Source organism: Klebsiella sp. K-Nf6, from assembly GCF_002806655.1.
In the GTDB taxonomy this organism is placed as follows: domain Bacteria; phylum Pseudomonadota; class Gammaproteobacteria; order Enterobacterales; family Enterobacteriaceae; genus Klebsiella; species Klebsiella variicola.
On the sequence record NZ_PIBN01000005.1, the window covers coordinates 228,174 to 336,483 of the forward strand.

The window sequence follows — 108,310 nt, forward strand, 5'->3', positions numbered from 1 at the left end:
CGCATCACGTCATCAATCGGCGTACCGCCATCGATCAGCCACGAGTTTTCATCGCGGGCGACAATCTGCTCTTCCAGCCCCTGGCCGACGAGGTCGCCCATCAGGGTGGTCATCACGTCGTTCAGCGTGATAATGCCGACGACCAGCGCATATTCATTCATGATCACCGCGAAGTCTTCCCCGGCGGCTTTGAAGCTTTCCAGCGCTTCCGACAGGGTCAGGGTGTCCGGCACGATCAGCGTGTTACGGATCTGCACGCCGCCGGTCAGCACCAGGCTCTGGTTTGCCAGCACGCGGTTGAGCAGATCTTTTGAATCGACGTAACCGATAATGTGGTCGATATCTTCATTACAGACGAGGAATTTCGAGTGCGGATGTTCGGCCACTTTATTCTTCAGGCTCTGCTCGTCTTCGTGTAAATCAAACCAAATGACGTTTTCGCGCGGGGTCATGGAGGAAGGAACGGTACGGGACTCCAGCTCGAACACGTTCTCAATCAGCTCGTGCTCCTGCTTGCGCAGCACCCCGGCCAGCGCGCCGGCTTCGACGACGGCATAGATATCGTCGGAAGTAATATCGTCTTTACGCACCATCGGCAGTTTGAAGATGCGGAAGATCATGTTGGCCATGCCGTTAAACAACCACACCAGCGGGCGGAAGACTAACAGGCAGAAGCGCATCGGGTTGATGATGCGCAGGGCCACGGTTTCGGGCGCAATCATACCGATGCGTTTCGGAGTCAGGTCAGCAAACAGGATGAACAAGCTGGTGACCAGGGTAAAAGAGATGATGAAGCTCAGCTGCTCGGAGAGCTCCGGCGACATATACCCGCTGAGCAGGCTATAAAAAGCCGGGGAGAAGGCTGCGTCGCCCACGATACCACCAAGAATAGCAACGGCGTTGAGGCCAATCTGCACGACGGTAAAGAAGGTACCTGGGTTCTCCTGCATCTTCAGCACGCGCTGTGCGTTGATGTTGCCTTCATCGGCCAGCAGTTTCAGTTTGATTTTACGTGAGGCGGCCAGTGAGATTTCCGATATCGAAAAAAAGGCACTGACGGCTATCAGACAGAGTATTACTAAAATACTGTTTAACATATCTTTTCTGACCGTAGAGGTCAGATCCTCGGAAGGGAAGTTGATAACTTAAATGTGGAATACATAAAAAACCGGTCCGAAGGCGCTGGACCGGCTGTCACACTGGGTAGTATAGCGTAAGGGAATGTAAAGCCGCCAGAGCGTTCATTAACCGCCTCGCTGTAGAGGCAGAAATCAGAATTACGCCTGAGGCGGCAGGCACACGCCGATGCCGCCGATGCCGCAATAGCCGTGCGGGTTTTTATACAGATACTGCTGATGATCGTCCTCGGCATAGTAGAACGGTTTGGCGGTAGCGATCTCGGTAGTGATGTGGCGGGTATCGTGCGCATCATTCATCGCCGCCTGGAAGCGGGCGAGACTGGCCTTTGCCGCTGCCGTTTGTTCCGGCGTCAGCGGGTAAATCGCCGAACGGTACTGGGTACCGTGGTCGTTCCCCTGTCGCATGCCTTGCGCCGGATCGTGATTTTCCCAGAACACCTGCAATAACTGCTCATAGCTAATCACCTGCGGATCGTAAACCACGCGCACCGCTTCCGCGTGGCCGGTCTGGCCGCTGCACACTTCGCGATAGGTCGGATTCGGCGTATAGCCACCGGTGTAGCCTGCGGCGGTGCTGTAAACCCCCGGCAATTGCCAGAACAGGCGTTCAACTCCCCAGAAGCAGCCCATGGCGAACAGCGCCACTTCCATCCCCGCCGGGACGTTGGTCATCGAGTGGCCGTTAACTGCGTGGAGCGTCGCCACTGGCATGGGGGTATTGCGTCCAGGCAGCGCATCCGCCTGGGCGACAAGATGCGTTTTATCAAATAGACTCACGGTTGGCCTCTCAATACAGAAATCGTCGTTAAGGTTGTAACGAAGCGTGTCTTTTAACACAATAAACACGCGTAATACGTCTAGATTAATACATAAGAATTATTTGGGTTATTGCCACTTTTTCAACCCTGGTTGTTAGGGTTTTGTTAAGCCGTGGAGCGGCGCCAGTGTTTCCTGTGGGGGGAAACAGGGATATTCAGGAGAAAATGTGCTAAAAATCCGCCAGTTATGTGTCACCAGCCTTTTGCTGGTCAGCGGGATCGCCAGCGCAGCGAATGTGCGTTTGCAGGTTGAGGGATTATCCGGGGAGCTGGAGAGAAACGTTCGCGCCCAGCTTTCCACCATCCAGAGTGATGAAGTCACGCCGGATCGTCGCTTTCGCGCGCGCGTCGATGACGCCATTCGCGAAGGTTTGAAAGCGCTGGGTTATTACGAGCCGACGATTGAATTTGATTTACGTCCGCCGCCGCAAAGGGGGCGTCAGGTGCTGATCGCCAAAGTGACCCCGGGTGAACCGGTGCGCATTGGCGGAACCGAGGTGATTCTGCGCGGCGGCGCCCGTACCGATAGCGACTATCTGGCGCTGCTAAAAACGCGTCCGGCCATCGGGACGGTGCTGAACCATGGCGATTACGACGGTTTCAAGAGCTCGTTGACCCGCGTCGCCCTGCGCAAAGGCTACTTTGACAGCGAGTTCAACAAAAGCCAGCTCGGGGTCTCCCTTGACCGCCACCAGGCGTTCTGGGATATCGATTACGACAGCGGCGAGCGCTATCGCTTTGGTCACGTCACCTTCTCCGGATCGCAAATTCGCGATGAATACCTGCAAAACCTCGTGCCGTTTAAAGAGGGTGACTACTACACCTCGCAGGACCTGGCTGAGTTAAACCGCCGCCTGGCGGCGACCGGCTGGTTCAGTTCGGTGGTGGTGGCGCCTGATTTTGCGAAATCACGGAAAACCAAGGTGCTGCCTCTGCAGGGCGTTGTTTCGCCACGCAAAGAGAACACCGTGGAAACCGGGGTTGGCTTTTCAACCGATGTCGGGCCGCGCGTGAAAGCCACGTGGAAAAAACCGTGGATGAACTCGTATGGCCACAGCCTGACCTCCAGCATCAGTCTCTCTGCCCCGGAGCAGCAGTTCGACTTTACCTACAAAGTCCCGCTGCTGAAGAGCCCGCTGGAGCAGTACTATCTGATGCAGGGCGGCTTTAAGCGCACCGATCTTAATGACACCCAGGCCGACTCCACCACGCTTGGGGTGTCGCGTTTCTGGGAGATGTCGAGCGGCTGGCAGCGGGCGATCAACCTGCGCTGGAGCCTGGACCACTTTACCCAGGCGAACGTCACCAACACCACCATGCTGATTTACCCTGGGGTCTCGGTGAACCGCACCCGATCCCGCGGCGGTCTGATGCCCACCTGGGGCGATTCACAGCGCTACTCCGTGGACTACTCGAACACCATGTGGGGCTCGGACATCAACTTCATCGTGATGCAGGCCCAGGACGTCTGGATCCGTACCCTCTATGACCGCCACCGCTTTGTGGTGCGCGGCAACCTTGGCTGGATCGAAGCGGACAACTTTGACAAGGTGCCGCCGGACCTGCGCTTTTTCGCCGGGGGCGATCGCAGTATTCGTGGCTATAAATACAAATCCATCTCGCCGAAGGACGATGACGGCAAGCTAATCGGGGCCTCAAAGCTGGCGACCGGCTCGCTGGAGTATCAGTACAACGTCAGTGGTAAATGGTGGGGGGCCGTGTTTGTCGATAGCGGCGAAGCGGTCAGCGATATTCGCGAGAGTGATTTCAAAACCGGCGCCGGGGTGGGCGTGCGCTGGCAGTCGCCGGTGGGGCCGATCAAGCTGGATATCGCCCGGCCCATCGGCGACAAAGAAGAGCATGGTTTACAGTTTTACATCGGTCTGGGGCCTGAATTATGAGTTTATGGAAGAAAATAAGCCTCGGCGTCTTAATCGTGTTGGTGCTCCTGCTGGGCACCGTCGGGTTCCTGGTGGGGACGACCACCGGCTTGCATCTGGTGTTCAAAGCGGCGGATCGCTGGGTACCAGGGCTGGATATCGGCAACGTCACCGGTGGCTGGCGTGATTTAACCCTCGATAATGTCCGCTACGAGCAGCCCGGCGTGGCGGTCACCGCTGGCCAGTTTCACCTCAGCGTCCGGTTGCGCTGCCTGTGGGACAGCAGCCTGTGCGTGAACGACATCGCGCTGCGCGATATTTACGTCGCCGTCGATACGAAGAAGATGCCGCCCGCCGCGCCGGTCGAGGAGGAAGACAGCGGGCCGCTGAATCTCTCCACCCCTTATCCGATCACCCTCAGCCGCGTTGCGCTGCATAACGTCAACGTCAAAATCGACGATACCGCAGTGTCCGTGCGCGATTTTTCCACCGGCCTGAACTGGCAGGAGAAAAACCTGACCCTGACGCCGACCTCGCTGCAGGGGCTGCTGATTGCCCTGCCGAAGGTGGCGAAAGTGGCGCAGGAGCAGGTGGTCGAGCCGAAAATCGACAACCCGCAGCCGCAGGAAAAACCGCTCGGCGAGACGATGACCGACCTCTTCTCGCAGCCGGTACTGCCGGCAATGACCGATGTCCATCTGCCGCTGAACCTCAATATTCAGGCGTTCCGCGGGGAGCAGCTGCGCCTGACCGGCGATACCGACATCACCGTGTATAACCTGCTGCTGAAAGTCAGCAGTATCGACGGTCAGATGAAGCTCGACGCCCTCGATATCGACTCCGATCAGGGCAAGGTCAGCGCCTCGGGCCACGCGCAATTGCAGGATAACTGGCCGGTGGACATTACCCTCGCCGGAACGCTGAACGTTGACCCGATGAAAGGGGAGAAGGTGCAGCTGAAGGTGGGCGGCGAAGTGCGTAAAACGCTTAAGGTCGGGGTGGACTTAAGCGGGCCGGTCGCGGCCACGCTGCGCGCGGATGCGCAGCTGGCGGAGGCCGGGCTGCCGCTCAATATGGAGCTGAAGAGTAAGCAGCTCGCCTGGCCATTCAGCGGCGAGAAGCAGTTCCAGGCCGACGATGTTCAGCTGAAGTTCAGCGGCAAAATGACCGACTACGCGCTGGCCTTCTCCACGGCGGTGAAAGGTCAGTCGCTGCCGCCGGCGAAAATCACCCTCAACGCCAAAGGCAATGAGCGGCAGATTAATCTCGACAAGCTGACGGTCAACGCCCTGGAAGGGAAAACCGAGCTGAAGGCGCTGCTCGACTGGCAGCAGGCGATCAGCTGGCGCGGCGAGCTGACCCTTGACGGGATCAACACCGCCAAAGAGGTGCCGGACTGGCCGTCGAAGCTCAACGGCATGATCAAGACCCAGGGCAGCCTGTACGGCGGCAGCTGGCAGATGTCGGTGCCGGAGCTGAAAATTACCGGCAACGTGAAGCAGAACAAAGTGGATGTTTCGGGCTCGCTGCAGGGTAACAGCTATCTGCAGTGGAAAATCCCGGGCCTGCACCTGGCGTTAGGCCCGAACAGCGCCGATATCAAAGGCGAGCTGGGGGTGAGGGATCTTAATCTCGACGCCACTATCGATGCCCCGCACCTGGATAATGCGCTGCCGGGGCTCGGCGGAACGGCGAAGGGGCTGGTGAAAGTGCGCGGCACCGTCGATGCGCCGCAGCTGCTGGCCGACATCACCGCCCGGGCGCTGCGCTGGCAGGAACTGACCATCGCCCAGGTCAACGTCAAAGGGGACGTGAAATCCACCGATCAGATTGGCGGTAACCTGGATGTGCGGGTAGATCGCATTAGCCAGCCGGGGGTCAATATCAGTCTGGTGCAGCTCAATGCCAAAGGTACTGAGAAGCAGCATGAGCTGCGGCTGCGCGTGCAGGGCGATCCGGTTTCCGGCCAGCTGACGCTGGCAGGCAGCTTCGATCGTCAGGCCGAACGCTGGAGAGGCTCCCTGAGCGATACCCGCTTCCAGACGCCGGTGGGGCCGGTAGCGCTGACGCGCAGCATTGCGCTGGACTACCGCAACCAGGAGCAGAAAATCAGCATTGGGCCACACTGCTGGACCAACCCGAACGCCGAGCTTTGCGTCCCGCAGACCATCGACGCGGGCGCCAGCGGGCGTGCGCGAGTGAATCTCAACCGCTTCGATCTGGCGATGCTCAAGCCGTTTATGCCGGAGGCGACCCAGGCCAGCGGCGTCTTTACCGGTAATGCCGATGTGAGCTGGGACACCACCAAAGAGGGGCTGCCGCAGGGCAAAGTGACCCTCAGCGGGCGCAACGTCAAGGTGACCCAGGTGGTCAACGACGCGCCGCTGCCGGTGGCGTTCGATACGCTGAATCTCAGCGCCGACCTGCATAACAATCGCGCCGAGCTGGGCTGGCTTATCCGCCTGACCAACAATGGTCAACTGGATGGGCAGGTGCAGGTCACCGACCCGCAGGGGCGGCGTAATCTCGGCGGCAACGTCAATATCAGCAACTTCTCGCTGGCGATGATCAACCCGATTTTCGCACGCGGCGAAAAAGCCGAGGGGAGGCTCAACGCCCGTCTGCGTCTGGGCGGCAACGTGAAAAGCCCGCAGCTGTTCGGCCAGATGCAACTGAGCGGGGTGGATATCGATGGCAACTTCATGCCGTTTGATATGCAGCCGAGCCAGCTGGCGATGAACTTCAACGGCACGCGCTCGACCTTGCAGGGGACGGTGAACACCCGCCAGGGGCAAATCGCTCTCAGCGGCAACGCCGACTGGACGCAGATCGATAACTGGCGGGCACAGATTGCGGCGAAGGGCAGCCGGGTGCGGATCACGGTGCCGCCAATGGTACGTCTCGATGTGTCGCCGGACGTGGTGTTTACCGCCACGCCGAGCCTGTTCAGCCTTGATGGCAAGGTGGATGTGCCCTGGGCGCGGATCGTGGTCAACGAGGTGCCGGAGAGCGCGGTTGGCGTGTCTTCTGATGAAGTGATGCTGGATAAAAACCTCAAGCCGATTAACCAGCAGAGCGCCGGTATCCCGATCAACAGCAACCTGACGATTCACGTCGGCAACAACGTGCGTCTGGAAGCCTTTGGTCTGAAAGCGCGTCTGACCGGTGATTTGAAAGTGGCGCAGGATAAGCAAGGGTTGGGCCTCAACGGGCAGATCAATATTCCGGACGGCCGCTTCCACGCCTATGGTCAGGATCTGATTGTTCGCAAAGGGGAGCTGCTGTTCTCCGGTCCGCCGGATCAGCCGCTGCTGAATATCGAAGCGATTCGTAACCCGGATGCCACCGAAGACGATGTGATCGCCGGCGTTCGCGTCACCGGCTCCGCCGATCAGCCGAAAGCGGAGATCTTCTCTGACCCGGTGATGTCCCAGCAGGAAGCGCTGTCTTATCTGCTGCGCGGCCAGGGTTTGAGCAGCGGACAGAGCGATAGCGCCGCGATGACCTCAATGCTTATTGGAATGGGGGTTGCACAAAGTGGTCAGGTTGTGGGTAAAATCGGCGAGACGTTTGGCGTAAGCAATTTGGCGTTGGACACCGAAGGGGTAGGCGACTCTTCCCAGGTGGTGGTCAGCGGCTATGTACTGCCGGGTCTGCAGGTAAAATACGGGGTCGGTATTTTCGATTCCCTGGCGACGCTGACTTTACGTTATCGCCTGATGCCTAGGCTATATGTGGAAGCGGTGTCTGGCATTGACCAGGCGCTCGATTTGCTCTATCAGTTTGAGTTTTAGCAATGCGAATATTTGTTTACGGCAGTTTACGACGCAAACAAGGCAACAGCCACTGGATGACCAACGCTCAGTGGCTGGGCGCTCATAGTGTCAACGATTATCAGCTGTACAGCCTGGGCCACTATCCAGGCGCGGTGCCCGGCGAAGGCACAGTACATGGTGAAGTTTATCGTATTGATGCATCGACGCTAGCCGAACTGGATGCGCTACGCACGAAGGGGGGCGAGTATGCGCGCCACCTCATTCAGACGCCTTACGGCAGCGCATGGATGTATGTGTATCAACGTTCCGTTGAGGGATGCACGTTGATAGCGAACGGCAACTGGTTGGATCGCGACCAGTACTAACCACGACAGCGCCACCTTCGGGTGGCGTTGTTTTTTATGCCCCGCACCTACCAGAGTGGCAGACGATCCTTTGCCAGCCACATCGCGGAAGCCAGCGTCGTCAGCGCGAGAAATAATAATCGTCGTGTTGGGGTGCTGAACATTACATGACCTCCTCAAGCGTGGTATGGGGGGCGATATGCCGGAGGTAACGCCGCATCGCCGAGCGCATCTTCAGCCAGTCAGCCACCCGGTGTGACAATAACCAGGCCGTTGGGCCAATCAGCTCCAGTACCGCCAGTATCCCGCCAAAGCAGAGTAACAATAGGGACAGCATGTCCAGTGAATCCTGAACCTGCCACCAGACGCTCCGGCCTGACTGACGGGCACTGATGAGTTCAACAGCGAGAAATAGCAGATACATCACCAGCGTGAGGCCGTAAAACAGGTAATAGAGCAGCGCCAGTTGTCGGCGGCCTGGATAGAGTGGATGGTTTTTTATATAAGCCGCGCCGTCGCTGGCATTGTATAGCGCGTGGATCGCACGGCTGTCGCGCTCGTACACGGCGACGAGGCGATCGCCACTGGCGATAAACGGTGGCTGACGTCGATAGAGAACGGGATGCAGCGCGAAATTGGCGCAGCCTGCCTGCCACCAGAAAGCCAGCGGTACGGAGCCGCATTGTATCCCGAGGCCGTGATATTCCCGGGTTGGGTTGCCCGCATACCACTTCTTAAAGTGGGTATCGGTGATAATTTCTGTCTTAACGGCATAGCGTTTCGGCAGGGCTTGCGTAACAGGCATCGCCGACTGGCGGACGGCCCGCGCCGTTGCAGGTAGCCGCTGGCAAAACGAAAAGTCGCGGCGGCGGGCCATTGCCATCTTCGCCAGCAGATCGCGCATGGCGGGGTGCCGTTTTAGCGCCGGGTGGAACAGTCGCTCGCAGAGTCCTGTTAACAGCGCGATGAAGGCCAGTATCGCGATAATGCCGCAGCCGAATCTTCCCCATTCTGAGGTGCTCATCAAGAGCGGGATAAGGGAGACGATGAGCGTCAGCAAGCTGATAAGCAGTAACGGACGGGCCCAGCGCTTTACGCGTTGACTGGGCTCAAGGAGCGTTTCGCCATCGCTGAGCCAGTGGATCCAGTAACTGCCGTTGTCCAGGCGGCGGGCGCCAAGATGCAGAGGCTGATTGATCTTCAGGCGGTCAAAAAGCGCGGGGTCTTTAAAATAGCGTTTATCGGTATAAAAGACATGTTCGCCAGCGATAAAGCGCAGATACCCCTGTTTTTCACAGGCGGCGGTGGTGAAACCGGTATAGTTCAGAGTGAAATAGCGAACGCTTTTCACGGGACACCCTCCATGGTGTTATCGCGGCTATCCGTGCCGCAATCAGGCAGGGCATGACCCTGCCTGAGACAGAATTACTTCTGCTTAGCGCGCTCGAAAGAGGCAACGATTTCAGCTTTCGCTGCTTCCGCGTTGTCCCAACCGTCGACTTTAACCCACTTGCCTTTTTCCAGATCTTTGTAGTGCTCAAAGAAGTGAGTGATCTGGGCTTTCAGCAGTTCCGGCAGGTCGTTCACATCGTTGATGTGATCGTATTCTTTGCTCAGCTTGGTGTGCGGTACGGCAACCAGTTTCGCATCTTCACCGGATTCGTCGGTCATCTTCAGAACGCCAACCGGACGGCAGCGGATAACTGAACCTGGTTCCAGCGGGTACGGCGTCGGGACCAGCACGTCAACCGGGTCGCCGTCCAGGGACAGGGTGTGGTTGATGTAACCGTAGTTGCACGGATAGAACATCGCCGTGGACATGAAACGGTCAACGAACAGTGCACCGCTCTCTTTGTCGACTTCGTATTTGATGGGGTCTGCGTTCGCCGGGATTTCGATCACGACGTAGATGTCTTCCGGCAGATCTTTGCCCGCAGGTACGTTGAGTAAGCTCATGTCTGTTTCCTTTAAAATGTATGGCAAACAAGTGCTCGGTATTATAGCCAACTCACATCGAAAGTCTTCGCTTCTTTTTCCCCATATCGCCGCGGAGTGCTCTGAATTTTGCGCGCAAAAATGACATGAAAATCCATAAACATAGCTACATCATGAATAAATTTATGTAAACGTTTTCATTGCATGTGATTGATTTATCAAACCGCTTAAAAAAACGTCATAAACCGCAACAGCCGCGCTCCTCGCGAAGCCTTATCGGCTCTCCGCTGGGCAAAGAGGCGAGCATTAACATTTCATTTACTTTTTTGAAGTGTGATGTAACGCATTCAGTTACATCACCGATTGTCTATAGTTTGTTCGCAGGTGAGACTTTAACCAACAATAACCCTACGAGGATACCCTTATGTGGAAGCGCTTACTTCTTGTCACAGCAGTTTCCGCAGCTATGTCGTCTATGGCGATAGCTGCCCCGCTAACCGTAGGTTTTTCGCAGGTCGGTTCTGAATCCGGCTGGCGTGCGGCGGAAACCAGCGTCGCGAAAGAGGAGGCCGCCAAGCGCGGTATCACCCTGAAGATCGCAGATGGTCAGCAAAAACAGGAAAACCAGATCAAAGCCGTGCGCTCCTTTATCGCTCAGGGGGTAGACGCGATCTTCATTGCACCGGTGGTGGCCACCGGCTGGGAACCGGTGCTGAAAGAGGCGAAAGAGGCCAAGATCCCGGTCTTCCTTCTCGACCGTTCCATTGATGTTAAAGATAAAGATCTCTACATGACCACCGTGACCGCCAACAACGTGCTGGAAGGCCAGCTGATTGGCGACTGGCTGGTGAAAACCGTCGACGGTAAGCCGTGTAACGTCGTTGAACTGCAGGGCACCGTTGGGGCCAGCGTGGCTATCGATCGTAAGAAAGGGTTCGCCGACGCGATTGCCAAAGCGTCGAATATCAAAATTATCCGCTCTCAGTCCGGCGACTTCACCCGCAGCAAAGGGAAAGAGGTGATGGAGAGCTTTATCAAAGCTGAGAATAACGGCAAAAACATCTGCATGGTCTTCGCCCATAACGATGACATGGTGATCGGCGCCATCCAGGCCATTAAAGAGGCTGGCCTGAAGCCGGGCAAAGATATCCTCACGGGCTCCATCGACGGCGTGCCGGATATCTATAAAGCCATGATCGCTGGTGAAGCCAACGCCAGCGTCGAACTGACGCCAAACATGGCCGGCCCGGCGTTTGATGCGCTGGAGAAATACAAAAAAGACGGCACCCTGCCTGAGAAGCTGACCATTACCAAATCGACGCTGTATCTGCCGGATACGGCGAAAGAAGAGTTAGAGAAGAAGAAAAATATGGGCTACTGAGTGGGGAGCCCCTCATTCCATCCCTCTCCCCAGTGGGAGAGGGTGAAAAGCAGCGTTCCAGTAACCCCGGGAAGTCCAGTGCGACCCGGGGTAACCTGACATCATTTGAAGGTGACATCGATTATGAGCGCCGAGGCACACCAGGAGATCCTTCGCACCGAAGGACTCAGTAAATTCTTCCCCGGCGTTAAGGCGCTGGATAACGTCAACTTTAGCCTGCGGCGCGGCGAAATCATGGCCCTGTTGGGCGAAAACGGCGCCGGAAAATCGACGCTGATCAAAGCGCTTACCGGCGTTTACCATGCCGATCGCGGCACCATCTGGCTGGAAGGTCAGGCTATTTCGCCCAAAAATACCGCCCATGCCCAGCAGTTGGGGATTGGCACCGTCTACCAGGAAGTGAACCTGCTGCCCAATATGTCGGTGGCGGATAACCTGTTCATCGGCCGTGAGCCGCGGCGGTTTGGCCTGCTGCGACGTAAAGAGATGGAGGCCCGGGCGACGGCGCTGATGGCCTCCTACGGCTTTTCCCTCGACGTGCGCGAACCACTGAACCGCTTTTCGGTGGCGATGCAGCAGATCGTCGCTATCTGTCGGGCCATCGACCTGTCGGCCAAAGTGCTGATCCTCGACGAGCCCACCGCCAGCCTCGATACCCAGGAGGTGGAGATGCTGTTCACCCTGATGCGCCAGCTCAGGGATAACGGCGTCAGCCTGATCTTCGTCACCCATTTTCTCGACCAGGTCTATGCGGTCAGCGATCGCATCACCGTGCTGCGTAACGGCAGTTTCGTCGGCTGCCGCGAGACCCGCGAACTGCCGCAGATTGAGCTGGTGAAAATGATGCTGGGTCGCGAACTGGACCACAATGCCCTGCAGCGGGCGGGCCGTACCCTGCTGAGCGATAAGCCGGTGGCGGCGTTTGAAGGCTACGGTAAAAAAGGCACCATCGCGCCGTTCGACCTGCAGGTCCGTCCGGGCGAAATTGTGGGCCTCGCCGGCCTGCTGGGTTCCGGACGCACGGAAACCGCCGAGGTGATCTTCGGCATTAAAACGGCGGACAGCGGGAAGGCGTGGATCAAAGGCAAACCGCAGACCCTGCGCTCCCCGCATCAGGCTTCCTGCCTCGGGATCGGCTTCTGTCCTGAAGATCGCAAAACCGACGGCATTATCGCCGCCGCTTCGGTGCGGGAAAATATCGTCCTCGCCCTGCAGGCGCAGCGCGGCTGGCTGCGGCCGATCCCCCGGCGTGAGCAGAACGAGATCGCCGAGCGCTTTATTCGCCAACTGGGGATCCGTACCCCGAGCGCGGAGCAGCCGATCGAGTTTCTCTCTGGCGGCAACCAGCAGAAGGTGCTGCTCTCCCGCTGGTTACTGACCAAACCGCAGTTCCTGATCCTCGATGAGCCGACCCGCGGCATCGACGTCGGCGCCCATGCGGAAATTATTCGCCTGATTGAAACCCTCTGCGCCGATGGTCTGGCGCTGCTGGTCATCTCCTCTGAACTGGAGGAGCTGGTGGGTTACGCCGATCGGGTCATTATCATGCGGGATCGCCGACAGGTAGCGGAGATCCCGCTCGCCGAGCTCTCTGTACCGGCGATCATGAACGCTATTGCGGCATAAGGAGTAACTCATGATGCCTCGATCTCTTTCGCAAACCGGCCCTGAGAAGCGACGCTTCAGCTGGCCGAAGGGCACCCCGCAGATCATTGCCTTGCTGCTGGTTCTGTTGGTCGACAGCCTGGTCGCGCCCCATTTTTATCAGGTGGTGCTCCAGGATGGCCGCCTGTTTGGCAGCCCGATCGATATTCTTAACCGCGCCGCGCCGGTGGCGCTGCTGGCCATCGGCATGACGCTGGTGATCGCCACCGGCGGTATCGATCTGTCGGTGGGGGCGGTGATGGCGATTGCCGGCGCGACGGCCGCCTCAATGACCGTCGCCGGGCACAGCCTGCCGGTGGTGGTGCTGGCCTCGCTGGGGGCCGGTGCGCTGGCCGGGCTGTGGAACGGTATCCTCGTGGCGATCCTTAAGATCCAACCTTTTGTGGCGACGCTGATCCTGATGGTGGCCGGACGCGGGGTGGCGCAGTTAATCACCTCGGGGCAGATCGTCACCTTTGATTCCCCGGCCCTGGCATGGCTCGGCAGCGGATCGTTTCTGCTGTTTCCGACGCCGGTGATCATCGCCGCCGCCACGCTGCTGCTGTTCTGGCTGTTTACCCGTAAAACGGCGCTGGGTATGTTTATCGAAGCGGTGGGGATCAACATTCGCGCGGCGAAAAACGCCGGCGTGAATACTCGTATTGTGGTGATGCTGGCCTATGTGCTGAGCGGCGTTTGCGCAGCGATTGCCGGGATCATCGTGGCGGCGGATATACGCGGCGCGGATGCTAATAACGCCGGGTTGTGGCTCGAACTGGACGCCATTCTGGCGGTGGTCATCGGCGGCGCCTCCCTGATGGGCGGGCGCTTCAACCTGCTGCTGTCGGTGGTGGGGGCGCTGATTATCCAGGGGATGAATACCGGGATTTTGCTCTCTGGCTTCCCGCCGGAGCTCAACCAGGTGGTGAAAGCGGTGGTGGTGCTGTGCGTACTGATTGTCCAGTCGCCGCGCTTTATCGGTTTACTGAAAGGGGTACGCGGCCATGATAAAACGTAATTTACCGTTGATGATCACCCTTGCGGTGTTTGTGCTGGGCTACCTCTACTGCCTGACGCAATTCCCCGGCTTTGCCTCAACGCGGGTGATCTGCAATATCCTGACGGATAATGCCTTCCTTGGGATCATCGCCGTCGGCATGACATTTGTGATCCTCTCCGGCGGGATCGATCTGTCGGTGGGGTCGGTGATCGCCTTTACCGGCGTCTTCCTCGCCAAAGCGATTGGCTTTTGGGGAATATCACCGCTGGTGGCGTTTCCACTGGTGCTGGTGATGGGCTGTGCCTTCGGTGCGTTTATGGGGCTGCTTATCGACGCGCTAAAGATCCCGGCTTTTATCATCACGCTCGCCGGCATGTTCTTTCTGCGCGGCGTCAGCTATCTGGTGTCGGAGGAGTCGATTCCGATTAACCATCCGGTCTACGACACCTTGTCTGGGCTGGCATGGACCATCCCCGGCGGCGGTCGTCTCAGCGCCATGGGGCTACTGATGCTGCTGGTGGTGGTGGCCGGTATTTTTGTGGCCCATCGCACTCGCTTTGGCAACCAGGTGTATGCCATCGGCGGCAACGCCACGTCGGCGAATTTAATGGGGATTTCGACTCGCAGCGCCACGATCCGTATCTATATGCTTTCCACCGGGCTGGCGACGCTGGCCGGGATCGTCTTTTCCATTTATACCCAGGCAGGCTATGCGCTGGCGGGCGTCGGCGTGGAGCTGGACGCCATTGCCTCGGTGGTGATCGGCGGCACACTGCTCAGCGGCGGTGTTGGCACCGTGCTGGGAACGCTGTTCGGGGTGGCGATTCAGGGGTTAATTCAGACCTACATCAACTTCGACGGCACCCTCAGCTCATGGTGGACGAAAATCGCTATCGGTATTTTGCTGTTTATCTTTATCGCGCTGCAGCGTGGGCTGACCGTGCTGTGGGAAAATCGGCAGAATGCGGCGGTGACGCGGGTGAGCGGAGCGGGGAGTCGCTAACAGGGAACTCCCTTCCCGCAAGGCGGGAAGGGAGGGCAGGGATCAGGCGTCCGGGAACGCTTTAATGAAGTTCTCGACGTCTTCTACCATGTGGTTGTTACCGACGAAGAACGAGCGGCGCTGGTGCAGGCTTTCCGGGATAATATCCAGAATACGCTCTTTACCGTCGCTGGCCTTACCGCCCGCCTGTTCGGCGAGGAAGGCCATCGGGTTGCATTCATACAGCAGGCGCAGCTTACCGTCCGGGTGGCTGGCGGTGCTCGGATAGAGATAGATGCCGCCCTTCAGCAGGTTACGGTGGAAGTCCGCCACCAGCGAGCCGATATAGCGTGAGGTATAAGGACGCTGAGTCGCTTTGTCCTCTTCCTGGCAGTACTTAATGTACTTCTTCACGCCCTGCGGGAATTTGATGTAGTTGCCTTCGTTGATGGAGTAGGTATTGCCCTTCTCCGGGAAGCGCATGCGCTCCTGACACAGACAGAAGACGCCGAGGGACGGGTCGTAGGTGAAGGCGTGGACGCCGCAGCCGGTGGTATATACCAGCATCGTCGAAGAGCCGTAGACCACATAGCCCGCGGCCACCTGCCTGTTACCCGGCTGCAGGAAGTCTTCTTCTGTCACCGGCGTGCCGACAGGCGTGACGCGGCGGTAGATAGAGAAGATCGTTCCGACAGAGACGTTAACGTCGATGTTAGAGGAGCCATCCAGAGGGTCCATCAGCACCACGTATTTGGCGTGTTCACACCCTTCGAAGACAACAATTTCATCTTCTTCTTCGGAGGCGATCCCGGCAACAATATCGCGTGCTCGCAGTGCGGCTTTTAATTTTTCATTAGCGAACAGATCGAGTTTTTGCTGAACCTCGCCCTGAACGTTTTCAGCACCGCTGGCACCCAGGATATCGACCAGACCGGCCTTGTTGATATCGCGGTGGATGATCTTGGCGCCCAACTTTATTGCTGACAACAAAGCAGTCAGCTCACCGGTGGCGTGGGAGAACTCGTGCTGCTTTTCAACAATAAACTCACCTAACGTTTTCATAACTCGTTCCCTGCATTTTTATGTTGAGTAAAACGAACGCAACAATCTTAACAAAGAATCAAAAAAGTGCGCACTGGTGAATCGCGCCAGCAAAATACAGATTCGCCTGAAATGCATTTCGCCAGGGCCCGGGATATGGGTAAAATGTGCCCCGGATAAGAGAAGGAAATGACGAATGCGCATTCATATTTTAGGAATCTGTGGCACGTTTATGGGGGGCCTGGCCATGCTGGCGCGCTCCCTCGGTCATGAGGTAACAGGGTCGGATGCTAACGTCTATCCGCCGATGAGCACCCTGCTGGAAAACCAGGGGATTGATTTAATTCAGGGTTATGACCCCAGCCAGCTGGATCCCCGGCCAGATCTGGTGATCATCGGTAACGCCATGACTCGCGGCAACCCGTGCGTTGAAGCGGTGCTGGAAAACAATATTCCGTATATGTCCGGCCCGCAGTGGCTGCACGACTTCGTGCTGCGCGATCGCTGGGTGCTGGCCGTCGCCGGGACCCACGGCAAAACCACCACTGCCGGGATGGCAACCTGGATCCTCGAAGCCTGCGGCTATAAACCGGGCTTCGTGATCGGTGGCGTACCGGGTAATTTCGAGGTCTCTGCGCGTCTGGGCGACAGCCCGTTCTTCGTCATTGAAGCGGATGAATACGACTGTGCCTTCTTCGACAAGCGCTCCAAGTTTGTTCACTACTGCCCGCGGACGCTGATCCTCAACAACCTTGAGTTCGATCACGCGGACATCTTTGACGACCTGAAGGCGATTCAGAAACAGTTCCACCATCTGGTGCGCATCGTGCCGGGCAAAGGCAAAATTATCCTGCCGGAGAACGACATCAACCTGAAGCAGGTGATGGCGATGGGCTGCTGGAGCGAGCAGGAGCTGGTGGGCGAGCAGGGCCACTGGCAGGCGAAGAAACTGAACGCCGACGCCTCTCAGTGGGAAGTGCTGCTCGACGGCGAAAAAGTCGGCGAGGTGAAGTGGGCGCTGGTCGGCGAGCATAATATGCATAACGGCCTGATGGCGATTGCCGCGGCGCGTCACGTCGGCGTGCTGCCGGCGGATGCCGCGAACGCGCTGGGCAGCTTTATCAACGCCCGCCGTCGCCTGGAGCTGCGCGGTGAAGCCAACGGCGTCACCGTGTATGACGATTTCGCCCATCATCCGACGGCGATCCTCGCTACGCTGCAGGCGCTGCGCGGCAAAGTGGGCGGCACCGCGCGTATTCTCGCCGTGCTGGAGCCGCGCTCTAACACCATGAAAATGGGCGTTTGCAAGGACGATCTGGCGCCGTCGCTTGGTCGCGCTGATGAAGTGTTTCTCCTGCAGCCGCAGCATATTCCGTGGCAGGTGGCGGAAGTGGCGGAAGCCTGCGTCCAGCCGGCCCACTGGAGCGCCGACGTCGATACCCTGGCGGAGATGGTGGTCAAAACCGCCCACCCGGGCGACCATATCCTGGTGATGAGCAACGGCGGCTTCGGCGGCATTCATCAAAAGCTGCTGGATAAGCTGGCGCAAAAAGCGGCCGCGGCAGAATAAGCGCGAACGCCTCCGATCACTGCCCTCCGCGTGAGGGCAGTTTTGTTTTCGCCACCAGGGATTGTGCCATGCTGATCTGCGAAAGATTACGTTCTACCGACTCGCCCCATTTCGCCACGCTGGACGCGCTCTACGCGCGCGCCTTTCCGTGGCACGAGCAGCGCGAAAGCGACGCCAAACTTCAGGCGCTGAGCCACCCGCGCTACGCGCTGGAAGCGTGGTTCGATGAAGGCGTCTTTGTTGGCCTCAGCGGCTGCTGGCAGTTTGCCGGCTACGGTTATATCGAACATCTGGCGATCGACGATACGCTGCGCTCCCGCGGCTATGGTAAACAGCTGCTGGCGCAGATCCTGACGCGCGCGCCGCTGACCATTCTGGAAATCGATCCGCTGACGACGGCGATCGCTCATAAACGGCTGCGCTTTTATCAGTCGATGGGGTTTCATGCCAATGCGTGGGCGCATTATCACCCGAGCTATCATCAGGACATCACGGATCATGAGCTGCTGGTGCTGAGCTACCCGCAGCCGATCGATGAGCGACAGTACCAGCAGTTTGCCCGGGATCTCGGGCGCGAGGTGATGGGGCGGGAGTAGCCCGGAACGGGGCGTCGCCCCGCTCCGGGAATTCACTGGTTACAACCTTACTCTTTGGCGATCGGCGTCTCGTTCTCCGCGACTTTATTGTCGCCCTGAATCTGCGCGATTTTCTGCTCAACGGCGGCCACCTGGGCGCTGTCGTGCAGCAGAGTGTAGGTCAGATCAAACTGCGCGCTGGCGCCCGGCTGCAGCTGCTTCACACGTTTTTGTTCGCGTTCAATGGTGACCGGATAGGCGTAGCTGGTGCCCGGTTCGATACCGGTGACGTAGCCCTGTTTGATGGTGTCGGTATTTTTCCATAGCGTCAGGACCGGCAGCTGACGGGTATCAAACTGAATGGATGCCCCTTTATCGCCCGCTTTGTTGACCACCGCGGCCAGGGTCTGGTGATTTTCATCGGCCAGCGGCTGAATATTAAATACCATCTCGTCAAAATCTTTGGTCGGCCCCTGATAGGTCTGCCAGGTTTTTAACCCGCTCTTCGCGTAATCATTGAACGGGCTGATGCTGGACATCGGGGCGAGGAAGCGCGCGCCTTCTTCCAGAATCGGGGTGCCGAAGTTGCTGTGGTAGATAATCTGATAATCATGCGGATAGTCGGCATGGTTGGTTAAGACGTCATGCAGGCTGAAGCTGTTGCTGCCCGGGACGTAGCGCAGTTCGGTCAAAGTCTGCAGATCGGCTTTTTTGAAGGTGCTCTCTTTCACCAGCCCGCGGATGCGGATTTCATACGGCGCGCTGTCAGCCACTTCGACTTCTACCCGCGAGGCCGGGGTGTTGCCTGCCTTGCCGTGCAGGGTATAAATCTGCCCGTCCGCGGTCACCGGATGGCCGGTCCATTCATAGCCGCAGCGGACCATCATCTCGTTGAATCCTTCCAGCCAGCCGAGTCCATTGCGACTTTCCAGGTTGATAAACGCCGGGTTGACGACCTCTTTAACCGGCGAATCCCAGCCCATCCGGCTGCCGAAACCCTCAATACGCAGTAAGTTCATGCCGCGTGTCGGGCTCAGAGTGATGGTCAGGCCGTCTTTACTGTGAATGGTGAGGATTTTGCTGCCTTCCTGCTTACCGCCGTGCAGGACTTTTTGCTCAATGCTGAACGCATGGTCTTTTACCTTCAGCTGATCGCTGCTGATCTGCCAGTTTCCTTTATCCATACCCTCTTCAGCGTTCGTCAGCACCCATGTTTTTGCCGTGGCTGAGCCAGAAACCAGCAGGGCGATAGTCGTCAGAACCAAAGTCTTTTTCATTTTTATTCCCTTTTTGCTGAATCGATTGTGTCATTGACGTGTGAAATCTACCGGCATGAGGGTGATTAAAATGTGAAGCGCCTCACCTGGTGAGAAAGTGGCCGTTTTGATGATGTTAAATGCGATGAAAGTCGTATTATTTTGCTAAGTAATGCGAATTTATCACCACAATATGTGATCTACATTGTTTTCAGCTTTAACGATTCAGCTTGGCCGCAAGGCAAAAACAACCGTATCGTCGTGTGGATGAGGGAGCCAGGCTATGCGAAGGGAATCCCCCTGCTGGCGCAAGCCTTAGAACTGGGGTGAAGGTAGGCCGGATAAGGCGTTAGCCGCCATCCGGCACAACGACGGGAACGGAGTCTGGTGCAGATTGCCCGGCGGCGCTGCGCTTGCACGGGCCTACGGTGTTGAGTAACCGTTTGATATATAGGGTTCCGTAGGCTGGATAAGGCGTTAGCCGCCATCCGGCACAACGACGGGAACGGAGTCTGGTGCAGATTGCCCGGCGGCGCTGCGTTTTCGCGGACCTACAAAACAGAGTAACCGTTTGATATATAGGGATTTGTAGCCCGGATAAGGCGCAGCGCGCCGCCATCCGGGAGACTATTGCGGGCAAAAACAGCGGGACTTAGCCTTCGTTTTCAGCCAGTTCGCGCAGATACTGGAAGATCAGGCGCGCCGATTTCGGCGGCTTGTTGCCCTCTTTCTCTTTCTTCGCATTGCGGATCAGTGAACGCAACTGCTGACGGTCAGCATCTGGCCACAGGTTCAGCACTTCAGCGACGGCGTCATCCCCATCGTCAATCAGTCGATCGCGGATCTGCTCCAGCTTGTGGAACAGCGCAACCTGCTGGTTGTGACGGTTTTTCAGCTTGTCCAGCGCCTGACGAATCGGATCGACATCGCGGTTGCGCAGCATCTTACCGATAAGCTGCAGCTGGCGGCGGCGACCCTCTTTTTTGATACGCTGGGCGAGTTCGATGGCGTCACGCAGGTCAGTATCCAGCGGAATTTTATCCAGCGCGTTTTTCCCCAGGTCAACGAGTTCCGCGCCAAGACGCTTCAGTTCTTCCGCGTCGCGCTTAATTTCACTCTTACTGACCCAGATGATTTCATCATCTTCATCTTCAACGTCATCACCGGGCACGTCGTCGAGCCAGTCATCGGGCTGCTTTGTCATCTTCAGGCTCCTTAAAAAAAGAGGCTAATGTTACCAGTTAAGGCGCGCACTGAAAAACGGTTCTCTGTTAGACTTCAGTTAACTCCTTCTTACATTATGGCATTAGCAATGAAAGTCATCTCTCAAGTTGCACAGCAGCGTAAGACGCTGGAAGAAGCCGTTACCACGGCACTGGAACTGGCGGCAGGTAAATCTGACGGTGCGGAAGTCTCCGTCAGCAAAACGACGGGCATCGGCGTCAGCACCCGCTATGGCGAAGTGGAGAACGTAGAATTCAATAGCGACGGCGCGCTAGGCATCACCGTCTATCATCAAAACCGTAAAGGCAGCGCCTCCTCGACCGATCTGAGTCCGGACGCCATCGCCCGCACCGTACAGGCGGCGCTGGATATTGCGCGCTACACCTCCCCGGATCCGTTTGCCGGTGTGGCCGATAAAGAGCTGCTGGCCTTTGACGCCCCGGATCTGGACCTGTTCCACCCGGCGGAAGTCTCCCCGGACGAAGCCATCGAACTGGCCGCTCGCGCGGAGCAAGTGGCCCTGAAGGCAGATAAGCGCATCACTAACACCGAAGGCGGCAGCTTTAACAGCCACTACGGCATCAAAGTGTTTGGTAACAGTCACGGCATGCTGCAAAGTTACTGCTCGACTCGCCATTCGCTCTCCAGCTGCGTCATCGCGGAAGATGACGGCGATATGGAGCGCGACTACGCCTACACCATTGGCCGGGCGATAGAGGATCTGCAGTCACCGGAATGGGTTGGGGAAGAGTGCGCCCGCCGCACCCTGTCGCGTCTGGCGCCGCGTAAGCTGTCGACCATGAAGGCGCCAGTGATTTTCGCCAACGAAGTGGCGACCGGGCTGTTTGGTCACCTGGTGGGCGCGATTGCCGGTGGTTCGGTATACCGCAAATCCACCTTCCTGCTCGATTCGCTGGGCACACAAATTTTGCCTGAGTGGCTGACCATCGAAGAACATCCGCACCTGCTGAAAGGGCTGGCCTCCACGCCGTTCGACAGCGAAGGCGTGCGCACCGAGCGTCGTGACATCATCAAAGACGGGGTGCTGACCCAGTGGCTGCTGACCAACTACTCAGCGCGCAAGCTGGGGATGAAAAGCACCGGCCACGCCGGGGGCATCCACAACTGGCGCATCAATGGCCGCGGCCTGAGTTTTGCAAAGATGCTTAAAGAGATGGGCACCGGCCTTGTGGTTACCGAACTGATGGGGCAGGGTGTCAGTGGCGTCACTGGCGACTACTCACGCGGCGCATCCGGCTTCTGGGTAGAAAACGGCGAAATTCAATATCCTGTCAGTGAGATCACCATTGCAGGAAATCTGAAAGAAATGTGGCGTAATATCGTGACCATTGGCGATGATATTGAAACGCGCAGCAACATTCAGTGTGGTTCTGTGCTGCTGCCGGAGATGAAAATCGCCGGGCAATAACACCTGTTTGCTTAAATAATAAAAAGGAAGTGAGCAATGCGTAAAAAACTGTTAGCGATGCTGGCTGTCTCTGCTTTTGCGCTCGGTTCAGCATCGGCCTTCGCCGACCTGGGCGAAGACATGGACACTCTGGCAGAAAACCTGCAAGTGGTACAGAAAACCACCGACGCCGGCGAGCTGAAAGCGGCGCTGAATAAAATGCGTACGGCGGCAGTCGATGCCCAGAAACAGACGCCGCCGAAGCTGGAAGGCAAAGCGGCCGACAGCGCTGAGATGAAAGATTACCGTCATGGTCTGGATATTCTGATCGGCCAGATCGACGGTGCGCTGAAGCTGGCGAACGAAGGCAAGGTGAAAGAGGCGCAGGCCGCTGCGGAGGAGTTTAAAACCACCCGCAACACCTACCATCAGAAGTACCGCTAACCGTTCTTTTCGGGAGGCATCAGCCGATGCCTCCCGCCTGAAAGCCTACCGATATCACATTTTTCCACTCTCTTTTTCCGGCCTTTCCGCTGCCGCAGGCGCCTTATCCACGCTCATTGTTGTGATACGTCTCACGCCATAGCCGTCGTTTTTGCCTTTTCCCTGTGAATATGTGGGGTCGATCACGCCTGCCGTCTCCCTTTCCACTTCGAAGTGGAAAACAACTCGCTACAAACTCCTTCCCCCCGGCGCTACTTTGATTCCCAGAGACATCAGCGGGGTATCAGAAGTGAATAACGGAGCGGTAATACACGACGTAGGGGAGCAGGCAGCGCAGACCGAACGCCTGGCTGACAAGATGCTGCAGCAGGTTTTTGCCTTGTTAAGCCGTCACGGCATCGTCCCTAACGACGTTCAGGAGCAAATGCTGACTTCCCACGTGCGGGCGATGGCCCACCGGTCAATCAGCGGTGAACCGCTACCGGAAGTGGATGCCAGCCTGTTCGAAGAGATTTCACCAGATTCAATGACGCTGGCCCGCGAAGTGGTCGCGCAGTTTGGCAACTTGCCTGATGAAGAGGCCTGGCTGCTGTCCGTCCATTTCGAAGTCGCAAAAGAAAACCTGTAAGGAGCAAAACATGGAACAAATCACCGTTGTTATTGGCGACCGCCTGGGCAAAGGACAAAAAGTCGCTGCAGGCGCTGAGAAAGCGGGCGCACGTGCTGTGGTCGTCCCTGGCGTTGCTGCTGATATGAAACTGGGCGACATGATGAAAGCGGAAAACGCCACCTTCGGCATCTCCTTCTGCGGCAGCGGCGGCGCCGGGGCCATCACCGCGCAGACCAAATACGGCTACAAAGCGAAATATGGCATGCGTTCCGTTGAAGAGGGCGTCACCGCCATTAACGAAGGCTGCAACGTGCTGGGCTTCGGCTTTATGGATAAAGAAGAGCTGGGCGAGCGCCTGGTTGAAGCCTGGAAAAAGAAATACGGCGCATAAGTATGAAAGAGCAATTCACCACCACGGTGAGGGTTGCCGGCAAAGGCGAAAGCAAATCACGGGCCTTCGCCGATGCCCTGAACCATGTGCAGGCTGCGGTGATGAAAACGTCATCGCACATTCTGCTGCGTATTGAGCCACAGGACGTGACGGTTGTTCATGCGCGCGAAGCGGTACGAAAAGAGGCCTTTCTGTTCTTCTTTTTGCGCCGTGAACGACGGACTTACAGCGTGGAGCTGGACGTCACCGTCAACGTGACCGCCATCGATCTCGATAAAGTGGCTTTCGTCACGCAAACCTGATTGTTAGCAAAGGGTCTAACTATGTTCCTGATAATTTTAATAAAATCGCTCATTATCGGCGGCCTGGTCGGCGTCGGCGTGGGCGCCGGAGCGGCACGCATGTTTCACGCCCCCACCACGCAGGGGATGGGGGCGTTTCGTACCCTGGGCGAGCTTAACTCCTGTGAAGGCGATCCGGCCTCTCACTTCTCCTTTGGCCTTGGCTTCTTCTTTAACGCCTGGGCCTCTTCCGTTGCAGCAGGCTCCTTCACCCAGGACGTCGACCACCGCATTATCCCTAACTGGGGCGCGGCGGCGCTGATGCTAAAAAATCGTAACGTTGGCGAAACCCTGCACGATCCGAAAAGAATGGCGATTGCCTGCGGCATCATCGGCATGATCGTCGTCGCCTTCCTTAACCTGACCGCCTCTTCCGTGCCGGAAGCGCTGCAGGTCACCGCGGTTAAGGTGCTGGTGCCGGCGGCAAATCTGCTGGTGAATACCGTGATGCCGGTGATCTTCTGGCTGGCGGCTATCGATGCCGGTAAGAAATCAGGCTTCTGGGCGACGATTTTCGGCGGCGCGGCGCAGCTGATTATGGGGAACGCCGTACCGGGTCTGGTACTGGGTATTCTGATCGGTAAAGGGGTAGAAGAGAGCGGCTGGAACCGGGTAACCAAAGTGATGATGATCGCCATTGTCGCGCTGTTTGTCCTCAGCGGCTTCTTCCGCGGTTTCGACATGAAGATGATTGAATCCTTCCATCTGACCGTGCCGAACTGGCTGGACATGATCCACAACTCACTCAGCGGCAAGTAACGGGAGCCTGATAATGGAACAGAATAAAGGTTTTTGGTATGCCGACTGGTCGTTCCCGATCTTTGTTGGCCTGCTCTCCTCCGGTGTCTTCGCCGGGACGCACATGTATTACCTGTACGGCATCGGTGCCTTCAACGAAGTGGCCTTCGTGGCCATGCTGAAGGCAGGGATTGATACTGGCGCGTACGGCGCGGTGGCGGCATTTGGTGCCAGCTTCCTGTTCGCCCGCATTATCGAAGGGTCGCTGGTGGGGATCCTCGATATCGGTGGCGCCATTCAAACCGGTATTGGCCTCGGCGTTCCGGCGCTGCTGCTCGGCGCGGGCTTTGTCTTCCCGGTGGCGAACTTCGCCGCGTCGCTGGTCACCGGCCTGGTCCTTGGTCTGGCAGTGGGTTACATCATCATTCTGGCGCGTAAGTTCACCATCAACCAGAGCGATTCCACCTACGGTGCCGACGTAATGATGGGGGCCGGTAACGCCTCTGGCCGCTTCCTTGGCCCCTTGATCATCCTCAGCGCGATGACCGCCTCGATTCCTATCGGGATTGGCTCGCTGGTTGGCGCGCTGCTGTTCTACATCTGGCAGAAACCGATCACCGGCGGCGCCATCCTCGGCGCGATGATCCTCGGCTCCATCTTCCCGGTGGCGATTAGCTAGCCGCCTGATGGCGCTGCGCTTATCAGGCCTACACGTCAGCGTGATTGGTAGGCCGATGACCTCGCCATCCGTACACTCTTTTCATCAGGAGATAGCTATGTTTGATTTACTCCTGCGCCGTGCGCGCCTCGTCGACGATACCCTGACTGATATCGCCATCCAGGACGGGAAAATCGCGGCGCTGGGCGAGATTAGCGCGCCCTCCCGCAAAACCATCGATCTGTACGGCAACAGCTACGTTAGCGCCGGCTGGATTGACTCCCACGTTCACTGCTACCCGAATTCGCCGATTTATCACGATGAGCCGGATAGCGTGGGTATCGCCACCGGCGTCACCACCGTGATTGATGCCGGCAGCACCGGTGCCGACGACGTTGACGATTTCTATCAGCTGACCCGCAAAGCGGCGACGGAAGTTTATGCGCTGCTCAATATCTCCCGCGTCGGGCTGATTGCGCAGAACGAACTGGCCAATATGGCCAATATCGACGCCGAGGCGGTGAAGCAGGCGGTGCAGCGTCATCCTGATTTTATCGTCGGCCTGAAAGCGCGGATGAGTAGCAGCGTGGTGGGCGAAAACGGCATTACGCCGCTGGCGCGCGCCAAGACCATTCAGCAGCAAAACGGCGATCTTCCGCTGATGGTGCACATCGGCAATAACCCGCCGAACCTCGATGAAATCGCCGACCTGCTGAGCAGCGGCGACATCATTACCCACTGCTATAACGGCAAGCCGAACCGCATTCTGAATCCCGCCGGCGAACTGCGTAGCTCGATTACTCGCGCTCTGCAGCGCGGGGTGCACCTCGACGTTGGGCACGGCACCGCCAGCTTCAGCTTTGAAGTGGCGCGGCGGGCGATTGCGCTGGGCATTCTGCCGCACACCATCAGCTCCGACATTTACTGCCGCAACCGGATCGACGGCCCGGTGCGTTCGCTGGCGCTGGTGATGTCGAAATTCCTCGCCATCGGCATGACCCTGCCGCAGGTGATTGCCTGCGTGACCGTCAGCGCCGCCGAGGGGCTGCGCCTGTCGCGTAAAGGGCGGCTGGAAGTGGGCTTCGACGCCGATTTAACGCTATTTCGCCTGGAGCACCGGCCCACGCTGCTGGTGGATGCCGAAAAAGAGAGCCTCCAGGCTGACAACATTCTGGTGCCGCTGGCCGCGATCCGCGCGGGCAAAGGCTATCTGACCGAACAAGGGAGCGCGGAACATGCCTTCGATTTTTGAGAAATACCATTTAAAACAGGTGATTAATACTTCGGGCCGGATGACGGCGCTGGGCGTTTCCACGCCGCGCCCGGAAGTGGTGGAAGCCGCGATGGCCGGTATGAACCAGTACTTTGAAATGAAAGACCTGGTGAATAAAACCGGCGAGTACATTGCCAGGCTGCTGGACGTGGAAGGGGCGACCGTTGTCTCCTGCGCGTCGGCGGGGATTGCCCAGTCGGTGGCGGCGGTGCTGGTGAAAGACAGCGACTGGCTGCTGGAGAACCTGCACGTCACGCCGATAGAGAATAACGAAATCGTCATGCCGAAGGGCCACAACGTCAACTTCGGCGCGCCGGTCGGCACCATGGTGGCGCTGGGCGGCGGTAAGCTGGTGGAAGCGGGCTACGCCAACGAATGTTCTGCCCAACAGCTGGCGGCGGCAATCACCCCGCGCACCGCGGCGATCCTGTACATCAAATCCCACCACTGCGTACAGAAAAGCATGCTCAACGTAGCGCAGGCTGCGGAAGTGGCGCGCCAGCATGGCTTGCCGCTGATCGTCGATGCGGCGGCGGAAGAAGATCTGCAATGCTACTACCGCATGGGCGCCGACTTGGTGATCTACAGCGGCGCGAAAGCGATTGAAGGGCCGACCAGCGGGCTGGTGATCGGCAAAACCCAGTACGTCGAGTGGGTTAAGCGCCAGTCGATGGGGATTGGCCGGGCGATGAAAGTGGGTAAAGAGGGCATTCTCGGCCTGACCTGCGCCATTGAACACTACCTGACGGCGAGCAAAGAGAGCGGCGAGCAGATGGTGGCGAAGATGACGCCGTTTATCGAACAGCTCAACACGCTTAACGGCGTGACCGCCCGGGTGGTGTGGGATAGCGCGGGTCGCGATATCGCCCGCGCCGAAATCAAATTCAACGAAGCGGTGACCGGCGTGAAGACCGGCGATCTGGTTAACGCGCTGAAGCAGGGCGAATACGCCATCTACTTCCGCGGCTACAAAGCTAACGAAGGCATTATCGAAGCCGATGTCCGCAGCGTGAACGCGGAGCAGCTGGCGGTGGTCGCCCGCCGCATCGCGGAAGTGCTAAACAAGGAGAAACAAGCATGAAACTGACCCCAAACTTTTACCGTGATCGCGTGTGTCTGAACGTCCTGGCGGGCAGCAAAGACAACGCCCGCGAAATCTACGACGCGGCGGAAGGCCACGTCCTGGTCGGCGTGCTCTCCAAAAACTATCCGGATGTCGCCAGCGCGGTGGCCGATATGCGTGAATACGCGAAGCTGATCGATAACGCGCTCTCAGTCGGGCTGGGCGCAGGCGATCCAAACCAGTCGGCGATGGTGAGTGAGATTTCTCGCCAGGTGCAGCCGCAGCACGTCAACCAGGTGTTCACCGGCGTGGCCACCAGCCGCGCGCTGCTCGGGCAGAACGAGACCGTGGTGAATGGCCTGGTCTCGCCCACCGGTACGCCGGGAATGGTGAAGATCTCAACTGGCCCGCTGAGCAGCGGCGCGGCGGATGGCATTGTGCCGCTGGAAACCGCCATCGCGCTGCTGAAAGACATGGGCGGCAGCTCCATCAAATACTTCCCGATGGGCGGCCTGAAGCACCGCGCCGAATTCGAAGCTGTGGCGAAAGCCTGCGCCGCGCACGATTTCTGGCTGGAGCCGACCGGCGGTATCGATCTGGACAACTACAGCGAGATCCTGAAAATCGCCCTCGATGCCGGGGTGAGCAAAATCATCCCGCATATCTACAGCTCGATTATCGATAAAGCCAGCGGCAACACCCGTCCGGCCGATGTTCGCCAGCTGCTGGAGATGACCAAACAGTTAGTGAAGTAGTGCCTCACCCTCTCCCCAAAAGGGGGGAGGGTAAACATCCCCCACTGAACCATCAAGGAGTTGCTATGCCTGTCGCTCGTCATCTGCTTGTCGCTTCACTGTCCCTGTTTGCCGCCGCCGCGGGCGCCGCGCAAACCCACTATGCCTGGGTAGGTACCTATAATCCCAATGGCGAAGGTCTGTACCGCTTTACCGTCGATGCCAACACCGGTGCGCTGCATGACAGGGCGCTGGTGAGCGCGTTGCCAAACGTCGCGCAGCTGACCGTGTCGCGCGATGGCAAAACGCTGTATGCCGCCAGTGAAGTCGAAAAAGGCGTCGTGCAGGCGTGGCGCATTGAGAAGAATGGTGAGTTGACCGCACTCAGCCAGGTTGCCTCCGGCGGCGCCGGGCCGGTGTATCTCTCCCTGACACCGGATGGTAAACATCTGCTGGTGGCCAACTACGTCAGCGGGAGTATCGCGGTGCTACCGGTGAAAGAAGATGGTAGCCTGGGCGAGGCAGTGGACAAGCATCAGGATGAAGGCCCGGCAGGCGCCGAACGCCCGGCGGCGGCCGTCGAGGGCAGCTTCGCCATCAGCGATCACAATGGCCCGCACGCCCATATGATCGCCGCCGATCCCAGCGGGAAATTTGTTTACTCCACCGATCTGGGGCTGGATCGGATCTATCAGTACCGGCTGGATAGCGCCAGCGGTAAGCTGACGCCGAACGATCCGCCGTTCATCGCCGCTTCGTCGCCGGGCGCCGGCCCACGCCACTTCGTCTTTACGCCAAAGGGCGACGGCCTGTGGCTGATCAACGAAGAAGCGTCGACGCTGACTTTCTACCATCTGGATAAGCAAAGCGGCCTGCTGCGCGAAGGCAAAACCGTCTCCGCGCTGCCGAAAGAGTATAAGGGTACCAGCTTTGCCGCCGGCCTGGCGCTGAGCAACGACGGCAAGCAGCTGTACGTCGCCAACCGCCTGCACAACAGCATCGCCCACTTTAGCGTGCTGGCGGATGGCCGCCTGAGCCACCAGGAAGATATCTGGACGCGTGGGGATTACCCCCGTACGCTGACCCTGGATAATCAGGGGCAGTGGCTGTACGTCATGAACCAGCGTAGCGATAATATTACCCGTTTTAGCGTGGCGCCGAAGGATGGCAAATTAACCTTTGCCTCCGACTACACGCCGGTCGGTAGCCCATCGCAGATGGTGATATCCGCCCAACCCTGAGCCGTAACCACAAGGAACTGACATGCGATTTCCCAACCAACGCTTAGCGCAACTCTTCACCCTGCTGCGGAATGAAACGCTGCCGCAGGATGAGCTGGCGCAGCGGCTGTCGGTTTCCACCCGTACCGTGCGCGCCGATATTACCGCCCTGAATGCGCTACTGGCGCAGTATGGCGCGCAGTTTATCCTCAACCGCGGCAGCGGTTATCAACTGAAAATTGATAACCCGGCGAGCTTTCAGGCGCTGGAGGCGACCGCGCCTAAGACGCAGCACGTGCCGCGAACCGCCCAGGATCGCATTACGTTTCTGCTGGTGCGCTTCCTGACGTCGGCGTTCTCTATCAAACTGGAAGACCTGGCGGATGAGTGGTTCGTCAGTCGCGCGACGCTGCAAAATGATATGGTCGAGGTGCGCGAGCGCTTTCAGCGCTATCAGCTCACCCTTGAAACCCGCCCGCGCCACGGCATGAAGCTGTTCGGCAGCGAAGTGTCGATTCGCGCCTGCCTGACCGATCTGCTGTGGGAGTTAACCCTGCAGGGCGGTATCAATCCGCTGATCGGCGCCGAGGCGCTGGAGGCGGAAGTGCCTGCGCTGCTGGAGCCGATGCTGCAGGAGACGCTCACCCGGCACCATATTCGCCTCACTGATGTCGGTGAGCGCTTTATCTGCCTGTACGGCGCAGTGGTGGTGCGCCGCGTCAGCGAAGGCTATCCGCTGGCCGATTTCAGCGCCGAAGATGTGGCGCAAAACGTCCGCGACGCCGCGCGCGATTTGGCGGGAGAGCTACAGCGGCTGGCCGGAAAGCCCTTCTCGCCCGCCGAAGAAGAGTGGCTGTGCGTGCATCTCGCCGCCCGTCAGGTGCAGGACGTCGACCCGGAAACCATCAGCGCCGACGACGACGAAGCGCTGGTGAATTACATTCTGCGCTACATCAACAGCCAGTATAACTACAACCTGCTGGACGACGCCCAGCTGCACGCCGATCTGCTGACCCACATTAAGACCATGATCACCCGCGTGCGCTATCAGATAATGATCCCCAATCCGCTGCTGGATAACATCAAACAGCACTACCCGATGGCCTGGGATATGACCCTCGCCGCGGTTTCCAGCTGGGGGAAGTACACGCCTTATACCATCAGCGAAAACGAAATTGGCTTCCTGGTGCTGCATATCGGCGTCGGGCTGGAGCGCCATTACAACATCGGCTACCAGCGTCAACCGCAGGTGTTGCTGGTGTGCGATACCAGCAATGCGATGGTGCGGATGATCGAAGCGATCCTGCAGCGCAAATATCCGCAGCTGGAGATCGCCGCTACGATTTCCCAGCGCGAATACGAACAGCGGGAAGCGATCGAGGCGGATTTTGTTATCTCCACGGTGCGCATCAGCGAAAAAGACAAACCGGTGGTGACCATCGCGCCGTTTCCCACCGACTATCAGCTGGATCAGATCGGCAAGCTGGTGCTGGTGGACCGTACCCGTCCATGGATGCTGAATAAGTACTTCGATGCCGCCCACTTCCGGGTGGTCGATAAGCCGATGGATCAGCAAATGCTGTTCGCTGAGCTGTGCCAGCAGCTGCAGCAGGAAGGCTTTGTTGACGCCGAGTTTCATGCTTCGGTGGTCGAGCGTGAGGCGATTGTCAGCACCATGCTCGGCGATGGCATTGCGCTGCCGCACTCCCTGGGACTGCTGGCCAAAAAGACGGTGGTCTATACCGTTATCGCCCCGCAGGGCATCGCCTGGGGCGACGAAACCGCCCATATCATTTTTCTGCTCGCCATCAGTAAGCGCGAGTATGAAGAGGCGATGGCCATCTACGATATCTTCGTCACCTTCCTGCGCGAGCGCGCCATGAGCCGCCTCGCCGCGACCCGCAGCTTCGATGAGTTTAAAACGGTGGCGATGGAGTGCGTCAGCCGGTTTTGAGAGGCTGACGGAGGGGATTAACGCAAATGATGTACCACCTGGTTGCTGCTACCGCGCCAGATCAGCGCCGGGTCTTTTAAATCCTGCACAAACTTACCGTCGACCAGCACGTTGATCAGGTTCACCACCTGCATCTGCGCCTCATTCAGCTCATCCAGTTTATAGCCGGTCCAGACCCAGATATCTTTGCCGGGGCATTCGGCGCGCACGCGCTGAACCAGTTTGAGGATCTCCGCGATGTTTTGCGGATGCAGCGGATCGCCGCCGGAGAGTGAAATCCCCTGGCGCTTGATGCGGGTATCGTTGAGGTCGGCAATGATGCGGTCGGCCATCCCGGTGGTAAACGGCATACCGGAGTTCACCCGCCAGGTGCTTTTGTTGTAGCAGCCGGGGCACTCGTGGACGCAGCCGGAAACAAACAGGGTGCAACGGGTGCCGGGGCCGTTGACAATATCTACCGGGTAGTACTGATGGTAATTCATTTTTCGCTTCTCAATTAACGCCATAGCCGCGTTGGCTGCGCTCGCTCACCCCAGTCACGTACTGAATGTACGCTCCCGGGAATTCCCTCGTTTGCCGCCTTGCTCTGACGCTAATTGCTTTGCGAAAACGAAGGAATGCGGCCATTTCCCGGGTCGCGGCGTTCCGCCTTACCCGGGCTACCGGACGGTGCAAAACAGTAGCCCGGATAAGGCGCTGCGCGCCGCTATCCGGGAAAAGCGCATTGGTATTTAACCGATCTGCCCATTGCCCAGGTGCTTAACGCGGCGCTTCACTTCTTCCTGCTTGCCGGCGTTGAACGGACGCGCGTCCGGGCTGCCGAGATAACCGCATACCCGACGAGTAACCGACACGCGGGCAGCGTCGTGGTTACCGCATTTCGGGCAGGTAAAGCCCTTGCTGGTGCACTCGAACTCGCCGGTAAAACCGCACTCGTAGCATTCATCGATCGGCGTATTGGTGCCGTAGTACGGCACGTGCTCATAGCTGTAATCCCACACGTCTTCCAGCGCCTTCAGGTTGTGCTGGATGTTCGGGTACTCGCCGTAGCAAATGAAGCCGCCGTTGGCCAGCGGCGGGTACGGCGCTTCGAAATCGATCTTGTCGTACGGGTTGACCTTCTTCTCGACGTCAAGGTGGAAGCTGTTGGTGTAGTAACCTTTATCGGTCACGCCCTCCACCACGCCAAACTCGGCGGTGTCGAGACGGCAGAAGCGGTCGCACAGGTTTTCGCTCGGCGTGCTGTACAGGCTAAAGCCGTAGCCGGTCTCTTCCTTCCACAAATCGACGGCGTCGCGCAGGCGCTGGACGATGGCTACACCTTTCTCACGCAGCGCCTTGCTGTCGTACATATGTTGATTGCCGTACAGCGCATTGATGGTCTCATGGATACCGATATAGCCCAGTGAGATGGACGCGCGGCCGTTTTTGAAGATCTCGGAGACATCATCGTCGGCTTTCAGCCGCACGCCGCAGGCCCCTTCCATATACAGGATCGGTGCCACGCGGGCCTTCACTCCTTCCAGACGGGCAATACGGGTCATCAGCGCTTTGCGCGCCAGCTGCAGGCGCTCGTCCAGCAGCGCCCAGAAGGCGGCTTCGTCGCCTTTCGCTTCCAGGGCGATACGCGGCAGGTTGAGGCTAATCACGCCGAGATTGTTGCGGCCGTCATGCACCTGCTCGCCGTTCTCGTTTTCCCACACCCCGAGGAAGCTGCGGCAGCCCATCGGCGTTTTAAATGACCCGGTGACTTTCACCACCTGATCGTAGTTGAGGATATCCGGGTACATGCGCTTGCTGGCGCATTCCAGTGCCAGCTGTTTGATGTCGTAGTTCGGGTCGCCGAACTTATGGTTCAGACCGTCGCGAATGGCGAACACCAGTTTCGGGAACACCGCGGTTTTGCGATTTTTACCGAGGCCGGCGATACGGTTACGCAGAATCGACTGCTGGATCAACCGCGATTCCCAACTGGTGCCGAGGCCGAAACCAAAGGTGACAAACGGCGTCTGACCGTTGGCGGTATGCAGCGTGTTGACCTCATATTCCAGCGACTGGAAGGCGTCGTAGCACTCTTTTTCGGTACGGGCGCGGGCATAGCCTTCGGCGTCCGGGATCTGCCACTCTTCGGCGATTTTACGATGCTTTTTGAAGCTTTCAGTGACGAACGGCGCCAGCACTTCATCGATACGGTTGATGGTGGTGCCGCCATAAATATGGCTGGCGACCTGGGCGATGATCTGCGCCGTCACCGCGGTGGCGGTAGAGATAGACTTCGGCGGCTCGATCTCCGCGTTGCCCATCTTAAAGCCCTGGGTCAGCATCCCTTTCAGGTCGATCAGCATGCAGTTGAACATCGGGAAGAAGGGCGAGTAATCGAGGTCGTGATAGTGGATCACGCCGCGCTCGTGGGCCATCACCACATCGTGGGGCAGCAGGTGTTGCCGCGCATAGTGCTTGGCGACGATACCGGCCAGCAGGTCGCGCTGGGTCGGGATGACTTTACTGTCCTTGTTGGCATTTTCGTTGAGCAGCGCGGAGTTGGTCTGCTCGACGAGGCCGCGGATCTCCTGATTGAGACGGCCGCGCTTTTCGCGCTGGCTATCACGGTCATGGCGATACTCAATGTAGGCGCGCGCCAGCTGCTTATAGGGGCCGGACATCAGCTGGTTTTCTACCGCAGTCTGGATCTCATTGATGTCGACCTGGGCGCGGCCCTGCATTTGCTGGCTAACGACTTCTGCGACGGTGGCGCAATAGTCTGCGTCATCGACTCCCGCTGCTTTAGCTGCACGTAGAATTGCTTCCTGAATGCGCTCTGACTTGAACGGCACTTTACAGCCATCACGTTTCATCACATGCGGTGTCATGATCACTCCATATATAGAACAGGTTATCCACAGAGGCGGAGGTTATTCCAAAGACGCGCCACACTACGGCTAGTGCCGTTTGCCTTCAGATCCGGCCCGTTTTATCCACATCTCATCACCGCCAGACATCGACAAGATATGGTGACATAATAGACGATTAATACAACATGTAGGGCCGGGACGCATTTTAAGTTCTATATGTAGTGATTTGCATCAAAGATGTTTGCGATTTTATTGACCCAGAACAAGGTAAAAAGGTGAGAGTACGGATGATGGGCGCTGGCACGAAATGTAAATTTAGGTGCTTAAAATACAAGCAAAAATGGGGCCCGCTCACGCATGGAGCGGGCAGAATTTTCAGGCAATCAACGTATCGTTAAGCAGATCGACCAGCAGCAGCAGGGCGTAGCGGGCCTGCAACGGGTTGGCGGGGAGAGGAAGGATGATGCTGGCCATATCGGCAAGCGCGTGTTGTTCCGGCGTCAGGGCAACAATGGTCACTCCTTGCGTACGCGCCTGCAGGGTTGCGCTCTGCAACACGGTGCTGGCCTCAGCCGTGGCCAGCACCAGCAGCAGGTGATCGTCATTGAGGGTGCTGGCGGTCATCCGCATCAGCGCCGTATCCTGGCAGAGGTTAATCGCGATGCCGGAGGGCAGCAGCTGATGCTGGAGCAGGGCGGCCAGTGTCACATCCTGCGTGCCAAGGGCGAAGCAGTGCACCGCGCGGGCGCTCAGCAGGCGCGATTTACACTTTTCCACCGCCGCTTCCGTGGTATGGCCGAGCTGGCGGGTTAGCGTATCGCCGAGGCTGCTCAGTTTATCGCGCCAGGCGACGGGCAGGGCGGCGCTATCCGGCGTTAGCCAGCTGGCGCGCCGTTCGCTGGCCTGGGCCAGCTGTTTACGTAAATCGCGAATATCATCGCAGCCTACCGAGCGGGCGAAGCGGGTGATGGTCGCCGGACTGACTCCGGCGCTGGCGGCCAGCTCGTCAATGGAGGCGCTGGCGGTAAAACTAAGATTTTCCAGAATAAAGGCGGCAACGCGCGACTCCTGAGCGCTAAAGCGGACTAATCCTTCCTGCAACTGACCTACGATATCCATCCTGATGTTCCCTTTGGCAGAACCCGGCAATGAAAATATTTTTCAATTATCGACTGCCTCTCTTTATAGCACCCGCGCTCGGTATTTCCTATGGTCGTGACTGTGAATGGTTATGCCGATGCGGAAAAGATGCGCAAAAATTGAGCCTCGATCACATCGGTGAAAATTATTTTCATATAGCCTTCACTATCACACAATATTAACAATATAGTCGCACTAGCCGTGAGGGCTGAAGCGATAAACACGCCAAGGGGAAGCGCAATGCCACGAATCGTACTCTGTTGTGCCGCAGGCATGTCGACCAGCATGCTGGTGAATAAAATGAAAGCGGAGGCCCAGCAACGCGCGCTGGCGCTGGAAATCTACGCGGTGGCAGTGGCGGAATTTGAACGCGAATTGCCGAACGCCGACGTTATCCTGCTTGGGCCGCAGGTCAAATACGAAGCCGGACGTCTGACCGCGCTGGCAGCGCCGCAGGGCAAAGCCGTTGCGGTGATCGATATGGCCGACTACGGCATGATGCGCGGCGCCGCGGTGCTGGATAAAGCGCTGGCGCTACTCGAACACTAATTTTCTCATCCTATTTTTTATCATCATCACGTGCGGTCCTGGCGATCGCGCGCGGCGCTCTGCATGCCGAAAAATGCCAATAGAGGTCACTATGCAAGCACTGAAAATCGCCGTTATCGGTGGCGGTAGCAGCTACACGCCGGAGCTTATTGAAGGGATTATCGTTCGTTATGAGCAGCTTCCAGTGACAGAACTGGCGCTGGTGGATGTCGAATCCGGCCGGGAAAAGGTTGAGATCATTGCCGCGCTGACCCGGCGGATGTTGAAACATAAAGGGCTGGAGCAGGTGGCGGTCAGCGTCCACTTTACGCTTGATGAGGCGATTCGCGGTGCCAGCTTTGTACTGACTCAGCTGCGTGTCGGACAGCTAGCGGCGCGCGCCGCCGATGAGCGGTTGGGGCTCAAATATCACCTGTTGGGCCAGGAGACTACCGGCGTTGGCGGATTCGCGAAGGCACTGCGGACGATCCCGGTGATCCTTGAGGTGGCGCGCAAAGTGGAACAGCTGTCGCCGGAAGCTTTCATCCTCAACTTTACTAACCCGGCGGGGATCGTCACTGAGGCAGTTAGTCGCTATAGCAAGGCGAAGATCATCGGCCTGTGCAACGTGCCGATCAACATGCAGCACATGATCGTCGGCATGTTGGGCGCGCAGGCGTCCGAAGTGAAACTGCGCTTTGCCGGGCTCAACCATATGGTCTGGGTGCATAAGGTGATGCAGGGGCGTGAGGATGTGACCGGCAAGGTAATCGACATGCTGTGCGACGGCAAGGCGCTGTCGATGAACAACATTAAAGAACTGCCGTGGCCAGCGGAATTCTTACGCGCGCTGAAGGCGATTCCGTGCCCTTATCATCGCTATTTCTGGCTGACGCCGGCGATGCTGGCGGAAGAGATCGCCGCAGCGAAAACCAAAGGCACCCGCGCCGAGCAGGTGATGAAGGTCGAGCAGGCGCTGTTTGAGTTATATGCCGACCCGCAGCTGGAAGAAAAACCAGAGCAACTGAGCTTTCGCGGCGGCGCTTACTACTCGGAAGTGGCCGTTGAGCTTATCAACGCGATACACAATAACCTGGGCACGGAGATGGTGGTAAACACCCGCAACAACGGCGCGATTCACGGCCTGGATGATGATGCGGTAGTGGAAACCAACAGCATTATTGATGCACAAGGGGCGCGGCCGCTGGCGTTCGGTCCGCTGCCGCCGGCGATGAACGGCCTGACCCAGCAGGTGAAAGCCTTTGAGCGGCTGACGATTGAAGCCGCGGTACATGGCTGCCGCGAAAGCGCGCTGCTGGCGCTGGTGACCAACCCGCTGGTCGGGAACGTCACCGATGCCCAGGCGCTGCTGGATGAAGTGTTAACAATAAACCGTCAATGGCTGACGCAATTTAACTGACCGCTATTTCCCTCGGGAGCACACCATGTCGAATACAAGCTGGATTGAACGTTACGTCATGCCGGCGGCGCTGAAAATCGCCGGGCAAAAGCACGTCCTGTCGGTACGCGATGGCATCATTCTGAATATGCCGTTTATGCTGATTGGCTCGTTTTTCCTGATTTTCGCCTACCTGCCGATCCCCGGCTATGCCGACATGATGAGCGGCCTGTTTGGCGACGTCTGGCGCGATAAAATGCTGTACCCGGTGAAAGCGACCTACGACATCATGGCGCTCATTTCCAGCTTCGGCATCGCCTACCGGCTGGCGGAGAAGTACCGTACCCTCGATCCGCTGAGCGCCGGGGCCATGTCGCTGGTGGCCTTCATGATGACGATTCCGCAGAATACGCTGTTTACCCCGGTACACGGTGCGGCGGAGGTGATTAAAGGGGTGATCCCGGTGAGTATGGTCGGCAGTCAGGGGCTGTTCGTCGCCATCGTCATTTCGCTGCTGTCGACGGAGATTTACCGTTTGGTCGCCAGCCGCAATCTCGTTATCCGCATGCCGGACGGTGTGCCGCCAGCGGTGGCGAAATCGTTCCTGGCGCTGATCCCCGGCTTCTGCGTGCTGGCGGTGGTGCTGGCGCTGCGCCTGGCGGTTGAGGCCTCGCCGTTCGGCGACATCAACAGCATGATCGCCACCCTGATCGGTATTCCGATGCATCACGTCGGCGGTACGCTGCCGGGGATGATTATTTCGGTGATTGTGATTGGTATTTTGTGGACGCTGGGCCTGCACGGCGACGCGATTGTGCTGGTGTTTATCCAGCCGGTGTGGCTGTCGAATATGTCAGAGAACCTGACGGCCTTTCAGAACGGCCAGCCGATCCCGCATATCATTACCCAGCAATTTTACGACCTGTGGATTGCCCCCGGTGGTACCGGCGCGCTGCTGGGGCTGGTGATTTTTATGCTGCTGCGTAGCCGAAGTCAGCAGATGAAACAGCTGGGGAAAATCGCCGCGCCGGGAGCGCTATTTAATATCAGCGAACCGATGGTATTCGGTATCCCTCTGGTGATGAACCCCTACTTTTTCCTGCCGTTTATTTTAACCCCGGTGCTGCTGGTGATCGTTTCCTATACCGCGATGGCCATCGGGCTGGTGGCACCGCCTGCGGGGATTGCACTGCCGTTCACCACGCCAATTTTCATCAGCGGCTATCTGGCGACTGGTGGTCATATCTCCGGCACGGTGCTGCAGGTAGTGAATTTAGCCATTTCGCTGGTGGTCTATTATCCGTTTTTCCGCGCCTGGGATCGGCTGAAGGCAAAAGAAGAGCACGCTTCGACGCAGCCGCAAGCGAGCGTTATCCTTCCTGACGCTGACCGCGCGTAATCTCCAGCCCCACGAACCGGTAGCCCCGGTGAGCGTAGCGCCACCGGGGAAAAGCTTTACTCCTGCAACCACCATACCGCTTCGAATGGCCGCAGCGTCATTGCCGCCGGGCGGTTGGACGTTTCCGCATAGTTACCAATCAGTACCCGCCAGTCGCCGGACATTTCTGGCGGCTGCCATGGCTGGAACTCACGGCTCAGGTTGGCGGCGACCACCAGAGTCTGCCCCTGCCACTGACGGCGATAGCACCACAGCGATGGATGTTCCGGCAGGAGATCCTGGTAATCGCCCCAGGTCAGCAGCGGCAGGGTTTTACGCAGCGTAATCAGCTGCTGATAGGCATAAAACACCGAATCGGGGTCCGCCAGCGCCGCCTCAACGTTGATCTCTTGGTAATTATCGCCAAGGCCGATCCACGGCTCACCGTCGCTAAAGCCGCCGTTCTCGCCGGCGTGCCAGGGCATCGGCGTGCGGCTGTTGTCGCGCGACTTACTGGCGAGGATTGCCAGCAGTTCGTCCGGGCTTTGCCCCTGCGCTGCGCGTTCGATAAACATATTGTGGCTTTCGACGTCGCGATAGTCGCTGATGTTGCTGAAGTGCGGGTTGGTCATGCCGATCTCTTCGCCCTGATAGATATAGGGCGTGCCCTGCATGCCGTGCAGCACCATCGCCAGCATCTTCGCCGCCGGCACCCGGTACTCGCCTTCGTCGCCAAAGCGCGACACGATGCGCGGCTGATCGTGGTTACACCAGAACAGCGCGTTCCACGCCCGATTGTGCATCCCCTGCTGCCAGTGGCGGAACAGCGCTTTCAGCGCCACATAGTCCGGGCGGGCGAGGGTCCATTTTTCACCGCCGGGATAATCGACCTTTAAATGGTGGAAGTTAAAGGTCATCGACAGCTCGCGGCCGTCCAGCGCGGCGTACTGCTGGCAGTGCTCCAGCGAGGTGGAGGACATCTCGCCGACGGTCATCAGGTTACGGGGAGTAAAGACATCGCGGCTCATCTCCTGCAGGAATTCATGCACCCGCGGGCCGTCAGTGTAGAAGCGGCGGCCATCACCCTCCGCATCGCAGGGGAAGGTCTGGTCTTTCGAGATCAGGTTGACGACGTCGAGGCGCAGACCGTCGACGCCGCGGTCGGCCCAGAATTCGCAGACCTTTTTCAGCTCAGCGCGTACCGCCGGGTTCTCCCAGTTGAGATCCGCCTGTTCAATGGCGAACAGGTGCAGATAATACTGCCCGCTGTCGGCGTGCCACTGCCAGGCGTTGCCGCCAAATTTGGAGCGCCAGTTGTTCGGCAGCGCGTCCGGTTCGCCGTCGCGCCAGATATAGAACTGCCGGTAGGGACTCTCCTTATTCAGCGACTGACGGAACCATTCATGCTCGGTCGAGGTATGGTTCAGTACCATATCCAGCACGATGCGGATACCACGGGCCTTCGCCTCCGCCACCAGGGCGTCAAAGTCGGCCATCGTGCCGTAGGAGGGATCGATAGCGGTGTAGTTCGCCACATCGTAGCCGTTATCCACCTGCGGTGAGACATAGAACGGCGTCAGCCAGATGGCGTCGACCCCAAGCTTCTGCAGATAGTCGAGGCGGGAAGTGACGCCGCGCAGATCGCCGGTACCGCTGCCGGTGGTATCCTGAAAACTCTTCGGATAGATTTGATAAATAACGCCGTTTTGCCACCAGTGGGGAAGATGATTCATAGTGCTTTCCTGCTGCAACGAGGGGCGCCAAAGGCGCCCCGAAAGAAGAAGTTAGACAATCTGCAAGGTGCCCTGACGGTACTTGCGCTGATACACCACGGTGGTCAGGATAATCGGCACCACCACCGCAATAGCCATCGCCATGGCGTACACCTGCCAGTAGGTTGGCTGGATGGAGAGGATGCCCGGCAGGCCGCCGACGCCGATGCCGTTCGCCAGCACGCCGTTCAGGCCGCACAGCAGGCCGGCGAGGCCGGAGCCGATCATCGCGCACAGCATCGGGAAGCGGTACTTCAGGTTGATACCGTACATCGCTGGTTCGGTAACCCCGAGGTAAGCAGAGATTGCCGCCGGCACCGAGATTTCGCGTTCATTCTGTTTACGGCTGGCAATAATAATGCCGACCACCGCCGATGCCTGGGCAATGTTGGACAGCGCAATCAGCGGCCACACCGGGGTGCCGCCCATGCTCTGGATCATCTGCATATCGATAGCGAGGGTGGTCTGGTGGACACCGGTAATCACCAGCGGCGCGTAGAGGAAGCCGAACAACGCGGCGCCGATCGGCGCAAAGCTGCCGGTTAACAGGTGGCGTACCGCGAAGGCCACGCCGTCGCCGATCAGGCGGCCGAACGGACCAATGATGGCGTGCGCCAGGAACACCGCGAGGATCAGCGAGCAGACCGGGACAATGACCAGGTAGAGGTAGTCAGGCACGATGCGCTTGAGGCGCGTCTCGATAAAGCCGAGCGTCAGGCCCGCCAGCAGGGCCGGGATCACCTGCGCCTGGTAGCCGACTTTGGCAATCGTAAACAGGCCGAAATTCCACACCTCCGGCACCTGCTGGCCGAGGAGATAGGCGTTCATCAGCTGCGGGGAAACCAGGGTGACTCCAAGGACGATCCCGAGGATCGGCGTGCCGCCCATCTTCTTCACTGCTGACCAGCAGATCCCCACCGGCAGATAGAAGAAGATCGCTTCGCCAATCAGCCACAGGAAGTCATAGATGGTTTTCAGCGACGGGTGCATCTGAGCCAGCGTCTGGCCGTTGCTCATGGGTAAGTCGCCGATGACGTTACGGAAACCGAGGATCAGACCGCCGCTGATTAGCGCCGGCAGCAGCGGGAAGAAGATCTCGGCAAAGTGCGAGATCAACTGCTCATGCCACTTCATATTTTGCCGCGCGGCCTGCTTGACCTGCTCTTTATCGGCGGAGGTCTGGCCGGTGGTAGCCAGCAGGGCCTTGTAGTAATCGCCCACCTCGGTGCCGATGACCACCTGGAACTGCCCGGCGTTAGTGAAGCATCCCTTCACCATGCGCAGCTGTTCAATCTCTTTTGGTTTGGCGATGGCCGGGTCGTTCAGCACAAAGCGCAAACGGGTAATACAGTGGCTGACGGTGGCGATGTTGCCGCGCCCGCCCACCAGTTCGATCAGTTTATCGATGTCCTGCTGGTTTACTTTGCTCATGATGAAGCCTCAAAAACAGAGGGGAGAGATGCCGTTTTTTACCTTGAGGGCATCCTAACCGTTTCGTTTGATTTGCAAAATGGGAACGTTCCCGAAACCCGGCGACGATCACATAAATCGTCCGAACGAGATTAATTCAGGGCGGCGGGAATCACGATCTGGCGGGGATCGACGCTGCCGGCGATCTGCTCGATCAACTGCCGGGCGGCCCGGCGTCCGGACTCGGCATAGCCGGGATCGACGGTCAAGATTTCCGGGTGGAGAAACTTCATCAGCGGCGTGCTGCCGACGCTGGCGAGCTGCAGCGCAGCGCGGCCCTGCTGCTGGAGATACTTGCTGGCGCCGAGGGCGAGGGTATCCGTCGCGCAGACCAGGGCGCTGGTTTCGGCCGTCAGCACGCTGGCGACGGTATCATACCCCTGCTTCATGCCCAAGCCCGGCAGAGCGGCGGTGGGCGTCAGGCGATGCTTTTTACAGAAGGCGAGGTAGGCGAGATGGCGGCGTTCTCCGGTGGTGACGTCGCTGTGCGGGACGCCAAGAAAACTGATGTGGCGATGTCCGCGATCGTAGAGTCGCTGCATCAGCAGCGTGATGGCGCCTTCGTCGTCATAGCACACCGAGGCGAAACCGGGAGCGTCGCGGGCCATCAGCACCAGCGTATCGCGCCAGGGGGCGAGCATCGCCTCATCAATGCCGGTAAATCCGAACAGCACCACGCCGTCAATATTACGCCGGGCGAGCATGCCGAGATGCTCTTCCACCAGTCCAGGAGAGAACTGACTCTCCATCATAATCGGATCGTAACCCTGCTCATAAAAGGCGGGCAGCATGGTCTGCACGGCAAGGTTTTCCGACAGGGAATCCAGACGGGTGACGATAATCGCCACCACTTTATCGCTCTGGCCGCGCATGGCGCGGGCGGAGCGGGAAGGGGAGAAACCGTGCTTCTGCATCACCGCTTCGACACGCTCGCGGGTCCGTTCGCTGACCCCGCTCTCGTTGTTGAGGACGCGGGATACCGTCGATTTTCCTACGCCGCTTAAACGCGCGATATCTTTGATGGTCAGCCGGTTCTGCATGCGGAATTCTCGTCAGGGATGGTAGAAGTGAGCCTAATGCTACTCAACCAAACCGCAATGAGCAAAGTCTGGTTTACGTTCGGTTTAGTTGCGCGGGCTTATCATCGCCATAAATGCCACACATGTCTCAACGAGCGCGTTATAATCCGCGCCGTTTATATTCACTTACCGGAGAATTTATGGACCCCGATCCCACTCCTCATCCTCGATGGAGCAACCTTTCTTTCCGGTAAGCCTGTTTAACACTGCTTTACCGGAAAGCGTAAAGCAGTGACGTCCTTGATGTCCCTGCCATAAAAATTACATGCCTGACAGGTAGGCTTTGCTACGCCTGTTGGCAACGCTGCGTTCGCTCGCGCGAGCGCGGAGGGACTGTTTATGTTGAAGAATTATACCCGGCAGCTGTTCGCGCAGCTTAGCCGCCATCTGCCACGCCGTTTGGTCCAGCGCGATCCGCTGCCTGATGCCCGTAACCTGACCAGCGTGCCGATCCCGGACTCGCTCGGCAAGCGCTGCCTGGACGTTGCGGCGATGGATGACCAGGAGATCTGGCGCGCCTTTGACAGCCACCCTGAAGGGCTCAATGAAGGCGAAGTGGCGGCAAAGATCCTCAAACATGGTGACAACCAGATCCCGGCGCAGAAGCCCTCGCCGTGGTGGGTGCATCTGTGGACCTGCTATCGCAACCCGTTCAACCTGCTGCTGACGGTGCTCGGCATCGTCTCCTATTCCACCGAAGATCTGTTCGCCGCGGGCGTTATCGCGCTGATGGTCGGCATCTCGACGCTGCTTAACTTCATCCAGGAAGCGCGCTCGACCAAAGCGGCGGATGCGCTAAAGGCGATGGTCAGCAATACCGCCACGGTGCTGCGGGTGGTGAACGAGCAGGGAGAGAGCCGCTGGCTTGAACTGCCCATCGACCAACTGGTGCCAGGAGATATCGTCAAGCTGTCGGCGGGAGATATGATCCCGGCGGACCTGCGCATTATTCAGGCACGCGATCTGTTTGTCGCTCAGGCCTCGCTGACCGGCGAATCGCTGCCGGTGGAGAAAGTCGCGCGCAGTCGCGACCCGCTGCAGCAGAACCCGCTGGAATGCGACACCCTGTGCTTTATGGGGACCAACGTGGTGAGCGGCTCGGCGCAGGCCATCGTCTACGCCACCGGCGGCAACACCTGGTTCGGCCAGCTGGCCGGGCGCGTCAGCGAGCAGGAGAGCGAACCGAACGCCTTCCAGAAGGGCATCAGCCGGGTCAGCATGCTGCTGATCCGCTTTATGCTGGTGATGGCCCCGGTGGTGCTGTTGATTAATGGCTACACCAAAGGCGACTGGTGGGAAGCGGCGCTGTTCGCGCTGTCGGTGGCGGTCGGCCTGACGCCGGAGATGCTGCCGATGATCGTCACCTCGACGCTGGCGCGCGGGGCGGTGAAGCTGTCGAAACAAAAAGTGATCGTCAAACACCTCGACGCCATTCAGAACTTTGGTGCGATGGATATTCTCTGCACCGATAAAACCGGCACCCTGACTCAGGACAAGATCGTGCTGGAGAACCACACCGATGTCTCCGGGAAGTCCAGCGAGAGAGTGCTGCATACCGCCTGGCTCAACAGCCATTACCAGACCGGGCTGAAAAACCTGCTCGATACCGCGGTGCTGGAAGGGGTGGAGCTAGAGGCCGCCCGCGGCCTTGCAGAGCGCTGGCAAAAGGTGGATGAGATCCCGTTCGACTTCGAACGCCGCCGCATGTCGGTGGTGGTGAAAGAGCAGGACGACGCGCATCAGCTGATCTGTAAAGGGGCGCTGCAGGAGATCCTCAACGTCTCTACTCAGGTGCGCTATAACGGCGAAATCGTACCGCTGGACGACACCATGCTGCGCCGCATCCGCCGGGTGACCGATACCCTGAACCGTCAGGGACTGCGGGTGGTGGCGGTGGCGACCAAATACCTGCCGGCGCGCGAAGGCGACTACCAGCGCGCCGATGAATCCGACCTGATCCTCGAAGGCTATATCGCCTTCCTCGATCCGCCGAAAGAGACCACCGCCCCGGCGCTGAAGGCGCTGAAGGCCAGCGGCATCACGGTGAAAATCCTCACCGGCGATAGCGAACTGGTGGCGGCGAAGGTGTGCCATGAAGTGGGGCTGGATGCGGGCGAAGTGGTGATTGGCAGCCAGATTGAAGCCATGAGCGACGACGACCTGGCAGCGCTGGCGAAACGCACTACGCTGTTCGCGCGCCTGGCGCCGCTGCATAAAGAGCGCATCGTGACGCTGCTGAAACGCGAAGGTCACGTGGTGGGCTTTATGGGCGACGGCATCAACGACGCCCCAGCGTTACGCGCGGCGGATATTGGCATCTCGGTTGATGGCGCGGTGGATATCGCCCGCGAGGCGGCGGATATCATTCTGCTGGAAAAAAGCCTGATGGTGCTGGAGGAGGGGGTGATCGAAGGCCGCCGCACTTTCGCCAACATGCTCAAGTACATCAAAATGACCGCCAGCTCCAACTTCGGCAACGTCTTTAGCGTGCTGGTGGCCAGCGCCTTCCTGCCGTTTCTGCCGATGCTGCCGCTGCACCTGTTGATTCAGAACCTGCTGTACGATGTCTCCCAGGTGGCGATCCCGTTCGATAACGTCGATGATGAGCAGATCCGTAAACCGCAGCGCTGGAACCCGGCCGATCTCGGGCGCTTTATGGTCTTCTTCGGACCGATCAGCTCGATTTTCGATATCCTCACCTTCGGCCTGATGTGGTGGGTGTTCCACGCCAATACAGTGGAGATGCAGACTCTGTTCCAGTCCGGCTGGTTTATTGAAGGGCTGCTGTCGCAGACGCTGATTGTGCACATGATCCGCACCCGGCGTATTCCGTTCGTTCAGAGCCGCGCCGCGTGGCCACTGTTCGCCATGACGCTGGTGGTGATGGCCGTGGGCATTGCGCTGCCGTTCTCGCCGCTGGCGGGCTACCTGCAGCTGCAGGCGCTGCCGCTGAGCTACTTCCCGTGGCTGGTGGTGATCCTGGCGGGCTACATGGTGTTGACCCAAACCGTCAAAGGGTTCTACAGCCGTCGCTACGGCTGGCAGTAATGGTTTCGCCCCTTTGCCGTTCGGCAGAGGGGCTTACCGGTATTTCTCTTAAATCTCATCAAGTTGTGAAGTCCGTCATCGCCATGTGTTGACGCAATTTTGTGCGCATGTTAACCCAATGTTTTGCTTTTTTTTGGCCCGTCATAAAAAGGAACATTGATGCTTAACACCGTGCGTTACAGTCTGCTAACCAGCGGAATAGTACTGAGCAGCATGGCGCTTGCCGCCCCGGCCGGCGATCTGCCGCTGATGCCGTGGCCCGCCCATGTGGAGCGCCCGCAGGCGCAGGGGGCGCTGGCGCTAAATAATCAGCTAACGCTCAACGTCAGCGGCGACGATCTGGGCGAGGCGGCTAACCGCTGGCGAGAACGCCTTGCGCGGCAAACGGGCTGGACGCTACAGCCGCAGACGGCGCCGGCGAAAAGCCCAACCATTAACGTTATCGTCAGTAAGAAAGTGCCTTTCCTGCCGCAGCCGGATAGCGACGAAAGCTATCAGCTCGAGGTTAACGCTGAGGGCGCTACCCTGAAAGCGAATACGCGTTTTGGCGCGCTGCGCGGCATGGAAACGTTGCTGCAGCTGGTGCAAAACGGCCCTGACGGCACCACTATTCCTTACGTCACTATTGATGATGCGCCGCGCTTTCCGTGGCGCGGACTGCTGCTGGATTCCGCCCGCCACTTTATGCCGCTGTCGGCGCTCAAAAGGCAGATTGATGGCATGGCGGCAGCAAAGCTTAACGTGCTGCACTGGCATCTGACCGACGATCAGGGCTGGCGTTTCGCCTCCAGCCGCTATCCGAAGCTGCAGCAGCAGGCCAGCGACGGCCTGTTTTATACCCAGGCGCAGATGAAAGATATCGTGCGCTACGCCGCCGAACGCGGCATTCGCGTGGTGCCGGAAATCGATATGCCGGGACACGCCTCGGCGATCGCCGTGGCTTATCCGGAACTGACGAGCGCGCCGGGACCCTATGCGATGGAGCGCCACTGGGGCGTGCTGAAACCGGTACTCGATCCGACGAAAGAAGCGACCTACGCCTTTGCCGAGGCGATGGTCAGCGAACTGACGGCTATCTTCCCCGATCCGTATCTGCATATTGGCGGCGATGAAGTGGATGACAGCCAGTGGCGCGCCAATCCGGCCATCCAGAAATTCCTCAAAGAGAAGGGGCTGGCGGACAGCCACGCGCTGCAGGCGTACTTCAACCGGCGGCTGGAGACGCTACTCGAAAAACATCACCGGCAGATGGTCGGCTGGGATGAGATTTACCATCCTGATTTGCCGAAGAGCATTCTGATCCAGTCGTGGCAGGGGCAGGACGCATTGGGCGACGTCGCTAAACACGGCTATCGCGGCATTCTCTCCACCGGTTTTTATCTCGATCAGCCGCAGTACACCGCTTATCACTATCGTAATGAAATTATTCCGCAGGGGCTCAACGGTGTGGATACGATAACTGATAGCGACAGCGCTCAGAGCTGGCAGTTTTCGATGTCGCGCCTGAAGGGCAGCGCGGTAGAGGGCAGCTTTACGCTGGTAAAAGGCGATAGCGGCTGGCGCGGATTTATTGATTTTAAAGGTAAATCACGCCGCGCGGTGCAGGATATCGAATGGCTGGGCGACAATCAGGTGACATTCCGCGTCGATACCTGGATGGGGGAAACCCGCCCGGTGCTGACCATTAACGACGACACGCTCGGCGGCTACTTCCTCCTCGGCAACACGCGCTATCCGGTTGACGGCAAGCGGCTGGACGCTGTGCCGGAGGGCATTCAGCCGACGCTGCCCGACGCGCAGCAACAGAAGAATCTGCTCGGCGGTGAGGCGGCGCTGTGGGCGGAGAACGTCGCCGCGCCGGTGATCGACATCAAGCTGTGGCCGCGGGCTTTTGCGGTGGCGGAGCGGCTCTGGTCGGCCGAGGACGTCAAAGACAGCGACAATATGTATCAGCGCCTGCAGGCGATGGATAGCTGGTCAACGGTCTCCGTCGGCTTGCAGCAACATGCCCAGCAACTGGAGCAGTTCACCCGGCTGGCGAACAGCGGCCATACGCTGGCGCTGCAGATCCTCGCCGAGGCGCTGGAGCCAGCGCACTACTACACCCGCCAGCACCTGAAGTTCCAGGCGAACAATTATCATCAATTCGAACCGCTTAACCGGCTGGCCGATGCGCTACCGGCGGAGAGCGACACTGTACGCAGCCTGAATCAGTGGGCGGAGCGGCTGATCAGCGATGCCGAGGATACTGAGAGCGCTGATGCGCTGCGCCACGTCTTTACCCGCTGGCAGAACAACAGTGGCGATGCGCTGGCGCTGACCGACGGCAACTATCAGCTGGCAGCGATGAAACCCGTTGTGCAGCAGGTTGATAAGCTGGCGAGTCTGGGGCTGCGCTTGACCGATCTGGTGGTACGGCAGGGAACGCTGGACGATAAAGAGTACGCTTCCATTCAGGCGCAACTGGATAGTGCGGCGAAAACCCAGGATGAACTGGTGATTGCGGCGGTCTATCCGCTGGAGAAACTGTTGCGGGCAACGAAGATAAAATAGGGTAATTCCCCCACCCCGTGGATGACGCAAGCGCCTGGGGTGAGGGCAGTGAAGCGATTAGCGACGGATCGCGATGGCTTCGATCTCGATCTTCACGTCTTTCGGCAGACGTGCGACTTCCACGCAGGAGCGCGCCGGGAAGGTGGCATTGTGCTCGGTGAAGAACGCTTCGTAGGTGGCGTTAACGGTAGCGAAATCGTTGAGATCTTTCACGAAAACGGTGGTCTTGACGATGTCGCCGACGGTCAGGCCTGCAGCTTCAACGATCGCTTTCACGTTGTTCAGCGACTGGCGCGCCTGCGCGGACACGTCTTCCGGGACGCTGCCGGTTTTCGGGTCGACCGGGATCTGGCCAGAGGTGATGATCATGCTGCCCAGGTCAACGCCCTGAACGTATGGGCCAATTGCTGCTGGTGCATTTTCCGTCGCAATAGTTTTGCTCATGTTATCTCCAGATGAACTGAGTAATGTTACGCAAAATCATTCAGGTTGCCGCCAGAGGGTAAGCGCTGTGCCGCCGGCGCAGACGCCGCCTGAAGGACGAAGCGTAGGGTGGTAGCCATTATAGGGAGGCCTACCACCAATACCAACCGCATTTAGTTGGCCAGCACCACATAATGAGAAAACTCTTTTTCACAGTATTTGCATTTGAGTGCGATATCATCGGCGCGTTTTTTCACTGCAAAACTGGAAGAAACCGGTTCAGCATGGCTGATACAGTTGCTGTTCGGGCAGACCAGCACGCTGTTGATGCGATCCGGCAGGCTCGGGCGGGATTTGCCCACCACTTCGTACTCATCAATGCGGTTTACTGTCGCCTGCGGGGCGTACAGCGCCAGCTGGTTGACCTGCTCGTCGGTGAGGAAGGTATTTTCGATTTTAATTAAATCTTTACGGCCCATCTCACCGGAGGGCAGGTTCAGGCCGATGGTGATACGCTGGTCGGTTTCGGTCAGTTTGAACAGGGTGAGCAGCTTAAAGCCGACCTGCGCCGGGATATGGTCAATCACGGTGCCGCGTTTAATGGCTTCTACTTGCAGTTTATTGTCGTGTGTCATCTCTCATTTCCCCCTTACAGTGCCAGCTCGCTATTCAGTACCAGTGCCAGTAACGCCTGGCGGGCGAAGATGCCATTGCCGGCCTGCTGGAAGTACCAGGCGTGCGGCGTTTTATCGACATCGGTGGTGATTTCGTCAATGCGCGGCAGTGGGTGCAGCACCTTCATGTTGGCGCGCGCCCCTTCGAGGTCGGCGGCGCGCAGGACGAACTGCGCTTTCACGTTGGCGTATTCCGACGGATCCAGACGCTCTTTCTGCACGCGGGTCATGTACAGAATATCCACTTCCGCCATCACATCGTCGATGGCGCTATGCACGCTCCAGGCGATACCTTTTTCATCCAGCATATCGAGGATGTACTGCGGCATGGCCAGCGCGTCCGGGGCGATGAAGTAGAAGCGGTTGCCGCTGAATTTCGCCAGCGCCTGGGTCAGGGAGTGGACGGTACGGCCGTATTTCAGATCGCCGACCATCGCCACGTTGAGGTTCTCGAGGCGTCCCTGGGTCTCCTGAATAGTGAACAGATCGAGCAGGGTCTGGGTCGGATGCTGGTTGGCGCCGTCGCCGGCGTTCAGCACCGGCACGCCGCCGGAAAATTCGGTCGCCAGGCGCGCGGCGCCCTCCTGCGGATGGCGCATCACGATGGCGTCAACGTAGGTGCTGATGACGGAGATGGTATCCGCCAGGGTTTCCCCTTTTTTGCCCAGCGAGGTGTTGGCGCTGTCAGAAAAGCCGACCACGCTGGCACCCAGACGGTGCATCGAGGTTTCAAAAGAGAGACGGGTACGAGTCGAGGCTTCAAAGAAACAGCTGGCGATAACCTTATGCTTCAGCAGCTCGGGTTGCGGATTGGCTTTCAGCTTTGCCGCAGTCGCCAGCACCAGTTCGAGGTCTTCGCGGCTGAGATCGTTTATGGAAATGATATGTTTTTGATATAGCGGGTTAGCCATGCTTATCTCCTGACGCCTGGGCAAAAAAAAAGCCCCTTAAATAAGGGGCTTCGGGAATCCAATGAGCAACGGAAAGAAAAACGCCAGGCCAGCGTCTGCGTTCAGACGCGCTAAGACAGAATGTCGTACGCAATTGGCCATGCTTCCTCCCGGCAAAACGACTGGCATTATACGCAGACCGTTATGACGATCAAGCGATTCATTCACAAACAGGTAATCGTTTGCCTGCAGAAAAGTGCGCCAGCGCAAAGAACCGTGAAACTGTACTGGTATGGCAGTGGCAATGGGGGTATAAAACAGTAAAATGAAATGCTGTTTTATATTCGAGGTAAGTGATGATTATTGGCAATATCCACCATCTGCAGCCATGGCTGCCTGCCGCGCTGCGCGAGGCCATTGAGCACGTCATCGCCCATGTCAACGAGGCGACGCCGCTGGGTAAACACGATATCGACGGCAATAACCTGTTTTATCTGATTTCCGAAGATACCACTGAGCCGCAGGCCGCGCGCCGGGCGGAATATCATGCCCGCTATCTCGATATCCAGATTGTGCTCCGCGGCATCGAGGGGATGACTTTCAGTGCCTTACCGGCAGGAGAGCCACAGACCGACTGGCTGGCGGAGAAAGACATCGCTTTTCTTGCCGAAGGCCAGCAGGAGAAAACGGTGATCCTCAACGAAGGGGATTTTGTGGTGTTTTATCCCGGTGAAGTGCATAAACCGCTGTGCGCCGTAGGCGCCCCGGCGAAGGTGCGCAAAGCGGTAGTGAAGATGTTGATGGCGTAAAATGGTGAGCCGAATCCCGGATAAGCGCCGTGCTATCCGGGATGTGGCCACAAGCGAAGGGCTACTTACCCAGCGTCGCCACCATCACCGCTTTGATGGTATGCATCCGGTTTTCCGCCTGGTCAAACACCACGCTCGCCGCCGACTCAAACACCTCGTCAGTCACTTCCATGCCGCCGTGCAGGCCGTAATCGGCGGCCATCTGTTTGCCCAGCGTGGTCTGGTCGTCGTGGAATGCCGGCAGGCAGTGGAGGAACTTGACCTGCGGATTGCCGGTCAGCGCCAGCATCGCACTGTTAACCTGATAATCGCGCAGCAGGGCGATACGTTCGGCCCATTTTTCCTTCGCCTCGCCCATCGAGACCCAGACGTCGGTATAGATAAAATCGGCGCCTTTCACCCCCGCGGCGATATCTTCCGTCAGGGTGATGTTGCCACCCTGCTGTTTGGCCAGTGCCGTACAGGTCTCCACCAGCTGAGACTCCGGCCAGCAGGCAGATGGCGCTACCAGGCGCAGATCCAGACCGGTCAGCGCTGCGGCTTCGAGCATCGAATTGCCCATGTTGTTGCGCGCATCGCCGGCGTAGACCAGCGTCATCTGGTTAAAGGCCTTGCCCGGCAGGTGCTCTTTCATCGTCAGCAGGTCCGCCAGCAGCTGGGTGGGGTGGAACTCGTTGGTGAGGCCGTTCCACACCGGCACGCCGGCGTATTGCGCCAGCGTCTCCACCACCTCCTGGCCGTGGCCGCGATATTGAATGCCATCGTACATCCGCCCGAGCACGCGGGCGGTATCTTTGATCGACTCTTTATGGCCAATCTGGCTACCGCTTGGCCCCAGATAGGTCACGCGGGCGCCCTGGTCGTATGCGGCAACTTCGAAAGAGCATCGTGTACGGGTTGAGTCTTTTTCGAAGATGAGCGCGATGTTTTTCCCTGCCAGTTTCTGGACTTCGATACCGTTTTTCTTATCGGCTTTGAGCTTTGCCGCCAGCTCGAGCAGGGCGGTGATTTCTGCAGGCGTAAAATCGAGTAACTTTAAAAAATGCTTCTGGTAAAACGCAGACATGGTTCCCTCACCTGGCATAGGCCACTAATTGAATTAAAATTCAATTTATATGTATGAATATTCATTTGCAAGTCTGTGATCGAAATCTTTCACTGAGAAGTGGAGGCAATGACGGCGGTATGTGACAATAGGGACAACTGCCGCACATTATGAGGAACGAGCCATGGCAAACCCGGAACACCTGGAAGAACAGCGTGAAGAGACGCGTCTGATTATCGAAGAGCTGCTGGAGGATGGCAGCGATCCGGACGCACTGTACACGATTGAGCATCACCTCTCTGCAGACGATTTCGAAACCCTGGAGAAAGTGGCGGTGGAAGCGTTCAAGCTGGGCTATGAAGTGACCGAGCCCGAAGAGCTGGAAGTGGAAGAGGGTGACATGGTCATCTGCTGCGATATTCTGAGCGAATGCGCACTGAACGCAGACCTGATCGATGCCCAGGTAGAACAGCTGATGACGCTGGCAGAAAAATATGACGTCGAGTATGACGGTTGGGGCACCTACTATGAGGACCCGAACGGTGAAGAAGACGGCGACGATGACGAAGATTTTGTCGATGAAGACGACGATGGTGTTCGTCACTAAGTCGCAGATGGATACGGCGGCGCCTGCCGCCGTATAGCAAGGAACCTCCATGGATTACCCGCAGATACTCTCCCCGATTATCAATTTCCTGCACTGCCCGACGCCGCAGGCGTGGATTGACGAAGCCCGCAAGCCGGAAAACCTGCCGCTGCTGTTGACCGACCATATGGTGTGCGAACTGAAAGCGGCGCAGAACGCCATGCTGCTGGTGCGTCGCTACGTCGCGGACAAAGCCGACGCCGACGAGCTGCTGGCCTGCCTGAAGCCGTATGAAGACTTCACCTACCGCTGGGGGCCGGAGCCGGATTTTATCGCCCTGCATAAGCGGATCAACAAAAGCGCCATGCCGCAGACCGACGACCCATGGGGCCGCCAGTTGCTGGACAGCATGATTTTGCTGATTAAAGAGGAGCTACATCACTTCTGGCAGGTGCGGGAGATGATGCTGGCGCGCGATATCCCCTACGTCAAAATCACCGCCAGCAACTATGCCCGCGGCATGCGGCGGGAGGTGCGTTCGCACGAGCCGGTGATGCTGATCGATAAGTTGATCTGCGGCGCTTATATCGAGGCCCGCTCCTGCGAACGCTTTGCGGCGCTGGCGCCGTGGCTGGATGACGAGCTGCAGAAGTTTTATCTGTCGCTGCTGCGCTCCGAGGCGCGTCACTATCAGGACTATCTGGATCTGGCGCAGAAGATTGCCGGAGACGATATTAGCGAGCGGGTGCGCCAGCTTGGCGAGGCGGAAGCGGCGCTGATCCTCAGGCCGGAGGCCGAGTTCCGCTTTCACAGCGGTGTGCCGGTAGCGGCGTAACCCTCGGTATTCGGGCCCGGTAGCCACTAACACCGGCAGTTTCAGTAGCCATGGGGAGAGAGATAGCGTTGAGAGCTTCAGCTCGCAATGGTACGGGCCGTAGGTCGGGCAAGGCGTTAGCCGCCACCCGACAAAAAAACGGCACCGCGAGCACGGGACATCCCCCGGCTCGCGCTACGCTTAGCCGGGCTACCGAACTGTAGCCCCGGTAAGCGTAACGCTACCGGGGACACCTGCGATATCGAGGCGTTAAAGCGTTTTCAGCATCCGTACTTCACAGTCAACGTGGCCGGTGCAACCCAGCGGCCCGTCAATGTGCTCGAAGCCGAGATGTTCATATAAGCCGATCGCTTCCGTCAGGAAGGCGGTGGTTTCCAGATAGCAGCGTTTAAACCCCTGCTCGCGGGCGTAGTCCAGCGCCAACAGCGCCAGCTTCTTCGCCAGCCCCTGGCCGCGGACGCTGGTCATAAAATACATTTTCTGCAGCTCGCAGATATCCGGCTCGCTGCAGGCGAGCGGCGCGACGCCACCGCCGCCAACCACTTCACCCTCTTTCTCCACCACCCAATAGGCAGAGCCCGGCTGGCTGTACAGCTCATACAGTTCATCGAGATTCGGGTCGGCGACCGTATAGCCTTTATCGGCGGTCAGGCCATATTCTGCCGATACCTGGCGGATGACGGCCGCTATCGCAGCGTTATCCTGTACCGCGATACGGCGTAAAGTAAAGGTCTGTGGCGCGGCAAGATTCATAGAATCACTCAATTTTAGCTTAAATAACCATACATTTCTTTAATACCATTATTCGTTTACAGGCGCAAGGTGCGCGTGAAATGTATTGCCGGGAAAATTCAAAATAATATATTCTGCTCGCTTAATGCCGATGCGCATTATTTATTATTTTTATATATGTTTTAAAGTACAAGGACGACTTTTTTATGAGTATGATTTCAGGACAATTGCAGCGTTCTGGCCATTCTTTTGTTTTTCATGGTCAGGCCGGGCGCTATTTTATTATTTGTCTGGTTAATATTATTTTTTCTGTAATAACTTGTGGGTTATTTATTCCATGGGCATGGGTACGGAGTCGCAGTTATCTTTGTGAGAATATGGAGGTTAATGGCGCCCGCTTTGCCTATCACGGGCGCGGTATCACGATTTTACTCAGCTGGCTGTTGATATTTGTCGTGCTGCTTTTACTCAGCTTAGCGCTTGCCATTTTCTCTCCCGGTAGCGAAGGGCTGGAGACACTGGCATTTCTTATCCTGCTGCCGGTAATGATAATTAAGGGGTTAAGCTACCATGCCACCATGACCTCTTTCGCGAATATTCGCTTTGGGGTTCAGTGTCATCTGCTGCGCGGATGGTGGATTATGCTCGGCTTACCCTTGCTGATATACGTGCTAACGGCGGTGGTGTTCGCCATGCTGGGAAGTCGGCTCTTTTACAATGGCCTAAATAGCATGCTGCTGGGGATCGTTGTGCTGTTTTTGCTGTCGCTGGTTATTATGGCGATAACCAGCGGTGTGGTTTACAGCCACTGGCTTGATCTCATCGGCAAAGGCGCAACCTTAGGCAAAAATAAATTTAATATTTATGTGAGTACTAAGCGTTGTGTGGTGATTTTTTTATGGGCAACGGCGATTTTGTTGCCGTTTATCGTCATTTTTATTGGCTTTTTATTTTCCGCATTCGCTCAACTGCTGATGGGCTGTATGTTTGGTCTGTGCAGTGAAGGTTCGGCACTGTTTATGGCATTGCGGCATCTTGGGGCGGTATTAGGGGGATATGTATTCCTCACTATCGGTATCGTGTTATCCATGGCATACCTTCGTGTGGCTTTACGTAATCACGCGATGAATAACCTGGTGCTGGGGGACAGCGTTCATTTTCGTTCCACCCTGACGTTTTTCGGTCTTGCTCCGCGTTTACTGGCGTTGACGTTTTTCACGCCGCTGACGCTGGGGCTGGCCTATCCCTGGTTTAAGATTGATTTACTACGCTATATTGCTGAAAACACGACGATGGTCGGTGAGCTCGATTCGCTCGATCTACAGCCGGCGGCGCCACCGCAGCCGACGGTATCTGACAAACTGTGCGGCGGTTTTTTTCCGATGCTGCCGTTCCTGTAATGTAAAAAGGCCGGAGCAAGCTCCGGCCTTTTTCTATCGCGAGCAATGACAGCCGCGAGCAATTACAGCGCGGCGATCACCGCCTGCTGCTCAATTAGCTTCGCTTTCGCTTCCGCGTAACCTTCCAGCTTCTCGCGCTCTTTAGCGATCACCGCTTCCGGCGCGCGAGCCACAAAGCCTTCATTGGACAGCTTGCTTTCGATGCGGCCAATTTCACCTTCGATTTTGGCCACTTCTTTCGCCAGACGCGCCAGCTCATCTTCTTTATTGATGAGGCCCGCCATCGGGATCAGCAGCTCGGCGCCGTCGATAATTTTGGTCACAGAGACCGGACCTTTATCATCGGCAGGCAGCACGGTAATGCTTTCCAGACGCGCCAGGTTCAGCAGGAAGCTGCGGTTGTCGTTCACACGACGCTCGGCCTCTTTGCTGCAGCCGCGCAGCAGCAGTTCCAGAGGTTTACCCGGGGCGATGTTCATTTCCGCACGGATGTTACGCACGGCGACGATCGCCTGTTTCAGCCATTCGGTGTCGGTCAGCGCCGCTTCATCGACCTGAGAAGCATCGTACTGCGGGAACGGCTGCAGCATGATGGTGTCGGCGGTAATACCGCAGATCGCTTTCACGCGCTGCCAGATGGTCTCGGTGATGAATGGAATGATCGGATGCGCCAGGCGCAGCAGACCTTCCAGCACGGTCACCAGCGTATGACGCGTCCCGCGCAGCTCTGCTTCGCTGCCACCGTTCATCACCGGCTTGGTCAGTTCCAGGTACCAGTCGCAGAACTGGTTCCAGGTGAACTCGTACAGGATGCCGGCGGCGATATCGAAGCGGAAGTTATCCAGCGCTTCGCGATACGCTTTCACGGTGTGGTTGAATTCCGCGAGGATCCAGCGGTCGGCCAGGGAGAGCACCATCTCGCCGCCGTTGAAGCCGCAATCCTGATCTTCGGTGTTCATCAGCACGAAGCGGCTGGCGTTCCACAGCTTGTTGCAGAAGTTACGGTAACCTTCCAGACGCTTCATATCCCAGTTGATGTCGCGGCCGGTAGAGGCCAGCGCCGCCAGGGTGAAGCGCAGGGCGTCGGTGCCGTGCGGCTCAATGCCGTTCGGGAACTGCTTCTCGGTACGCTTGCGGATTTTTTCCGCCAGCTGCGGCTGCATCATGTTGCCGGTACGTTTCTCCAGCAGCTCCGGCAGGGTGATGCCGTCAACCATATCCAGCGGGTCGATAACGTTACCCTTGGATTTGGACATCTTCTGGCCTTCGTCGTCGCGGATCAGACCGGTCATGTAGACGGTCTTAAACGGTACCTGCGGCTTGCCGTTTTCATCTTTGATGAAGTGCATGGTCATCATGATCATGCGGGCGATCCAGAAGAAGATGATGTCGAAGCCGGACACCATCACGCTGGTCGGATGGAACTGACGCAGGGCGTCGGTGTTTTCCGGCCAGCCGAGGGTGGAGAAGGTCCACAGCGCGGAGGAGAACCAGGTATCGAGAACGTCTTCATCCTGACGCAGCGCAACGTCGGCGCTCAGGTTGTTTTCCTGACGCACTTCGTCTTCAGTACGGCCCACGTAGACGTTGCCGTCGTTGTCATACCATGCCGGGATGCGGTGACCCCACCACAGCTGACGGGAGATACACCAGTCCTGAATATCGCGCATCCAGGAGAAGTACATGTTTTCGTACTGCTTCGGCACGAACTGAATGTCGCCATTCTCAACGGCTTCTACTGCCGGCTTGGCCAGCACGTCCGCGCGCACGTACCACTGGTCGGTCAGCATCGGTTCGATAACCACGCCGCCGCGGTCGCCGTAAGGGACGGTCAGGTCGTGCGGTTTGATCTCTTCCAGCAAGCCGAGGGCGTCAACCGCCGCGACGACGGCTTTACGCGCCGCGAAGCGTTCCAGTTTCTGGAACTCCGCCGGGATCTCGCTGGAGTAGACGTCGGATTCATTGCCTTTGGTGTCGTAGACTTCCGCGCTTTCGCGGATGTCGCCGTCAAAGGTGAGGATGTTGATCATCGGCAGCTGATGACGACGACCCACTTCGTAGTCGTTAAAGTCGTGCGCCGGGGTGATTTTCACGCAGCCGGTGCCTTTTTCCATGTCGGCGTGTTCGTCGCCAACAATGGGAATGCGGCGGTTAACCAGCGGCAGCACCACGAATTTGCCAATCAGATCTTTGTAACGCGGATCTTCCGGGTTAACGGCCACACCGGTATCGCCCAGCAGGGTTTCCGGACGGGTGGTGGCGACCACCAGGTAGTCTTTACCGTCAGCGGTTTTCGCGCCATCGGCCAGCGGGTAGCGGATGTGCCACATGGAACCTTTCGATTCGCGGTTTTCCACTTCGAGGTCGGAGATGGCGGTGCGCAGTTTCGGGTCCCAGTTAACCAGGCGTTTACCGCGGTAAATCAGATCTTCTTTGTACAGGCGAACAAAGACTTCTTTCACGGCATTGGAAAGCCCCTCGTCCATGGTGAAGCGCTCGCGCTCCCAGTCCACGGAGTTGCCGAGGCGGCGCATCTGGCGGGTAATGGTGCCGCCGGATTCCGCTTTCCACTGCCAGATTTTGTCGATGAAGGCATCGCGGCCGTAGTCGTGACGGGTTTTCCCTTCTTCCGCGGCAATCTTACGCTCAACCACCATCTGGGTGGCGATACCCGCGTGATCGGTACCGGCCTGCCACAGGGTGTTTTTGCCCTGCATGCGCTGGTAGCGAATCATGGTATCCATGATGGTTTGCTGGAAGGCATGACCCATATGCAAACTGCCGGTGACGTTCGGCGGCGGGATCATGATGCAGAAGCTCTCCTGGCTTTCATCACCATTCGGTTTGAAATAGCCCTGCTTTTCCCAGTGCTCGTAAAGCGGCTGTTCGATATCTTGTGGGTTGTATGTCTTTTCCATTATTTCCAGGTTGCCGTGTTCAGGTTGAAACCAGCCATGCGGTACGCTTTATAGCGTTCGCGCGCCAGTTGTTTCAGATTTTCTTCGTAAGGGACAAAGTCTATCACTTCTGTGAAAGCGGTGGCAAAATCTGCAAAGTTAAGCCGCAGACTGATCAGAATGTCCCGCGGGCTGCTGTTGCGTTTCTGCGGCCAGGCAATCTCCACCGGCGCACCGCCTCTCGGGCCTTCTCCCGCCAGATTATGCGGCACAAAGCTTTCCGGCGGCCGCGACCACAGCGCCTCGTCGAGGCGAATAGCCTGCTGCTCATCTTCACAGGCGATCAGGACGCGCTTGCCGTTGCGCCAACGTTCTGCGGCAATGTCACACACCAGCTGCTCGACGGCGCTCAGGCCTTCGACGGTGTTTTCGTTGTCCAGAAGGTAGAACGTTGCATTCTTCATATATGGGGCTTCTTGTCGTGGATTTAAATGCAAAGCCGGGTGGCGCTACGCTTACCCGGCCTACAAACGGCATCTTTCCGTAGGCCCGGTAAGCGTAGCGCCACCGGGCATCAGACGGCAATCACTCTTCGCCGTTAAAACCCGCACGATTGAGCAGGAACTGCGACAGCAGGGCGACCGGACGACCGGTGGCGCCTTTGGCCTTGCCGGAACGCCAGGCGGTACCGGCGATGTCGAGGTGCGCCCAGTTGTACTTGCGGGTGAAGCGTGACAGGAAGCAGCCAGCGGTAATGGCGCCGCCAGGACGGCCGCCGATGTTCGCCATATCGGCAAAGTTGGATTCCAGCTGATCCTGGAACTCGTCGGCCAGCGGCAGACGCCAGGCGCGGTCGCCCGCCAGTTCGGAGGCGCCGATCAGCTCATGGGCCAGCGGGTTATGGTTCGACATCAGGCCGGTGATATGATGGCCGAGGGCAATCACGCAGGCGCCAGTCAGCGTTGCGACGTCGATAACCGCTTCCGGCTCGAAACGCTCAACGTAGGTCAGGACGTCGCACAGCACCAGGCGGCCTTCGGCGTCGGTGTTCAGCACTTCCACCGTCTGGCCGGACATGGTGGTCAGAACGTCGCCCGGACGATAGGCGCGACCGCCAGGCATGTTTTCACAGCCCGCCAGCACGCCGATGACGTTCAGCGGCAGCTGCAGCTCGGCAACCATCCGCATCACGCCGTACACCGCCGCCGCGCCGCACATGTCGTACTTCATCTCGTCCATGCCTTCGGCAGGCTTGATGGAGATACCGCCGGAGTCGAAGGTCAGGCCTTTACCGACCAGCACGATAGGGCGCGCGTCCTCAGACGGGTTGCCTTTATACTCGATGACCGACATCAGCGACTCGTTCTGCGAACCATTGCCGACGGCGAGATAGGAGTTCATCCCCAGCTCGCGCATCTGCTGTTCGCCGATCACGCGGGTGATGACGTTCTTGCTGTAGGTGTCAGCCAGCTGACGCGCCTGGGAAGCCAGATAGGCGGCGTTACAGATGTTCGGCGGCATGTTGCCAAGATCTTTCGCCGCTTTGATGCCGGCGGCGATCGCCAGGCCATGCTGAATGGCGCGCTCGCCGCTGGTGAGCTCGCGGCGGGTCGGCACGTTAAAGACCATTTTACGCAGCGGGCGACGCGGCTCGCTTTTGTTGGTCTTCAGCTGGTCGAAGCTGTACAGCGTCTCTTTGGCGGTTTCAACGGCCTGGCGAACTTTCCAGTAGTTGTTGCGGCCCTTGACGTGCAGCTCGGTCAGGAAGCAGACCGCTTCCATTGAGCCGGTATCATTCAGGGTGTTGATGGTTTTCTGGATGACCTGCTTATACTGACGCTCATCCAGCTCACGCTCTTTACCGCAGCCAATCAGCAGAATGCGCTCAGACAGAATGTTTGGCACATGGTGCAGCAATAACGTCTGGCCAGGTTTGCCTTCCAGCTCGCCGCGACGTAGCAGGGCGCTGATGTAGCCGTCGCTGATTTTATCGAGCTGTTCGGCGATGGGGGAGAGGCGACGTGGTTCAAAGACGCCGACCACGATACAGGCGCTCCGTTGCTTCTCCGGGCTACCGCTTTTTACACTGAACTCCATGCACTATGCTCCTGAATCTTAAAGACAACAGTGGTGGCTACGGCTATACTCGTCGCCTTTCAAGTTGCAGATGCGCCGGCTGCGCCTGCTTACCTGACGCGGGCATAACGCGCGCGCCGGGGGTCACAGCCCTGCTGCCTTCTTACAACTCGAAATCCATTGAGTATATAATTGCAAGCTTTCGTAACTCATGTCCGCTGTTGCGGTGACTTCGTGTTAATCTTAACGTTATTAAGGCCTGGGTTCGTCAGAAAAGATCCTGACATGCAGAACCGATGAGTCATTTAATCTTAGCGATGTTTTCGACGACCAAAGAGAATAAATGACGTTTAAGCCATGAAACAAGCAATTTTCCTGCAATAAAACGGGTTTTTACGGGCGTATTTATAGTGATAATCATAAGATATCTGGTTCGTGAGACGCTGAAAAGCCAGTTGGCGATCTTATTCATCCTGTTACTGATTTTCTTTTGCCAGAAATTAGTCAGGATCCTCGGCGCTGCGGTGGATGGCGATATCCCAACCAATCTGGTGCTCTCGCTGTTGGGGCTCGGCATCCCGGAGATGGCGCAGCTTATCCTGCCGTTAAGTTTGTTCCTTGGCCTGCTAATGACCCTGGGCAAACTCTACACCGAAAGTGAAATTACGGTGATGCACGCCTGCGGCCTGAGCAAAGCCGTGCTGATCAAGGCGGCGATGATCCTCGCGCTGTTCACCGGCGCGGTGGCGGCGGTCAACGTCATGTGGGCGGGGCCGTGGTCGTCGCGCCATCAGGACGAAGTGCTGGCCGAAGCCAAAGCCAACCCCGGCATGGCGGCGTTGGCCCAGGGCCAGTTCCAGCAGGCCAGCGATGGTAACGCGGTGATGTTTATCGAGAGCGTCAACGGCAGTCGCTTCCATGACGTCTTCCTTGCCCAGCTGCGTCCGAAAGGCAATGCGCGCCCCTCCGTGGTGGTCGCGGATTCTGGCGAACTGTCGCAGCAGAAAGACGGTTCGCAGGTGGTGACCCTCAACAAGGGCACCCGCTTTGAAGGCACGGCGATGCTGCGCGACTTCCGCATCACCGACTTCAATAACTATCAGGCTATCATCGGCCACCAGGCGGTGACCTCCGATCCGGACAATACCGAACAGATGGATATGCGCACCCTGTGGCAAACCCACACCGACCGCGCGCGCGCCGAGCTGCACTGGCGCTTCACGCTGGTGGCGACCGTCTTCATTATGGCGCTGATGGTCGTGCCGCTCAGCGTGGTGAACCCGCGTCAGGGCCGCGTGCTGTCGATGCTGCCGGCGATGCTGCTCTATCTGGTGTTTTTCCTGCTGCAAACGTCGATTAAGTCGAATGGCGGCAAAGGCAAAATGGACCCGGCTATCTGGATGTGGGCGATTAACCTGCTCTATTTTGCGCTGGCGGTGCTGTTAAACCTGTGGGATACGGTGCCGATGCGCCGCTTCCGTGCCCGTTTTAATAAAGGAGCGGCCTGATGCAGGCGTTTGGCGTACTTGACCGTTATATCGGTAAGACGATTTTCAACACCATCATGATGACCCTGTTCATGCTGGTGTCGCTCTCCGGCATTATCAAGTTTGTCGATCAGCTGAAAAAGTCCGGGCAGGGTAGTTACGATGCGCTGGGCGCTGGTCTCTACACCATCCTCAGCGTGCCGAAGGACATCCAGATCTTCTTCCCGATGGCGGCGCTGCTTGGCGCGTTGCTGGGGCTGGGGATGCTGGCCCAACGCAGCGAGCTGGTGGTGATGCAGGCATCCGGTTTCACCCGGCTGCAGGTGGCGCTGGCGGTAATGAAAACCGCGATCCCGCTGGTGCTGTTGACCATGGCGATCGGCGAATGGGTGGCGCCCCAGGGCGAGCAAATGGCGCGCAACTACCGCGCCCAGCAGATGTACGGCGGTTCGCTGCTGTCGACTCAGCAAGGGCTGTGGGCGAAAGATGGCCACAACTTTGTCTATATCGAACGCGTGAAAGGCAACGATGAGCTGGGGGGCGTTAGCATTTATGCCTTCAACCCGGAGCGTCGTTTAGAGTCGGTACGCTATGCCGCCTCGGCAAAGTTCGATAGTGAAAATAAAGTGTGGCGCCTGTCGCAGGTGGATGAATCCAACCTGACCGATCCAAAGCAGGTGACCGGGTCGCAGATGGTGAGCGGCACCTGGAAAACTAACCTGACGCCGGATAAGCTCGGCGTGGTTGCCCTGGATCCGGATGCGCTGTCGATCAGCGGTCTGCACAACTATGTGAAATACCTGAAGTCCAGCGGCCAGGATCCGGGACGCTACCAGCTCAATATGTGGAGCAAAATCTTCCAGCCGCTGTCGGTGGCGGTGATGATGCTGATGGCGCTGTCGTTTATCTTTGGCCCGCTGCGTAGCGTGCCGATGGGCGTGCGGGTGGTGACGGGGATTAGCTTCGGCTTTATCTTCTACGTGCTGGACCAGATTTTCGGCCCGCTGACCCTGGTATATGGCATACCGCCGATCATCGGCGCGCTGTTGCCGAGCGCCAGCTTCTTCCTGATAAGCCTCTGGCTGATGATGCGCAAGGCCTAGCGGGTTAAGCCCGGAACGTATAAGCCCCCTCAACGATGAGGGGGCTTTTTTTTAGCGCTTGCGTCCGCCCAGCAGGCTGCCCAGCATGCCGCGGACGATCTGATTGGTAACCTGGCGAACCGCGCTTTTCGCTGCCGTCTGCACGATACCGTCGCGTTTACCGCCGCGCGGGCCGGTGCTGCCGAACAGAATATCTTTCAGGCCGCCGAGCAGTCCATCGTCATCACCGCTTTGCTGACCCTTCGCCGGCGGGGCCGACTGCTGCCCGGTGGCGACCTGCACCCCTTGCTGCAGCATCTCAAAGGCCGACTCGCGGTCCACCTCCTCCTCATACTTGCCGTACAGCGGCGAGTGATTCAGCAGGCCATTGCGCTCGTCATCGCTGACCGGACCCATTCGCGAGCAGGGGGCGATAACCATCGCCCGCTCGACCACCGACGGACTGCCTTTTTCATCGAGGAAGGAGATCAGCGCCTCGCCGGTGCCCAGCTCCTGGATCGCCTGTTCGGTACTAAACGCCGGGTTGGCGCGCATGGTCTGGGCGGCGGTTTTCACCGCCTTCTGGTCCTTCGGCGTAAAGGCGCGCAGGGCATGCTGCACGCGGTTGCCCAGCTGGCCGAGCACGGCGTCGGGAATATCCGCCGGGTTCTGCGAGACGAAATAGACGCCGACGCCCTTGGAGCGGATGAGGCGGATCACCTGTTCGATTTTATCCAGCAGTACCTGCGGCGCGTCGTTGAACAGCAGATGCGCTTCATCGAAGAAGAACACCAGTTTGGGTTTTTCGAGATCGCCCGCCTCCGGCAGACGCTCGTAGAGCTCGGAAAGCATCCACAGCAGGCTGGCGGCGTACAGCTTCGGCATCTGGTAGAGCTTTTCGGCGCTGAGGATATTGATCACCCCTTTACCGCTGGCATCGACGCGCATCCAGTCGGCAATATCCAGCATCGGTTCGCCGAAGAAGTGTTCGGCACCCTGCTGCTCCAGGGTTAACAGCCCGCGCTGGATGGCGCCGACCGAGGCGCTGCTGATATTGCCGTACTGGTTTTGGAACGATTTGGCGTTGTCGCCAATAAACTGGGTGATGGCGCGGAGGTCTTTGAAGTCGAGCAGCAGCAGGCCGCGGTCGTCCGCGATGCGGAAAATAATGTTCAGCACGCCGCTCTGCACCTCGTTGAGATTGAGCAGGCGCGCCAGCAGCAGGGGGCCAAGATCGGAGACCGTCGCCCGAACCGGGTGGCCCTTCTCGCCAAAGATATCCCAGAGTACCACCGGGTTGGCATGCGGCTCCCAGTCGCTGACGCCGATCTTCTCCAGCCGCGCCTGCAGTTTCTCTGAGCTCTGTCCTGCGGCGGCAATGCCGGTCAGGTCGCCCTTGACGTCCGCCATAAATACCGGCACGCCAATCTCCGAGAACGACTCAGCCAGCTTTTGCAGGGTGACGGTTTTACCGGTGCCGGTCGCACCGGTGATAAGCCCATGGCGGTTGGCCATCGCGGGCAGCAAATACAGCGCGTTATCCAGCGTGCGCGCAATCAACAAGGGTGAGCTCATGATCGATTCCTCCATTTATCCTGCGACGATTATAGGCAACCTCGTCGTCCGGCGTTGGGGAAATTGTCACGTGCCGCGCACGCTGTGCAGAGCAGTCTTCAGGCGCAGTGGCGCTGGATAAGCGCGATGCTCTGCTCAATTTCGCGCTCGATATCCGTTTCGCTCCACTGCGCCAGTTCGGGCGCGAAGGGCTCAAAAGCGTATACCCCTTGATAGCCGCGGGCTTCCAGCGCTTTAACCTGCTCGCAGGTGCCGAGACGATCCTGCGGGGTTAGCATGATGCGCTCGGCATCGGTGAGCTGCTCGCGCGGACGGGTATCGTCCACCCCGGAAAGGTGCACCAGACCGATGTCCGCCACCTCCACCTGGCTGAACTCGTCCGCCGCCTGCGGGTAGAGATGGTGATGGAAGGTGTCGATCAGCAGCTTAAACGGCACGCGGGCGTCGTGGATCAGCGTCTGCGCCTGGAGTGCCGAACGCAGCGAGCTTTGCGGGAAGCCCAGCGGCTCCACCAGGCCGTGGATGCCATAGAACGCAAACAGCGGCGACAGATCGCGCAGGGCGCTCAGGGTTTCGCTGGCCGGCACTTCGCTGCCGTCGTTAAGCGGACAGAGCACCAGCGATTTGGCGCCGATGGCCTGGGCCTCTTTCAGCAGCGATTCGGTCAGCTGCCGCACCTCTTCGCTACGACGGTTAAAGGGGTAGACCGCGTTAATCGTCAGGATCTCGATGTGGTAGCGCGCCGCCAGCTCGCGCACCTGCTGATGGCTCAGATCGTCGGTCACTTTTCCGCTGGGTAAATCGTTGCGCAGCTCAACCTTATTCAGGCCCAGACGGTTCACCAGACGGAAAAACGCTTCAATGCTGAGCGCTGGCGCGATTTTGCGGTTAATACAAAAACGTTGCATTGCGATGGCCATAGGACACTCCTGACGGAAGAGGGGGGAGGTTCGTTCAATTGGCTAACAGTCAAAACGTTTATTCCAAAATTAGCAAGAATGGAAATGATGAATGTTTGAGCTGTCTCGCAAAATATCACTGGCCCAGACTACGGGGCGACAGCGGCGGGAAGCCTGGCATCGAGAGACAACGAGGCGCGATGCGGGAAGCGCACAGGCAATCCGTCAGCGCAAAATGCGACTGCTATCACCAAAATGAAATTTCATTTCACAACAATGTTGAAATATAAATTTCATTTTACTACGGTTATAGCACAGCAGAATCAGCGACGGGCCGGTGTGCGCTGGCCCTCTTCACTATGAGGCGAGAACATGACGATCACAGGAAACTTTATTGGCGGGAAAACCGTTATCAGCAGCAGCAACGAAACGATGCCGGTGTACGATCCGGCGACGGGCAAAGCGGTGCGCGAAGTCACGGTGTCGACCGCGCAGGAAGTCTCCGAGGCGATTCAGGTTGCTCGCGATGCGTTTGACAGCTGGTCCCGTACTACGCCGCTGCGCCGCGCCCGGGTGCTGTTCAACTTCAAAATGTTGCTGGAGCAGCACGTGGAAGAGCTGGCCGGGATCATCGTCAGTGAGCACGGCAAGGTGTGGTCGGATGCGCTGGGCGAGCTGACCCGCGGCATGGAAGTGGTCGAATTCGCCTGCGGGATCCCGCACCTGATTAAAGGCGAATACTCCTCTGACGTCGGCACCGGCGTCGACAGCTACTCGCTGATGCAGCCGCTGGGCGTGGTGGCCGGGATCACCCCGTTCAACTTCCCGGCGATGGTGCCGATGTGGATGTTCCCGCTGGCGCTGGCCTGCGGCAACAGCTTCATCCTCAAGCCGCCCGCGCTGGCGCCGACGGCCGCCGTGCGTCTGGCAGAACTGCTGAAAGAAGCCGGTCTGCCGGACGGCGTGTTTAACGTCGTGCACTGCAGCAATGAAGATGCCGAGCAGCTGTATACCGATCCGCGCATTGCCGCGGTGAGCTTCGTTGGCTCCTCCGGTGTGGCGGAGTATATCTATAAGACCGCCAGCGCCCACGGCAAGCGCGTGCAGGCGTTCGGCGCTGCCAAAAACCACGCGATTGTGATGCCGGATGCCGATCTCGACGCCACCGTTAACGCCATTATGGGCGGTGCTTTTGGCTCCGCAGGCGAGCGCTGCATGGCGCTGCCGGTGGTGGTGGCGGTGGGAGATGAAACCGCCGACAAACTGATCGCCCGCCTGAAGCCGCTCGTGGAAGCGCTGAAAGTGGGGCCGGGCTGTATGCGCGGCCAGGAAGAGAACGAGATGGGACCGGTGGTGTCTGATACCCACCAGAAAAAAGTGCTCGGCTATATTGATAAAGGCGAAAGCGAAGGGGCAAAACTGGTGGTCGATGGCCGCAAACTGCGCGTGCCGGGTTATGACGCAGGCTATTATGTCGGCGGCACCCTGTTCGATCACGTCACCCCGGAGATGACCATCTGGCGCGAAGAGATCTTTGGCCCGGTGCTGGGAATTGTGCGCGCGGCGGACTATGACAGCGCCCTTGAGCTGGTCAACAGCCATGAGTTTGGCAACGGCAGCGCCGTCTTCACCAGCAACGGCCACACCGCGCGTGAATTCGTCCACGACGTGCAGGCGGGGATGGTTGGGGTGAACGTGCCGGTCCCGGTGCCGATGGCGTTCCACAGCTTCGGCGGCTGGAAGCGCTCGGTGTTTGGCGCGTTGAACGTCCACGGGCCGGACGGCGTGCGCTTCTACACGCGCATGAAGACCGCCACCGTACGCTGGCCGGCAGGGCAGCAGACCGTATCTGAATTCAGCATGCCGACGTTAGGTTAATCGGCGAAGGAGAGCGCCATGTCGTTACTGGCTAAATCGCGAAAAGAGGGACAGATCCAGCATATTACGCCGCAAAGCGCCGGTTGGCGCTATATCGGCTTTGATGTCTGGATGTTGAAAAAAGGGCAGACCGTGACGCTGGAGAGCGGCGATCGCGAGCTGTGCCTGGTGCTGGTCGCCGGGCTGGCGTCGGTGAAAACGCAGCATGCCGATTTCCCGAATCTCGGTAAACGGATGTCGCCGTTTGAACGCACCCCGCCGTGGTCGGTCTACGTGCCGCCGCAGGATAAAGTCGAGGTAACTGCCGATTCCGATCTGGAGCTGGCGGTATGCAGCGCGCCGGGCAAAGGCAGCTTCCCGGCACGCCTCATTCGGCCGGAAGACGTCGGCGTAGAGCATCGCGGGAAAGGGCGCAACCAGCGCCGGGTGCATAATATTCTGCCGGACAGCGCCGAGGCGGACTGCCTGCTGGTGGTGGAGGTGTACACCGACGAGGGGGCCACCAGTTCGTGGCCGTCGCATAAGCATGATACCTCCCAGCCGGGCAAAGAGACGCAGCTGGAAGAGACCTACTACCACCGCTTCGATCCGCCGCAGGGCTTTGCCTTCCAGCGGGTCTACACCGACGACCGCAGCCTGGACGCCTGCATGGCGCCCTACAACCACGATGTGGTGATGGTGCCGCGCGGTTACCACCCGGTGGCGGCGATTGCCGGTTATGACAGCTACTATCTGAACGTGATGGCCGGGCCGGATCGGAAATGGTTGTTCACCTGGGAAGATGACCACGCCTGGATCAACACGCCGGAGTACCCGCGCCACGACTGACGCACTTTGCAGAAGCGGATAAAAAAGGCCGGTTAGCGATGCTAACCGGCCTTCTTGTTTGAGGGCGGCGGGTGTTTGTTAGCGAAACGCTCCGTCGAATCCCACTCCCAGGCCTGGCAAGCAACAGCGCTGCCGGGCATGACACCTCCGGCGCCATACCCGTCTTGTGCCGGATGGCGCTACGCTTATCCGGCCTACGGTATCCTCACGTGAGCTCATATATCGTAGGCCCGGCAAGCGCTGCGCCGCCGGGCGATGACCGCAGGCACGGAGCTGCTTTTATGCCGGGCGGCGGCTCACGCCTTGCCCGGCCTGGGGTTCGTGCGACCTGCCGTTGATTGACCCACTTGTGCGAATGGCCGCCCCCTGTGCGCTCCCTGCGCCATGCCAGGCATAACGCAGACGATTAACCGGGAGCGCAATGTGCGCTGAAATCACATGCGACAAACGCTTTTCCCGGATTAATAAAGTTGCATACCAATAACATTATCTCCGGCACCCCGCAGGCGCATATACCCCAGGCCCGGCAAGCGCAGTGCCGCCGGGCAGGACACCTCCGGCACCATACCCGTCTTGTGCCGGATGGCGGCATAAATGCCTTATCCGGCCTACGGGATCCTCCCGTAAGCCTATACAGTGCCGCCGGGTCACCGACGCCAGGCGGCTTATCTCACGCCTTCTGCTTGGCCTCGGACTCCTGACTGCTGTTCAGCGCCAGCGAAACCGCCAGCGTCTGAGCCAGACACAGGGAAGCAACCTGCGAGCGGAAGCCATCCACCTGCGCTTCACGCACCACAAAGCAGACATCGCTGAAGGCTGCCAGCGGGCTGACCTGGCTGTCGGTAATGGCGATCTGCCGCGCTTTGCGCTGCGCGCCCAGCTCCACCAGCTCGACCACTTCCCGCGCGTACGGCGAGAAGCTCACCGCCACCACCACGTCTTTCGGGCCGACCAGACTCAGTTGCTCGGTGAACATGCCGCCGAGGCCGTCGATCAGAAAGGCTTTGCGATCGAGGTGGCGCAGCGCATAGGTCAGATAGGAGGCGACGCTGAACGACCGGCGCAGGCCAATGACGTAAATATTTTCCGCTTCGCCCAGCAGGGCCACCGCGCGCTCCAGATCATCGCTGGAGGTCTGCATCGCCAGCTGCTGCAGCGCCTGGTTGTTCACCATCGTGAACATATTGAGGATTTCCGTTGGCGTTTCCGGCGGGCTGGACTCATCGCTGGTGGTCTGGCGGAACAGACGGGCGCGCTCGGTATAGTTGGCGGTCTCTTCCATCAAATGTTGCTTGAACATCTGTTTCATTTCGTTAAAGCCGCTAAAGCCGAAGGCGTTGGCAAAACGAATCAACGTGGAAGGGGGAACATCCGCCTGTTGCGCAATGGAGGCCACGGTATCGAAAGCCACGCTATTGCTGTTATCAAGGATATAGCGGGCGACCTGTTTCAGGCGTTTGCTTAACGTATCGTAGCGACGCCTGATTTCATCCTGCAGGATGGTCAGCTGTGTTGGGTTATTGGCCATAGAGTGCGCTCTGAGAAAATGGAAGGAATATGGCTTCCAGTGTACCAAATGAAGCGAATTTTTCATTTATTGCGACGAAATACGCGATTCATTTCACGAAGAAACAGAAAAACGCCCGCTCCGCAAGGTGACGGAGACGGGCGTCGGGGGATCAGCGGCGGGCTTCGCGCCAGTAGCCAATGAGCGTCAGGTAGTTGCGTTTCACTTCCTCTATCAGGGCCTCATCGCTGAGCTCACCCTGCATCCAGCGCCGCGACGGCAGGCCAAAGATGGTGCGCCCGACGGCGAAACCTTTGATCATCGGGTGTGCGGCCGCCTCGGCGAAACCGGCGCGCAGTTTGTCGGAAGGCGCGTCGAGGCCGAGGATCAGGATCCCGCGGCTCCACGGATCTTCGCGCTCGATAAGGGCGGTGATCTGCTGCCAGCAGGCGCTGGAGAGCGGCGGCAGCTTCCACCAGTCTGGCTTGATCCCCAACTGATAGAAGTGTTCCAGCATGGTGTGGTAATGGCGCTCGTCTTTGTCCGGGCCATTTTCCGGCAGGATCACCTCCAGCAGCAGCTCATGGCCTGACTTGTTACAGGCCTGCCACACCTCGAGCAGCAGAGCGTCCTGCTCTTCACGCAGCGCCGCCGGGTCGGCAGGATGATAGAAGACCAGGCATTTGACGACATGCTCCAGCGGCCAGTCAATCAGCTGCGAGCCGATGTTGCCATGCTCCAGACGCAGCGGTCGCGAGCTGGGCAGCTCGATGGGGCGGCCGATCCACCAGCCCTTGCCGGTAATGGCGTTCAGCGCACGCTGGCCATAGGTGCCGTCGGCCAGAATGCCGCTGCGCTGATCGAGACCCGCCTCCTGCGCCGCCGCTTCGGCCGCGGCTAACAACAACAGCTTGAGCTGCGGAATGCAGGCTTCATCGCGCCCGGTCTCCCGTGCCAGGTCGGCCAGCTGTTTGCGATGGTCGAAGGCGAAAATGCACAGCTCCGGCCACTGCTGACGGCGGCTGGTGACACGGTGCAGGTGGTTGAGGCGCTCGTCGACGTCCGGGCGCGGCACCGATTCGGCACGCAGCAGGTAGTCATCGAGTTCGACTTTGGTCGGCATCGCTGGCGCGCAGCCGTGGCGGGAAACCACCAGCGCGCCGCAGGCGTTGGCATAACGGCAAGCCTGCTCCCAGCCTTCGTCGTTGAGCCAGCCGCGCAGCAGGCCCGACATAAAGGCATCCCCGGCGCCCAGCACATTGAGGACTTCCACGCGCACGCCCTGCTGCAGCGGCACCTGGTCCCAGCTGTCCGGGATGTCGCCTTCCAGCACCACGCAGCCCATTGGCCCGCGCTTACACACGAGGGTGGCTTTGGTGGCATTGCGCACATTTTTCAGCGCGGTCAGGGTATCGGTGCTGCCCCCGGCAATATGAAACTCTTCTTCGGTTCCCACCACCAAATCGAACAGATGCAGCACTTCCTGCAGCTGGCTGGTGACCGGCCCGGACTCAATGAAACGGGTTTCGCCATCGCCGAGCGAGGTGAGCCCCCACAGCACCGGACGGTAATCGATATCCAGCGCGGTACGCAGGCCGTGACGGCGAGCGTATTCCAGCGCCTTCAGCACCGCGGCGCGAGTGTTGGCGTGCGACAGGTGGGTGCCAGTCACCGCCAGCGCCCGGGAGGAGGCAATATACTCCTCGCTAATGTCGTCAGGCGTTAAGGCCATATCGGCGCAGTTATCGCGGTAGAAAATCAGAGGGAAGGTCTCCTGATCCTTAATCCCCAGCATCACCAGCGCGGTCAGGCGGGATTGGTCGGTGATCAGATACTCGGTATCCACCCCGGCGCGGTTGAGCGTTTCGCGCAGGAAACGGCCGTTGTGTTCATCGCCAACGCGCGCCAGCATGGCCGATTTCAGCCCCTGAATCGCGGTGCCAAAAGCCACGTTGCCGGAGGAGCCGCCCAGATATTTAGAGAAACTGGCAACGTCTTCTAGCCGCGAACCGATCTGCTGGGCATAGAGGTCGACGGCCACCCGACCTATACAGATGACGTCGAGCCGCTTTACTGCTGCATTCATAGCTAGGATTTCCTTTTTGGTGTCTGCTGCCTGGAAGGGTCGGGATCCCGACGTCGACTCCGTGAACAGCCTGAGGGTTATTGGTTACCCTTAGTTTGAGAAATAAATATTTCATTTGCAAACTCGTTCGAAATTAAAAAACCAAAAGTGTGAGGGATCTACCACTCTGCCGCACTGAGCCTCGCGTGAGCGTGGATCGCCCCCTCTGTCACCCCGGGGGAAAATGAAACGCCGGAAGCGGTTTCTTTACCTATGATTTTTAAGGGGATATGGCCGTCTGGCGCGGCAAAACAGCGCCCGAAAACCTGTCAGGAATGTCAATGAAACGTATGAAATGGGTAGAGAGTTTGATCCCTCTCGCAAAATGAAATATTTCTTCTGTATTTGTATTTAATGAAAAAAATGTTTGCCTATAATCCACAGGTATTCCAGTGACGTGAACGACGGCCCCGGCGGCATCGGCGCGACGCCACACACAAATACTGAACAATAAGGATTGTGCATCATGGGCAAACTGAGACTGACGACGGCGCAGGCGCTGGTGAAGTTCCTCGATAACCAGTACCTGGAAGTGGATGGCGTAGAGCTGAAATTCGTGAAAGGCATTTTCGCGATTTTCGGCCATGGCAACGTCCTGGGGCTGGGGCAGGCGCTGGAGCAGGACAGCGGCGATATGCGCGTCTATCAGGGGCGTAACGAGCAGGGGATGGCCCACGCGGCCACCGGTTTTGCCCGCCAGGCCCTGCGCCGGCAGATTATCGCCTGCACCTCCTCCATCGGCCCGGGGGCGGCCAACATGATCACCGCCGCCGGCACCGCCAGCGCCAACCGCATTCCGCTGCTGCTGCTGCCGGGCGATGTCTTCGCCACCCGCCAGCCGGACCCGGTGCTCCAGCAGATTGAACAGAGCTACGATCTCAGCATCAGCACCAATGACGCTTTCCGCGCAGTCAGCAAATACTGGGACCGCATTACCCGCCCGGAACAGCTGATGAGCGCCTGCATCAACGCCATGCGCGTCCTGACCGACCCGGCGGAAACCGGCGCGGTGACGCTGTGCCTGCCGCAGGATGTGCAGGGCGAAGCCTGGGACTACCCGGAATCCTTCTTTACGCGCCGCGTGCACCGTCTCGACCGCCGCCCGGCCAGCGCCGCGCAGCTGGCGGACGCCGTGGCGGCCATCAAAGCCAGCCGTAAACCGCTGATCGTCTGCGGCGGTGGGGTGAAATACTCCGGCGCGGGCGAAGCGCTGTCCCGTTTCGCCGAGCGCTACGGGGTGCCCTTCGCCGAAACCCAGGCCGGGAAGGGGACGGTGGTCTCGTCTCACCCCCTGAACGTCGGCGGCGTCGGCGAGACGGGCTGCCTGGCGGCGAACCTGCTGGCGAAAGAGGCCGACCTGGTGATCGGCGTCGGCACCCGCTTCAGCGATTTTACCACCGCCTCGAAATGGATTTTCCAGCACCCGGAGGTGCGTTTCCTGAATATTAACGTCAGCAACTTCGACGCCTGGAAGCTGGACGGCATTGCCATGCTGGCAGATGCCCGGGAAGCGATGACCGCCCTCGACGCGGGGCTGGCGGACAGCGGCTGGCAGGCCGGCTGGGGCGCGCAGATCGAGAGCGTGCAGAGCCGTCAGTTAAAAGAGACCCAGCGCGTCTACCAGGCGGTGTGGCAGGAAAAATCCTTTGTGCCGGAGATCGACGATCACCTCGATCGTGAATCGGTGTATCGCGAGTTCCGCCAGATCACCGACTCCACCCTGACCCAGAGCAGCGTCCTTGGGGTACTGAATGAAACGCTGCCGGCCGAGGCGGTGATCGTCGCGGCGGCGGGCAGCCTGCCCGGCGATCTGCAGCGCGTCTGGCGCAACCGCGCGGAAAACACCTACCACGTGGAGTACGGCTACTCCTGCATGGGATACGAAGTCAACGCTGCGCTGGGCGTGAAGCTGGCGCAGCCGCAGAGCGAAGTCTACTCCCTGGTCGGCGATGGCTCCTTCATGATGCTGCACTCTGAGCTGGTCACCTCCCTGCAGGAGCGGGCGAAGATCAACGTCGTGCTGTTCGACAACATGGCCAACGGCTGCATCAACAACCTGCAGATGGAACACGGGATGGACAGCTTCGGCACCGAGTTCCGCTACCGCCAGCCGGAAACCGGCCAGCTGCAGGGCGGCCTGGTGCCGGTGGACTTCGCCACCATCGCCGCCGGCTACGGCTGCAAAACCTGGCGCGTCACCACCCTGGACGAACTGCGCCACGCGCTGGACGCCGCCCGTCGCGAAACGGTCAGCACCCTGATTGATATTAAAGTGCTGCCGAAGACCATGGTGCACAAATACGGCAGCTGGTGGAACGTTGGGGTCGCCCAGACGGCGCTCTCTGAGCGGATCCGCAAGGTGGCGCAAATGATTAATGAAAAGCGCGCCCAGGCGCGTGATTACTAAAACGAACCTCTACCCTGAATCCTACAGACTTACGGAGAAAACCATTATGTCGCTCAAATTAGGTGTCATCGGCGCTGGCGCTATCGGTAAAGAACACATCCGTCGCTGCACCCAGGTTCTGCAGGGCGCCACCGTTGTGGCGGTGTCTGATATCAATGCCGACAACGCCCGTGCGGCGGTCGCGCTGCCGGGCGTGCAGGCGGAAGTCTACGCCGACGGCCACGACGTGATTAACGCCAGCGATGTCGATGCCATCCTTGTCACCTCTTGGGACCCGACCCACGAAGAGTACACCCTGGCCGCCATCGCCGCTGGTAAGCCGGTGTTCTGCGAAAAACCGCTGGCGATGTCTGCGGAAGGCTGCCGCCGCATCGTTGATGCTGAAATGAAGGCCGGCCGTCGTCTGGTGCAGGTTGGCTTTATGCGCCCGTACGACGAAGGCTATCTGGCGCTGAAAAAAGTGATCGACGATGGTGATATCGGCGCGCCGCTGATGCTGCGCTGCGCCCACCGCAACCAGTCGGTCGGCGAGAACTACACCACCGATATGGCGATCACCAACACCCTGATCCACGAGCTGGACGTACTGCGCTGGCTGCTGAACGATGACTACCGTTCCGTACAGGTGCGCTTCCCGCGCTCCACCTCGCACACCCATGCGCGCCTGAAAGATCCGCAGATCGTCTCCTTTGAAACCAAAAAAGGCACCCTGATCGACGTCGAAGTGTTCGTGAACTGCCAGTACGGGTATGACATCCAGTGCGAAGTGGTCGGCGAAACCGGGATTGCCCGTCTGCCGGAGCCGTCTGCCGTCCAGATGCGCAAGTCCGCCAGCCTGTCGACCGCCATTCTGACCGACTGGAAAGACCGCTTTATTAAAGCCTACGACGTCGAGCTGCAGGCCTTTATCAACGACGTCAAAGCCGGCCAGCTGCACGGCCCGTCGGCCTGGGACGGCTACGCGGCGTCGGTGGCGGCGGACGCCTGCATTAAAGCGCAGGGAACCAGCGAGCCGGTTGAGGTGACGCTGCCTGAGTGCCCGGCATTCTACAAACGTTAAGCGCGTTTTGCTGACGGAACTTCTTTGCACAGGTAACGACGATGAAAATTGCCTTTGATGTGGATGTGATTAAGGACCTCGGGATCACCCGCATGGTCCATCAGGTAGCGGAGTGGGGCTACAAGTACATTGAACAGTCGCCGCACCCGCAGATTAACCCGTTCTACAAGCACCCGCGCGCCAGCCGGGAGATCATGGCGGAGTACAAGCAGGCGCTGCGCGATACTGGCCTTGAGCTGTCGTCGTTTATCTGCGTCTACCGCTGGTCCGGCCCGGACGAACTGCGCCGTCAGGCGGCGGTGAAAAACTGGAAACGGCTGGTGGAAATTGCGGTGGAGATGGGCGTTCAGGTGATCAACACCGAGTTCTCCGGCGATCCGAATCAGCCCGAAATCTGCGATGAAATGTTCTATCGCTCCATGGAAGAGCTGTTGCCGATTTTTGAGCGGGAAGGCATCCGCGTGGAGATCCAGGCGCATCCCTGGGATTTCTGCGAAGAGAACAATGAAACCGTCGATATCGTGAAGTCGTTCCGCAGCGATAACGTGAAGTACGTCTACAGCGTGCCGCACACCTTTTTCTACGACAAAGGCGTCGGCGATGTGGCGAGCATGCTGCGCTATGCCGGGAGCGATCTCTCCCATGTCCTGATTGCGGACACCCGCAATCATACGAAACATTGCCGCTATATCGTTAACCCGCCGGGCGTGGATGCCGTGGTGCACCAGCACGTAGGCGTCGGGGAAGGGGATGTGGATTTCGACGCGCTGTTCCGCACCCTGCGCGAAATGAAATTCGCCGAGCAGACCTTCAAGGTCGGCGGGGAGCCGATTGTCGCCACCTCGCTGTTTGGCTACCCGGAAAAAATGAAATACCAGGCAGTGGAAACCCGTGAACTCATTGAACGTGAATTGCTGCGCCGGTAAGGCGCAGCGGCAGGAGCCCTACTATGAACAAAGATAACGTCAAACTGGCTATCGCCCCGATCGGCTGGACTAACGATGATATGCCGGAGCTTGGCAGCGAAAACACCTTCCAGCAGATCGTCAGCGAAATGGCGCTGGCCGGCTTTACCGGCAGCGAAGTCGGCAGCAAATATCCGCGCGACCCGGCGGTCCTCAAGCCGATGCTGGACATCCGCGGCATTCAGATCTGCAACGCCTGGTTCAGCACCTTTTTCGCCAACGGCCAGCGGGAAAAAACCATTGATGAATTCGTCAATCACATGAACTTCCTTCATGCGATGGGCGCGAAAGTGATTGGCTGCTCCGAGCAGAGCGGCAGCATCCAGGGGCTGGATAAACCGATCCTCGGCGATGCGAAGCCGTGCTTCAGCGACGAAGAGTGGCAGCGGGTGGCGGAAGGCTACAACACCCTCGGTCGCCTGGCGGCGGAGAAGGGGATGCAGGTCTGTCTGCATCACCACATGGGCACCGGCATTCAGACCACCGCGGAAATCGACAAGTTTATGTCGCTGGTGGACGAGCGCGTCTTCCTGCTGTTCGACACCGGTCACGCCTGGTATTCCGAAGGCGGCGAAGCGCCGATGCTGGCGATCCTCAAAAAGTATCTGCCGCGCATCAACCACGTTCACCTGAAAGACGTGCGTCCGCCGGTGATCGACCAGGTGCGCCGCGACGGCCTGTCATTCCTCGACGGCGTGAAAAAAGGCACCTTCACCGTCCCGGGCGACGGGGTGATCGATTTCCGTCCGGTGTTCAAGCTGCTGGACGATTTTGGCTATAAAGGCTGGATGGTGGTGGAAGCCGAGCAGGATCCTGCCCTGGCCAATCCTTTCGAATACGCCGTCAAAGCGCGCAAATATATCCGCGAAACGGCAGGGATCTAATCGTTGTGACATTTTCAGGCCATACCGGGTATGGCCTGCTTTTTTCCTTCCCCCAATCCCTGTCCCCACTTGCAAACGGCTTAACCACGGCGCCGGGCAGTTCCCTCTCCCGGGCTCAGGGCTCAACCACAGCGCCGTACCGTCCCCTCTCCCTCAGGGAGAGGGCCAGGGTGAGGGTGACGATGACGGGCAAAGCGTCACTTCACTTCCGCCAGCGCGGTCTTATCCACATAAGGTTTCATCAGCGCGTCGGCTTCCTTCTGTGCCGCCTGCACCGCCGCTTCCGGCGTCACTTTGGCATCATTGACCACCGCCGCCAGTTGGTTCTCCATCGCCTTACGTACCGCCACGGTCTCCCAGGTGGAGTACCACGGATGGGCGTACTTCAGCTGCTCGAGCGCGATCGCCGCCCGCGGATCCTGCTGCAGATAGGCCTTCATCTCCGGCGTATCGTATGACGCCTTGCGCGGCGAGAAGTAGCCGGTGAAGCGGCTCCATGCGCCGTTCACGTCGGGGCTCACCAGATAGGTCAGGAACTGATACGCCGCTTTCTTCTGCGCCTCGTTGATGCCTTTAAAGCTCACCAGGCTGGCGCCGCCGATCGGCACCGCGCGCTGCTCTTTGGCCGGCAGCATCGCCACCCCAAGCTCAAAGTCTTTGCTGTTCTCGCGCATAAAGCCCAGCGCGCCGGTGCTGAGCATCGCCATCCCGAGCTTGCCGGAGAAGAATGCGGCGCTGATCTGCTTCGAGTTCAGCACCCCGGACGGCATCACCTTGTCCTTGTAAATCAGATCCTGCCAGAAGCGCAGAGCACCGATGGCGGTCGGCGAGTTGTAATAGACCTCGCCCGGATAGTCTTCGTTAAAGTATTTCCCGCCGTTGGCGCGCACCAGCGCCGAGAAGATCCAGCCGCCGTAGTCGTCATTGGTCGACGGCAGCATGATCCCCCACTGGCCTTTGCTCTCGTCGGTCAGCTTTTTGGCATCGGCCAGCAGCTCGGCCCAGGTCTGCGGCGGCTGTTTGATCCCGGCCTGATCGAACATCGTCTTGTTGTAGTAGAGGATCGGCGTCGAATTATGGAACGGGATCGCATAAGTGGTGCCCATCACCTGGGCGTTCTTATGCATCGCGGGCCAGAATTCCTTTTGCAGAAAATCGCCGGCCTTTTGATCGCCATATTTAAACAGCTCATCCATCGGCAGGATCTCATCCTTCAGCGCCAGATCGGTGGTGAAGTTGGCGGACATGATCACCAGCGCCGGCGGCTGGCCGGCCTTCTGCGCCGATTCGGCTTTGATCTTGGTGGTGTCGTAGTTGCCGGTGAAGATCCCGCGCACTTCGACATCCTGCTGCGAGTCGTTGAATTGCTTAATGACGCGGGTCATCTCCATGGTCAGCTTGCCGTCCACCGGCGCCGGGAACATGAAGTCTATTTTCTCTTTTGCCAGCGCCGCGCCGCTCAGGGCAAGACTGAGGCCAACTGCGACTACCGTAAGAGGTTTAAACATGATTACACTCCATCAGTAAATTATGCTGGGTCTCAGCATGAAAAAGATGCACATCGGCAGGTGAGAAGCCGATCGGTAGCGACTCGCCTTTCTCCGGCACCGTGCCGCGGTGGCGGCGGCTAAAGCGCAGGGTGCCGATCGGGGTGCTGACGTGGAGCAGGTAATCGGCTCCCATCAGTTCTCGTTGCAGAACGGTGGCCGGCAGGCGCAGATGGCCCTCCTCCACGCGGTCAGTAATATGTTCCGGGCGAATGCCCAGCCAGACGCGGGTCTGATCCCGGTGGCGCGGCGGCAGCGGATAGCGCTGTTCTCCCAACAGTACTTCACCGTTGGCGCAGGGCAGCGACAGCAGGTTCATCGCCGGCGAACCGATAAACCCGGCGACGAACAGGTTGGCCGGGTTGGCGTACAGATACTCCGGACGCCCGACCTGCTGCACGTGGCCGCCGTTCATCACCACGATGCGGTCGGCCATCGACATCGCCTCGGTCTGGTCGTGGGTCACATAGATGGTGCTGGTTTTCAGCTGCTGATGGAGGGCCATAATGCTGTCGCGCACTTCGCTGCGCAGACGGGCGTCGAGGTTGGAGAGCGGCTCGTCCATCAGGAACAGCCGCGGATTGCGCACGATCGCCCGGGCCATCGCCACCCGCTGGCGCTGGCCGCCGGAGAGCTTCGCCGGTTTGCGGTCGAGCAGCGCCTCCAGCTGCAGCATCTGCGCCACCTTATCCACCCGCGGCTGCCAGCTGCTTTTCTCTTCCTTGCGCACCTTCATGCCGAAGGTGATGTTGTCGCGCACCGACAGATGCGGAAACAGGGCATAGTTCTGGAAGATCATCGCGAAGTTGCGCTCGCGCGGCGTGGTGGCGGTGATGTTCTCATCATGCAGCCAGATCTGGCCTTCGCTGACCGGCTCCAGCCCGGCGAGCAGGCGCAGCAGGGTGCTTTTCCCGCAGCCCGACGGGCCGACCAGCACCACGAATTCGCCTTCGTGAATATCCAGCGACAGGGCGCTGAGCGCCGGTTTGCCGTCGAAACGTTTACTGATGTTTTGCAGACTGAGCATGGCGGTTAGCGCTCTTCCGTTGGGCAACTGATGTTTTCGTCGTACAGCCACGGGCCGGCGTAGTGGGCCAGCGAGTGCTGATAGCTCACCCACTGCTCGCCGACCTGACGGTGCATCAGGCACGAAGCCGGGGAGAGGTCGTAATAGGGCCGGGTGTCTTCGTGGCAGTACGGCACCTGATGGACGGTGCCGGGAAGGGTGGAGATCAGCGCCTGGCGATACTGGGTCATGGTCAGGCTGTGGTTATGGCCGCAGAAGATGCGCGTCAGCGACGGGAAACGCTCCACCAGCGCCAGCAGACGGTGGCCGTTTTCGCAGGCAATCGGGTCCATCTGCGCATTGCCCAGCGGCAGCGGCGGGTGGTGCATAAACACCGTTGCCGGTTTGTCGCCGCCCTCGAACAGCTGCGCCTCCAGCCAGCTGATGGTCTCGTCGGTCAGCCAGCCCTTTGAGGTGCCGGCGCGGCTGGAATCGATAAACAGCAGGCGGGTGGCGAAGTCATCCACGGCATAGCGCATATTTTGCGGATCGTTGCCCAGCTGCGGGCACAGCGGGTGAAGATGCTCGAGAAAATGGGCTTTGTCGTCGTGGTTGCCGGGGATCAGATACAGCGGATAGTTCAGGCTGCCGAGGATCTGGCGGGCGACCTGATACTCCTCCGGGCGGCCGCAGTTGACGATATCCCCGCTCACCACCACCGCGTCCGGGCGCTCGCGCAGCGCGTTAAGCTGGGAGACCACGTCGGCGTTGGCGGCATTGACGTCGATAAAGCCGTACAGCTTCTCGCCGCGGCTGCGGAAATGGGTATCGGAAATGTGCGCTAACAGCATGAATCACTCCTTATTTGATCCCGGAGAAGCCGAAGCTCCGCAGGAACTGTTTCTGAAAAAGGATGAACGCCAGCATCAGCGGTAGGCAGACCATCAGCGTCCCGGCGCCGATGGTGCCCCACTGGCCGCCGGATTCGGCGCCCATGGCGAAAGAGACCAGCCCGACGGTCAGCACCTGCTTATCGGGATCGTTGAGCATCATCAGCGGCCACAGGTACTCGTTCCAGTGGTAGGTAATGCTGACGGTGGCGAAGGCCAGCACCGACGGCCAGGACATCGGCAGCAGCACGCGGAACAGCACCTGCCACCAGCGGCAGCCCTCCATCAGCGCCGCCTCCTCCAGCTCTTTCGGGATGGCGAGGAACGCCTGACGCATCAGGAACACGCCGAACGCCGAGGTGAAGTAGGGCATCATCACCCCGGTGAGGGTGTTGAGCAGGCCGAAGGTTTTCAGAGTCAGCATGTTCGGCACCATCATCACTACCGGCATGATCATCAGCTGCACCAGGAACAGGAGAAACAGCGTCTGCTTGCCGCGAAACTCGTGGCAGGCGAAGACGTACCCGGCGGTGGTGATGGTCAACAGCTGCACGAAGAAGGTGCCGAAGGTGAAGATAATGGTGTTGGCATACAGGCTCAGCCAGTCGGCGCTGTTCCAGGCGTCGCGGAAGTTATCGAGGGTCAGCGGCAGGCGGGGCAGCAGCGACGCCATATCGTCGCCGAAGGTGGTGGCGCTGAACGAGGTCGCCAGCATCCAGATAAACGGGCTGACCCACAGCAGCGCCAGGCAGCACATTAATACTGTGAGCGTAAAGGGCGACGAGCGGCGCAGGCGCAGCCACAGCGGACGGGCAGCGGCGGGCGTGCGGACCAGCAGCGGCGAGATTTCAGCGCTCATAGTGGGCTCCTTTCTCCAGCAGTTTCAGGTTAATCAGCGAGAAGGCGAACAGCCCGGCCAGGGTCAGGAAGGTGGCGGCGGAGGCTTTGCCAAGGTCGTGGGTATCCCAGGCGAGATTCTGGATGTAATAGAGCAGCACGGTGGTGGCGTTGTCCGGCCCGCCGCGGGTCATCACCGCCACATGGTCAATCTGGGTGATGGAGTAGATCAGTGCGGTGGTGATCACAAAGCTCAGCGTCGGGCGCAGCAGCGGTAGCGTGACCTTAAAAAAGACCTGCGTGCGGGTAGCCCCCTCCATCTGCGCCGCTTCCCGCGTCGAGGCCGGAATGCTCTGCAGCCCGGCGAGGAAAAACAGCATGTAGTAGCCGGCGAACTTCCACACGCCGATCAGCGCCAGGGCCAGCAGCGCGCTGTTGCTGCGCCCCAGCCAGTTGTTGTTCATCGGGCCGAACAGCTTTGCCAGATAGTGGTCGAGCAGGCCGAGGCCGGGCATAAAGACAAACAGCCACAGCGCGGCGGCGCTGACCATTGGGATAATCATCGGGAAGAAGAAGGCGGTGCGCAGCCAGCGGTTGACGCGATGGTTCTCGCTGAGGGCGACCGCCAGCAGCAGGGCGAGGGTCACCCCGGGCACCACCGTCAGCAGGATATAGAGCAGGTTATTGCCCAGCGACTGCCAGAAGACGTTATCGGCAAACAGGCGGGCGAAGTTATCCAGCCCGACGTACTGCGCGCCGTCGCTGACCATGCGGGTATCAAACAGGCTGTCATACACCGAACGCCCCAGCGGGAACCAGGTAAACAGCAGTAAAAACAGCAGGGAAGGCGACAGGATCAGCCAGGGAAGCCAGGTCTTTCTCATGGTGACGCGCATCTCGTTCAGCCATTTATCGAAGCCCGGATTGTGGGAAGCAATGACTACAGAGGCATGGCGGGGAGATGACGGTTTGATTAAGCGACGGGGAAAACGCCGGGCGAGCGGGCCGCCCGGCGGGAGAGAACCATCAGAAGTCGGCTTTCAGCACCGCGCGGTAGCGGGCTTTGCCTTCGCGAACGTGCTTCAGCGCTTCGTTAATTTGCGACATCGGGAACAGCTCGGTGGTTGGGGCCACTTTGCTGCGCCCGGCAAACTTCATCAGCGTGCGCAGTTCGGACGGATTACCGGTCGCCGAGCCGGAGATGCTGCGGTCGCCGCCGATCAGGGTAAAGGCCGGTACCGGGAACGGCTTCATCACCGCGCCGACGGTATGGAAGTTGCCGCCGTAAGCCAGGGCTTCGAAGTACGGCTGCCAGTCGAGGTCCACCGCCACGGTGTTGATGATCAGGTCAAACTGACCGGCCAGCGCTTTTAAGGCTTCCGGATCGCGGCTGTTCACCACGCGATCGGCGCCCATCGCCAGCACTTCCTGCTCTTTCGCCGGGTTGGAGCTGAAGGCGGTTACTTCCGCGCCCATCGCCCGCAGTAGCTTAATAGCGATATGGCCGAGGCCGCCGATGCCGATCACCCCGACGCGGCTGGTGGCGGTGACGTGGTGGGTCAGCAGCGGTTTAAAGACGGTGATGCCGCCGCACAGCATCGGGCCGGCGGACGCCAGATCGATGCTCTCCGGCAGGGGGATCACCCACTGCCAGTCGGCGCGCAGCTTATTGGCGAAGCCGCCGCGGTTGAGAATGGTCGGCACCGAGCCTTCCAGACAGTTGATCTGGTTGCCGCTGATGCAGGCGTCGCAATGGCCGCAGCTGCGCGCCGTCCAGCCGATGCCGACCTTCTGGCCAATCTTCAGCCCTTTATCCTGCGCCGCGCTGCCCAGCGCCGCCACCCGGCCAATCACCTCGTGACCGGCCACCAGCGGGTAGCTCGACATCCCCCATTCGTTGTCGATCATCGACAGATCCGAATGGCAGATCCCGCAGTATTCCACTTCAACTTCGACATCTTCCGGCTGCAGCTCGCCGGCATCGAATTCCCACAGCGACAGATCGGCGCCCGCTTCTTTGGCGGCGTAGCTTTTAATGATGGTCATGTTCATTTCCTTGGGGTTGGCGTGATAACCCAGAAAGTGTAGAGCATGGTATTCCCCAGCGCTTGGCAATCGGAGGGGTCGCGAAGCGGGCGGACCAGCCGCCCGTTAAGGTCAGCGGCTGGCGAGCGGCCACTGGTTAAGGCGGATGCCGCGCTGCGGGGCGTTCTCGGCAAAATCATCCAGCACCGCCTGCACGTCCGGGTCGAGATAGCCGACGCTGTCGTGCTCGACGATCACCACGCTCTTTTCCGGAATTTTCGCCAGCAGGGCCAGCAGATGCGGATTGTGCATAAAGGTCAGATTCTGCTGGATCCGCAGCACGTAGTGGTCATCGTAGCGCGCCAGCTGCAGCGAGTGGCGATGGCTGCGCCAGAGGCTGAACGCCATCTGGGTGGCAAGACCAATCCCGATCCCCGCCAGCATGCCGAAGGCGATAATCCCGCCGATGGTGGCGAGGAACGGGACGTACTGCGCCGCCCCCTGGCGGAACTGCTCGATGAACAGCCGCGGCGTCGCCAGCTTATAGCCGGTATACAGCAGTACGGCGGCGAGGCTGGCGAGCGGGATCAGGGTCAGCAGCCCGCTGAACCACAGGCCGCAGATCAACAGCAGGACGCCGTGGATAAAGATCGACAGTTTGCTCTGCGCGCCGTTGCTGACGTTCACCGAGCTGCGGACGATCACCGCGGTGATCGGCATCGCCCCCAGCACGCCGGAGAGCAGGTTGCCCACGCCCTGGGCGACCATTTCACGGTTCGGCGAAGGCGGCGGATTTTGCGGACGCAGCTTTTTCAGCGCCTCCTGGCTGAGCAAGGTTTCGAGGCTGGCGACCAGCGCCAGGGTCACCGCCACCACCCACACCGACGGATTGCGCCACGCGCTCCATGCGGGAGACTCCAGCTCGCCCAGCAGATCGCCGAGGCTGCCGAACGCCGGCAGGGTAATACGCGGCAGGGCGGCCAGTTGCTGCGGCGCAAAATGGGTCAGCAGCAGGGTGGTCACGCAGCCGAGCAGGACGGCGATCAGCGGCCCGGGGATCCAGCGCAGGCTCTTCACCCGGCGGATAAGCGGCGAGCCCCACAGCCAGAGCACCAGCAGGCCGCCCGCGGCGACGGCAATCGCCTTGACGGAGAAAGCGGCATTGCCCTGAACCACATCGGCAAGCCCGGTCTCTTCCGCCGTGCCGAGTGCGACGGGGATCTGCTGCATAATTAGCAGGATGCCGATCGCCGCCAGCATACCTTTGATGACGCTGGCGGGAACCAGCGAGATAAAGCGCCCGGCCCGCAGAATGCCGAACAGCAGCTGCAGCACGCCGGCCAGCACCAGCGCCATCAGGAAGACGGAGAAGGAACCCAGGGATTCAATGGCGGCGACGACGATGGTGACCAGTCCGGCGGCGGGGCCGCTGACGGCGAAGCGGGAGGGGCTGAGGGCGGTGACGACCAGGCCGCCGATGATGCCGGTCAGCAGGCCGACGAAGGGCGGTAAGCCGCTGGCCTGGGCGATGCCGAGGCACAGCGGCAGGGCGACAAGGAAGACGACGATGCCGGCGAGAGAGTCCTGACGAAGCGTGTTCATGGGGCGTGCTCCTGCGGTGAGAGGTGTTCGACGAGGGTGGTTAAATGGCCGGAAGCCAGATCGTAGACGCAGCCGTGCAGGCTGAGCGGCCGCCCGCTGGCGAGCACCGTCTGCACCGGCTCACTCTCCAGCAGACGGGCGAACTGGGCGCGAACGTTGGCTTCCACCAGGGCGTCCAGCGCATGGCAAGAGGGCTCCGCGTCGGTGCTGGCGCTGGCGCCGGGGGAGGCCGCAACACAACACCCATCGGCGATCTGCGCAATTTCGTGATGCAGGGTGTGGCGCAGCTGGCCGATGCGACGAGCCAGCGCCGAGGACTCCTGCGCCAGCGGCAGGGTGGGCAGGGAGAGCGCCGCCTGCACGCCGCCGCAGCCGTAGTGGCCGCAGAGCACCACCCGCTCCACCTCAAGGTAGTGGAGGGCATACTGCAGGACGCTCATGACGTTATCGTCGGCGGGGTCGAGCATGTTGGCGATATTGCGGTGGACAAAGAGCTCGCCGGGCTGGCTGCCGGTGAGCACCTCGGCGGGCACGCGGCTGTCGGAGCAGCCGATCCACAGCGAGTGGGGCCGCTGCCCGTCGATCCATTTTTCGAAATAGTCCGGATCATGCTGACATTTCTGCAGCGCCCAGCTGCGGTTGCGGGCCAGCAAAGGTTTTAACGTCGTCACAAGTATTCTCCTGAGTTAATTCATCGAGTGAATATGTCCATCAAGACTCGTACAGCGGCTAGTAAAAATAGTGTTTACCGGAACCCTTCACGCCTGAGGAAAATCCTGGAATAAACGGCAAAAAGAAAACTTTTCATTAATGTAAAGTTATAAAAATATTGATGAAATTAATATTTGGCTGCGGAGTGGGTGAATAACAAAAAAGCATTGGCTAAAACTTTCTGGAATATATGGGAATGATGGTGGGTGGGGTTGGGGGGAATATTTGAGGAGTGGATATTGGGGATGAGTGGGGAGCGTTGGGTTGTGTTGAGGTATGCGGGTGAGAGTGATGTGAGAACAATTTGAGATGATTTTGAGTGGGGTTTGGGGGATAAAGGGGGAAAGGGGAGTGGCTGGCAGGTGGAGCTGGGGTTGTGGGGGTTGTGAGAGGAGGGGCGCTGGTGGCCGTCGCGCTATGGAACGGCGGTAAAAGGTGACGCCGCGCAGGATAGCGCTGTTTTTTTCAACACTTAGCGCGATGACGACACGCTGTCGCTTGCATGACCGCCGCCGACAGGTATAATCCAGAACGTTTCCGCATCCCCTTCAGTGCCGAAGTGGCGAAATCGGTAGACGCAGTTGATTCAAAATCAACCGTAGAAATACGTGCCGGTTCGAGTCCGGCCTTCGGCACCAAAAGCATGTAAATGGACCTCACCTGAGGTCTTTTTTTATGTCTAAAATCCAGTATTTATCTACCTTTCCCGCTATCTTAACTCTCTCAAGGTCAACCGACATCAACGTACATCTACCAACAGATGTTGGTATAGATGATGGTATTTCCGGTTCGATAATGCTTGTACCAACAGGGAGGGGATAAGCATGGCTCTAACAGATATCAAAGTCAGAACAGCCAAGCCAACGGATAAGCAATATAAGCTGACCGATGGCAGCGGTATGCACCTTCTTGTCCATCCAAATGGTTCTAAGTACTGGCGTTTGCAGTACCGTTATGACGGCAAGCAAAAGATGTTGGCACTTGGGGTTTACCCTGAAATCACACTGGCGGATGCCAGAACACGTCGTGACGAAGCGCGTAAGCTACTAGCGAATGGCGTCGATCCGGGAGACAAAAAGAAAAATGATAAGGTTGAACAGAGTAAAGCACGAACCTTTAAAGAGGTAGCGATCGAGTGGCATGGCACCAATAAAAAGTGGTCTGAAGATCACGCCCATCGTGTGCTAAAAAGTCTGGAAGATAATCTCTTTGCAGCGCTTGGTGAACGTAATATCACTGAGTTAAAAACGCGCGATTTATTAGCGCCCATTAAAGCCGTAGAGATGTCTGGACGTCTTGAGGTTGCTGCTCGTCTTCAACAGCGCACTACGGCCATCATGCGTTATGCAGTGCAAAGTGGGTTAATTGATTATAACCCGGCACAAGAGATGGCTGGGGCGGTTGCTTCCGGTAATCGACAACATCGTCCGGCGCTGGAATTAAAGCGCATCCCTGAGTTGCTTGAGAAAATAGATAGCTATACCGGCAGGCCGCTAACCCGCTGGGCGACAGAACTCACTCTGCTTATCTTTATTCGGTCCAGTGAGCTGCGTTTTGCTCGCTGGTCAGAAATCGATTTTGAAACGTCAATGTGGACCATCCCACCTGAGCGGGAGCCCATTCCTGATGTGAAACATTCTCAGCGAGGTTCAAAGATGCGTACACCGCATTTGGTGCCGCTTTCAAAGCAGGCGCTGGCGATCCTGAAGCAGATAAAACAGTTCTGTGGCGAACATGAGCTGATCTTTATTGGCGATCATGATCCGCGTAAGCCAATGAGTGAAAACACCGTAAACAGTGCGCTACGGGTGATGGGATATGATACTAAGGTTGAGGTTTGCGGCCACGGCTTCCGTACAATGGCCTGTAGTTCGTTAATTGAGTCAGGACTATGGTCGAAGGATGCGGTTGAAAGGCAGATGAGCCATATGGAACGCAATTCGGTGCGGGCGGCGTATATCCATAAAGCGGAACATCTGGATGAGCGCAAGCTGATGTTGCAGTGGTGGGCTAATTTTCTGGATGCGAATCGGGAGAGAGCGATTACGCCGTTTGACTATGCGAAGATCAATCGGGGTAATGGCGTGTGAGTTGAATGCCTTTATTTCTAGGTTGATGCTTAAATAAAAAAGACCAACCAGCCCGTTTAGGACTGGTTGGTCGCTGTAATTTTTTACCGTTGTTATCAGAATTCCACTATTCTAGTAAGCAATCACTAGGAGATAATCTCTATGCTCAAATATGCAGCGAAGCAATTTGAGCTAGAGATTACCGAGCGCTGGTTGTGATTAATTAATCCGGTCAAACATTTTTTTAAGGTAGCTGCTCCCACCATCTTCCATGAATAAAATGTGCTTGTCTTCCAGCTCTTGCTTTTTCACTTTATCGCCGACGTTCAATAAATCAGCATATTTTGTTGGTGAAAGCACAAAAGCATTGAGCGTTAGTGCGGGCTCGCCAGCTGCTGCCTGCTTGGTTAAGTCTGCCTCAATCTTTTTGATTTCGGTATAAAGCCCCAATTTCGGATGGTTCAGATCCATGTGCTTTAAACCTTTTGGATCAACAAACGAAAGCCACTGCTCACCGCTTGCATCATCAACCAGCCAAAGCAAGAAGTCCGGGTAAAAGTTACCTGCCGTTGCAAACCCAATTCCCTTGTTCTTTGAATCCGCATTACGCAGTAAATACAGGCTTCGCGTACCAATCGCCTTGCGTCCTACTGACGAGCCATAAAATGCCTGCAAATCTTCAATAAATTGAATTTCGCTTGGCGCATCAAATGCCAGTGGGCGCATTTTTAATGGCACCGCGTCTTTATCTTCCAAAGACAACAGTGGATAGAACAAATGCCGATCAAAGCTTATTGCGACCATGTGCGGTGCATTCCACTTGCTGGCCTCCCCCAAGTCACCCTTAGAAACCAGAGCTTTAAGCGCTTCTAGTTTCTTTAAATATTCATGACCATCATCGCTGTCATCAATTTCGAAGTGGTAGAGCTTGAGCATGGATCCGTGCTCATCATGCATGGGGATCACTTCATAAAACTGACCTTCATAACCGGTTTTCAGTGCTTTGTAGAACCGTTCCGTATAGTCACACAATAAACGGATCAGAATATCTTCCAACCGTTTAATGTCAGCAAAGCTTTTCGCCTCAAATTCTGGTTTGGGCATATACAGCGTATACCAGCTATGTTCCCCCAAGCAGAAATCGATCAACCGTTGCTTGTCTAAACGCAAGTTGCTCCAGTTACGCTGTTGCTTGAATGCCTGCAGCGCTAGGTAAATTCGGTCAAAATCAAAAAATGCAAAATGTGCCTGGTTGAGTTTTCCTTCATGGCGCACATTCAATTGCAGTGCAGCGCTGCCTTCTGTTGTACTGATCGCCTCTAGTCTAGGATACAAATCCAAAGTGATATGCGGGGTTTTGATCTTGCCGTCAAACTCTGCCGGGATTACATACAACCAAGGATAGTGGGTCCGTTTAAAGCCCAACTTTTGGTTGTCTCTATAACCATCCTTTAGCGCCAGAGTCTTTAACTTTTTGGTCGGCAAGTTTGGTTGAGTCGGGAAGTCCAGTTCGATGATTTCATCGCTTGGGGTAATACCTTCCTCCTTCAGATAATCCTTAAAGGCGGCCATATAGCTGGCGCGCACGCCAAATATGTTCAGGGTTTCCAGCTTATCCAAGTACAGGCCTTTCGGGCGCTGATGTGGCTCTGTACGCTTCAGCGAGAAGTCTTTGCCCTTAAGGCGCACGCCACGACCAAACAACTGAATAATTTGTGAACCTTCTCCTTGGCCCATATTCAGCAATCCCATGGTGGATACACGCCAGCTGCTCCAGCCTTCAGTAAATTTGCGAGAGCCAATCAGCACATTCAATTTGCTGTCTTTGTTGTTCAGTGTACCGAACAGGGCACCGCCAAAATCGTCAGCTTCACTGTCGAAGCTATCCAGTTCCTCTGCGGTTTTATAAAAGCCACTATCATCACCAATCGAGATCAGGCCAAACGGTTCGGCATCGCCCACACGCAGTGCCAGCTCGCCTTTACTGTTCTTGATGTTCACCAGCTTTAAACGCTGGCGGGTATTGGCATTGAACAACTTGTGCAAAATGTCGGCGTACAGACCATCGATATTGTTGCTGAACCCCATTAAAGAGTTAAACCGCCCCTGGAAAATATTGTTGCCTTTGGCATCGAGCAGTTGCGCCTTGTCATCGACCAACTCTTTAAGCCAAGTTTTTATGGTTTGCTCATCATTCAGGAAGAAACTTAAAAACTGCACGACTTCGAGAATGTCGGAATCCTCTCCGGACACCGTATTACCCACAAAAACCCATAGAGGTTTTTCAATATTAAAGTCATTCAACTTGCCTTTATGGGTTTGCCAAAGCCAGGTTTGCTGATAAAAACTTAATAAACAAGCAGTAAAATACTTTTGTGCATTATCGGCTTGCTCGTAGGCCTCACCATTCATATTTAAAATGAGTGATTCTTTGCCATAGCCATCGTCGTAGAAATATTTGTAGGAATAGTCAAACAGAATGCATTTCGCATAGATCTCTCGGGTAGCTGTCACGCGGGCCTGGCGTTGCTCCGCTTGCGTTAAGACTAGCTGTGCGAGTTGTGCGTCATCCAGCTTCTTTAATGCCGTTGTCTCAAACAGCGTTTTGGCTTTCTTTTTCAAGAGCTCTTCTTCGGCTTTGACGACAGTATTACCCTTCGCCACAGCCTGACCAAAAGTCGCCGAGTATTCAAAGGCAAAACCACCTCGTACCAATGCATCACGGCGTTGCATCCAGGCACCTGCGGCTGTACCGGTGCCACGGTGGCCTTCGTCGACCAGTACCAGGTTATTGCCTTCAAAGGCTTCAACGGCAACCGTTTTATCGCCCATACTGTCACCGAGCTTGTTGATGTCGATAATCTCGATGGTGCCTTTAAAGGTGTTGGTTCGGTTTTTATCGAAGAAACGACTGAAACTGAAACCTGAAAGCTCTAATTCCTCCAGATGCTGCTTAGATAAGCCTTCGTTCGGTGTCAGCAGAATGATTTTGTCCGGGTACAGATTGCTATTGCCAGCCTGAAAATAATGTAAATACTGTTTGATATTTACATGTAATAGCAGGGTTTTACCGCTGCCCGTGGCATTCCAGAACGCGATCTTATTCAAGTCGCTGGCGATATAGGTCTGAAAGGTTTCTGCGCCTTGCTCTTTACTATACGATGCCAGCTCTTCGTTCAGGCCATCAAGCAATGCTTGTGGCTTGGAAAAGTACCAGTCCAGATAAATTTCAGTGAACAACAACGATAAATACTGAAAGTACTTCATGTTCAGCACATGGCCTTCCAGTTGATTACGGTGTTTGGTAATAGCCTGCCAGTGCTCAACAATATGCAAATCGTAGCGGCGTAAATCGGCCTCGGAAATCCGGTCCACTTCAAACAGGTTGCGCGTCAGTTCATGAAAGAACAGGGTTTGACCGTCTTCATCAATGCCTTCGTGCAGGTCATCACCCAAGCGAAGTTTTAGTGCGGCAAGTTCATTGCCTTTAAAAAATCGCATCATCCAACGGTTGAGCACTAACTCTTGATGAAAGCTCCGTTTCTTAAGCTTTGTCTTTGCTGCTGTATTTGGGAGGGCCATTAAATTTCCTCCTCGGCAAACATACGTTCCAAAAACTCCGGTTCAATCTGGCGCAGTTTTAATACGCGCGTCTCGCCACCTTCGTCGGCTGTTTGAGACAGTACCGTGGGAATATTATGATCGCCATTGATGTAGACGACATCAAACTCATTGTCTGCCGGGTTTAGCGCCAGCTTATCGCATAGTTTGTTGAGGCCTTCGTAATCGATCTTCTCGCAGTCGCGCCATAAGACCAAACAGGTTTCACCGTTGGGCAGGGTGCCAGTTACCGTCACAAAACCACGCTCAGGCTGCGCATCCATATGCTTTACGGTTAAGCCGACTAGGTAGTTAAAGGTTTCCACTAAATCGATTTTTTGCTCTTTGAAGGCACCGGCGGAATCCACCGCAATTTTCATGGTGTAGTCGAAGGGCTTTTTAAAGTCGTCAGTGGAAAGCAGTGAACCACGGCTTTCTACTTCGAGCATGTAGTTAAGCAGGTAGTCGTCTTTGAATTCGGGATTATTTTCAAACAGATCAGCCTTCGGATTATTGAGTTCGAGATTATTTAAAGCATCCTCATAACTTTCGAGTTTAATAACTTCAAAAATACTTGAGAGACCGTCACTGGAATTAACAGGCTTTCCATTCTTCCAAGAAGAACAAAAATTGACCTTTTGCACCCTCGGTTTTATCAGCGTATCGAAATACTCTCCCTGATCAACAATAATGAATTTGGCCTCAGGGTTAATTTCTCGTCTTATCTCAGAAACAGCGTGTGCTGTCGTTCCTGAGCCAGCGAAAAAATCAAGGACAACTTTTTCATCATGCTCTTTTCCGATGCACGCAAGAATGGCATTCTTGACGAGACCTTTTGCCTTCGGGAAGTCAAAGTTTTTTTCACCAAATAAATCTTTAAGCTGAGCAGCACCAAAGTTCGCTGAAGCGTATTCTTTCTTATCCCACCAAGTTGTAGGAAGTGCGTTAGCATCCATCCTTGTTTTGAAGTCAATACTAATTTCACCCTCATTGTTCTTGCGGACACGATATTCGTTATATTCCGTCGCAACTCTGACATTCCCTCTTTGCCAGTTTTTCTCAATTTTGACGCCATCTTCAAACTTATCTGGATATACTAAAACTTCTCCGGCTGCTATATCCTCAAGAACGTCATAGCATTGATTTAAATCATTCCAAGCCATTTTGGGTACGCGTATCTGGCCTCTTTCGGTTACCACGATAGGGTAGTAAAGCTTCGGCCTATCGGAACGCTTGTCATTACTTCCTGCACGAATAAAGTTCATCCAAGCATATCGGCCTTGATCATCCTCAAGAGGATAACGATCGAGCTTTGCTTCGTCATAGCCGATTGATGCCGGTTGCGAATCGCTTGAGTTGCCATAAAAAAGAGCATATTCATGGACAGGCGAAAATTTACCCTTTGTTTTTCTGCTTTGTGGATTAACTTTTACCACTCCAACGCCTGCCTCCTTTGGAAACAGGTTATTCATTAACAAGCGCAAAGGCGAGACTTCTTCATCATCAATGGCGACGGATATCAGTGTGCTTGGCTTCATCAGTCTATTTGCAACTTCCAGTCGGCTTTCCATAAAGCTGAGCCAACTCGAATCTTTAAAGTCATTTTTGTAAAGAATTGCAGATGCATCCGTGTTGTAGGGCGGATCAATATAAATTGCATCGATACGATTCTTATACTTTCCTTCGAGAAACCTCAAAGCTTGAAAATTATCACCACTAATTAATGTGCCGTTTATCTTTTGGCTTAAGTTGTCAATTTGGTTTAGCAGTAAATTCTTGAAATCAATGTCGAACAGAGAAGTATCAACCGTTAGGCCTTTGTATTTCGCAAGAACATCTGGTTTAAGGTTGCCAGTTGATATCACTCCAAGTCTTTTCCACTGCGCTATTTGCCTTTCATTCTGGCATACAGTTTCAAGCTGATCGCTTTCTAAGTAATCCACTGAGATCAAGTAATCCTTTTGTGCTACAAACTTCTTCTTCGTCCATAGCTTCTTCTGAAAATCCTCCAATTGCGCTAAAAATTTAATTAAGTCTAGGGCAATACTGCGCAAGCACTGAATCATACGCAGATTATTTTCTATATCACTAAAGACTTCTGCGTTCTGCACGTCATCCAAGTGTATCACTTCGTTTTTAATATAAAAATCCAGCTCGCCGCGCAGGAACTTACCGAGATTTTTATGGATAAAATAGTCGGCGGTATTTTTGGTGGTGTAGTTGGTTAAGTGCTTTTCAAGCAGCGTGCGCTTGGGGTTCTTTTCCGTCGGTTCACGCTTGCTTAAATCCAGCCAACGGCTGGCCACAGTGCCATCAGCGACCACCGCACTGACTGTCGCTTCGACTAACTTATCCTGTTTGCTGCCTTTCGGCATGGCTTTGTATTCAAAACGGATAATGAGTTCTTTCGTTTCGTTGCCATCGATGTCTTTTTTGATGACTTCCTCTACCGGAAGAATTTCTTCTTCATACCCTTCACCTTCCTCGTCGATGCGCGTAATGATCTTCTGCTCAGCTAATACAAAGCGGCGCTCTTTGTCGTTGTCTTTGCGGTTATCTTTGGCTGTGTCGGCGGCAACCAAGCGGAAGTGCACCACACGGGCATCATCTAATTTAAACGAGTAATTGGAGAAATTTTCGCCGCTTTTGATGTAGTACTGGTCTTTATTGGCCCAATGCAGCATGACTTCCTCGCCGGCATAGGGAATGGCGTAGGTGTCACCTTTATAACGACGCTGGCTGATAAAATCGCCGTTGTCGTAATAACGAGAGAAGAAGGTCAGCAGGTGGCTGAATACGGCGTTTTCATGTTCGGCGTTACCGCTACTGGCCTGGGTTATTTTGGCTTTCAGTTCTTTAACTTTTGGAGACTCAGCTGGGTCAAAGCCTGCATCAGTTGCAGCCTGTTCGGCCTTTTTCAAATCGTCTTTGAGCTGACCGATATTGGCTGCACTGCCACTAGCCAACGCCTGTTCTACTTTTTCTTTAAGGCGTTTTTCCAGATATTCATTGATCTCATCGGCACGCGCATTGAGGATGCGATAAACACCAAAATCCAGTTCGGGGCGATCAATCTGGAAAACTTCTCTTAGTTTAGTGACTAGCTCGTTAAACTTACTCATATATATTCCTGTGTTCGTAACTTCACAATTTTTCATTTGCCAGCTTGGTATTAAGCCACTTGCCAACGAATGGTAAATAAATGTTCTGTTGCTGTGGTTTGCGTGAGCCGCTCTTGCAGTGCTTCAATCAGTTCATCGCGCTTGGCCATAATCTCGTCTTCCACATCAAAAATTTGCTGCCGTTGGCGCCGTTGTTGGCGTTCTAGATCGCGCAACTGATTTTGTAGCTCTGATTGCTCTTCTAGTGTTGGCGCCTTGCGGGCATCACGTTTTACTTGGGCAATTTTAGCTTTGGTGTCTTTTAATGCTCCTTCACTGGCCAGCAGTTTGTCATCGGCCCAGCGTTCTAGCTTTTCCCGTTCAGCATTAAACAGGCGCTGGTTTTCCTCTATAAATTGCGCAAGACTGGCTTCAATTCGCCGCTGTTGATTGTTGGCTAATAGCACGGGTGACTCTGCATTCGCAGTGCATTGTGTTTTTTTGGCTTGAACAGAAAATAGTTTCTCACAGGCTTCTTGATCCAGCGATTTGCCATCATCGGTGATTGCTGAAAACAACAAGCTTTCTACCGTGTCCAAAGCACTTACCGTGAGTTTGTCGAGACGTAGCCAGCCGGATTTTCCAACTAGATCGGCGATTACACTCAATTTGGTTTCATGGCCTGCATAGTCAAATACCAACTCAGCCACTGGAGTGGCGCTGGTTTTGGCGGTATCGAGCGACCATTCACCCAACGGGTGGTTCAGGCGGTAAGCGTGCGCCATAAAATCTTGTTGCCGCTGCTGGTTTTGCTGCGCTCGCACCAGTTGATAGCGGCCGGCAGGTGCATTGGCAATGGGCGACTGTATTAGTGCAAAACTGTAATTGTGTTCATCAAACTGAGCTTTCGCTCCCAATTTATTGGCAATTTCTTTATCGCCTTCTTTATCACTAAGTGCAAAACGGGTGACGCCCCAAAACCAACGGCTAACTTTGTCGAGACGCGCCAGGGTAGCATCCAACTGAATTTTAAGTTTGTCGTGAACGTCCTCATCAAAGTGCTCAATAAGCTGGCTTTGGGTTTGCTTGAGCTTGTCGTTAATATCTGCTTCTAGCTCTTTTTGAAGTTCTTCAAACGCCAACTCAATGTCTTGTGGTTTACGGCAGGTATCGTAAATGCGGGCGATACGCTTTTCAAAATCAATACCGGATTCGATTCGCCCTAACACTTCATCTGATGCACCAAAAACACCAGAAAATAACTGAAATTTTTCAGTGAGCAGTTCAAGCACCCGTTGATCGGCCTGGTTGCGAGTATTTAAGAAGTTAATGACAACGACATCATGCTTTTGCCCATAGCGATGGCAGCGACCAATACGTTGTTCGACGCGCTGAGGGTTCCAGGGTAAGTCGTAGTTGATCAGCAATGCACAAAATTGCAGGTTAACACCTTCAGCAGCCGCTTCGGTTGCGATCATGATTTCTGCGTGTTCGCGAAATTCGTCAATAAGCGCTGTGCGTTTATCAACTTGTGCGGAGCCCGTAATCCGGTCACTACCCTGATATTGCTGTAACCAGCGTTGGTAAATTTGATTGGTTTCTGGGCCAGTATTTGTACCGCTGAAGGTGACGATTTTATTTTGATAACCATGACTGGCGAGATAATCGGCTAAAAACTGCTGAGTGCGCTTGGATTCAGTAAATATGATGGCTTTTCTCGGGCCATTGTGTTCTGCCATTTTGGCAAAGCCTAAATCTAGCGCAGTGAGCAGCGCTTCCGCTTTGGTATCAGTCGTTAAAGATTGAGCTTGCTGAATGAATGACTCGATTTCTGCGATTTCAGCCTGTAGTTCTATGGTTGCATCGGGCGAACCTGAAGGTACTCCCATCGTTTCTGCTAGCGATTCGTCCGTTTCAGCATCGGAAAAATCAGCATCATCCAGATAGTCATCTTCTAAATCATCTTGCTCGATCAACTGAGTCGCCAGGTCTTCATCTGACTGATCGTCACCCATCAATTTTTTCTGCAACCGCTCGAGTATGGTTTGCAAAGTTCCAGTGATGGCATACGGGCTTGATGCCAGGAGCTTTCGCAATATCAAGCCAGTTAGGTGTCTCTGGCGCTTAGGTAATGCAAAGGATATTTCACGCTGCAAAAAGACAGAGATGCGCTCATAAAGGTCTTGTTCCGCATCTGTGGGTTTAAATGGCTGAGTGACGGCTTGGCGTTTGGTGTAGCGCACGTACTCAAGTACTTGGCTACGTAAAGTGCGCTTGGCAAAACCCGCCAATCGCTGCTTCAGTTCATCTGTGGCGCTTTCACCATGAATAAACTGTTTCCGAAATGTCTTTTCATCGCCAAACAAATGTTCGTCGAGTAGCGTTGAAAGGCCATACAATTCCATCAAGGAATTTTGCAGAGGCGTCGCAGTTAACAGCACTTTGCGCCGACCATTAAATGCCAACTTAAGCGCTTGCCCTATGCGATTACTTGCTCGATGGGCGTTTCTTAGCTTATGGGCTTCGTCAATAACGACGAGATCCCAAGGCACAGTCACTAAGTCGTCGGCTAATTTGGCTGCAAAATGGTAAGACATAATCATTACCTTTTTGCCTGCAGTATTTGCAAGATAAGTTCTTGGCGATGCCCCGCTTGACTTGATCGCAGCTGTGTCCAGCACACTACTGGGTAGTGCAAATTTTTCAGCCAGCTCCTGCGCCCACTGTTTGCGCAATGCGGCCGGGCAAACGATCACCAAACGACGTCGGCGTTCCGCCCAGTGCTGACAGAGGACGAGAGCGGCTTCAATGGTTTTGCCAAGACCGACCTCATCCGCCAGTAATACACCTTGCTGCAAGGGGTTTCGCAAAGCAAAAAGTGCAGCGTCAATCTGATGAGGATTCAAATCTACCGTTGCATCGAACAGGGACTGTGAGAGCCGATCCACACTGTCTGCCGCGTGAAGGCACGTGAGCTCATGGGCGTAGTATTTTGCGTGGTACTCAGTGATCTGCATCCCTTAATTCCTCTCCATCGGCTTTAATTCCGTGAGCTTTAAGCTCCAGCAGATCGCCAATGCTACAGCCAAATAACAGACAGATTTTTTCTATCGTGTCCAAATCCACTTTTTGAGCAGTCTCTTTATAGAGCAATGTTACCGTAGCACGGCTGAGCCCCGTCTCTCTGGCAACGTCGGCAATACGCAGCTTGTGTTCACCCATCATTCGGGCGAGGTGGCAGCGGATCATGGCTGTGCCTCTTGTTGCGAATGTCAATATTGGTCAGAAGCATATCATTATCTTTGAATTTGCATAGCATTTTGCAAGTTGAGATTACATTGTGCACAGCTAGGCTGGTATTAGAGATGGTTAAACCCATTTATGTGAACCTACTTGTCCTACTGGACTGACCCCACCCCGGTAGACGATCCTGCCCATAGTTTGAGCATAGGGGGAGCATATGGGCACACCACGATTTACACCTGAATTTAAGGAAGAAGCCGTCCGTCAGATCACGGAAAGCGGTTATTCCGTTGCCGAAGTATCTGACCGTCTGGGAGTTTCTGCACACAGCCCCTACAAGTGGCTACGGGCTATCAAACCGGATAACAGCGAGCAGCATGACCGGGATTTACTGGAAGCCAAAAGCGAGATCCTGAAACTACGGGCGCAGCTAAAGCGTACCGAAGAAGAACGGAATATCCTGAAAAAGGCCGCGCGGTACTTTGCAAGGGAGGGCTGCTGTGCATAGGATCGTTCAACTGGTTTAGCGCTACGCGTGATGAGAAGTACAAACGATACGATACGTCGATGGTATACCGTGGCGAAAGCTTACAAGCGGAAATTAAAACGATTTATTCCAGCCTGGAGCAGCGGAAGTTATAGGGGCTTATCGCAATGCAGGTATCGAATGTGTTGAATTAATTTAGCGCTACTCAAGGAGGTATAGCTTCAAGATACTATGCCTCCAAACCATGCGGTTGCATTTGGATGGCTTGTTTGGCGATGGTGGTTTAAATAATCAGTTGAACTTAGAAAAGGCCACTCTTTTGAATGGCCTTTAGTCTAAGGGGAGTTTATGCTGTTGCCCGATGATTCCAGGAATCTTTGTAAATGATATTCCCATCGCAATGTTTCCATGTGATGGCCTCATACCTTAACTGAATCGTTTCGCTGTGTGTGCCTGTACCAGAATCAGGAAATAAGTTGGGGGTAATTCCGGTTACTTTTACATTCTCTAATATAATATTAAAATATTCGCTTTCAACACCTGCATCAAGGATCTGATACATCTTTATGGTTGCCGACTTTAATGTTTGGTTCTCACTCAGCGCTTTGTATAAAAGGGGTGTTGTTTTATCAAAGTCTTTCTGTACCGTAATAGGCGTATGTACTCTGGTTCCTGTTAATCTACCGGTGTTTCCATCCACAGGAATGGATAGGTGGTGCGTTACCGCTTTTAATTCAATAGCGCCAATACGCCCTGTAACGAGAGAACTACCCGTTATAGGGGAGCCGTTTGTATCGGTTAGCCAAAGATATGCTGGATTTGACATGATTATTCCTTATCTCTATTTATAAATGAAGGTAAACAAAACATTATAATGACCCATAAAAACAGACCAATAATCTTAACCGGCCACGGGTCAAGTAAGGCTATGCAAACAATAGCGCCTATAATTAGTAGCGGACCTGATAGTAAATTAAAAACACCGCTTATCACACCTATTTTTGTTCCCAGCAATCTATTCAACGCAATGGCGATGATGTAAGCGCTGCCGATTGTAATCGTTACTGCAATTATTTTATTCTGCCAGTTATTAAACTCAGCTAGGCAAATAAAGCATGTGGTAATAATATAGGTGCAGAGAACTATATCGACGAGTGGCGTGATAATTTTTTTCATATCACCCAGCCTTAGCATTCGTATTTAAATGATCTTCAACTCTTTTCATAATCTTGTCGAATACGGGGTTGCCCTCGGTGTTTCCTGCATGGATGGCATCAACAAAAGGTTGTACCGCATCGGCAAATAAGAAATAAAGAAGATCATAATCGCGGGGTCTTAATAACGAGTATACCTCGGGCGCTTCATTCCTGAGTTTATCAGAGGTCCTGATGGATCGCTCTGCCATTCCACCAAACAAGAGGATAGTACTTAAAAAGTCTATTGGATTCCCTTTCCCCTTAAATACTACATAAGTAAATGACGTTTTTTCTATAACGGCTTTAGCGATGTTCGATGCGATAATATTCGTAGAGATTCTACCCACGATAGAGGTAACTACACTTCTGTATATTCTATCTTGTTCTGATTCGGATAGATATTTATTAAATAACTGAAAGATTAATTTAACTGCATTAACGATATTTTCATAGTTAAGAATGTCATGTCTTATCGCGGTCATCATACGGATTCTTTCTGTTTCACGTTCATATCTTGTATCCGTATCAAAGATACCGTAAATCAGATAACCATAATCTAAAGGAACAGATAACCCACCATTGATAAGCCCTGTAACTGTATCAGGCGAGATAATGATGTTATATAACTTCCGCGCTATCCCTTCTATGTCTGCCATATAGCTATCCTATGTTTAAATAAATGACTGAAGATGTACATCATTTTTGAAAGAAATAATCGATGGTAATTTACAAGAGAATAAATAACTTGATAAGTGTTACCATAACCTAATTGTTACAAATTGTATTGTAAAATGGTTTTAAACCATTGATTTAAATAAAGTGTAAAACATCATTGTGTATCAGTTTACGGTGAATTACTATGATGAATGTTTTTGGTTTGAGATGTATTAATTCAATAAATAATAAAATCAATATAAGTATTCTATTCGTGATTGGATACGAAGAAATAGGGATGTTAAAATTATTAGTTTATATGTATTTGTGCGGACTTGTTCATGGCAGTATCAGGTTTATGACTCATGAACAGGCGGTTTATGTGAACACATCGACAGCATCATGTTGTGCCGTCGATATCCTTCACGAGCAAACATTGACGGATTCACCAGAGTGATATCCGCTTCCGGCGTGAGAGCGGGGGCTATAGCCAAGTGTTTGAAAATAAATAAAAGCAGGGCTAACACCAATAGTTTCATTACGTCCTGCCGCGAACTACGGCGGGGGAATAGCGATTGGTTTGCGTTATGGCGTGGCGACCGCGGAATTGACGATGAGACGTGGGTCGAAGGTGTGAAACGTGGTAACTTCCGTTTGCATCCGGGTACGGTTTCCGAAGGTTGTATTACTATCGCCCATAATTCTGATTTTGCCATGATCCGGAATGCGCTTATGAATACATCACTGGTTCAGGTTCCCTGCATGCGTTCCCTTATGGCTCGTGGTTGGGTGGAGGTTGTTGCCAGTGGCTCTAATAACGCTTGCCCGTAAAATAAGTAAGATCATTTATTTTATATTGCTGTTTTTGGTTCTGGGACGTGCACTTCCAAGGCCGGAAATCTATCTCGATTATGATATCGCAAGGGATATTTGCCACTTCTTGTTCGGGAGTGTGAACGCCGATACGATGTATGACACTTTCTTTTATATATCGCTGATAATAGTAATATTCCTTTCATCTGTACTCTATATTATTACATTGCAGTTAATTTCAACGATAAGGAGCAAATGAGATGCCAATTCCTCCGTATATGTGGCTTAAAGACGATGGTGGCGCAGACACGAAAGGATCTGTTGATGTTCAGGAGCGATAAGACAGCGTCGAAACCCGCTTATCACCATCCCCATACCCCCTCATCCCCTGAACACCTCCCGCCGGTGCCACGCCACAAACCCTTCCTGCGGATAGCATTCTTTCACCTGCGGTAAGGTAATCGGCTTACCATCAAAATCCCAGAACAGCCTGCCAACGATGCCCCCGCCGTTCACCGCCGGCGAAACCTGGATGCGCATATCTTCATCCAGACCAATGGATCCTTTATCAAAGGCCTTATGGTGAATCGCGCAGAGCGCCAGGCCGTTAGGGATTTCGCAGGGGCCGCCGTGCTGCTTCCATTTGATATGAGCCGCTTCCAGGGCGACGGAGGTATTATCATGGCGCATATTGAAGCCGCAGATCGCGCACTCATAGTTATAGGCGCGCAGCACCTGCTGGCGAAAATGCGGGTCGCGCTCTTTGCGGATCTGCAGCAGATCAAACCCCATCTCTTCAGCCAGGTCTTCCTGAATACTCTCCGGGAAGTGCGCCTCGAGGATCTGATGGGCGAGGGTATTGATCAGCTTCTTATTTCTGTTGAGTAGCGCAAAATGCGGCTCATCAAAGCCGCCGGCGACGTGGCAGAGCTCCAGCTCTTTGCCGGGCGGCTGTCGGCTGCCTTGGGTTGAGCACTGTTCGCTGTTGTGCAGCTCCCAGAAGCCGTCGCCTTTCAGGCGCCAGAAGGGCATGTCCGGCCGGTACTGGCGGCGCTGCGGGCCAAAGCGTTCCAGCAGGCTATGCAGCTCATCGCGTATCTCCGAGGCGTAATCGAACATCCGCGCATGGCCGCGCTGGTACTGAGAGAGGACATACAGCAGCAACAGTGGCTTATGCGGCGCACGCTGTTCGCCTTTGCGCCAGATGGTGATGTTCTCGATCGCGTGTTGCAGGGTCGTGCTGGAGGGCATAGCGTTACATTGGCAGCTAAATAAATGCGATGATGCTCGCAAAATCCTTGCCGATCAACCCACCAGATGCGGCGATTCCAGGTGGATCGCTTTTTAAGTATTACGACGGATCTTGCTGTGGGAGTGGAGACCGCGTTCGCCTCCTGCTACGCAAGCCTGAAAAAATCGGAAGCGCATAACCGTTGCGTTCCCGCACACCACAAACCCTACGCTACCTCACCGGTAGCGTGGGCCTGCTTTCTCTTACTTATCCCGCGTCTCGCCAGCCTCCCAGCTGTAACTGCCATCGGCCGCTAACGCATCGCCCAGTTCCTGATACTCGAACTGATAAAACTCAGCCTGGGTACCGTACCCGGCGTAGTCTACCGCCGCCAGACCAACGAACGCCCCGGTAAAGAACCCGCCGTAGCTCTGCAACACATAGTCATCGGACAGTACCGCGGCATCCAGCTGGACCGGGATCTCGGTGAACGACACGCCATCGAAGCTGTATTCATAGCTGTAGGTCTGCTTACGGACCTTGGTCCGGAACCAGACGTATTCCACGCCGTCCGGCACCTTGATGGCGTTATCTTTCAGGTACGACGTGTATTTCCCGCGGTTATTTTCGCCAACTTCGATGACCTTGCCGTTAATTTCATTCCAGGTCAGGAAGACGAAGCTCCAGTGGCGGTCGTTATAGTAATTCGTTAACCCGGCCATCTGCTGGTAGCTGAAGGGCTCGAATTTCACCTTCACCGCGGCGTCAAAATAGAAGGCCTGCCAGCGGCGGGCAATCAGCGACAGGTCATGCGTATTGGCTAACGAACCCTGGCCGATTAAGGTTAATTTGCCGTCGCCGGTGGTGCCCATTTTGGCCGTAAACGGCACCCGCAGGGTATTCCAGTTCGGGTCGAGCGCTGGCGAGGTAAAGTCATCCTGCTGGCTATTATCGCCGGCGCTTTCGGTGAAGATGGCGTCTTTCGGCCCTTCGACGAAGGTTTTCCCGCCGTGACCGCCTTCAATACGCGGCCAGCCCTCATCGTCCCAGTACACTTTCTGGATCGAGGTTTCCCGGCCGAGGGTTGACCAGCCGCGCGGGTCGTAGATGGATTCCCCCGGGCGATTCCACGGCCGGGCGCAGAGCGAAGCGTAATACCATTCGCCTTCCGGGGTGGAGACCAGCGCGCCATGGCCCTGTTTCTGGATGTAGCTGTCCGGGGTATCGACGTTGGTTAAGAACACGTCGCCCGGCTCGGTTTCGAAGCTGTCGGCCTCGAGGGTTTTCGACCGCGCCACCACCTCCTGGTGGGTAAACACGGTGCCGCCCTGGGCGGCAAACAGATAGTAGTAGCCGTTCAGTTTATAGAGGTGCGGCCCCTCGACCAGCGCCACGGCGGTGCCGCGGTAGATGGTGCGCGCGGTTTCCGGCATTAACTTCAGCGTGTTGGTATCCAGCTCCGTTAAGGTAATGCCATCGAAGGGGTGATGATACTCCCGGTGATCCCAGGTTTGCTGGACGATATATTTCCGGCCATCGTCGTCATGGAACAGCGAGGCGTCAAACCCGACGCCGTTCAGCTTGATCGGGTCGCTCCACGGGCCCCGAATATCCTTCGCGGTGGTCAGGTAGTTGGTCATGTCTTTAAAGGCGCCTTCGGTGACCTTCACATCGGTATACACCAACCAGAATTGCCCATCGGCCCACGAGAGCGCCGGCGCCCAAATGCCGCCGGAGGAGGGGTTGCCCTTCATGTCCAGCAGGGTGGTGGTGGAGAGCGGCGAAGGCAGCAGGTTCCAGTTTTTCAGGTCTTTCGACTCATGTAAACGCACACCCGGAAACCACTCAAACGTCGAGTTAGCAATATAGTACGTATCCTCGACGCGAATAATACTGGGGTCGGCATTAAAGCCGCGTAATATCGGGTTTTGAATAAGTGACATTTCATTACACCTTTTAAAATGGAAAGTTACGGATCGGTCTGATTTATAATTTTTTTAACTACACGCGGATCTCATCCAGCTGACGGTTAATGTCGGTAACATGTTTATCGGAGATCGGATAAGCCTGGATAATCACCATCGAAATAGCGGCCAGCGCGATCGGGATCCACACGGCGGTCATAATGATCCCGTCGATGGCGCTGGCGCTCTGCATGGCGCCGCTTTCATTAAATCCATACACCGCCAGCAGCCACAGCGGGATCGCGCCGCCGATGGTGAAACCGATCTTGAAGAAGAGTCCCATAATGGCATTGATAATGGCAGCATTGCGTTTGCCAGATTTTAATTCGCCGTACGCGATGACTTCCGGTACCAGCGCCCACATAAAGCCGGTGGCGGAAGTTAAGCCCCATTGTTTAATAAAGGTGGCGATGTAGGCCAGCCACAGGGCGTCGTGCATCCCTTCGCGGGACCAGACGTAGGTCAGCAGTTCGCCGACGATGAACATGGCGAGGAACAGATGGAAGAAGCCTTTTTTACCAAAGATTTTTTTCAGTTTCGGCCAGAACACCGGGAAGGCGATGCCTGGAATAGACGCGACGAGACCCACGGCGCCCATCCATTCGGAATGGCCGACGACGAACTGGTTGAAGAAGCCGTTAACGGTGTTCATGAAGAACATGAAGGTAAAGGCCAGCATAAAGAACATGCCGAGAATAACCAGCGGGCGGTTATGTCTGAGTTCGTGGAAAAGGTCGGTGGTTTTGACGTTGGCGGTCTGCTCGGCGGTCGCGACAACGCGTTCTTTGGTGAATTTATAACAGATAAACAGGGCCACCGCGCCGATGATCATATAGATGGCGTACACGCCAAACCAGGCGTAGTTCGCCGACGGATCGGTATAGTTACCCAGATTCAGCTCAAGGCCAAAAAAGCCGGTGTCCTTCAGGCTGCGATCTTTCGGCGCCGCCATCTGCACAAACATCGGGAACAGGGTATAGACCAGCAGGTTGGCGCTGTTGGCCAGCATCATGCGGGTACTGGTCAGTTTATCGATCGATTCCGGGTCGCGGGTCAGCGACGCATTCAGCGAGCCATAGGGAATATTGACTAAGGAATAAACCAGGTCCAGCGCCAGATAAATAATAAAGGCGAAAGCCACCGAACCTTTAACCCCAGGGATTGGCGCGAACAATAATGCCGACAGGATCACCAGCGGAACGCCGGCTCGTAACAGCCAGGGGCGATATTTCCCCGCTTTCGAGGTTCGTTTATCCACATAGGTTCCGACCATCGGATCCCAAAACACATTAATGATACGGACAAAAAGAAAAATAAAGCCTGCCGTTGCCGTGCTGATGGTATTTACCGTCAGCATATGCAAAGCCAGAAAACCCCCAATTGTGCCGAAAACCAGGTTTTGTGCAAAGTCGCCCATGCCATAACCAATTCGTTCTCCACGGGTTAATTTATGATATTCCTCATGCCGACTGTGCATTATGTTTTTACTCATTCTAAGCAGACTCCGGTTTGTTTTGTGTAGGTGAAACACTTTCTGACACAGTTGACCTGGAAGAATCTATTACGTTTTTAAATTACGTAATTATGTTTTTTTACTTCTGTGATCCTCGAAGCAAAGGCCTGTATCGCCTGCGTTGAACCGCTATCCGCCGCTAATTTTTTGGCAGGCAGGCATTGTGACAAAACCGGCATTTTAATTTGGCATGGACACCTGAATTCCCCAGGAAGTGTACTCTATACGCGCGCGAAGCGAGATATTTAAAATAGTTTTATTTGCGAGATGGCTCACATTTGAGCATTTTCTCAATCGCTGAGTGAAATAACGTAATTGAGCAACCGACGATGAGAATACACGATGTGTCACAGTTGTTAATTTTCCTGTTTCTCAATTTCGGAGTTCATCATGCAAACCTATTTCGACCAGGTTGATCGCGTTCGCTTTGCCGGACCCAAAACCGATAATCCGCTGGCGTTTCGCCACTATAATCCGGATGAAATCGTGCTGGGAAAACGTATGGCAGAGCATCTGCGTTTTGCCGCCTGTTATTGGCATAACTTCTGCTGGAATGGCGCGGATATGTTTGGCGCCGGCTCGTTTGAGCGTCCCTGGCAGGCCGCGGGCGATGCGCTGGAAATGGCCAAACGCAAAGCGGACGTGGCGTTTGAATTTTTCTACAAGCTCAACGTGCCGTATTACTGCTTCCACGATGTCGACGTCTCGCCAGAAGGCGCGTCGCTGAAAGAATATCTGCACAATTTCGCCGTGATGACCGAAGTGCTGGCGGAGAAACAGCAGCAAACCGGCGTGAAACTACTGTGGGGCACCGCCAACTGCTTTACCCACCCGCGTTACGGCGCTGGGGCGGCGACCAACCCCGATCCGGAGGTGTTTGCCTGGGCGGCCACGCAGGTGGTGACCGCCATGAACGCCACTCACCAGCTCGGCGGCGAAAACTATGTGCTGTGGGGCGGCCGCGAAGGTTACGAGTCCCTGCTGAATACCGACCTGCGCCAGGAGCGCGAGCAGATTGGCCGCTTCCTGCAGATGGTGGTGGAGCACAAGCATAAGATTGGCTTTGGCGGCACGCTGCTTATTGAACCGAAACCGCAGGAACCCACCAAGCATCAGTACGATTACGATGTCGCGACGGTGTATGGCTTCCTGAAGCAGTTTGGTCTGGAAAATGAGATCAAGGTGAACATTGAAGCCAACCACGCCACCCTGGCGGGGCACTCTTTCCACCATGAAATCGCCAGCGCCATCGCGCTGGGGATCTTTGGCTCCGTTGATGCCAACCGCGGCGATGCGCAGCTCGGCTGGGATACGGACCAGTTCCCGAACAGCGTGGAAGAAAATACCCTGGTGATGTACGAGATCCTCAAAGCCGGGGGATTCACCACCGGCGGCCTGAACTTTGACGCCAAAGTTCGTCGGCAGAGCACCGACAAATACGACATGTTCTATGGCCATATTGGCGCCATGGACGTGATGGCGCTGTCCCTTAAGCTGGCCGCGCGCATGATTGAGGATGGTAAGCTCGATCAGGGTCTGGCAAAACGCTATGCCGGCTGGCAGGGCGAGCTGGGGCAGAAAATTATGACCGGGCAGATGTCGCTGGATAATATTGCCCGATACGCTGAGCAGCATAATCTGAATCCGCAGCCTCAGAGCGGGCGTCAGGAATTACTCGAAAATCTCGTCAATACCTATATCTTTGGTTAATTTTTTCTGACATGCCCCTGCGGGGGCATGTATTACGCCGTCTGCCTGCAGCCGAAAAATAGTGTTTATTTGTTCGTGCTGTGTTTTTTGTCAGTGGCGAAAGACCACCTGTTTAATACCAGCGAAGGAGGGAAAGTAGCGATAATTGTGTAATACCTCTGTGACCGTACAAAATAAAAAATAACTTGTTCTGATGATAGCGACATATTCTGTCAGCTCAGAATAGGCTGGTTATTGTCTGAATAAAATTAACCTATATTGAGAAACTCATGACAATGATAAAAAAGCTTCCATTAACCATGGCGGTTATCGCCGCGTTTTTTCCGCTTACCTCTGTAATGGCGCAAGAATTTACTCAGGAACAGATCGACGCTATCGTTGCCAAAGCCGTTGATAAAGCGCTGGCCGACCGCCAGGCGAAAATCGACG

90 protein-coding genes, 1 tRNA gene and 6 pseudogenes (1 of these 97 running past the window's edge) are annotated in these 108,310 nt (G+C 56.7%); 49 read left to right on the top strand and 48 right to left on the bottom strand.

Features of this window, described 5'->3' with window-relative positions:
• Together CWM61_RS11225 and msrA are read right to left on the bottom strand one after the other, a co-directional pair.
• On the bottom strand, nt 1–1,097 hold the 5' portion of the coding sequence (locus CWM61_RS11225; RefSeq protein WP_100631241.1) for a hemolysin family protein. It extends 241 nt beyond the left edge of the window; 1,097 of the gene's 1,338 nt are visible here — the first part of the coding sequence; the start codon lies at nt 1,095–1,097; its stop codon lies beyond the left edge, outside the window.
• Nucleotides 1,098–1,277: 180 nt separating this feature from the next.
• Nucleotides 1,278–1,916, bottom strand: a complete 639-nt coding sequence (gene msrA / locus CWM61_RS11230; protein WP_074387260.1) for a peptide-methionine (S)-S-oxide reductase MsrA — start codon at nt 1,914–1,916, stop codon at nt 1,278–1,280.
• Between the two features lie 208 nt (nt 1,917–2,124).
• On the opposite strand from msrA, the gene tamA reads away from it, so the two are divergent.
• Genes tamA through CWM61_RS11245 form a run of 3 tightly spaced genes read left to right on the top strand, consistent with a single transcriptional unit; the run spans nt 2,125 to nt 7,978 of the window.
• The gene (gene tamA / locus CWM61_RS11235) at nt 2,125–3,858 is read left to right on the top strand and encodes an autotransporter assembly complex protein TamA (RefSeq protein ID WP_074387259.1); all 1,734 of its coding nucleotides are present in this window, start codon (nt 2,125–2,127) and stop codon (nt 3,856–3,858) included.
• On the top strand, nt 3,855–7,631 hold the full coding sequence (gene tamB, locus CWM61_RS11240; RefSeq protein ID WP_100631242.1) for an autotransporter assembly complex protein TamB: 3,777 nt from the start codon (nt 3,855–3,857) through the stop codon (nt 7,629–7,631). The genes tamA and tamB overlap by 4 nt, the downstream gene beginning before the upstream one ends.
• Nucleotides 7,632–7,633: 2 nt before the next feature.
• Nucleotides 7,634–7,978, top strand: coding sequence for a gamma-glutamylcyclotransferase (locus tag CWM61_RS11245; protein ID WP_008807149.1), 345 nt, complete (start codon nt 7,634–7,636; stop codon nt 7,976–7,978).
• A gap of 142 nt (nt 7,979–8,120) precedes the next feature.
• Here CWM61_RS11245 and CWM61_RS11250 read toward each other — a convergent pair whose 3' ends face one another.
• Complete coding sequence (locus CWM61_RS11250; RefSeq protein WP_100631243.1) at nt 8,121–9,308, bottom strand: hypothetical protein; 1,188 nt, start codon at nt 9,306–9,308, stop codon at nt 8,121–8,123.
• Between the two features lie 74 nt (nt 9,309–9,382).
• Nucleotides 9,383–9,913 carry an inorganic diphosphatase gene (gene ppa, locus CWM61_RS11255; protein WP_061155991.1) on the bottom strand — a complete coding sequence of 177 codons (531 nt, stop codon included), beginning with the start codon at nt 9,911–9,913 and terminating at the stop codon, nt 9,383–9,385.
• 403 nt (nt 9,914–10,316) lie between these two features.
• On the opposite strand from ppa, the gene ytfQ reads away from it, so the two are divergent.
• The 4 genes from ytfQ (at nt 10,317) to yjfF (ending at nt 14,920) form a co-directional block, all read left to right on the top strand.
• The gene (gene ytfQ / locus CWM61_RS11260; protein WP_008807147.1) at nt 10,317–11,273 is read left to right on the top strand and encodes a galactofuranose ABC transporter, galactofuranose-binding protein YtfQ; all 957 of its coding nucleotides are present in this window, start codon (nt 10,317–10,319) and stop codon (nt 11,271–11,273) included.
• A 123-nt stretch (nt 11,274–11,396) separates the two neighbouring features.
• Nucleotides 11,397–12,899: a galactofuranose ABC transporter, ATP-binding protein YtfR gene (gene ytfR, locus CWM61_RS11265; protein WP_008807146.1), complete on the top strand. Its 1,503-nt coding sequence runs from the start codon at nt 11,397–11,399 to the stop codon at nt 12,897–12,899.
• Between the two features lie 10 nt (nt 12,900–12,909).
• On the top strand, nt 12,910–13,935 hold the full coding sequence (gene ytfT / locus CWM61_RS11270) for a galactofuranose ABC transporter, ATP-binding protein YtfT (RefSeq protein WP_023323521.1): 1,026 nt from the start codon (nt 12,910–12,912) through the stop codon (nt 13,933–13,935).
• Complete coding sequence (gene yjfF, locus CWM61_RS11275) at nt 13,922–14,920, top strand: galactofuranose ABC transporter, permease protein YjfF (RefSeq protein ID WP_002886825.1); 999 nt, start codon at nt 13,922–13,924, stop codon at nt 14,918–14,920. The genes ytfT and yjfF overlap by 14 nt, the downstream gene beginning before the upstream one ends.
• 42 nt (nt 14,921–14,962) lie before the next feature.
• On the opposite strand, the gene fbp is transcribed toward yjfF, so the two are convergent.
• A complete protein-coding gene (gene fbp, locus CWM61_RS11280; RefSeq protein ID WP_025712316.1) occupies nt 14,963–15,961 on the bottom strand; it encodes a class 1 fructose-bisphosphatase in 999 nt (332 codons plus the stop codon).
• A gap of 175 nt (nt 15,962–16,136) precedes the next feature.
• Here fbp and mpl point away from each other — a divergent pair, with 175 nt between their 5' ends.
• Both mpl and CWM61_RS11290 read left to right on the top strand, forming a co-directional pair.
• Nucleotides 16,137–17,510 (top strand): UDP-N-acetylmuramate:L-alanyl-gamma-D-glutamyl-meso-diaminopimelate ligase, encoded by a 1,374-nt coding sequence (mpl, locus tag CWM61_RS11285; RefSeq protein ID WP_100631244.1) that lies wholly within the window; start codon nt 16,137–16,139, stop codon nt 17,508–17,510.
• 68 nt (nt 17,511–17,578) lie between these two features.
• Nucleotides 17,579–18,106, top strand: coding sequence for a GNAT family N-acetyltransferase (locus CWM61_RS11290; RefSeq protein WP_100631245.1), 528 nt, complete (start codon nt 17,579–17,581; stop codon nt 18,104–18,106).
• A 47-nt stretch (nt 18,107–18,153) separates the two neighbouring features.
• On the opposite strand, the gene CWM61_RS11295 is transcribed toward CWM61_RS11290, so the two are convergent.
• Nucleotides 18,154–19,362 carry an aldose 1-epimerase family protein gene (locus tag CWM61_RS11295; RefSeq protein ID WP_100631246.1) on the bottom strand — a complete coding sequence of 403 codons (1,209 nt, stop codon included), beginning with the start codon at nt 19,360–19,362 and terminating at the stop codon, nt 18,154–18,156.
• A 184-nt stretch (nt 19,363–19,546) separates the two neighbouring features.
• On the opposite strand from CWM61_RS11295, the pseudogene CWM61_RS30120 reads away from it, so the two are divergent.
• Nucleotides 19,547–19,660, top strand: a pseudogene (locus CWM61_RS30120) (hypothetical protein).
• Nucleotides 19,661–19,993: 333 nt separating this feature from the next.
• Here CWM61_RS30120 and yjgA read toward each other — a convergent pair.
• The gene (gene yjgA, locus CWM61_RS11300) at nt 19,994–20,545 is read right to left on the bottom strand and encodes a ribosome biogenesis factor YjgA (RefSeq protein ID WP_074387255.1); all 552 of its coding nucleotides are present in this window, start codon (nt 20,543–20,545) and stop codon (nt 19,994–19,996) included.
• A gap of 96 nt (nt 20,546–20,641) precedes the next feature.
• Here yjgA and pmbA point away from each other — a divergent pair, with 96 nt between their 5' ends.
• Together pmbA and cybC are read left to right on the top strand one after the other, a co-directional pair.
• A complete protein-coding gene (pmbA, locus tag CWM61_RS11305) occupies nt 20,642–21,994 on the top strand; it encodes a metalloprotease PmbA (RefSeq protein WP_061155986.1) in 1,353 nt (450 codons plus the stop codon).
• A 36-nt stretch (nt 21,995–22,030) separates the two neighbouring features.
• Nucleotides 22,031–22,417 (top strand): cytochrome b562, encoded by a 387-nt coding sequence (gene cybC / locus CWM61_RS11310; RefSeq protein WP_061155985.1) that lies wholly within the window; start codon nt 22,031–22,033, stop codon nt 22,415–22,417.
• Between the two features lie 54 nt (nt 22,418–22,471).
• Here the strand turns inward: cybC and CWM61_RS29175 are convergent, their stop codons facing one another.
• Nucleotides 22,472–22,603, bottom strand: a complete 132-nt coding sequence (locus tag CWM61_RS29175; protein WP_165785148.1) for a hypothetical protein — start codon at nt 22,601–22,603, stop codon at nt 22,472–22,474.
• A gap of 103 nt (nt 22,604–22,706) precedes the next feature.
• Between CWM61_RS29175 and CWM61_RS11315 the strand changes: the two genes are divergently transcribed.
• From CWM61_RS11315 to CWM61_RS11360, 10 genes are all read left to right on the top strand, one after another.
• The gene (locus CWM61_RS11315; protein ID WP_004206500.1) at nt 22,707–23,045 is read left to right on the top strand and encodes a PRD domain-containing protein; all 339 of its coding nucleotides are present in this window, start codon (nt 22,707–22,709) and stop codon (nt 23,043–23,045) included.
• Nucleotides 23,046–23,055: 10 nt separating this feature from the next.
• A complete protein-coding gene (locus tag CWM61_RS11320; RefSeq protein ID WP_004206501.1) occupies nt 23,056–23,418 on the top strand; it encodes an SFCGS family glycine-rich protein in 363 nt (120 codons plus the stop codon).
• A 2-nt stretch (nt 23,419–23,420) separates the two neighbouring features.
• Entirely contained in the window at nt 23,421–23,720 is a 300-nt protein-coding gene (locus tag CWM61_RS11325) for a DUF4312 family protein (protein ID WP_061155984.1), read from the top strand.
• Nucleotides 23,721–23,741: 21 nt separating this feature from the next.
• Nucleotides 23,742–24,518: a DUF4311 domain-containing protein gene (locus CWM61_RS11330; protein ID WP_061155983.1), complete on the top strand. Its 777-nt coding sequence runs from the start codon at nt 23,742–23,744 to the stop codon at nt 24,516–24,518.
• A 13-nt stretch (nt 24,519–24,531) separates the two neighbouring features.
• Nucleotides 24,532–25,176, top strand: a complete 645-nt coding sequence (locus CWM61_RS11335; protein ID WP_061155982.1) for a DUF4310 family protein — start codon at nt 24,532–24,534, stop codon at nt 25,174–25,176.
• 97 nt (nt 25,177–25,273) lie between these two features.
• Complete coding sequence (locus CWM61_RS11340) at nt 25,274–26,407, top strand: amidohydrolase/deacetylase family metallohydrolase (RefSeq protein ID WP_074387253.1); 1,134 nt, start codon at nt 25,274–25,276, stop codon at nt 26,405–26,407.
• On the top strand, nt 26,391–27,509 hold the full coding sequence (locus tag CWM61_RS11345; protein ID WP_100631247.1) for a DgaE family pyridoxal phosphate-dependent ammonia lyase: 1,119 nt from the start codon (nt 26,391–26,393) through the stop codon (nt 27,507–27,509). The genes CWM61_RS11340 and CWM61_RS11345 overlap by 17 nt, the downstream gene beginning before the upstream one ends.
• Nucleotides 27,506–28,246, top strand: a complete 741-nt coding sequence (gene dagF / locus CWM61_RS11350) for a 2-dehydro-3-deoxy-phosphogluconate aldolase (RefSeq protein ID WP_047667302.1) — start codon at nt 27,506–27,508, stop codon at nt 28,244–28,246. Before CWM61_RS11345 ends, dagF begins: the two co-directional genes overlap by 4 nt.
• A gap of 65 nt (nt 28,247–28,311) precedes the next feature.
• On the top strand, nt 28,312–29,466 hold the full coding sequence (locus CWM61_RS11355) for a lactonase family protein (RefSeq protein ID WP_074387251.1): 1,155 nt from the start codon (nt 28,312–28,314) through the stop codon (nt 29,464–29,466).
• A gap of 22 nt (nt 29,467–29,488) precedes the next feature.
• The gene (locus tag CWM61_RS11360; protein ID WP_100631248.1) at nt 29,489–31,399 is read left to right on the top strand and encodes a BglG family transcription antiterminator; all 1,911 of its coding nucleotides are present in this window, start codon (nt 29,489–29,491) and stop codon (nt 31,397–31,399) included.
• 17 nt (nt 31,400–31,416) lie between these two features.
• Here CWM61_RS11360 and nrdG read toward each other — a convergent pair whose 3' ends face one another.
• The 4 genes and pseudogenes from nrdG to CWM61_RS11380 all read right to left on the bottom strand — a co-directional run bounded on the left by nrdG (nt 31,417) and on the right by CWM61_RS11380 (nt 35,546).
• On the bottom strand, nt 31,417–31,881 hold the full coding sequence (gene nrdG / locus CWM61_RS11365; RefSeq protein ID WP_100631249.1) for an anaerobic ribonucleoside-triphosphate reductase-activating protein: 465 nt from the start codon (nt 31,879–31,881) through the stop codon (nt 31,417–31,419).
• A gap of 249 nt (nt 31,882–32,130) precedes the next feature.
• Nucleotides 32,131–34,269: an anaerobic ribonucleoside-triphosphate reductase gene (gene nrdD / locus CWM61_RS11370; RefSeq protein ID WP_100631250.1), complete on the bottom strand. Its 2,139-nt coding sequence runs from the start codon at nt 34,267–34,269 to the stop codon at nt 32,131–32,133.
• A 357-nt stretch (nt 34,270–34,626) separates the two neighbouring features.
• Nucleotides 34,627–35,370, bottom strand: coding sequence for a MurR/RpiR family transcriptional regulator (locus tag CWM61_RS11375; protein WP_074387247.1), 744 nt, complete (start codon nt 35,368–35,370; stop codon nt 34,627–34,629).
• Nucleotides 35,358–35,546, bottom strand: a pseudogene (locus CWM61_RS11380) (hypothetical protein). Before CWM61_RS11380 ends, CWM61_RS11375 begins: the two are co-directional and overlap by 13 nt.
• Before the next feature lie 85 nt (nt 35,547–35,631).
• Here CWM61_RS11380 and CWM61_RS11385 point away from each other — a divergent pair.
• The 3 genes from CWM61_RS11385 to celB all read left to right on the top strand — a co-directional run bounded on the left by CWM61_RS11385 (nt 35,632) and on the right by celB (nt 38,717).
• Nucleotides 35,632–35,940 carry a PTS sugar transporter subunit IIB gene (locus CWM61_RS11385; RefSeq protein WP_012737232.1) on the top strand — a complete coding sequence of 103 codons (309 nt, stop codon included), beginning with the start codon at nt 35,632–35,634 and terminating at the stop codon, nt 35,938–35,940.
• A gap of 91 nt (nt 35,941–36,031) precedes the next feature.
• Entirely contained in the window at nt 36,032–37,339 is a 1,308-nt protein-coding gene (locus CWM61_RS11390; protein ID WP_100631251.1) for a 6-phospho-beta-glucosidase, read from the top strand.
• A gap of 25 nt (nt 37,340–37,364) precedes the next feature.
• Nucleotides 37,365–38,717, top strand: a complete 1,353-nt coding sequence (gene celB, locus CWM61_RS11395; protein WP_074387245.1) for a PTS cellobiose transporter subunit IIC — start codon at nt 37,365–37,367, stop codon at nt 38,715–38,717.
• A gap of 56 nt (nt 38,718–38,773) precedes the next feature.
• Here the strand turns inward: celB and treC are convergent, their stop codons facing one another.
• The 3 genes from treC to treR form a co-directional block, all read right to left on the bottom strand.
• Complete coding sequence (treC, locus tag CWM61_RS11400; RefSeq protein WP_074387244.1) at nt 38,774–40,429, bottom strand: alpha,alpha-phosphotrehalase; 1,656 nt, start codon at nt 40,427–40,429, stop codon at nt 38,774–38,776.
• A 51-nt stretch (nt 40,430–40,480) separates the two neighbouring features.
• Nucleotides 40,481–41,899 carry a PTS trehalose transporter subunit IIBC gene (gene treB, locus CWM61_RS11405; protein WP_008807131.1) on the bottom strand — a complete coding sequence of 473 codons (1,419 nt, stop codon included), beginning with the start codon at nt 41,897–41,899 and terminating at the stop codon, nt 40,481–40,483.
• Nucleotides 41,900–42,030: 131 nt separating this feature from the next.
• On the bottom strand, nt 42,031–42,978 hold the full coding sequence (treR, locus tag CWM61_RS11410) for a trehalose operon repressor TreR (RefSeq protein ID WP_100631252.1): 948 nt from the start codon (nt 42,976–42,978) through the stop codon (nt 42,031–42,033).
• Nucleotides 42,979–43,157: 179 nt separating this feature from the next.
• Here treR and mgtL point away from each other — a divergent pair, with 179 nt between their 5' ends.
• From mgtL to CWM61_RS11425, 3 genes are all read left to right on the top strand, one after another.
• Nucleotides 43,158–43,211, top strand: coding sequence for a mgtA regulatory leader peptide MgtL (gene mgtL / locus CWM61_RS30125; protein WP_219340445.1), 54 nt, complete (start codon nt 43,158–43,160; stop codon nt 43,209–43,211).
• Between the two features lie 145 nt (nt 43,212–43,356).
• The gene (gene mgtA, locus CWM61_RS11420; protein ID WP_074387242.1) at nt 43,357–46,065 is read left to right on the top strand and encodes a magnesium-translocating P-type ATPase; all 2,709 of its coding nucleotides are present in this window, start codon (nt 43,357–43,359) and stop codon (nt 46,063–46,065) included.
• A gap of 159 nt (nt 46,066–46,224) precedes the next feature.
• Nucleotides 46,225–48,618: a beta-N-acetylhexosaminidase gene (locus CWM61_RS11425; RefSeq protein ID WP_100631253.1), complete on the top strand. Its 2,394-nt coding sequence runs from the start codon at nt 46,225–46,227 to the stop codon at nt 48,616–48,618.
• A 57-nt stretch (nt 48,619–48,675) separates the two neighbouring features.
• On the opposite strand, the gene ridA is transcribed toward CWM61_RS11425, so the two are convergent.
• The 5 genes from ridA to CWM61_RS11445 all read right to left on the bottom strand — a co-directional run bounded on the left by ridA (nt 48,676) and on the right by CWM61_RS11445 (nt 50,767).
• Nucleotides 48,676–49,062 carry a 2-iminobutanoate/2-iminopropanoate deaminase gene (ridA, locus tag CWM61_RS11430; RefSeq protein ID WP_061155965.1) on the bottom strand — a complete coding sequence of 129 codons (387 nt, stop codon included), beginning with the start codon at nt 49,060–49,062 and terminating at the stop codon, nt 48,676–48,678.
• Between the two features lie 152 nt (nt 49,063–49,214).
• Nucleotides 49,215–49,676, bottom strand: a complete 462-nt coding sequence (gene pyrI / locus CWM61_RS11435) for an aspartate carbamoyltransferase regulatory subunit (protein WP_061155964.1) — start codon at nt 49,674–49,676, stop codon at nt 49,215–49,217.
• 14 nt (nt 49,677–49,690) lie between these two features.
• Nucleotides 49,691–50,626, bottom strand: coding sequence for an aspartate carbamoyltransferase (gene pyrB, locus CWM61_RS11440; RefSeq protein WP_100631254.1), 936 nt, complete (start codon nt 50,624–50,626; stop codon nt 49,691–49,693).
• 2 nt (nt 50,627–50,628) lie between these two features.
• The gene (locus CWM61_RS30130; protein WP_227650304.1) at nt 50,629–50,688 is read right to left on the bottom strand and encodes a pyrBI operon leader peptide; all 60 of its coding nucleotides are present in this window, start codon (nt 50,686–50,688) and stop codon (nt 50,629–50,631) included.
• Nucleotides 50,663–50,767, bottom strand: a complete 105-nt coding sequence (locus tag CWM61_RS11445; RefSeq protein ID WP_012969080.1) for a pyrBI operon leader peptide — start codon at nt 50,765–50,767, stop codon at nt 50,663–50,665. Before CWM61_RS11445 ends, CWM61_RS30130 begins: the two co-directional genes overlap by 26 nt.
• Nucleotides 50,768–50,961: 194 nt before the next feature.
• Between CWM61_RS11445 and CWM61_RS11450 the strand changes: the two genes are divergently transcribed.
• Nucleotides 50,962–51,414 (top strand): YhcH/YjgK/YiaL family protein, encoded by a 453-nt coding sequence (locus tag CWM61_RS11450; RefSeq protein ID WP_061155962.1) that lies wholly within the window; start codon nt 50,962–50,964, stop codon nt 51,412–51,414.
• 61 nt (nt 51,415–51,475) lie between these two features.
• Here the strand turns inward: CWM61_RS11450 and argF are convergent, their stop codons facing one another.
• Together argF and argL are read right to left on the bottom strand one after the other, a co-directional pair.
• Entirely contained in the window at nt 51,476–52,480 is a 1,005-nt protein-coding gene (gene argF / locus CWM61_RS11455; protein WP_016160171.1) for an ornithine carbamoyltransferase, read from the bottom strand.
• Nucleotides 52,450–52,545, bottom strand: a complete 96-nt coding sequence (argL, locus tag CWM61_RS30135; protein WP_370736902.1) for a putative translational regulatory protein ArgL — start codon at nt 52,543–52,545, stop codon at nt 52,450–52,452. Before argL ends, argF begins: the two co-directional genes overlap by 31 nt.
• A 98-nt stretch (nt 52,546–52,643) precedes the next feature.
• Here argL and rraB point away from each other — a divergent pair, with 98 nt between their 5' ends.
• Nucleotides 52,644–53,066, top strand: coding sequence for a ribonuclease E inhibitor RraB (gene rraB / locus CWM61_RS11460; RefSeq protein WP_008807126.1), 423 nt, complete (start codon nt 52,644–52,646; stop codon nt 53,064–53,066).
• 49 nt (nt 53,067–53,115) lie between these two features.
• Entirely contained in the window at nt 53,116–53,880 is a 765-nt protein-coding gene (gene miaE / locus CWM61_RS11465) for a tRNA isopentenyl-2-thiomethyl-A-37 hydroxylase MiaE (protein ID WP_074387238.1), read from the top strand.
• 249 nt (nt 53,881–54,129) lie between these two features.
• Here miaE and CWM61_RS11470 read toward each other — a convergent pair whose 3' ends face one another.
• Nucleotides 54,130–54,633 (bottom strand): GNAT family N-acetyltransferase, encoded by a 504-nt coding sequence (locus CWM61_RS11470; RefSeq protein ID WP_061155958.1) that lies wholly within the window; start codon nt 54,631–54,633, stop codon nt 54,130–54,132.
• A gap of 185 nt (nt 54,634–54,818) precedes the next feature.
• Here CWM61_RS11470 and CWM61_RS11475 point away from each other — a divergent pair, with 185 nt between their 5' ends.
• A complete protein-coding gene (locus tag CWM61_RS11475; RefSeq protein WP_100631255.1) occupies nt 54,819–56,012 on the top strand; it encodes a YjgN family protein in 1,194 nt (397 codons plus the stop codon).
• Between the two features lie 62 nt (nt 56,013–56,074).
• Here CWM61_RS11475 and CWM61_RS11480 read toward each other — a convergent pair whose 3' ends face one another.
• The 3 genes from CWM61_RS11480 to pepA all read right to left on the bottom strand — a co-directional run bounded on the left by CWM61_RS11480 (nt 56,075) and on the right by pepA (nt 61,006).
• Nucleotides 56,075–58,930, bottom strand: coding sequence for a valine--tRNA ligase (locus CWM61_RS11480; protein ID WP_100631256.1), 2,856 nt, complete (start codon nt 58,928–58,930; stop codon nt 56,075–56,077).
• Nucleotides 58,930–59,373: a DNA polymerase III subunit chi gene (gene holC / locus CWM61_RS11485; RefSeq protein WP_008807122.1), complete on the bottom strand. Its 444-nt coding sequence runs from the start codon at nt 59,371–59,373 to the stop codon at nt 58,930–58,932. Before holC ends, CWM61_RS11480 begins: the two co-directional genes overlap by 1 nt.
• Nucleotides 59,374–59,494: 121 nt before the next feature.
• The gene (gene pepA, locus CWM61_RS11490; RefSeq protein WP_008807121.1) at nt 59,495–61,006 is read right to left on the bottom strand and encodes a leucyl aminopeptidase; all 1,512 of its coding nucleotides are present in this window, start codon (nt 61,004–61,006) and stop codon (nt 59,495–59,497) included.
• A 389-nt stretch (nt 61,007–61,395) separates the two neighbouring features.
• Here pepA and lptF point away from each other — a divergent pair, with 389 nt between their 5' ends.
• A complete protein-coding gene (gene lptF / locus CWM61_RS11500; RefSeq protein ID WP_061155955.1) occupies nt 61,396–62,493 on the top strand; it encodes an LPS export ABC transporter permease LptF in 1,098 nt (365 codons plus the stop codon).
• Entirely contained in the window at nt 62,493–63,575 is a 1,083-nt protein-coding gene (lptG, locus tag CWM61_RS11505; RefSeq protein ID WP_008807120.1) for an LPS export ABC transporter permease LptG, read from the top strand. Before lptF ends, lptG begins: the two co-directional genes overlap by 1 nt.
• Nucleotides 63,576–63,626: 51 nt before the next feature.
• Here lptG and CWM61_RS11510 read toward each other — a convergent pair whose 3' ends face one another.
• A complete protein-coding gene (locus CWM61_RS11510; protein WP_061155954.1) occupies nt 63,627–65,129 on the bottom strand; it encodes a helicase HerA-like C-terminal domain-containing protein in 1,503 nt (500 codons plus the stop codon).
• 98 nt (nt 65,130–65,227) lie between these two features.
• Nucleotides 65,228–66,049, bottom strand: a complete 822-nt coding sequence (locus CWM61_RS11515) for a TIM barrel protein (protein WP_064171395.1) — start codon at nt 66,047–66,049, stop codon at nt 65,228–65,230.
• A gap of 351 nt (nt 66,050–66,400) precedes the next feature.
• Here CWM61_RS11515 and CWM61_RS11520 point away from each other — a divergent pair, with 351 nt between their 5' ends.
• Both CWM61_RS11520 and iolB read left to right on the top strand, forming a co-directional pair.
• The gene (locus CWM61_RS11520; RefSeq protein ID WP_061155952.1) at nt 66,401–67,906 is read left to right on the top strand and encodes a CoA-acylating methylmalonate-semialdehyde dehydrogenase; all 1,506 of its coding nucleotides are present in this window, start codon (nt 66,401–66,403) and stop codon (nt 67,904–67,906) included.
• Between the two features lie 18 nt (nt 67,907–67,924).
• The gene (gene iolB / locus CWM61_RS11525) at nt 67,925–68,734 is read left to right on the top strand and encodes a 5-deoxy-glucuronate isomerase (RefSeq protein WP_074387234.1); all 810 of its coding nucleotides are present in this window, start codon (nt 67,925–67,927) and stop codon (nt 68,732–68,734) included.
• Between the two features lie 670 nt (nt 68,735–69,404).
• On the opposite strand, the gene CWM61_RS11530 is transcribed toward iolB, so the two are convergent.
• Nucleotides 69,405–70,262 (bottom strand): MurR/RpiR family transcriptional regulator, encoded by an 858-nt coding sequence (locus CWM61_RS11530; RefSeq protein WP_004152190.1) that lies wholly within the window; start codon nt 70,260–70,262, stop codon nt 69,405–69,407.
• Between the two features lie 151 nt (nt 70,263–70,413).
• Complete coding sequence (locus CWM61_RS11535) at nt 70,414–72,327, bottom strand: bifunctional 5-dehydro-2-deoxygluconokinase/5-dehydro-2-deoxyphosphogluconate aldolase (protein ID WP_100631257.1); 1,914 nt, start codon at nt 72,325–72,327, stop codon at nt 70,414–70,416.
• Between the two features lie 505 nt (nt 72,328–72,832).
• Here CWM61_RS11535 and iolD point away from each other — a divergent pair.
• The 4 genes from iolD to iolE are packed head-to-tail and all read left to right on the top strand — an operon-like array spanning nt 72,833 to nt 77,682.
• Complete coding sequence (gene iolD, locus CWM61_RS11540; RefSeq protein WP_074387229.1) at nt 72,833–74,773, top strand: 3D-(3,5/4)-trihydroxycyclohexane-1,2-dione acylhydrolase (decyclizing); 1,941 nt, start codon at nt 72,833–72,835, stop codon at nt 74,771–74,773.
• A gap of 46 nt (nt 74,774–74,819) precedes the next feature.
• Nucleotides 74,820–75,833: a Gfo/Idh/MocA family protein gene (locus CWM61_RS11545; RefSeq protein WP_004152192.1), complete on the top strand. Its 1,014-nt coding sequence runs from the start codon at nt 74,820–74,822 to the stop codon at nt 75,831–75,833.
• Nucleotides 75,834–75,874: 41 nt separating this feature from the next.
• Nucleotides 75,875–76,759, top strand: coding sequence for a sugar phosphate isomerase/epimerase family protein (locus CWM61_RS11550; RefSeq protein WP_004152193.1), 885 nt, complete (start codon nt 75,875–75,877; stop codon nt 76,757–76,759).
• A gap of 23 nt (nt 76,760–76,782) precedes the next feature.
• A complete protein-coding gene (gene iolE, locus CWM61_RS11555; RefSeq protein WP_002886970.1) occupies nt 76,783–77,682 on the top strand; it encodes a myo-inosose-2 dehydratase in 900 nt (299 codons plus the stop codon).
• A gap of 197 nt (nt 77,683–77,879) precedes the next feature.
• On the opposite strand, the gene CWM61_RS11560 is transcribed toward iolE, so the two are convergent.
• The 8 genes from CWM61_RS11560 to CWM61_RS11595 form a co-directional block, all read right to left on the bottom strand.
• On the bottom strand, nt 77,880–79,190 hold the full coding sequence (locus CWM61_RS11560) for an ABC transporter substrate-binding protein (RefSeq protein WP_023323534.1): 1,311 nt from the start codon (nt 79,188–79,190) through the stop codon (nt 77,880–77,882).
• Nucleotides 79,183–80,256 carry an ABC transporter ATP-binding protein gene (locus CWM61_RS11565; protein ID WP_100631258.1) on the bottom strand — a complete coding sequence of 358 codons (1,074 nt, stop codon included), beginning with the start codon at nt 80,254–80,256 and terminating at the stop codon, nt 79,183–79,185. Before CWM61_RS11565 ends, CWM61_RS11560 begins: the two co-directional genes overlap by 8 nt.
• A gap of 5 nt (nt 80,257–80,261) precedes the next feature.
• Entirely contained in the window at nt 80,262–81,086 is an 825-nt protein-coding gene (locus tag CWM61_RS11570) for a phosphodiesterase (RefSeq protein ID WP_074387227.1), read from the bottom strand.
• Between the two features lie 10 nt (nt 81,087–81,096).
• On the bottom strand, nt 81,097–81,984 hold the full coding sequence (locus CWM61_RS11575; RefSeq protein ID WP_008807110.1) for a carbohydrate ABC transporter permease: 888 nt from the start codon (nt 81,982–81,984) through the stop codon (nt 81,097–81,099).
• A complete protein-coding gene (locus CWM61_RS11580) occupies nt 81,974–82,858 on the bottom strand; it encodes a carbohydrate ABC transporter permease (RefSeq protein WP_165785265.1) in 885 nt (294 codons plus the stop codon). Before CWM61_RS11580 ends, CWM61_RS11575 begins: the two co-directional genes overlap by 11 nt.
• A 130-nt stretch (nt 82,859–82,988) precedes the next feature.
• Nucleotides 82,989–84,008, bottom strand: a complete 1,020-nt coding sequence (ahr, locus tag CWM61_RS11585) for an NADPH-dependent aldehyde reductase Ahr (RefSeq protein ID WP_100631259.1) — start codon at nt 84,006–84,008, stop codon at nt 82,989–82,991.
• 111 nt (nt 84,009–84,119) lie between these two features.
• The gene (locus CWM61_RS11590) at nt 84,120–85,589 is read right to left on the bottom strand and encodes a SulP family inorganic anion transporter (protein WP_094310997.1); all 1,470 of its coding nucleotides are present in this window, start codon (nt 85,587–85,589) and stop codon (nt 84,120–84,122) included.
• Nucleotides 85,586–86,260, bottom strand: a complete 675-nt coding sequence (locus tag CWM61_RS11595) for a carbonic anhydrase (protein ID WP_100631260.1) — start codon at nt 86,258–86,260, stop codon at nt 85,586–85,588. Before CWM61_RS11595 ends, CWM61_RS11590 begins: the two co-directional genes overlap by 4 nt.
• Nucleotides 86,261–86,853: 593 nt before the next feature.
• Here CWM61_RS11595 and CWM61_RS11605 point away from each other — a divergent pair.
• Both CWM61_RS11605 and CWM61_RS11610 read left to right on the top strand, forming a co-directional pair.
• Nucleotides 86,854–86,938: transfer RNA gene (locus CWM61_RS11605), tRNA-Leu, on the top strand.
• Nucleotides 86,939–87,124: 186 nt separating this feature from the next.
• On the top strand, nt 87,125–88,390 hold the full coding sequence (locus CWM61_RS11610) for a tyrosine-type recombinase/integrase (protein ID WP_100631261.1): 1,266 nt from the start codon (nt 87,125–87,127) through the stop codon (nt 88,388–88,390).
• 198 nt (nt 88,391–88,588) lie between these two features.
• On the opposite strand, the gene CWM61_RS11615 is transcribed toward CWM61_RS11610, so the two are convergent.
• From CWM61_RS11615 to CWM61_RS11630, 4 genes are read right to left on the bottom strand one after another with little or no spacing between them, the layout of a single operon-like run.
• Nucleotides 88,589–91,951, bottom strand: a complete 3,363-nt coding sequence (locus CWM61_RS11615) for a DEAD/DEAH box helicase family protein (protein ID WP_100631262.1) — start codon at nt 91,949–91,951, stop codon at nt 88,589–88,591.
• Nucleotides 91,951–95,091, bottom strand: coding sequence for a DNA methyltransferase (locus CWM61_RS11620; RefSeq protein WP_046401406.1), 3,141 nt, complete (start codon nt 95,089–95,091; stop codon nt 91,951–91,953). The genes CWM61_RS11615 and CWM61_RS11620 overlap by 1 nt, the downstream gene beginning before the upstream one ends.
• Before the next feature lie 50 nt (nt 95,092–95,141).
• Nucleotides 95,142–98,087, bottom strand: a complete 2,946-nt coding sequence (locus tag CWM61_RS11625; protein ID WP_100631263.1) for an SNF2-related protein — start codon at nt 98,085–98,087, stop codon at nt 95,142–95,144.
• Nucleotides 98,074–98,319 (bottom strand): helix-turn-helix domain-containing protein, encoded by a 246-nt coding sequence (locus CWM61_RS11630; RefSeq protein ID WP_046401408.1) that lies wholly within the window; start codon nt 98,317–98,319, stop codon nt 98,074–98,076. Before CWM61_RS11630 ends, CWM61_RS11625 begins: the two co-directional genes overlap by 14 nt.
• 211 nt (nt 98,320–98,530) lie before the next feature.
• On the opposite strand from CWM61_RS11630, the pseudogene CWM61_RS11635 reads away from it, so the two are divergent.
• Nucleotides 98,531–98,814: pseudogene (locus tag CWM61_RS11635) on the top strand (transposase); the annotation flags it as partial.
• A pseudogene (locus tag CWM61_RS30140) lies at nt 98,800–98,955 on the top strand (hypothetical protein); the annotation flags it as partial. The pseudogenes CWM61_RS11635 and CWM61_RS30140, both read left to right, overlap by 15 nt.
• A gap of 191 nt (nt 98,956–99,146) precedes the next feature.
• Here CWM61_RS30140 and CWM61_RS11645 read toward each other — a convergent pair.
• From CWM61_RS11645 to CWM61_RS11655, 3 genes are read right to left on the bottom strand one after another with little or no spacing between them, the layout of a single operon-like run.
• The gene (locus tag CWM61_RS11645) at nt 99,147–99,626 is read right to left on the bottom strand and encodes an Hcp family type VI secretion system effector (protein WP_004192264.1); all 480 of its coding nucleotides are present in this window, start codon (nt 99,624–99,626) and stop codon (nt 99,147–99,149) included.
• Nucleotides 99,627–99,628: 2 nt separating this feature from the next.
• Nucleotides 99,629–99,976 (bottom strand): hypothetical protein, encoded by a 348-nt coding sequence (locus tag CWM61_RS11650; protein ID WP_032413290.1) that lies wholly within the window; start codon nt 99,974–99,976, stop codon nt 99,629–99,631.
• 1 nt (nt 99,977) lies between these two features.
• Nucleotides 99,978–100,652, bottom strand: a complete 675-nt coding sequence (locus CWM61_RS11655; RefSeq protein WP_100631264.1) for a hypothetical protein — start codon at nt 100,650–100,652, stop codon at nt 99,978–99,980.
• Between the two features lie 451 nt (nt 100,653–101,103).
• Here CWM61_RS11655 and CWM61_RS11665 point away from each other — a divergent pair, with 451 nt between their 5' ends.
• The 3 genes and pseudogenes from CWM61_RS11665 to CWM61_RS29670 all read left to right on the top strand — a co-directional run.
• Entirely contained in the window at nt 101,104–101,481 is a 378-nt protein-coding gene (locus CWM61_RS11665) for a DUF2778 domain-containing protein (RefSeq protein WP_100631266.1), read from the top strand.
• A complete protein-coding gene (locus CWM61_RS29855; protein ID WP_074387212.1) occupies nt 101,456–101,722 on the top strand; it encodes a hypothetical protein in 267 nt (88 codons plus the stop codon). The genes CWM61_RS11665 and CWM61_RS29855 overlap by 26 nt, the downstream gene beginning before the upstream one ends.
• 1 nt (nt 101,723) lies before the next feature.
• Nucleotides 101,724–101,801: pseudogene (locus CWM61_RS29670) on the top strand (type VI secretion system tube protein Hcp); the annotation flags it as partial.
• Nucleotides 101,802–101,844: 43 nt separating this feature from the next.
• Here the strand turns inward: CWM61_RS29670 and CWM61_RS11675 are convergent.
• From CWM61_RS11675 to CWM61_RS11685, 3 genes are all read right to left on the bottom strand, one after another.
• Nucleotides 101,845–102,714: a phosphorothioated DNA-binding restriction endonuclease gene (locus tag CWM61_RS11675; protein WP_100631267.1), complete on the bottom strand. Its 870-nt coding sequence runs from the start codon at nt 102,712–102,714 to the stop codon at nt 101,845–101,847.
• 243 nt (nt 102,715–102,957) lie between these two features.
• Nucleotides 102,958–104,637 (bottom strand): glycoside hydrolase family 43 protein, encoded by a 1,680-nt coding sequence (locus CWM61_RS11680; protein ID WP_012543017.1) that lies wholly within the window; start codon nt 104,635–104,637, stop codon nt 102,958–102,960.
• A 58-nt stretch (nt 104,638–104,695) separates the two neighbouring features.
• The gene (locus CWM61_RS11685; protein WP_165455226.1) at nt 104,696–106,135 is read right to left on the bottom strand and encodes an MFS transporter; all 1,440 of its coding nucleotides are present in this window, start codon (nt 106,133–106,135) and stop codon (nt 104,696–104,698) included.
• 426 nt (nt 106,136–106,561) lie between these two features.
• Between CWM61_RS11685 and xylA the strand changes: the two genes are divergently transcribed.
• Nucleotides 106,562–107,881, top strand: coding sequence for a xylose isomerase (gene xylA / locus CWM61_RS11690; protein WP_061155930.1), 1,320 nt, complete (start codon nt 106,562–106,564; stop codon nt 107,879–107,881).
• Between the two features lie 269 nt (nt 107,882–108,150).
• Nucleotides 108,151–108,310: pseudogene (locus CWM61_RS11695) on the top strand (carbohydrate porin); the annotation flags it as partial.

Bases quoted from the DNA above. Each gene is read 5' to 3' on its own strand.
- iolB (WP_074387234.1), top strand. From the start codon at position 67,925: ATGTCGTTACTGGCTAAATCGCGAAAAGAGGGACAGATCCAGCATATT.
- CWM61_RS11535 (WP_100631257.1), bottom strand. From the start codon at position 72,327: ATGAATGCAGCAGTAAAGCGGCTCGACGTCATCTGTATAGGTCGGGTG.
- ridA (WP_061155965.1), bottom strand. From the start codon at position 49,062: ATGAGCAAAACTATTGCGACGGAAAATGCACCAGCAGCAATTGGCCCA.
- ppa (WP_061155991.1), bottom strand. From the start codon at position 9,913: ATGAGCTTACTCAACGTACCTGCGGGCAAAGATCTGCCGGAAGACATC.
- CWM61_RS11590 (WP_094310997.1), bottom strand. From the start codon at position 85,589: ATGAACACGCTTCGTCAGGACTCTCTCGCCGGCATCGTCGTCTTCCTT.
- CWM61_RS11450 (WP_061155962.1), top strand. From the start codon at position 50,962: ATGATTATTGGCAATATCCACCATCTGCAGCCATGGCTGCCTGCCGCG.
- CWM61_RS11360 (WP_100631248.1), top strand. From the start codon at position 29,489: ATGCGATTTCCCAACCAACGCTTAGCGCAACTCTTCACCCTGCTGCGG.
- pyrB (WP_100631254.1), bottom strand. From the start codon at position 50,626: ATGGCTAACCCGCTATATCAAAAACATATCATTTCCATAAACGATCTC.
- CWM61_RS11295 (WP_100631246.1), bottom strand. From the start codon at position 19,362: ATGAAAAAGACTTTGGTTCTGACGACTATCGCCCTGCTGGTTTCTGGC.
- CWM61_RS11335 (WP_061155982.1), top strand. From the start codon at position 24,532: ATGGAACAGAATAAAGGTTTTTGGTATGCCGACTGGTCGTTCCCGATC.
- CWM61_RS11345 (WP_100631247.1), top strand. From the start codon at position 26,391: ATGCCTTCGATTTTTGAGAAATACCATTTAAAACAGGTGATTAATACT.
- CWM61_RS11425 (WP_100631253.1), top strand. From the start codon at position 46,225: ATGCTTAACACCGTGCGTTACAGTCTGCTAACCAGCGGAATAGTACTG.
- CWM61_RS11580 (WP_165785265.1), bottom strand. From the start codon at position 82,858: ATGCGCGTCACCATGAGAAAGACCTGGCTTCCCTGGCTGATCCTGTCG.
- pyrI (WP_061155964.1), bottom strand. From the start codon at position 49,676: ATGACACACGACAATAAACTGCAAGTAGAAGCCATTAAACGCGGCACC.
- yjfF (WP_002886825.1), top strand. From the start codon at position 13,922: ATGATAAAACGTAATTTACCGTTGATGATCACCCTTGCGGTGTTTGTG.
- CWM61_RS11325 (WP_061155984.1), top strand. From the start codon at position 23,421: ATGAAAGAGCAATTCACCACCACGGTGAGGGTTGCCGGCAAAGGCGAA.
- CWM61_RS11565 (WP_100631258.1), bottom strand. From the start codon at position 80,256: ATGCTCAGTCTGCAAAACATCAGTAAACGTTTCGACGGCAAACCGGCG.
- iolD (WP_074387229.1), top strand. From the start codon at position 72,833: ATGGGCAAACTGAGACTGACGACGGCGCAGGCGCTGGTGAAGTTCCTC.
- argF (WP_016160171.1), bottom strand. From the start codon at position 52,480: ATGTCTGCGTTTTACCAGAAGCATTTTTTAAAGTTACTCGATTTTACG.
- rraB (WP_008807126.1), top strand. From the start codon at position 52,644: ATGGCAAACCCGGAACACCTGGAAGAACAGCGTGAAGAGACGCGTCTG.
- argL (WP_370736902.1), bottom strand. From the start codon at position 52,545: ATGAATATTCATACATATAAATTGAATTTTAATTCAATTAGTGGCCTA.
- CWM61_RS11680 (WP_012543017.1), bottom strand. From the start codon at position 104,637: ATGTCACTTATTCAAAACCCGATATTACGCGGCTTTAATGCCGACCCC.
- ahr (WP_100631259.1), bottom strand. From the start codon at position 84,008: ATGACCATCATTAAAAGCTACGCCGCCAAAGAAGCGGGCGCCGATCTG.
- CWM61_RS11480 (WP_100631256.1), bottom strand. From the start codon at position 58,930: ATGGAAAAGACATACAACCCACAAGATATCGAACAGCCGCTTTACGAG.
- CWM61_RS11570 (WP_074387227.1), bottom strand. From the start codon at position 81,086: ATGCTGTTAGCGCACATTTCCGATACCCATTTCCGCAGCCGCGGCGAG.
- CWM61_RS11545 (WP_004152192.1), top strand. From the start codon at position 74,820: ATGTCGCTCAAATTAGGTGTCATCGGCGCTGGCGCTATCGGTAAAGAA.
- CWM61_RS11675 (WP_100631267.1), bottom strand. From the start codon at position 102,714: ATGCCCTCCAGCACGACCCTGCAACACGCGATCGAGAACATCACCATC.
- CWM61_RS11575 (WP_008807110.1), bottom strand. From the start codon at position 81,984: ATGAGCGCTGAAATCTCGCCGCTGCTGGTCCGCACGCCCGCCGCTGCC.
- lptG (WP_008807120.1), top strand. From the start codon at position 62,493: ATGCAGGCGTTTGGCGTACTTGACCGTTATATCGGTAAGACGATTTTC.
- mgtA (WP_074387242.1), top strand. From the start codon at position 43,357: ATGTTGAAGAATTATACCCGGCAGCTGTTCGCGCAGCTTAGCCGCCAT.
- miaE (WP_074387238.1), top strand. From the start codon at position 53,116: ATGGATTACCCGCAGATACTCTCCCCGATTATCAATTTCCTGCACTGC.
- CWM61_RS11520 (WP_061155952.1), top strand. From the start codon at position 66,401: ATGACGATCACAGGAAACTTTATTGGCGGGAAAACCGTTATCAGCAGC.
- CWM61_RS11375 (WP_074387247.1), bottom strand. From the start codon at position 35,370: ATGGATATCGTAGGTCAGTTGCAGGAAGGATTAGTCCGCTTTAGCGCT.
- fbp (WP_025712316.1), bottom strand. From the start codon at position 15,961: ATGAAAACGTTAGGTGAGTTTATTGTTGAAAAGCAGCACGAGTTCTCC.
- CWM61_RS11390 (WP_100631251.1), top strand. From the start codon at position 36,032: ATGCAAGCACTGAAAATCGCCGTTATCGGTGGCGGTAGCAGCTACACG.
- CWM61_RS11330 (WP_061155983.1), top strand. From the start codon at position 23,742: ATGTTCCTGATAATTTTAATAAAATCGCTCATTATCGGCGGCCTGGTC.
- holC (WP_008807122.1), bottom strand. From the start codon at position 59,373: ATGAAGAATGCAACGTTCTACCTTCTGGACAACGAAAACACCGTCGAA.
- tamB (WP_100631242.1), top strand. From the start codon at position 3,855: ATGAGTTTATGGAAGAAAATAAGCCTCGGCGTCTTAATCGTGTTGGTG.
- pmbA (WP_061155986.1), top strand. From the start codon at position 20,642: ATGGCATTAGCAATGAAAGTCATCTCTCAAGTTGCACAGCAGCGTAAG.
- treR (WP_100631252.1), bottom strand. From the start codon at position 42,978: ATGCAGAACCGGCTGACCATCAAAGATATCGCGCGTTTAAGCGGCGTA.
- CWM61_RS11550 (WP_004152193.1), top strand. From the start codon at position 75,875: ATGAAAATTGCCTTTGATGTGGATGTGATTAAGGACCTCGGGATCACC.
- CWM61_RS11385 (WP_012737232.1), top strand. From the start codon at position 35,632: ATGCCACGAATCGTACTCTGTTGTGCCGCAGGCATGTCGACCAGCATG.
- CWM61_RS11320 (WP_004206501.1), top strand. From the start codon at position 23,056: ATGGAACAAATCACCGTTGTTATTGGCGACCGCCTGGGCAAAGGACAA.
- nrdD (WP_100631250.1), bottom strand. From the start codon at position 34,269: ATGACACCGCATGTGATGAAACGTGATGGCTGTAAAGTGCCGTTCAAG.
- yjgA (WP_074387255.1), bottom strand. From the start codon at position 20,545: ATGACAAAGCAGCCCGATGACTGGCTCGACGACGTGCCCGGTGATGAC.
- dagF (WP_047667302.1), top strand. From the start codon at position 27,506: ATGAAACTGACCCCAAACTTTTACCGTGATCGCGTGTGTCTGAACGTC.
- iolE (WP_002886970.1), top strand. From the start codon at position 76,783: ATGAACAAAGATAACGTCAAACTGGCTATCGCCCCGATCGGCTGGACT.
- CWM61_RS11615 (WP_100631262.1), bottom strand. From the start codon at position 91,951: ATGGCCCTCCCAAATACAGCAGCAAAGACAAAGCTTAAGAAACGGAGC.
- ytfR (WP_008807146.1), top strand. From the start codon at position 11,397: ATGAGCGCCGAGGCACACCAGGAGATCCTTCGCACCGAAGGACTCAGT.
- CWM61_RS11650 (WP_032413290.1), bottom strand. From the start codon at position 99,976: ATGAAAAAAATTATCACGCCACTCGTCGATATAGTTCTCTGCACCTAT.
- CWM61_RS11610 (WP_100631261.1), top strand. From the start codon at position 87,125: ATGGCTCTAACAGATATCAAAGTCAGAACAGCCAAGCCAACGGATAAG.
- CWM61_RS11655 (WP_100631264.1), bottom strand. From the start codon at position 100,652: ATGGCAGACATAGAAGGGATAGCGCGGAAGTTATATAACATCATTATC.
- CWM61_RS11475 (WP_100631255.1), top strand. From the start codon at position 54,819: ATGAGTATGATTTCAGGACAATTGCAGCGTTCTGGCCATTCTTTTGTT.
- CWM61_RS11510 (WP_061155954.1), bottom strand. From the start codon at position 65,129: ATGAGCTCACCCTTGTTGATTGCGCGCACGCTGGATAACGCGCTGTAT.
- CWM61_RS11560 (WP_023323534.1), bottom strand. From the start codon at position 79,190: ATGTTTAAACCTCTTACGGTAGTCGCAGTTGGCCTCAGTCTTGCCCTG.
- CWM61_RS11355 (WP_074387251.1), top strand. From the start codon at position 28,312: ATGCCTGTCGCTCGTCATCTGCTTGTCGCTTCACTGTCCCTGTTTGCC.
- cybC (WP_061155985.1), top strand. From the start codon at position 22,031: ATGCGTAAAAAACTGTTAGCGATGCTGGCTGTCTCTGCTTTTGCGCTC.
- CWM61_RS11340 (WP_074387253.1), top strand. From the start codon at position 25,274: ATGTTTGATTTACTCCTGCGCCGTGCGCGCCTCGTCGACGATACCCTG.
- CWM61_RS11515 (WP_064171395.1), bottom strand. From the start codon at position 66,049: ATGGCCATCGCAATGCAACGTTTTTGTATTAACCGCAAAATCGCGCCA.
- CWM61_RS11630 (WP_046401408.1), bottom strand. From the start codon at position 98,319: ATGATCCGCTGCCACCTCGCCCGAATGATGGGTGAACACAAGCTGCGT.
- CWM61_RS11645 (WP_004192264.1), bottom strand. From the start codon at position 99,626: ATGTCAAATCCAGCATATCTTTGGCTAACCGATACAAACGGCTCCCCT.
- CWM61_RS11620 (WP_046401406.1), bottom strand. From the start codon at position 95,091: ATGAGTAAGTTTAACGAGCTAGTCACTAAACTAAGAGAAGTTTTCCAG.
- CWM61_RS11445 (WP_012969080.1), bottom strand. From the start codon at position 50,767: ATGGCCAATTGCGTACGACATTCTGTCTTAGCGCGTCTGAACGCAGAC.
- CWM61_RS11245 (WP_008807149.1), top strand. From the start codon at position 7,634: ATGCGAATATTTGTTTACGGCAGTTTACGACGCAAACAAGGCAACAGC.
- CWM61_RS11470 (WP_061155958.1), bottom strand. From the start codon at position 54,633: ATGAATCTTGCCGCGCCACAGACCTTTACTTTACGCCGTATCGCGGTA.
- treC (WP_074387244.1), bottom strand. From the start codon at position 40,429: ATGAATCATCTTCCCCACTGGTGGCAAAACGGCGTTATTTATCAAATC.
- celB (WP_074387245.1), top strand. From the start codon at position 37,365: ATGTCGAATACAAGCTGGATTGAACGTTACGTCATGCCGGCGGCGCTG.
- CWM61_RS11530 (WP_004152190.1), bottom strand. From the start codon at position 70,262: ATGGCCAATAACCCAACACAGCTGACCATCCTGCAGGATGAAATCAGG.
- xylA (WP_061155930.1), top strand. From the start codon at position 106,562: ATGCAAACCTATTTCGACCAGGTTGATCGCGTTCGCTTTGCCGGACCC.
- pepA (WP_008807121.1), bottom strand. From the start codon at position 61,006: ATGGAGTTCAGTGTAAAAAGCGGTAGCCCGGAGAAGCAACGGAGCGCC.
- nrdG (WP_100631249.1), bottom strand. From the start codon at position 31,881: ATGAATTACCATCAGTACTACCCGGTAGATATTGTCAACGGCCCCGGC.
- CWM61_RS11290 (WP_100631245.1), top strand. From the start codon at position 17,579: ATGCTGATCTGCGAAAGATTACGTTCTACCGACTCGCCCCATTTCGCC.
- ytfT (WP_023323521.1), top strand. From the start codon at position 12,910: ATGATGCCTCGATCTCTTTCGCAAACCGGCCCTGAGAAGCGACGCTTC.
- CWM61_RS11625 (WP_100631263.1), bottom strand. From the start codon at position 98,087: ATGCAGATCACTGAGTACCACGCAAAATACTACGCCCATGAGCTCACG.
- treB (WP_008807131.1), bottom strand. From the start codon at position 41,899: ATGAGCAAAGTAAACCAGCAGGACATCGATAAACTGATCGAACTGGTG.
- ytfQ (WP_008807147.1), top strand. From the start codon at position 10,317: ATGTGGAAGCGCTTACTTCTTGTCACAGCAGTTTCCGCAGCTATGTCG.
- mpl (WP_100631244.1), top strand. From the start codon at position 16,137: ATGCGCATTCATATTTTAGGAATCTGTGGCACGTTTATGGGGGGCCTG.
- CWM61_RS11685 (WP_165455226.1), bottom strand. From the start codon at position 106,135: ATGCACAGTCGGCATGAGGAATATCATAAATTAACCCGTGGAGAACGA.